Origin of the sequence: Cupriavidus sp. UME77, assembly GCF_014170355.1 — a bacterium.
GTDB classification, from domain to species: domain Bacteria; phylum Pseudomonadota; class Gammaproteobacteria; order Burkholderiales; family Burkholderiaceae; genus Cupriavidus; species Cupriavidus basilensis.
In genome coordinates this window covers 57,672-143,642 of the sequence record NZ_LZZU01000012.1, presented here as the reverse complement: position 1 = coordinate 143,642, position 85,971 = coordinate 57,672, and the positions used below count along the sequence as shown (strand labels likewise).

The window sequence follows — 85,971 nt, the reverse complement described above, 5'->3', positions numbered from 1 at the left end:
CTTTGGATAAGAGCACACCGAGGGGCAAGCTGCGAGACGACATTGAGCGCGTCAAAGCCCGCATCCGCGCCAAGGTGGAGCACCCGTTTCGCATCATCAAGCGCCAGTTCGGCCACATGAAGGTGCGCTACCGTGGCTTGATGAAGAACACGCAGCAACTGCAGACGCTGTTTGCCTTGAGCAATCTGTGGATGATGCGCCATCGACTGCAGCCGGGCGCCAAAGGATGAGTGCGCCTTCGCCGACGCGAAACGCGGGCGACAACGCCGGTGATGATGCCGAAGCCGGTGCCGAATTCTGGCCGAAGCGCTCATCAAATTCATCTTGTCACGCTCACACTGTCGGCACGAACCTGCTGACGTCGTTTTGAACACCATCCTTAGAAGGAATAGTCCACTGCGTACAGAGCCAACTGGGGACTCGATCCGCCCGTGACAGTCCAGCTAACATAAAGCGTCTGAGCCGTAACTAGCGGGAAGGTAGCGGTATTCACCGTTTGCTGCAGTCCGGCGACCCCGGCATTGAAGCTGACGGAACCGATCCCGCTCGACGCGTTCGATGTGCCTGCCGCCCCCAAGCTATACGAGGATGCAGCAGTCGCCGATTGCTGGTTGAACATCACCGTGGCGTTCTTGGCGTTTGGCGGAACGACGGTGGCCAGCGACACCAACGTGTTCGTCAGCGCACTCGTGAAGGTTCCGAACAGGACTTGGCTGAGCGACACACGGCGATCCAGCAGGCAGCAGACAACGAACTGGCTACCGGCATTCGTCGGAATCACGCCAATCAGCGCAGACGCTGTATAGCCCGCCGGCATGTTCCCGCCGGCATACACCTCCGCCTGCAATCCGGCAGTGGCGTTCTTCGCCAACAGCGCAGTTGCGCCAGTCGTCGGATTGTAGATCGCATACAAGGCCACGTAGCCGCTTGCCGGGGCCGTGCCGGTATCCATACCACCGGCGCCGGTGGTGGCCAGGTTAATTGGCTTGCTGAAGCTGGAAAGGCAATAGCGAACGCCACCGAGCGCAGTTTCGACAATGATTTCGTCAGCAGTCAGTGTCGCCGTCGCAGAAGCTGCCGTGACCGACATTTTCACGTTGCGGGCCTGACCAACTACGCCAGCGACCTGCCCAATCTGCGCCGCATGGTTGCTCTGCGTCCCGGGTGCAACTTGGAGAGCTCCGCCGGTGCATTCGAGCAGCACAAACGAGCTGATGTCCGCGCGCCAGATCGCCGAGGCTTTGCCGTTGGCGACCATCTCGCCGCCCTGCAGCGCGGAATGCGCGCCACCGATCAGCGGCTGCGCCCCCAGGCCGTTCACGTTCAACGTCGAGGCCCCGGTGTTGGCCGTCTTCGCCTTGAACCACAGCACCATGCCGTCGGTCAGCGCGGTGATGGCGGGCGTATAGCTGACGGCATAGGCGTTGGCCGCGCCGGTGTCCACCCCGGTGATAAGGCCGCTTTGTTGGACCGCGTGCAGCAGGTCAGCCGGCAGGATCGGCGCGTTCGCCGCCTGGGCGATGTTCGCCGACGTGATGGCGGTCTGGCCGTTGGCGACGGTCACCACCCACAGGCCGGTGTAGCCCGCGTCCGGGGCCGGGGTCACCTGGCTGCCGGTGGCGGCCGAGACACCGGCCTTTGCCGTGATATTGGCGATGCCCTTGCGCACGGTCGCTTGTTGAGCGCCAGACCCGCCCGGGCCGGCCCACGCCTGCGTGGGATTGCTGGCGTTGTAGTACGGCAGCGTGATCAGGCCGGCGTCCGTATCGAGATAAGCCACCTGGATCAGGTAATTCACGCTCTGGCCGGCGGTGGCCGGCGCCGGGCAGCTCAACGTTACGGGGTCGAGCGAGATGCCCTGCTTCAGGATGCTGTGGGCGGTGTCGGCCGGCAGCGAGGAATAGGCTGTGGCGTCGATGTTGGCCAGGCTGTAAACCTCGCCGGAATTCACGACCACCTGCAGCGACGCCGGGCCGGTCGGCACGCAGCCGAGGCCGTTGACGACCGTTGCGGTCCCCAGCATCGCGGCGGACAGCTTGGCGATGGCGATCATCGCGTATTTGTTCGTGTTCAGCAGGTCCGTCTCAAGGGGGATCTGCCCGGGATAGACAATCTGGCGGTCCATTTAGGCTCCGGAAATGAAAAGGCCCGCGCGACGCGGGCTGTGAATGATCTGATGTCTGTGATCTTGAGATGCTAGGGCGCTCAAAGTATCCCCCTTCGTAGGGGAGCGATTTCCGGACAATCGGCGCACTATACCTGCCGCCAATCTGGCTCCGGATTCGATAGCCTCAGTTGCTGATATGACCCAACTCGCCTGCCTCTTCGCTTTCCAGTTGCTCTGGTTTTTCCCTCTTCGCCGAATCTTTGCGCGGACGCACCTACCCACGTCGATTGCCTTCCTCGCAATCATTCCGGCCGTAGGTCCGCTAATCTGTGCGTGGATCCTGGCGATACGACCCTGGCCCATTAGGCGACGAGTGGCTGATTCATATAGGTGAGCAGCCGGTGGTCAGCGCCCGGCGAGCTGCCTGCCATTGTTGGCGCTACAGATTCCCCCGTCTTGGGGGATTGTCCTGCGGTTGCATCGACGCAAAATACCGGCGGCCCGTTAGATTGGGACTTGCTAGCCCTTCCCACCGAACTTCTCCGTCACAAGGACCTTGCAGTGATGCACGTGAACAGCTGCTCAACCGCGACTCCGCAAACACAGCCCACGGCACAGCAGCTAGCCGAGCGACGAATCCGAGCGCTCGCAGATCTGCTAGAGGAGGCCATCAAGAGCAGCCCTCCACCGAAAACGCCGGGCGCAAAAAGAAACTGCGCGAGCGCCTCACCGACTCACGCCCACACCCGATAAGGCGTTCCCGGCTCCGGCGTGACGACAATGCTGCCCAGCGCCGCCGTCTCTCCGACTGTCAACTCGCGCTCCAGCCGCATGTTCACGTGCCAGCCGGGCACGGCCGTCGGCGGCGTGATCAGGTTGCCGTCGGCGTCCCAGGTGCCGCCCTGGTAGATCGTGCCAATGCTCGATAGGTTGACGCCGTCGGCGGGCGCGCGCTGCGCAACGCCGTCCGCGTCGGTGTATTCGACCGTCAGGCCGGCGGCCAGCAGCGCGGCGCGCGTAGTGTCGCGGTCCACACCGCGCAGGTAGTAGTCGTGGAACATGGTCACCTCACGTGGTCAGGGACTGGAGCTCGGCGTTGGTCATCCGGCGCGGGTAGTAGCGGACATTGCGCAGCCAGCTATTGAGCGCCTCACTGCCGACGCCTTGATTTGTCCCGCCAAGCCGAAGTGCATTCACGGACGGCACGCCAGAGAGCGCCCACGGTACGGCAGCGGCGCCATTCATCGAGGCCGCGAAGTCGTTTGCCCTGTAGGCAAATGCGAGCTTGCACACTGCCCCTACCGCTGGCGCAGCCCCCACCGAGAAGGATTGCGCCGTCCCGCCGATCGCGGCGAGTATCCGGGCATTTCCGCCTGTAAAGTAGGCGACCATTCGATTTGAGATTGACCCATCGTGCAATGCCACGATGCCGGCCGCTCCGACGGTGGCCACCCCCGAAGGAACAAGTACCTCCGCGTATATCGTTCCCTCACTCGGATTGAAACCGATCTTGGTCAGGTCTGTGATGGCCGCGCTGTCGGCGGCGCGGGTGGCTTGCGCGGTGGTAGTGGGAACGTAGCTGGTAGCGAAAGCACCGACTTCCATTTGCGCACCCCACAAATACAAGCCTGATGCACCGTCGCCGGTATAAGTCGGGGGCGCCGTACCGGAGAATGTCGGAGTATCACCCACATACAACCGTTGAGATCCGGCGAGCGTCGCAATACACGTTTGCGTCACCGAGCAGCGGTACCACCCGTTACCCATCGGCAAAATCGAGGCGGAATAGCCATTGAAGTTGGCATTGGCCGTGCCGACATTATTTACCGCGCCTGTTAGCAGGTTGAAATTAGCCCCCACATAGCCGCTGTAGTTGAGCTGCAGCAATGCCCGTTCGCCGGCTCTCGCATAAACGCTAGTTGTGTACGTGGTTCCGGAGGTGACACCAATCGCTTGCGTAAGCTGGTGCGGTGCTGCGCTGGTATCCTCGACAAACTTGTCTGCCGTAGTGGTCCCAGACGGAGATGCAGCAACATTCGCGGACACGCTCGCGGTGACCTTTCCCCAAGTTACAGCATCAAACGCCTCAGACTGCAAGAGCAGATTCGTCCGTAGCTCTTCCACCAGCAGCCCACGCGCCGCCAGCGTGATCGGGTCATAGTCCAGGCTCGGCGCGTTGGCCGCATCCTGCACCAGCACGCCACCGCTGCTAAATCGCCAGCGGGCCGACGCCCGCGTGAAGGTGATCAGGTCGGCAAAATTTCGATTAAAAAGCATCCTTCATCCCTTCGCTTTGAACACGCTAGTGGTGCCATACGGCCACGCCGGATCGTCGGACCACGTCCGGTACACATCGGCCACGAAATCGAGCTGCGCAGTCGGCTCGTTGAGCGCCAGGAAGTCCAGCGACAGCGTTCCCAGCCGGAGGTCATCACCGTCGTAGCGGCCCGAGCGCTTACGGCAGAGCACCGACAGTCCCAGGCCGAGCTTCATAGGCCCACCAGATCGAGCGCAGTCGTCCCCGTCGCGTTCACCCGCAGCGCCCGGATAGGCAGCGTCTCGCCGGACGGACAGTTCTTGAAGGTCACAGGCATGCCATCGCGGCGAATCGCCACGACATCGCCACCTGTGCCGACACGGATGCTGTTCGCTGGCCGCGCGAAGTTGTTGGCCGCGCTGTCGCTTGGCGTGATCACGAAATAGTCGAACGATGGATCGCTGACGCTGGGCGGAAGATTTTGGTACGGATCAGGCATGGCCTACTCCACGTTAGATGGACTGGTAGATCTGGTTGGCGAAGTCGAGGACCATCGTCGGCCCGGTAATCCCGGGAATCACCGGCGGCGGCGCGGGCAGGCTCTGCACGATGCTGGTCCACACGATGGTAGCCACCGGCTTGACGCTATTGATCGCTGCGTAAATATCCGCATCGGTCACGCCGCCCTGGATCATCGAGAGCGCTGCGTACGAGGCGCGGGACGGCTGCCCATACCCGCCTGTGGAGATCCCGTAGCCCGCCACAAGAGGAATGCCGGTGCCAGCCGGTCGGTAGGCCGTCACGAAGGCCTGGAATGGCATCAGCATCGAGCCGTAGGCCCCCGCCACGCCGTACCCGATCAGCGGGCCGCCATACACCCCGGTGTCCGCCGGCCGCGTCGGCTCAATCACCACCGGTGTGCGGCCTGTCAGGTCCTGCAGCACCCGGATTAGCCCCGCGCGGGTCGCCCGCTCGCGGAACAGGTTGATCAGGATCCGCGCACGGAACGAGTCGTCCGACTGGTTCGCCGCGCGCAGCAGCGCCGAGCCGAAGAAGTCGGCAGCGATCATGTCGAGCCAGCCTTCTGTGGCGGACTTGATGCGCGTTTGTAGGCGGGCGTAGCTGAGCAGGCTGTAGATGAAGGCGCCGGTGTAGGCCAGGCCCTGCAGCAGGCCGGTGATGACCGGGGATTGGCTCTCATCGGGGAACCAGCGCGGCAGGTAGCCCCGCAGCCGGCGGTAGACATCGTTTTGATCGCCGACTGCCATTTATGCCACCGAGATCGTAGCGGCCTTGACGGTCTGTTTGGCCGTGGCCACCAGGTCAGCCGTGCTGCCGTTCAGAGTAACGCCCGTCACGTTGGTGACCCCTGGCGACGCATCGTAGGCCACCTGTGCCAGGCGGCTATAGGGCAGCGTCATGGTCTGCGCCACCGGGTCGCGCGGCAGCGCGTTGATGAAGTTCGTCAACGCCGTGTTGACGAGCTGCCGCGTAGCGGCGCCGTCGTAGCCCGCGCCGATCGTGCAGGTCATTGCCACCGAGGCATTCAACAGTGCCGGCGCGAACACGCCGAAGCTGCTGCACAGCGGACGGACTGCGTCGATCGCGTTCGCCACGGTGGCCAGAAACGTACTGCCGGGCGCGCCGGTGCCATCATCCACCACCACATAGAAGTAGCCCATCTGCACCGCGCCGGCGTAGGTCTGGTTCTCCACCAGTGCGTACGTGACGCCCTGCTTGAGGGACGTGATGGCGTAGCCCACGGCATCCTTCGTGGCCTTGGACAGGCTGCGGATGTAGGCGATGAAGCGCGTGCGCAAGGCTGGGTCCGACTCAGCGTCAGCGCCGTTGGCAAAGCTGGCACCGTTCGTGACGGTATCCACGCCCGAAATCGCCCCGGCGATCACCGAGACCGCACCGATCACAGCGTTGCCGGCCGCGCCGGCCACCACCGCCAGGACGGGCACACTCACGCTAGGCGTGCCCGCCACCAACACATAGCCGCCCAGCGTGGCGCTGTAGGCCGGATTGGTGGTGTCGGCGACGACTGCGTACTGCTGCGTGCCGTCGCCCGTCTGGACGGTGGCGCCGACCGGTACCACGGCTTGCTGCGTCGCGGTGAAGCGAGAAAACGTGACTTGCCCGGTCGCGTATGTGGCCGGCAGCCGGCTCACGCCGAAGTCGGCCACCCAGCTGTCCAGGTCGGCACCGCTGGACGTGGCCGCGCGCGTGATCGCCAGGACCTGCATGATCAGGCTTTCGAGCCAGACCGTCACCGCGGCGTTCGCCTCCACAACCGCACGCAGGATCGACCCGATCGTGAGATCGAGCAGGACGCTCGCATAGCCCTGAATGGCCGTCACGCTCTCGCGCACCAGCGTGGTGAAGTCCTTCGTGGAAATGGCCATGTCAGCGGTTCACGTCAAAGCTGAGGGTTACCGGCTTGCGCGTGGTCGCGCTGGTGTACCGGACGGTGACGGCGAAGCCGGAATTGATCTGGTGCAGGTCCACCTCGGGCTCGGGCTGCCGGGCAACTGCGTCTTCCATCAGGACCTGGCTGCGGATGAGCGCGCGCAGCCCAGGCAGATCGGCGTTCTGTCCGATCTTGGCCGGCAGGCCAGCACCGTATTCCGGGTGGAAGATGTACTCACCCGGGTTGGTGACCAATCGGCGCACGATGCGCTGCTGCGTGCGCGTGTCAGTGCTGGCGTGCCCGAGATCGCCGGTCGGCGAGACACCAAGGTCGTTCCCGACCCAGTGGTCGATGTCGTTGAGAAGCTGCGGGGTCATACCGGTGTGCCTGTGTTGGCGCCGCCGTTGCCGTTGCTATGGCGGTGCGTGCTGCCGATGTCGACGCCGTTGTTGTGGATGGTGCCAGTGGTGTCCAGGTTGCCGGTCACCGTCGAGGTGGCACCTGAACCGTTGTCCCCCGAGATGGCCATGCCGCCCTGCCCGGTGATGGTCTGCGTTACCTGCAGCGTGTTGTCAATCTGCACGGGCCCGACGAAGTGATGCAGCTGGGCGGTGTACTTGGCCGTGGTCTGTGCCACCACCTCGACGGTGCCGTCGTTCTTGAATCGAAGCGCCGACCCGGACTGGTGCACGATCCAGAACTCGCCAGACGGCGCGCCGGGCGGCCTCGCCGCATCGCTGTACAGCCGCCCGCACACGTAGCCAGTCTCAATTTCGCCCCCAAAGAACTTCACCTCGACCTGGTCGCCAGGACTGGGCGGCGCGTCCAGTCCCCAGGTATTGCCGACCCATGGCGAGGCGACGGGCAGCCAGCCTGTCAGGGTGCGATCGGGGAAGTCCGGGTCGGCGGGTTCCAGGCGGACCCTTGCTGAAGCGTTACTGGGGTCGTAGCTGGTGACGATGCCGACGCAGCATTCTGCCCGCCCGGCCTGCGCCAGCTCGGCAGCAAGGGCCATCTGGTTGCGAAAGCGCTGCATCATAGGGGTGGCACCGAGTCGGGGTTGTGGTTTTTTGCAGAGACGTCCATCACGTAGCCGTCTTCCAGGCTCATCTGGCGCGTGATGCCATCCACGTAGTAGTCCTGATCGAAGGCGGTCCCGGTGCCGGTCAAGCGCACCAGGGTGGTCTGCGTCAGCACGTTGTCGGCCGGCAGCCGCGCGCGCAACTTCATCTCGTGCTGCGTGATCTCGCGGTGCATCCGCTGCGCGAACGTGTTGGCCCGGTCCTGATCCATGCCGCCGCGATTGAACGTGTAGATTTGCTGGTTTCCGAAGGGCGACGCCTTGCCCGGCTGGATCGTCTTCCCCCGGCTGGGGTAGTACGCCGTGATCCTGTTGCTCGGTTTCAGGTGCCAGGACCGCACCACCACAGTGACGCCCTTCGCGACCGTCAGACTGCGGGACAAACGCAGATCCCGCACGTTGGCCGACGGGTTCCCCTGGTCGTCCACGACCCAGCGCAGCTCATAGACGTTGGAAGGCCCACCCACTGGCGCGGACGAGATGCCGCTGAGCTGCTCGTTCAGGTCGTGGTAGCGCTTCTTGTACAGCCCGCGTGCCCTATCCAGGGTTGCCGTCGCCTCTGCCACCTTGGCGAGCCCCGTCTGCTGCGCGGCTGCGGCCGCCGCGTCGTCGCCGGCGGCTACCGCGGCATCCTTCGCATCGGAGTCGGCCAAGGCCGCCTTGTTCAGGGCCTTCGCCTTCTCCTGCTCGGCCCGCCATGCCGCCGACACCTCGTCGAACTCCTTCTGCAGGGCAGCCTTGTCCACTGGCACCACTGGCAGCGTGTCTTCCTGTCGTGGCTCGAAATGCAGTTCCTGCCCCTTGACGTAGCAGATGAACCCCTCTTCCGACGCCAGCCATGTGAGCAAGTCCCACTCGCTGCGCTGGTCGACCATCCGCACGTGGTCATAGGCATACAGGCTGCCGGCCTTTGTCGTGGTCGCCGTCACGACTGGCGTCAGGCCGTGCGCCTGTGCCAGCTGGATGGCGATCTCCGACGAAGTCAGGTTCTGGTACTGCATCGACGTCTTGGCGTCGATGAATGCCGCCGTCAGGTCGCGCCCGGTCAGCACCAGTGTGGTAGCGACCGGGTCATAGTCAATGTCATCCACCCGTCCATAAATAAGGCTTTGCAGGTCGGACTCGCTGAAGTTGGACGGATCACCCGGGAAGCCGGCAAAGATCTCGACGAACGCTTCTTTCTGCGCCGCAAACCACGCCGCGTTGGTCTCGGCGGGCAGCGCGGTCACCGCGAACAACACGCGGAACGTGTCGGCCTGGTAGAACGTGTTGTTGTCCACCGACCAGTCGATCCAGGCATCCACGCGCACGCCGGCGACCTTGACGATACCGCGCGGCTGCCGGGAAGCAGGCTGCACAGGGAGTTCGTTCAGGCTCATGAGTTCACCAGTCCGCCAACCTGGTCCTTGGAAGGCGGAATCGTCACCGTCTGGACCGAGGGAGGCAGTTGCGGATCGCCGCCGAGTTGCGGATTGGCCTTCGCCAGCCCTGTCCAGGCCATGGCGTCGCCCCATTCTTTGGCGGCCATGTCCATCAGGTTGCCGCCGGCTACAGTGACCTGCTTCGCGCTGGCGTAGATCGATCCGACGTTCAACTGCACCCGCCCCATGACGCGATCGAGTTGGATCAGCGCCGGCAGCTGCTGCGCCGCCAGGATCTGGCCCGAAATCGTCTGCACCTGGCGTGCAATGGGGTTGTTCGGCAGGATGCCGCCCAGCGTCGTCACGTTGACCAGCGTGTTGTTCACCTGCGCTACGATGCTCTGCGCCTCATTGCGCAGCGCAGCGATCGGCTGCAGCACACTATTTAATGTGGACTGCGCCGCGTTGGCGAAGCTCGACACGTTGCTGACGGCGTTCTTCACGGTGCCCATGATGCTCGACAGCGAGATATTGCCGATGCCCGAGACCAGGCTGTCGGCCGAGGCGATATCGCCGTTGATCAGGCTGTCAATGCTGGGACCGCCCTTGCCGGCGGTGGAGAGTGTGAGGTCTTCCACCACCTCGCAAGTGATGTGGTAGGGGATCTGGTAGAAGCGCTCGAAGTCCGCCCGGAATTCCCGGACCAGCACGGCGTACACCAGCTCAGACCATTTGAGGACCACGGGCGCCCCTGCCACCCGCATCCCATCGAGCGCCCGCGCGCGCGCCAACGCCTTCGGACCGCGCAACCAGCCCGACCACTCGGGCGGCCCAGAGAACGCACCCATGGCGTCCACGACCTTCACGCCGCCCACCAGACGGTGGACCGCCAGTTGCTGCTCGCCGCCAAACGGGATCTTCTCGGGGACCTCTTCGCGATCAAACTGGAAGTCGCCAAGTTGCATGACAAAGTCGGTCATGGCTTATCTCAGTGCTGGCGGGCGCATGCCCATGCCGGTGTCGAAGGTGCCGGGGCCGGTCTGGGGTCGAGCAAGGTCCCGGGCCTGGTGGAACGATGTCGCCTCGGCCAGAACGCGGCCATCCAGCTTGATGGTGGTATTCACCTGTGCCAGGTTCGAGGAGGCGCCAGCCACCGGATCGGCCTTGGAAAGGTCACCCTTGCCAGCGCCTGGCGTCGGATCGCCCGAAAGTAACGCCTTGCCGGTCCGCCAGGCCCACCCGAGCGGCCCGCCCGTGCCGATGGCACGCGGATCAAGAGAGAACGGACTGCCCGCGGCCTGAAGCTTCTCGCTCAGCCCGGCGTTCCTCTGCCCCCAGTCGTTCACCGAACGGAAGAACTCGGCGCCCGTGTTCAGCAGCTTGGTGACCGTGGGCAGAACGCCTTTCCCCATCTCGGCCTTCATGGATGTCCAAGCGGCAATGAAGTCGGCCTCGGCCCCTGGCGCGGTCTTCTTGAACTCGTCGATGGTGCCCTCGACGCCCTTAGCGTTCTTCACCAGCTTCGCATCGCGCAGTGCCTGCGCCTGCTGCGTCGTGAAGTTGGCGCCCATGTTCGACCCCTGCCGGTTCGAAAGAATTTGGTTCACGAAGGCGATCACCTCGGAATCGGATTTGGCGCCGGCCTTCTTCGCCGCACCAGTGGCGTAGGTCATCAGCCATTGCGCAGGATCCTCGCGCAGCATCTTCTCGTCGACGATGTTCTTCAGCGCCATCGACTTGACGGTCTTGCCACCCACGCTGCCGCTAGTCACCTCGGTGAGCTCGGCCAGGCCGGCGTCAGCGAGCGCCGCCATGGTCTTCTTCGGCGTGCGCCCGGCGACCAAGTTCTGATACATCGACATCAGCGCCGTACCGGTGCGGGAACCGCCCTGCTCTTGGGCCAGCGTGGCCAAATTCATGATCCCCTGGTCACTCAGCCCCTTGAACGCCGCGCCGCCTGTCTTGGCCATGGACTCAAGGTCGGTGAACTTGAGCGCACCGCCAGAGCCGGTCACCATGCGCTGGGCCAGATCCAGCCCGCGCATGAACTCTTCCTTGTTGTTGGTCAGGCCGCGCATGTCGTTGAAGCGCATGACCGCGCGCACAGAACCCTCATCCAGGGCGCCAACCTTGCCGCTGAACAGGCCGGAATTGGCAGCGTTCAGCGCGGCCAGCGTCGGCGCGACTTGCTTGGCAAGGTCCAGATTGCCGAACATGCCCACAGATTCCCTCAGGGTCTCCATCAGCGTGGCGCTGGACGTGCCGAACACCTTGGTGCCGCGGGCGAACTTGTCCGCGTCTTTGTTGATCTCGTCGCCCAGGTTCATGGTCTTGAACCGAGAGGCGGCCAGCTGGTATTCCTTGCCGGCGTCGTACAGGGCCTTGGTCACATACAGGCCCGCGAAACCGGCCGCTACAGGCGCCAACGCGCCGCCGGGCAGTCCCATGCCGACCGCGCCCACACCGAAGCCGCCCGAGCCGACATGCACGTTGCCACCGTGGCCGCCAAAACCTCCGCCACCACCGGCCGCAGCGCCGCCGCCTCGGCGCCCCGGGACAGGGATGAACCCGCCGGGGCCCGGCAGGCCAGGCGGGCGCTGCCCGCCACCCGCACCACCGCCAAGATGGCCCATGAAAGACGACCGAGATGCAGCCATGCCTGCCATATGGATGGCATGGATGTTCCTGGCCAGTTGCGCAGACTCGGCATTGGCGCGCACCATCTCGGCTTCAATTCCGAGGCTGGCCGGAACTGCACGTCGGATGCGCCGCAAATTCCGCTCGACTAGCAGCGCGTTGCCGCCGACGCCCCTGAGGCCCCCCTCCAGCTGCCTTGTCGCCGTGACAAGGTTCCGCACCCCGGCGGCTTCCACCCCCATCTTCTGTAGGCGCTTGTTGACCTGCAAGGCCAGCGCGTCGACCTTCTTGAACTCGGCCGCCAGCTTCAGCAACTGCGGCGCGATCAGGTCGTTCAGGACCAGGGTGGTGCCGATCTTATAAACGTCGATCATGGTGCCCTATACTCATCATTCCAGAGTCCGTTGCCGAACCCATGCGCCCGCTGAAGATCCGCATTCACGAATGGCTTGCCGACCACATTTCGTGGGTGCAGTACCCAGAGTTGGATATCCCGGAACTTCCGACGCCGCAGCAGCGCATGGCCACGCTGAACCGACGCGCACTCTGGATTAGCGCAGCGATCTTTCTGGTAACGGTTGGCGGCGGCGCCGTCGGCGGCGCGATTTCTGGCCTACTTGAGCCGCGGGTTGCGCCAGCTCCGGCCCGCCAGCCAAGCAGCGACAGTCCGGCCAAACCGCGCCTGAATGTCTTTACCGGCACGGATAGCAGCCGGGCCTAGCACCGCACGCGGGGGAATCGTCCGAGTCCCGAGCTCGTGCCAGACCATCTTCTGGTCATTCGAGCCCACCGCCGCCTCGTTGCCGATCACAGTCGTCTCGATGCTGTCGCGCATCTGCCCATTGCGAAGCAACGGCGCGTCAACGGGATAGCCCTTCCGGATCTTGTCGAACTCGGTTTCAGCGGTCAGCTCTTCCCACTTCGCGAACGGGCCGACGGCCGGCTGGTAGTGGGCGATCTCCGACCTGGCGATCTTCTGGATCAGCTCCGCGCCCTTCTCCGTCATGTGGTGCGTGACGGCGGGGGCCTCGGCGGCAAGTGCCGTCAAGTGATTAGCGAAGTCGGCCATGCTGCGGAATGTCTTCATGCCCGCTCCCTGAAGGCCATCGTTTCCCAGTCGAACGACCTGCCTTCAAACTCGCTCATCACCACGCAGGCGGCGAAGCGCTCTTCAGCCGTGTAGGAAAAGGCCACGTCGTAAGGCACGCCATTCTTGATCAACCACATGGCCTGCCTGAACGCCGGGGCCCTTGCTATTTTTTTGCGGCGTCCGCGCCCCCGCCGGCGGCAGCGCCATCGATCCTGGCCATGCCCTGCTGCACGGCCACCATACCGGCCTCGTCCAGGCGCTGGATCAGCGCTTCGAGCTCCAGCTTGCTGGTGGGCGGCAGAACCGGCTCGCCATCGATCGCGGCCACATACAGCACCGGCAGGCACATGTACCGGTAGACGCTGTTCTCTGCCGCCTCGGGCCCCATGGCCTCGACCAGGCGGAATTGCGCCAGGATGCCGGGCTTCTTGAGGGTGATCTGGCGCCCTGTCGAATCGGACACCGTGGTTTCCGCCGCGGCGCGCGCGACGACTTCTTCGGAGGGGCGAAGGGTAACGGTTGGGGTGCTCATGAGTTCAGGCGATCCGTTTGCGGCGCGAGGCCATGAAGGTTAGGGAGAGCTTGACCGAGGCGTCTCCAGCGGCCTCGCCGCCATCGTCGAGCGACAGCACGACCCCGTCGTAGCGCCACTGCGAAATGGCACCACTCGGCTCCGAGACGGTCTCGTAGATCTGGCACGGCTGCTCGTTGATGCCCGAGTAGTAGTCCGTTTCAAGCTGATCGAAGTACGACTCGATCTCCGGGCCGGCGCGGTTGATGCCAAACGAGCCGGACCAGCCGTCGAAGAAACGCAGATGCTGCGAGAGGCCTGTGATCAGCTTCACGCGTTCCTGCGTGGTGTCCTGCTTCTTCCGGAAGGAGGTCAGCTTCGGGATCGGCAGTGGACCGGTCGGGGTCTGGATGACCAGCGTGGTATCGCGCCCGACGGAAAGCCCTTGTTGCGGCATGTTGTCCTCCAAAAAGAGAAAAGCCCGAAAAACCGGGCGGTGTTATCGGGGGCCTACTGCACGATCACCGTGGTCTGGCCGCCCTGCAGGTTGACCAGGAAGTTGCGGACGACCGCCATGTAGCGCGCCTGGACGTTTGCCTGCATCCAGCCCGCGCGGATACGCGCGTCGGGATTGTTGGTCCTGTCGAGCACGACCTTGTAGGCATCGATCATTTTTGGCCTCACGTCTGCCATGTTCGACATGAACTGATCCAGGCCGGCAAACGCGTTCGAACGGGTATCGTCCTCGTCGTCGAAGCCTTGCAGCTCACCGGTGAACTTCCCGCCCCAGGCATCGATGCTGTACGCGATGTAGTTCGTCAGGCGCGTGTAGCTGTCTTCGCGCAATGCCTGGTCGCTGCTCGAATTCAGGCCCAGCACGAACGAGAAGTACTTGCCGCCCGGGGACGGGTTCGTCAGCACGTCGATGCCGGCCTGCACCAGCTGCAGCAGCTCGGCGGTCGAGTAGGGCTGGTTGTTGTAGGTCCGCTGGGTAGCGACGATGCCCTGCAACTGCTTGTTCAGCGTGCTCTTCTCGGGCGACTGGTTGACCATCAGGCCCAGCGCGAACGCTTGCGGCGAGATGAGGCGCACTTGGTTGATGGTCGTGTCGTTCACGTACACCCAGTCGCCGAAGATCACCTTGCCCGCGTAAGTGTCGATGCCGGCAGTTCCCTTCGTCGTCGCCGCATTGGCGATGGTGTCGCCTGCCGGCCCGACCATCTGCATGTAGGAACCCTCGCCCAGGCCATAGGCAACCTGCGTCGACCAAGTGGTCGAGTCGTCGCAGTCGGTCAGCGCAATCACGCTGGCGCCGGACTTGCGCAGGGCGTACATGCCCTTGCGGGGTGCCGTGTCGGTGCCCAGCAGCATCGAACCGGTGATGGAGGTCGCCCCGTCGGTACCGGCGGTCAGGTTGATCGTCGCAGGCAGCGTCGGTGGCGCGGTACCGGCGCCGGCCGTGGCCACGCACATCGTCGACGGCCCCCGGAACTGGCTGTTGCCGAAGTTCACGGCCTTGACGATGTTGTCCCGCAGCGTGGCGCCGGCGCCCGGGATGTTGTCGTAGACCTCAGGCTGGTAGCCGGCCAGCGTGATGGTCAGCTTGGTGGTGCTGGCCGCGGTGCCGGTGCCCAGGATCGCTGAGATGCTATTGCCCAGCGAGCCGGTGTACTTCGACGTGAGCGTCACGAAGTTGGTACTGAAGGTCGCTGCGGCAGCCACATCGGTGCCGTCGGTCACACGCACGAGCGCGAAGGCACCGACGTTGCCCTGCATGGCGGCCCAGTTGAGCACGGTCATCAGGTCGTACTTGCGCGCCTGCATCGGGCCGAACACGGCAGCACCACCGGCATAGTCGGAGACTGGAACGGGAACGCCGACTGGCCCCCATGTGGCCGTGCCAACGATCCCGCCGATGTTGCTCGGCACGCCGTTGATGGGCGCCGGGCCCGGGGGTTGGATGGCGACGATGACGCCAGGCACCTGCTGTGCCGTCAGGTTCACCTGCCCTGCTTGAACAACGGTCATGGATGGCTCCAGAAACGAAAAGAGCCACCCTCAGGTGGCCCGCATTGATGCGATGTGGGTTATTTGGACTTGACCGGCGGGGCGGCCACCTTGACAACGTTGTTCGACTGCTCGGACGCCAGGATGGCGGCCACTTCCTGGGCATCGGTGATCTCGTCGCCGATCTGGTAGCCGTTGAAGGGCGAAATGACGCGAAGAATCATGGTGGACCTCAGATGTAGATGGTTTTGATGACGGCCGGCGCGTCGTTTTCGACAACGACCTGGCCCTGCGTCACCTCGTATTGCTGCGCCTGCACGGTGGTCGAGTACTCGATCCAGCAGGCCAGGTCACGGCGGTAAATCCGCTCCTTTTGCCCGCGGTCGTCCCATGAATTGGACAGCGCGCGCGAGCGCAGCGTCCCGAACGACCCGTCGGGCAGCGTGATCCGATTGATGCCGGCCAGCGCCGAGTCGATCGCGCCGGCCAGCGGGTCGCGCGCGTCGTAGCAGTTCGCCCAGACGGTGATGAGGAACTCCTGATCCTGCCGCCGCACCTCTCGCAGCCGTATGGCGGCGCCGCCGACGCGGCAGAACACCGGCGGCACCGGCCCCTGTATGTAGACCGGCGTGCCGTCGGCCAGCACGACGTTCACGCCGTCATTGGTGGTCACCAGAGTGCCGGCGATCGTGATCACCTGTCCCGAGCTGGTGGTGCCAGGGTAGTCGGCAGCGATGAGCGTCGCCAGCGCCGTTGCCGCGCTCGCCAGGGTGTCGCCCGGCTGCGCCGAATAGACATAGGGCACCGCCTCGACGAACACAACGAGGTTCTGCGGCGTCGACATCGCACCGCCAAGCGTGACGGCCTGCCCTGCCACGGCCAGCGTGACCGTGTGGGCCGGCGGGGTGATGGTTCGCCACTTCGAAATCGCGTTATCAACGGGCTTCACCGCGCGCGGGAAGACGCTGACGTGCACCTTCCCGGCAGCCATATCGTCCGCCAGCTGCGCCGGGTTCGGCCAGCCCGCGTAGACCTTGATCGCTTGCCCGCTGATGGACGGCTGGCCGGTGCCCGCCGGGTAGGCGGTCTGCGCGATCAGCGCCACCAGCGCGCGCGAGGCGTCGGATAGATCAGCCATCAGGCATGTACCTCAGTCACATCGACGCACCAGAGCTGGTCCGTGCGCTCGGCGCCCACCACCAGGAACCGGCGGCCGAGATCGTCCGTCAGCGTGTCAGCGGCGCGCAGCGCCACGGGAATGCTGGCCGGCAGCAGGACCTGGAAACCATGCTCATCGGCCGACGCCGGCAGCGGCTCGTACCGACGAGTGCGTCCGCCGAACAGGATCGACGCCGGCCAGCCCGGACCACCGGGCGTGCCCAGCACCGGCGTGTCGACGTGGCCGCAACTGCCCGAATAGCCGACGTCGCCGACGGCGTCGGATGCAGCTGGCCGCGCCAGCCAGACCTTGCCGTTGCACTCGACCGTCAGGATCGGCAGCTCAGACTGCATGCCGGCGATGAAGTGCGCGGCCTGCCTGCGCACCAGGTAATCACCGACCTGCGTCTGGCGGCCGTCGATCAGGCAGTACCAGTACGGCTTGTCCGGTAGGTTGGGCCGTGTGTATGACCATTCCTGCGCGCTGAACGAAGCGTTCAGGCTCGCCATCTTGGCCGTCAGCGGATTGGCCGCGCTGGCGGGCCGGTAGACGTCGTAAACGTAGCCGATTCGCTTTGCCGCCTTGGCGTATCCGGCATAGATCCGGTCTTGGAGCTTGGCTGCATCCATGCCCTACCCTCGTGCGATGGAAATCCCACCGCGGCCCAACACCGGCCCAGGCGCGAACCCGATGAACTCGCACAAGCGCCGGCGCCACGAGTCGAACAACCGCTCCCGGTCGGCCTGCTCGCGTGCGTTGTGCTTCCAGACTGCCGCCTGGTCGGTGTCCAGGTTGTCGCTGACTGCCGGAATGGCGCTCTCGAGCGCGGTCAGGTTCGTCAGGTAGGTATTGATCAGAACGGCCTCTTCGCTCGCGGATAGGGTCGTCAAGCGCTGGTGCAGCGACATCACAACCATGCCGAACGAGCCGTACACCACGTCCTGGTAGTCCGTGATGGGCATGGTCAGCCCGGTGAGCGGGTAGCCCATGAAGCGCCGGACATCGGTCAGTTGCGCGTCGGTGAGCATGGATTACCCCTTGCTGGCGGCGTCCACCAGGGCCTGCAGGTCCGCCTTCTTGGCGCCATCCGGGATCTCAATGCCCTTCTCGGTCAGCGCGGCCTTCAGCTGCTCGACGTTCAGACCATCGGACGGATTCCTGTCATTCGCCTTGACCAGCGAGCGCACCTTGCTTTCGTCATCGGCAGTGAAGAGGTCGCCGAAGTGGGCGCGCATCTGCGTCACCACATATTCCGCATCGGTGTATTCGCCAGGCAGACTGGCGAGTGCGGTATCGAGATCGATTCGCGCGGCGACAGGCTGCCGCCTGGCCTCGAACAGCTCGTGCTCGTCGGTCAGGTCGGACTTGTTGATGACGATGAAGCCCAGCGGGTTCCCCTCCGACACCGGGGAGACCACCTTGACGGTTTCGCAGTGCATGGTGATTCCTTTGAAAGCCGGGGCGGCCGGCACAGCGCCGCCCCGCGGCAATTAGCCGAGCAGCACGGCGATGTGGTTGCTCTTGATGGCCTGCGTGCCCCACGCCAGGCGCACGTGGTAGACCAGCTGCATGAACTGGCGATAGACGGCGACATCGAACACGAGGCCCGATACCGGGTCCGTGACCTGCACGACGTCGTCGGCAATGTCCATCGGCTTGCCATCCGGTCCGATCGGCATGGCCGGCGCACGCGTGATCAGCTGCACGGCGGAACGGCTGAAGCCGAGGTTCGGCGTTGCGCTGGCGCCCACCGTCACCGCCGTTGCGGAAGTGCCGATGGCCTGCTTCAGGCCAGGCGCCGCCAGCGTGATCGCGCCCGGGGCAGAGATGCCGGACGTCACCACATACTTGTTGGTGTCGCCCGCGAAGGTCACCGTGTCGCCAGCCAGCACGGTGCCGGTACCGGTAATCAGGTTGATCGCCGTCGCGCCGACCGCGTAGCCCGCCGTGTCCGTGGTGTAGCTCGCGCCCGTGCCCTTCGTCACCGCCTGAACGGCATTCGAGTTGTGCAGCATCTGGCCTTCCAGCTCGCCGATGATGCCGCGGCGCAGCAGGTCGTCGGTGCCAGCTTCGTTCACCTTGAACAGCACGTTCTGCTTGCCGCGCAGGTTGGCGATACCCGCCGAGCCAAGCACCAGTTGCAGATCGGTCTGCGGCGCGCCGTTGTCGTCCAGGATCTTGCGCTGCTGGGCGATGTCGGACAGATCGCCCGCGGTACCGAAGGGCGCCGTGCCGGGCGTGCCGTAGGCACGCGACGCGTTCTGGTACGTGGTCGTGAACAGGTCGACTTCGATCGCGTTGCACAGCGTGCGGAAAGCCTGCGCGAACTGGTTCATCAGAATGCCGCCGTAGCTGCCGGCATTGATCAAGCCGCGCTGCTCTTCGCCGTTCCAGCGGATCGGGACGTGCTTGGACTTGCTGATCGTCATCGACACGTTGCCGATGTTGTTGTCGCCGGTGTTCGGCGCGGTCACGGCCGGCGTGTTGTCGGCCATCGTGCCCGGGGGCGCGATCGGGATCATGATCGCCTGGTTCAGCGCAGCGCGCTCGCCGCTGCTGTTGCGCGACACGGCGGGAATGAAGCCGACCTGCTCGCGAGACACCACGTCGAGTGCCTCGTACATCGTCGGGATAAGGCCAGTCAAGGTGTTTGACACTTGGATACTCCAAATATGGGTGGTTGGTACGATTTGAGATTGATCGGGCCATCCAGCCCATAGCGCCGCGCCTCATCCAAGGCTTGGCTAGATACCGCGTGATCCGCAGAACGGCCCCTGAAGGGCCGCCGCTGCTTAGTCGTTGAGGGTTGCTTTGCCGGCGCGAACCTCCGCCGAGACTGCCGCTTGCTTCGTCGGATCGAAGGTGTTGAACTCGGCTCGCGTGTAGGCGCGCTTGCCGCCCGACGAGCCACCGCCGCTCGCACCGCCACCGCTGGCGCCGGACCCCTTCAGGATCTGGTCGCGATGCGGGTAGTTCTCGACGAGCGTTTCGAGCGCTTCGTCGAAGTCGGCGATATCACCGGGGCGCACGCGGGAAAAGATCTTGTTGCCGGTCGCGTCATAGGCAACCGTCTTGCCGTCTTCGATTTTGAAGGCCTTGCCGAACGCGGCCTTGGCGATGTCGCCAGGAATGGCCAACTTCTCGGCAATGAACTTGGAACGGTCGAAGCTCCCGCCGATGCGCTCGTCGTACAGCGTGCTCTGGAGGGTGTCGCGCTCGGTCTTCACGCGCGCGAGCTCTTCGACGTGCGACTTGCTGGCGGCGGCGACCTGCTCTTCGGCTGCCTTCTTGGCAGCCGCCCGGATTTCCTCGACCTTGCCAGCAGTGATCAGCTCGCCGTCCTTGATGTTGCGGACGGTTTCGAGCGCCTTGCGGGCCGCGTCGGCATCCTCGATGCCCTCGAACAACTTTGCCCGGCCCTCGGCGGCCTCGGCGCGCTCGCGATGCGACTTTGCCTCGCCGTTCAGGCGCGAGATCGTTGCCACGGTGCCCGGAGCATCGAAAGCGATCTCTTTGCCGTCGTCGTGCACATACACCGGCTTGCCGTCCTGGACCACGACGTGGCCATGCTCGTCGATCTTCAGTTTCATGTTCATTCCTTTGGCTATCCAGCCAGTGAACTGGGTCATCCGACCCACGCGCCGATCCGCATCCGCGTTTCGGCAAAAAAACAGCCGCAGGACCCGAGGGCCGTGCGGCTGCAGAAAAGAACTTGGTACGCCTAGTCGTTGATGTTCGCCTTACCGGGCTTGGGGGCGTTCAGCGCGATGCGCTTCTTCTCGTCTTCCCAGGTCAATTCCGGGCTAACGAGGCCGCGCCGCTTCGCTTCGTTGAAGAGTGACTCGTCGGAGAAGGTGCCGTCGACATTCATGTCGCGCAGAATCTCCATCGAGGCCTCCGCCAGCGACGCTACCCCGAAGTCGTTGAAGATCTGGATGTGGCCGCCCTCGGACTCTTTCACCCATTCGGCGGCCAGCTGCAGGGCCGTGTCGAGTGCGTCCTCTTCGTCCTGAATGATCCGCTGCAGCGTGCACATGCCGGCTTCGTTGTCGGAAACGGTCTGAGCGACGGTCAGATTGCCTGGCTTGATCACCAGCAGCTCAGCGCCGACCTGGCGCATGCGGTCTTCCAGCGCCGCCAGTTCCCTGCTGCCTGCCTCGATCGCCTTGCCACCATGCTCGACAAACCGAAGGTCCGCATCCGGATGGTCGGCATTGACCGCGGACGATGCACCCACTGTGATCGGCGAATCCCCCAGCAGCTTCGCGAACAGGATCGGCACGCGCGCGACGTGCAGAATCGTCTGCTGATCGCTCTTGGACTGCCAGTGCTCGACGTTCATGTGCGCCAGCTCAACGAGCGGCGGAACGCCCTGCATGAATCCGATGCGCCGACCGTAGACCGGCACGAACGGGATCTTCTGCAGCGTCGTGGTGCCCTCTTCGTGAAGGATCCACTCCTTTTCTGTCGAATTGGCCTTCTCGGCCTCGCGCCACACCTCCCAACGCCCCGGGTAAAGCACCCGCACCTGCTCGATCTCCCGCTCGCCGAACTGACCGTCAGGCTCAGAGACCGTCTCCAGGAACCGCAGTTGCGTCAGCGTCTGAACCCCGTTGATCCGCTGGGCACGCCAACCGAGGATGCTCTGTGCATGGATGTGGACGAAGTACGGGCGCACGCCTGCAGCCTCTTCCTCGGCCTTCGTCCGAATGCCGCCGGCATTGGGGAAGTCGACCAGGATGCCGCAGATGCCATAGGAAATCGCGTGAAAGCACACCGCCGCGGCGAACGCGTGCAGATTGTGGCCCTGCAAGTCGATGTTCTCGCACCACTTGGCGATGCGCACCGGCACATCCTTGCCGACCGTGATCGGCTTGGAAAACGGCTTGCCGGTCAGCACCTCGCACGTGCGGCCAAAGGCTGGGAACAGCGTGGCCGAGGCCAGGCGCGCCTTGTACGCATCGGAGGCCTCATTGGGCCACTGCGGAAGGTACTTGATGCCCGCAGCGCGCATGGCCGTCGTGCCGCCCAGTAGCGCGGTGATGAGCGGATAGTTCTCCGCCATCGCCTTGACGGCGGCTGTTTGCTCTCGGACGGTCGATGTCATGCAAGATTGCTCGGTGATATGCGCCGCCTACATGCTCATGGGTCGGACGGTCGCGGTGCGCTTCACTATCGGCCACAGCTTCACCAGCGGGTATCCGCCGGCGTCGTTGACGTGGTCGTGGCCGGTCGACTTGTCCGGCTCGCCGTTCTTGTCGTAGGGCTGCTGCTCGAGCGCCTCGGTGAACTCCGGGCACAGGTACGTGTTGACCTTCAGCCGGCGCTCGCCCTTGTCGTTCAGGATCAGGGCGTTGACGGCGTTCACCCGATCCTTCACGGCCGGGTTCGTCGAGTTGACCTGCAGCTGGAACCCAGCGCCTCGCAGGATCGACAGATCCGACTCGCTGGCACTCTTGCTGCTGGTGTTCTGGCCGCTGGCGTCGGGATAGATCAAGACGGCGTGGCCCTTGTCCTTGAAGCGCTCCTTCAGCATCCGCGCCATCTCGGGCGTGTCTCGCACCTTGGTCAGCTCGCCGACCGCGCGGGGCGTGCCGTCGCGCACCACGTAGATCAATGAGGCCATTTTCAGCACGTTGAAGTCCATGCCGACGTGCAGCGGCTCACCAGTCGCCATGGCGTCGTCGGTATGGTTCAGCTTCCGACTGAAGTTCGGGTACACCGACCCTGCTGCAAGGTTGACGAACTTCCCGCGCAGGTACGCCTCGATCAGCTGCGGCGGGTAGCTCTCGCGCAGCGACGATATGTAGTCGTCCGGCAGGTTCAGCTCGTTGTCGAACGTGCTGGCCTGGATCAGCCCGTACAGGCTCGCCAGCGACGGCTTCTCCGTAATGGCCTTGACGAACTGCTGGTAGACGAACTTGAACCCCTCAGGGGTCGTCGTCACGTCGATGCCGTTGCGCAGCCCCGGCACGTTGTAGCGCATGCGCGCGATGATCTTCCGCCAGGCCGTCTGGGCCTTGATGGGGTTCATCACGTCCAACTCGTCGATCAGCGCGTGGCCGATCTTGAAGCCCACGATGGTCTCCGGTTTCTCCATCGACCGGCAGATGATCGTGCCGCGGTACCGCCGGCCCTCGTAGACGTGAACCTCGTGGTTACTCTGGTTGACCTTGACCCGCAGGCCCATCGTGGCCGCCACCTCCTCCATCGTCGGATAGAAGATGTCGCGGATCTGCGGGTAAGTCGGTGCGAAGTACCCCTGATTGATCTTCGGCCACCGCCAGAAGTGCTGGCAGATGCTGGTGCAGCCCACCCAGGTCTTGCCGGACCCGAAGCCGGCAACATAGGCCCGGAACTTGTGTGGCATGCGCAGGAACTCGGCCTGCGGGATGTTCAGGGTCGGGCTAATCGCTACCATCGGGCTCGCCGACGTTGCGCCGGGCATCCTGCACGACAAACGTGAAGTTCTGCGCCGCCGGCGGGGTATCGTCCTCGGGGTCTGTGCCGTCGCCGCGCCAGCGCATCCGCGACTTCGTCCACCAGATGGCCGCCGTCACCGCGCCCTTGCCGCTGCCCGTGGCCGCGCGGAAGAGCGAGTTCGCCACGGCGATGTTGGCTTTCGTGGCGCCCGTCTCCAGCTCAGTGCGGAAATGCTTGCGCAGGGACACGGCCGCCAGCGGCTTGCCCGTCTGCGGGTTGATGATCAGCCGTGCGATCTCATCCTGGGGGATACCGAAGGCCGCAGCGCTCTCTACCAACTTGCGGTCTGCCGCTGTCGGCTCAAAAGGTTTGCGTCCGGCCATATCAATCTCATCGATACCCGACTTCCGATGGGTCTAAAAATCCGTGCGGCTTCCGACAAATGAGATACCAACCCCTAAGGAACAAGCATGGCACAGCCACGAAAGACCCTGAGACGCCCCAGCAGCAACACCCTGAAGGAAGCACCCCCAGCCTGGACGCTGGAGACACTGGCCACAACATCCCATCTGCGCACGGAGAAGCTTGCTGTCTACACGAACGTGTTCAGTCAGTACTGGACGTGGAAACTGGAGTCACTCAAGCACGTGATCATCCTGAATGGCTTCGGCATGACTGTCGCCGCGACGTTAGCTGGCGCAAGCATGATGCAAGGCAAGCAAGTCGTCATTGGTGGCTGGATCTGGCTCTTCACTGTCGGTCTTTATGTAGCAACACTCGGAGTGTTCATGGGTAGCCAGACTCTCCGCCGTTATCGGAACGATCAAATACAGGCCATTGCCAGCAATGACAACCTCCACCCTGAAATGTTGGATACAAAGGAGTCGAGCTGGTTCAAATGGCTCGCCAGCACGTCTCTCGCTTGCTTCATGTTCGGATCAGGCTGGCTTGTCCAATCCCTCCGCTAGTCGTCTGCCTCCTCGGGAAACAGATCCTTAGACAGCACCACATCGCCACACGCGGCCACCGCCCGCTTCCAGTCGCCCTTCACGAACACCAGCACGTTCTGGTGCGCCTTCCCGAGCTTCCGGCTGGCGCTGAACTGCTTGGCAGCGCGGATGGGCAGGCTGCCCAGCGCCGTCAGCAGGATGGCCTCGTTGTACAACTGCATGCCGGCATCCAGAAACGCCTCGATGGTGTCGGCCACGAAGTTGCGGTAGCAGCCGGTGCCGCGCTTCTCGCGCACATCGCCGACCACGAAGCAAGCGAAGCGGTCAGGCTTCAGCCGCCCTACCGCGCCGGAGATCACCTCGCGGTAGGCCGTCACAAACGCCGGATAGTCCATCGTGGACAGGTCCGCCGGGTCGTCCGAGTAGCGCTCCAGGTTGGCATACGGCGGGCACGAGAACACGAAATCGGCCTCGACGTCCGCCAGATGCTGCCCGATCTTGCGGCTGTCACCAACGTGCCAGGCCGGCGCAGGCTCACCGGCGCGCAGCAGATCCAGCTGCGCGCGGTTGGCCTGCACCTGCTCGGCCCGGAGATCCATGCCGATGTACTGGCGCCCCAGGCGCGCCGCGACGAGGCCGCGCACGCTGCCACCCGCAAACGGGTCCAGCACGAGGCCGTCCGCCGGGCAGAACCAGCGGTACGCCAGCTCGCACAGCACCGGGTCAAAGATGCTGGTGCGATGTTGCGCGGGCGCGCCGCGATCTGCCTTCTGCTGGTCAGACGCCGACGAGAACGCCGGTGCATCGCGGCCCAGCTCGGACTGGATGCCCAGCGCCAGCCACGCCTTTTTGCGGTCCTGCCAGGCTGTGTCGCGCGCATTGAGCGTGCTGAACGGCGGCACCATGAACTGTTCGGCCAGCGAGCCGGCACCGCCGCCAGGTGGACCAGGTTGTGGCGGGTCCAGCAGCTCGGCCAGCTCACCCGCGTCGAAGCCGATCACCGATAGATCGAAGTCCGCATTGCGCAGGTCCGCCAGCTCGACCGCCAACAGGTCCACATTCCAGCCGGCGTTCTCGGGCAGCTTGTTGTCCGCCAGGATGTAGGCGCGACGCTCGTCCGCCGACAGGTGCGACAGGTCGACCGTGGGCACCTGGCCGGGCACCGGGCAGTGGCGGATGGTCTCGCCGGCTGCCCACATCAGCGTCGCGGCCTCGATCCGGCCGTGCCCGGCCAGCAGGTCGTCGCCGGCGATCAGCGCCGGGTTCGTCCAGCCGAACTTGCGCAGCGAGGCCTTGATCTGCTCGATCTGGGCCGCGCTGTGCGTCCGCGCATTCCTGTCGTACCGGACCAGGTCATCCGCCGCGCGGTAGGCGATTGCGAGCTGGTTGGGTGCTTTCATAGACGACAACAATGCGCGGGATGGGGAAGAAAATAGCCCGGCGGGAGGCCGGGCAATCCACCACGGGGTGGGTGGAGGAGACACTGGTATCGGCTACGAGCGAAGCTCATAGCCTTGGAGATCGTGATGCGGGGACGTAACGACTGCAAGCGCATACGCTACGCGATGCAAGGCTGCGCCGTATTTGGCACATTAAACGCCTGCAATAGCTTATTGATTCGCCTGCGACACGTTGAGCCATCCCATTCGCTGCGGAGTACACAAAAATATTTACTCAGCCCCTTGTTTGAGTAAACATTTTTGATTACTATACATCCATCGCAACAAACAACGGAGGTGCGGTGAAGCAAAGTGAGTTTGTCCGGTGGCTCTCCCAACAGGGGGCGACCTTCAAGCAAGGCAGCAACCACTTGAAGGTCTACCTGAACGGAAAGCAAACGGTGATCCCAAGACACACCGAACTGAAGAAGGGAACGGTAGAAGGGATCAAAAGACAACTGAACCTAAAGTGAGGGCGGCCCCGGAAGGGGCTTGTCCCGCGACGCTTCACCGCACTGATCGAAAGGACCAGCATGCAATATCCAGCCGTCTTTACGCCGGACGTTACCGATGACGGTCGTCCGGCTGGCTTCGTCGTTACGTTCCGCGACATCCCGGAAGCCATCACCCAAGGCGATACAGAGGCCGAGGCGCTCGCGATGGCCGCCGACGCACTTCTCACCGCGATGGATTTTTACTTCGAGGACAAGCGCCCTGTTCCGCCACCTTCGAAGGCAGAGGAAGGGGAACGGCTTGTTGCCCTTCCCCTCAGCGCGGCGGCCAAGGTTTTGCTGCTCAACGAGATGCTGGCGCAGCAGGTGCGCCCCAGCGACCTGGCCACGCGCCTGGGCACCACGAAGCAGGAAGTGAACCGGTTGATCGATCTCGGCCATACGACCAAAATCGACCGTATCTCGGAAGCGATGGCCGCCCTCGGCAAACGCCTTGAGCTGAGCGTCGCGTAGCGGATGGATCAGGCGTCCGGCATTCGCCATGGCGCCTGAAACCACACGCCCCAGAGCAGTAACCAGTAGGTCGGCAGGAACATGGCTGGCTCCAAAGTTGCATCCAGTTTTCTGTTCTCGTTGACGTCAGCTAACTGTCATAAAGCGGGCCTAAGGTAAGAGTTCGCCCCCTCTGCGTTCCCAATGCAGCAGGGATTTCTGGAATCACTTACCGGGGCCAATATGTCTGTCAGTCTCAGGTGCTGGTCCGAAGACGGCGAGGAAGTCCTCGACGTGCCGCAGTCCGCGCTAATCTTGTCGTTCGCACCTCACACGACGTTGCCACGACCGAAACAGGTGGTGGACGTCAAAGAAGAATCCATAAAGTGGACGATGCCAGACGACCCAGATCGCTTTGGCGATTTCGCGTAGCAAGTACGCCTAAGTGCCCAAAGCAAAAAGCCCGCTCGGCGGTAAGCCAGCGGGCCTCTCAAAATGAAACGTCTTAAACGCGACGAAGCAGGGTCTGGATAGCTCCGACAAGGTGAGTAGTCAGCTGCCTTCTTGCTTTGGCCGCAGCCTCGTTGTATTGATGCAAGAGGGGGTCCTTGAGTTCGCTTGAGCCGCTTATCGATACATTTCCGAATCGATCGAAGATCACCGAGTGGAGCGGGTCTCCGACACCCTTTCCTTGCTCGTTCTTCCGGAATTCGATAGCGCCTCGAAGCTCGCTATCTACTCCATCACCATAGATTACCTGCGCGTACTCGCCCACGAGTGAAACGCCATGAGCGCTTGCAATCAGCTTCGTGTCGTCGATTAAATCGATGGTGAATCCGGTTCGCGCCCACATTTCATCGTCGAGCGTCACCGCGACAATCGCTTTGAGGACGCGCACGGCCTGCTTGTCAACTTCGCCCGCTTGCCTCAGATATTCCCAGATGGCCTTCGTGTTCATCCCACTCCCCTTGTAGAAGCACAGAGAATGAGCGAAAGCCCCGAAAGAAAAAACCCCCAGATGTGGGGGCTTCGGGTGTACTTCGGCTAAGTCTGGCAAAAATGTAGGTGCTTTGTCCGGCAAAGTCAAGCCGGAATTGCCTCCTGCGCCGCGCTGGCCTTGGTTTTGCGCGTGCGCACACGATGACCAGGCGCGTTCGGCCGTCCGGACTGCGGCAGCGGCCGGAAATCCTCTGCCTCGGCCACCAGCCCGTCGGCCAGAAACACGGCCTGCAACCGCTGCATCGCCAGCAACTCAAGCGAGGCGAAGTGCTTGGCCATCCAGCGCGACGCGACGTCCACCGCGTGCTTGGTCAGGCCGTGCTTGTCCGCGATGTCGCGCAGCGACAGTCCCTCGCGGCGCGTCTTCGACAGGTAGTGGCGCGCTGCGAGGAGGTACACCGGGCCGTAGGCGCTGATGCCACAACTGCGGCGCGCGTACCGCACCAGCGCCTGGACGCCCTCGCCCTTCTCTGCGCCGACGCCGAAGCGAGCGAGGATCGCACCGCGCTCGGCCGCCGGCAGGCGGCTGGCCACGGCGGACGTCACCATCGAGCACTGCCCACGCACCTCCATCATTGTCAGCCCGTCAAAGTCCACGGTGCCGGACGGCGTGCCGCGCAGTTGGTCGAGCCATTGCGACTGCCGACTGTTCAGCCGCGGCTGGAACTCCATCGCGCGGATCAGCGCCACACGCATCGCGTTCTTCTCCATCCCCGGCAGGGACAGCATCAGGTACGACAGGTGCAATGCCTGTCCAGTCGTCTGGAATACCGCGTTCACTGGCTTTTCCCCCGTCAATTCGAATCCCTCACTTCAAGCCGCTTGCAGCGGCAGTTGTTCCACGCTGACGCACACACCGGGCGCGGTGCTGTAGCGCTTGCTGATGCGGTACTCGACCGCCTGGGCGTCGTCGACCCAGACGATGCCGTTCATGCCGTCCTTGACCGCCTTGAGCACGTTGTCGGCATCGGGCTTCTTCGTCGCTGCCACCTGTCCCGCCGCGGCCAGCTGCTGGCGCTTCTTCGACCAACTGCTCGGAATCTGCAGGTTGATGTCGAGCCACAGCTCCACCGGCCCCTCGATGGGCGGCTTGCCGGCCATGGCGGCGGTGGCCGCCAGCTTGACCAGGTTCTCGTAGCGCGCGGTCGGCTCGGGGGTGTAGGTCCGAACGAAACCGCCCTGGCGCGAGAACTTGGGCCGGCCCTTGGCCACGGGCTGCCCCGGCACCGAGAACTCAACCCGGCGCAGCTGCGGCGCGCCGTCGAACAGCGATGTCGTCATGCTCGGTTCCTTTCCGCCCAGCGGGCCTTGACCTCGTTTTCGATCTGCGTCGCCATGGTGTCGCCGTCGCGCCGGCGCCAGTAGTCGATCCATGCTCGCCGGATCTCGAGGTGGGGCATTTTCAGCAGGAAGCGCACGCGGCAGCAGACGTGGTTGAAGTCGAGGCGGCCGCCCTGCCGGCGGCACAGGTCGCACTGCTCGAGCTGGTTCATGCGGCCACCTGCCCCGGCGTCACGCCGTGAAAAAATCGGTACACGACCTCGAACTCGTTCGGGTTCATCCGCTCGGCCTTGTTGACCTCGCGCTCGACCAGGTGCTGATCGCCCGATGCCTTGATGACCCGCCGCCGGAACCAGATCGGGTGCTCGTCGGCGCGCTGCGGCGCAAGCTGCAGCTCGTCGGCCTTGGCCTGCACACCCTCGGGAGTTGCGTCCCATCCTGGCGCCGGCGGCGCGGTGCGCAGCTCGGCCAGCGCCTCGTCCACGAACGGCTCAAGGAACCCTGGGTGCACCGGGCCCGGGTCCTGGTCGGCGGTCCGTCGCGCGCACGCGAGGGCATGAGCCCGGAGCAACACGGGCATGGCAATGTTGCGGTCCGCAAGCCGGAGCAACGCCTCGCGCGCGCGCGAGGACAGGGCGACGGATTTGCCCCGCTCGGCTTCCAGCTGCACCAGGTGATTGCCGATTTCATCGGCGGAAAGCGGCGGCGGCGATGCCGAGTTATCCACAGGGTCACCCACGGTTGAGTCACTAGCGCCGCCGCCTATGTCTTTTGTTTTTATATGTCCTCTGTCCTCTGTCTCGCGCGCCCGCGTGGGTGGTGATGGGTCAGGTGGGGGGTAAGGTGAATCACCAAAGCCTTCACCAAAGGGGGGCTTTGGTGCAAGGTCTGGTGGTGTCTTTGGTGCCGCACCGGAGGTTGCATTTGTGCCCTGTTTTACGATGCGCTTGTACTCGTCTTCCACCATGCGCGAGCTGTACCAGATAGGCCCAGCTTGGCTTTCAATGATGGTGACGGCGGGAAGGCGCTTCCGCGCATGGGTCGGCGTGAACTGCAAAGCCGGGCAGATTTCACTCGACTCTGCGCCCTTCAAAACCCCCTTCGAAATCAGAGATTTCAGGGTCTTCACCGCGCATCCGACGACGTGCGCAATTTCCTTCAAATCCCAGCGCAAAACGCCGTATTCTTCGCTCTCGTGCATCAGGCAAAGGATGTCCATCCACACCCCTTTCTCTTCGTGCGTGCAGCGCTTTAGCTTCACATTGGAAAGCCAGTCAGCCGTGTAGAACGGCATCCAGGGGCGATCTCTTTTCATACTGCCCTCGCAATCTCCGGCAGCGGCCGGTCCACGCTCGCTATGGCGCTCTCAACGCGCTCAAACAGGCTTCTCAGCCGCTGCACCTCAGCATCAGCTTCCAGCCGCCGCGCTGCTGCCTGCGCGGCGTTGGTAATCTCAAACGTTCTAGCGTCGGGCGCCAGGCCCAGCGCCTGCGCCAGCTCGGCGCGTGCTCCATCAATCCGTGCTGCGTCGCGCTCGGCGTTCTTGCGCGCGTCGTCCAGGGTCTTGCGGTATTCGGCTTCGGCCGCCTTTGCGCTCTTGTTCAGGCTCTCGGTCGCGGACTCGTAGCGGTACCGCGCGGCGCGCCGGTCGTGCAGCAGCCGCGACACTTCCTTGCCGAGGCGCTGCTCGACCCGATGGATCAGCCCATATTCGTCCGCCGCCTGCGGATAGCGCAGCTTCACCTGGCGCTCAAGCCCATCGATGAGCAGCTTGATCCAGGCCTCCAGCGGCAGGTTCTCCACCGGGCGCAGCGTGGGCGCCTTGGCAGCGCGCCAGCCGGCCTCACTGCGCAGCAGCAGCCCGCAACCCTCGGGGATGTCGCCCTTGGTGATCAGCCCGGCCGGCGCGGCGAAGGTCACGCCGGCGGCATAGCGTAGGTAGCTCTGCCATTTTCCAGCGGTCACGTCGCGGCGGAAATCGGCCACGGAGATCTTGACCTCGTAGGCCAGCGGCGTGAAGCGGGTAAAGCTGAACGGCAGGCTGTAGGCGTCGGGCCGCGGGGAGCCGACTGGGCCCATCTGCATGTTCGTCCAGACCATACGCTGGGTCTTCTCGCGCAAGTATTGCGCGAGGTCTTCCTGCAGGGCGTCGTGGGTCCAGGTCATGCTAGGATCCCTCGCAAAGAACATGGGAGAGAAAATTGGCAGTCGAAAGATGGGGTTGGGCGGCGATTGCCGGCACCAGTTTTATAGCCTTGGCTGCTGGCGCACATGTTTTCGCCACGCTGAACGGGCTCGACTCTGGGCAAAATCAAGCGATAGCGGCGTGGGTTCAAGCTGTTGGCTCCGTTGCCGCAATCGTCGGCGCGTTCGCCATTGCGAATCGGCAAAGCCGTAATCAACACGAGTCCGCAATGCAGTTGGATCGGGAGAAGCTGCGCCGCAGCTGGAGCTCGGCGAAGGCGATCCTGGATGCACTGGTGCAACAGTGCTTGGAAGTCGCGCCTGCCTTCGAAGGTGACGGAAAATTTGGGAATGTGGCGTTTGCTGGCAAATATGAAGCAGAGTCCTTTCAGAAGGCTCTTCGCCGAGTAGATTCCATCCCTCTGTTCGAGTTGGACAGCACTGAACTGGTGACTGCTGTTGTGGGATTGCAGGACGAGGCAACATACCTCGTTCGCTGGATCGACGAAGGAATCAAGAATAGCCAGTCTGTTCTGACTGATGCGCTGTCCGATGCCATGGTCAAGGAAATAGCCCAGGGGTTTCTCCAGCGCATCAAAGGACACTACGCGGTAGTGGTCGATGTCACCAAAGACGTGCCTGTGCAAGCCCGCCCCAACTTTTGGCGCCACATTAATCTCTGAGTCAGCAGGTGAGGCAAAAACGTTCCCATGAAAGAGCACGGTGATGCAATGGCGTCTCATGCTTCGATCTCGGACACTTGCTCGTCTTCAACCGGCACGCCGCTGATCGGGCGCAGGTCCGCGTCATAGCAGTCGAATTCGGTGTCCATGCCGGACACCCACGGCTTGTCAGCGTCCATGACGCGCAGCGGCGCGCCTGCCGTCTCGCACAACCAGGCTGAGCCATCAGTGATCCAGCGGCCCGGGCCAAGTACCCGAACGATGTGGCCCAGGTTCTCGGGATAGGGGTCGTGCACGATATAGGCCAGATCCCCAGGTTTGCAGTTCATGCCAGCCTCGCAATCCGCACGTACTTCAGCGGGCAGTGGGGCGCGGTGTGGCTGGTGCTTCCGCAATTGGCGCAACGCAGATCGGCTTTCATGCTTCACCCCGCATGCGCCGCGCAGCGATGGCAGTGTCCATCACGATCTTCTGCTGCTGGCCGTCGATGGTGGCGATCACCTCCAGGCCGGTATAGTTGCCCATCCAGCCCAGCCACTTCACCGTGGACGCGTCCAGGCTGACGGCCATCCCCTTCTCTTTGAACTGGCGACGCGCGGTGCCCAGGATGCGCGCAGCCGTCTCGGGCCGGCGCGGCTTGCCGACGAAGTATTCCTGGAACGCGGCGCCCATGATGAAACGCACGGTGGCGAAGCGCTTGCTGAATTGATCGTGGGAGATGGTCACGCTGTCACCTCGTCGTGTTGTTCGTCATGGACGGGAACGCCGCTGATGGGACGCAGGAACCGATCTGCCAGCGAGCCCACGACGACCTCGACATGTTCCCCGGTCTGTTGCGAGATGCCGAAGAGCTTGCGCCCGGCCGATTTCACAACCCACCGCGGTTCGCTGTCCCAGATGGTTCCCTCGGGGTCGCGGAATAGCACCTCGACGATGTGACCGTTGTTCTCGGGCACCACCGTCCCGACGATGTACGCAAGGTCGCCTGCTTTCACATTCATGGCCGCATCTCCCAAAGCACCAACGCGCCGACGATCACAATCACCAGCGCCACCCAGCCCATCATCAGGTCGTCCATCACACGCCCTCCAATCCCTTCTTGGCCAAGCAACGCAGCGCCTCGTACTCAGCGCGCGGCAGGCAGACCGTGCTGCCATCCCCGGGCGCGACCACGTCCAGCTCGAGCACTTCGAACAGCTGGCAGATCTTCGCGAACGGCAGGCTGTGCCCGTTGTTGTTCAGGAAGCGCGAGAAGTTCGTCGGCTCGACTCCGATCAGCTCTGCGACGCGCTTCTGGGTCATGGGAGCAACGCGGTTCAAAACCATCGATTCCAGGCTAGGCATGCGGTGCTCCCGTGTGCATTAACCGTTTCATAAGATTCAATCCAACAAGACAACGCAGCTGGCGCGCCGAGGCCGCCGGCAGAAAAAGGGAAAAATGGGAAACGGATGCCATCACCGAGCGCCCCTGCAGGAAGCGGCCCGGCCGGCGCGTGCGCGCCTGCTTCGGTCATGTGCAGCCATCTGCGTACGTCGCAGCATGGTGATTCCCCCGGTCGGGCCCTTGCGGGCTCGTTTGACAAAGCGTGGGCTACCCCACGAACCTACTAGCTGGCGCATCCCCTCGGGCATGGAACAATCGAAAGCTCTGACCTTCTCAACCGCCCACAACAGGGGGATGCATGGAAAAGTCCAAACTGGACGTGCTGCTCAACGTCTACACACTGAAAACTCTGACCTTCGTTCTGCGCAAACACCTCAAACTGACCGACGAGGAACTGATCGCCGATCTACGAGATGCGCTTGCCGGCATGACTCTCGGTGTCGAGCGAGACAACGAGGCTCATGGCCTTTCAATCCCAACGCTCGAGCCCTGGATGGCACTCATGATTGCGAGGATGTTCCACATTCCCCAGGAGAAGGCCGCCCAGGCATTTGGGACCGCGCCTTTGCCTGGCGATCAGCCAGAATGACGATTTCGAGCAGCGCGAGCGCCAAATCGAACTGCTCGAGTTCACCTGCCCCAAACGGCGCGAGCGTGACAGCAAGGTTCGCAACAAGGCCGTCTTCGGAAAAGAACTGGCGGACGGCCGGTAGATCGCCAATCCGCGTGTCGAAAAACCGCTCGCGCAGCGAAGGGCGGGCATCAAGGTGGTCGTCGCCAACCTCCGTAACGCGAAGGATCCGCGTGACCCCGTCCATCCCATGGACCCGCAGCACTGACACAGCCTTTGAGCTGGCATTGAGGCCGACCTCACGCGTGCCAGCCTGGGGCCCCGCAATCTGGGCCAGTTGCCCAGCAATGACCAGCAGTTCCTGGCCCACCCGCGTCGTCCGCTCGGCATATCGAAGGTCGATCAGGGCGCGCCCAATCGACTCGACCCCCTGTGCTATCAATTGGTGGGATTCGTCGTGCGTATCTCGAATTGGCATCTCTTCTCCCCTTCAGTTCAGCAAGGACCCGGCCCAGCACAAGATGACTAGAGCCTTGGCGAGACTGGCGACGACGCCCGCATACGTCGGCGCGCGGAAGCGATTTGCCGCGAGTGTCAGCACGTCACTCAGGATTTCGGTCAGGCTCAGGATGGCCATGACGATCAGGAAGAGCTTCATCACGCGGCCTCGGGATGGGATTCGTGGGTGGCAGCCCTGGGCTTTCGCGGCCGCTTCGGCGGCGCATCCCGCAGCGTGCCAACGCGCGACGCTCGCACGAAGGCCCAGTCGACCCTGTCGTTTAATTCCTCGCATGTCACTGCGCCGCCCGTGATGCGCTCGATCACCGGGCATTGCTCGGCAGAGATCGGGCGCTTCCCGGCGATCCATTGATAGACGAGCCCTTGGGAGACCCCGAGCCGCTTGGCAAAGGCTGCCTGGCTGGTCTTGGTCGAGTCGAGGTATTCGGCGAGTTTCATAAACACAATACTAGCATAGCTAGTGATAAAAGGAATAGCTATGCTCGTTGTGGAATCTAATAGCATTGCTAAACTCGCGCGCATGACGCGAGCAAGTAACTCCCTGGAGCAGTGGCAAGTCGAAGACTCCGTTCGACTGAAGGCGCTATACAACGAGCGCAAGGGCAAGATGAGCCAGGAGGAATTCGGCAGCCGGTTCGAGATCGGCAGCCAAGGCATGGTTTGGCAGTATCTGAACGCGCGCCGCCCACTGAACATTAAGGCCGCGACCGGCTTTGCTCGGGGCCTGGGGGTTGACGTCGACACGTTCAGCCCGCGCTTGGCGGAAGAGATCCGGCGAGCGTCCAATTCGATCACCGAGGCCGTGCCGGTACCCGCGGCCACCTCAGTGGATTCCGGACGCCCTGTCGACCGGCTGACTCTTGTCATGGCTGAGCAGCAGCTCGACCCCGCAGCCCTTGCCAAGGTACTGGGTGTCGAGGCGGCTGTCGTTCGTGCGTGGCTCGAGGGCGATGGCACCAAATTGCCCCTTCACCACATCGTGAAGTTGCAGGAGACGTACGGCTACAGCCCGAAGTGGCTAGCGAACGGCAAGGGCGATAGCAAGCTTTCCGGCCAAGTCGAGCCAGAGCTCGACGAACCTAGCCTCGCCTTTGACATCGTAGAAATCCCCCCAAACAGCTTCCGGCGCATTCCAGTGGTTGGCATGGCACAACTCGGCGACAACGGCCACTTCTCGGACATCGAGTATCCAGTCGGCCATGGCGATGGCTTTCTGACGTTCCCCTCGAACGATCCCGATGCTTACGCGCTTCGATGCAATGGCGATTCCATGCGCCCGCGCATCAAGCACAACGAATTTGTCGTGATCGAGCCGAACCGCGCGGTGACCAACGGCGACGAGGTCCTGGTGAAGTCCCAGGACGGCCGCGTCATGGTGAAGGAACTGGCCTACGTGCGCGATGGGATGGTCAGCCTGTCGTCGGTCAATGAGCGCCACGGCATGCTGCGGGTCCCTCAGGAACAGATCGAGCGCATGCACTACGTCGCGGGTATTGTGAAGGCGTCGGCGTGGCGGCCGGACTAACGCAATAGCAGTCCACCTATTCGAGGGGTGGCGAATACGCCTAGGTGGTCGTTAATCTAGCATCGCCCTCCCTACGGGCAACGGGAAAAAAATGTCACGAAAAAGCCTCTCTCCCTTCATTGCCAGCTCAACGTTGGTGGTCCTCCTCGCCGGCTGCGGCAAAACAGACGGGCCCCCGCAGACTGCGAGTGAGCCGGCCGCCGCCCCGCAAGAAGTTGTCTCGGCGCCTCCACCGGTTCCACCGAAGCCAACGCACTTCTACTCTCTGGCAGAGGATGGTGAGTATGGCTATGAACAGGGTCTCAGCGAGGATGACCGGAAGGCTGGAAAGGTGACCTCCCCATTACTCATGGTTCGCTACTACCGCGAGAAAGACGGCGCCCACAGCATCGCCATGGTGAAAGGCGCCGCACGTAACACCTATACATGCAAGGAGCCCTGCGACTTCGTAAAGTCCAAGGTCACTTACAACGGACAAGTGGTCCAGTCCGAAACCATGCGCAACACCGAGGGCTCCATGATCTGGGCCATGATGAGCGACGCCATGAACGGTGAGCTCAAGCCCTACAAGGCCAGGAAGCAGTGAATTGCGAAGAGCTGGGGAGATGGGCATGGAGACTATCGAATTCTCGATCCAGGGGTCAGCGCAGGATCCCTACCGCGTAACGTTTCAGCGCGTCGGCCCAAACATCACCGCAAATTGCACGTGCCCTGCGGGTGACAACGGCAAGTCCTGCAAGCATCGGATCAGCATTCTCGATGGCTTGACGGAAGGCATCGTCAGCGGAAACAGTGCGCAAGTAGCGACTGTCGCGTCGTGGCTTCCCGGCTCAAACATCGCAGCTGCGCTAGCAGCTGTGACCGAAGCCGAGGCAGCGGCTGAGCGAGCCAAAGCGGAAGTAGCCAGGGCAAAGAAGCGGCTCGGAACGGCTTTGCTAGGACATCCCTCTTAAAGCCCTCGGCCTTGCGGCCAAACAGAACAACAACTAACGCAGAGGACATATGCGCACAGCAGCGCTAGCACTGGTCGCGCTTCTTGCAGGCTGCACCACGGTTTCGGAGGTCAGCCCAGCCGGGAACGGCAACTTTACAGTAGGCACCCGCCACATGGGCGGTGTCGACTCGTGGCAAGAAATCAAAGCCAGCAGCCTGCGTCGCGCCGACGAGTACTGCAAGGGCCAGGGCAAGGAGATGGAGTCGGTTGACATGAAGACCCACGGCGCCCGCGGGTGGACCCCACTTGAGTCAGAACTGACGTTCAAATGTGTCGCCCCACCTAAGGCTTAGGCTCTTGTGTGGGCCCGAATTGGCCCTCGGTCTGACGGCCAAATTGAGGCGCCCACTGCACGTTAATCTGAACGCGACAGCCCGTAAAGTGACAACCTGTCACCTGCCGTAAAGTTTCAATAGCGTCACATTATGGATAACACGACCGCCGCGCGCGGCCTGTTAGCACATGTTGGGCCCTCGCAGCAAGCGGGGAACAGCGAACTATTGAAACTTTCGCCCTCATCACTCGTCGGAACTAACAACTGTGCTGTCACGGATGAAAGTTTCGTACGCTGACGCCCGTACAAGTTCGCAGAAGTGCGGAAGCGTTATTAACGTAATCGTCAGCAGATGCTACACTGCAGCAAGCCGCGATATCTTGATAGCACGATATCGTGCTAGTGACGCGGTAGACATGGAAGCGTAACAGGCCACAGTGATCTGTTTATTTTTCGAAGGAGAATCGCATGAGCACAAAGAGAGGCATCGAGAAGCTAGCCTTCGTGCGCGGCTTCTTTGACGGCATGGCAGCCCCAATGCTGCTGTATCGCGCGCACAATCTTCCGGAGATTCCTCGTATCGAGCCTGTCAAGGCTCCGAGCACACCCCTGGATAGGGTGCTAGCATCTGATTGGCGTCAAATCGGCTCCGACATTGACACTGTAATAGAGAGACATGTCGAAGCCACCGCAAAAAAGTAAAACATCCAACGCGGTAAATTCCACCTTAGGTCAACAGCAGCAACTTCAACAGATCCAAGTCGCTCAGCAGGTATATCAGGGACCGATTCCTCACCCTGATATTCTGCGAGGATTCGATGCGCTCGTACCTGGCACCGCAAAGCGGCTCATCGATATGGCAGAAGAAGAGGCCTTGCACCGGCGTAGGCTCGAGGCGCAGGCCTTGGATGCCAATGTGGCGAGCCAGAAGAAACAACTCGAAATAGCCGACTATCAGAGCCGAGTCGTCTTCAAGAGCGATACCATCGGCCAGATCGCCGGGGTAATTGTCTCCGCCGCCTGCATTGCCGGTAGCGTGTGGTTAGCCCTGAGCAATCACGAGGTCACTGCCACTGCGTTAGCCGCCATCCCAACCGCAGCTATCATTAAGGCCTTCTTCTCACCCAGGAAGAACGGTCAGAAGGAATAGCGGGCAACTACCGCACCAAGCCAGGCCCGCCACCGGCGGGCTTTTTGTTGCCCATGAGGCACTGGCATCACAACTTCAGCGCCTTTCTCAGCCGCGCATCCAGGCCCAGCCGGTACAGGGTCGCGCCCACGTCCGTCAGCAGCACCCTCTCCTTTCCCTGAATAGCCGGATCGGCCAGCAGCACGGCCAGGCCGGCTATCGCATCGTCGATCGGTAGCTCGATCTCCTCATCCAGCGCCAGTTGCTCGAACTGGCGGATCACGTCGTCCGGTTCCATCCCCCCTCCCCCCAAGTTCACCCCCAGATCAGTCTAGGCCGCGAGTAGGACCACTGCGAAGCGGCTTTTTTTCGCCACGCGCACCACCGGATTCCGGCGTTCGCTATTGAAAATAGCATAGCTATTAAAACAAACAATTGAAAGCGACTAGCTTGGCTATTGAAATGTATAACTAGCATCGCTAGTATTCATGCACCGCTGACGTTCACAGCGGTTCGCCGGAGACAGAGATGCGCAAGCAAGCCAAGCAATCGTGGGAAGTGGGTCAACAGGTCAAGGTGGGGTTCCTGGCCGGCCTGACCGTCATCGCCAAGATCCCGACCCCGGGTGATTTCGCCCCGGACGCCTACGTCCTGGTGCGCGGCGAGCAGTTCTATTCCTTCGTGCCGCACAACGGCATCTCGAAGATCACCGGCGCCGAAGCGCGCGAGATGGTCGCCGATGGCAAGCGCCTGCGCGCCGCCACCGAAAGCCGTGCCGCCGAACAGGCCGACCGCGTCATTGCCACCGCCAAGCTCGCCGCCGAGCTGATGGCTGCCTGAGGAACTGGCGATGACCAACCTTAGCACCTACGCCCGAGTTTTCCGCAAGCCGCGCCTGCGCGCCGACGAGGCCCAAGCCGTGGTGACCGCCGCCGGCCTGTTCTGGTCGGTCACCGGCGAACTCACCACGCCAGGCCTCGGCCAAGCCCCGCGCTTTCAAGCGTCGGACGTCCGCCTCATCAACGCCGACGGCAGCGAGACCACCGAGATGCTGGACAACCTGCACCCCGACTTCGTTTCGCACCTGGAAGAGCAGGCCGCCGAGTCGATGGCGGAAGAGCGCGCCGAGGCGCGGGCCGAGCGGCAACAGTCGTATCGCGACCAGGACATGTGCGACGTGATTGACGCGGCTAGGAGCGTGGCATGAGCACCACCGCCGAATCCCCCAACGCCTACGGCACCACCGCCGAACTGGCATTCCTCAAGCACCTGGGCGGCCAGCTGACGCGCAAGGTCCTGCTGCGCAACTACATCGCTGCTGCGGAACGCCGCACGGTGTGGGGCTCGATCGACAAGTACCGCGTGCTGGGCTACGCCATGCAACTGCTGGGCGAAGCCGAGAACGCCGAGCAACTCGCAGCGAGGGCAGCATGAGCGCACTACCTACCATCCGGAAGGTGATCCTTGCCGACGGCGCCGAGGTCGAGCTCGACGGCCCGCGCACGACGCAGCAGATCTGTAACCGCATCGGCGCCGACACACTCGATGTTGTGCTCTTGAAAGACCGCCGGCACGTGATGCTGGTCGACGACCTCGGCCATCCGAAAGGCCTGCCCGTCAATGCCAAAGCCACTCAGCTCTACTGGGATGTCTGCGTGCCGGGCACGACGCACCAGATTCGCGGTGCCGTGGTGATCGTGCCGGACGGTGATTTCGGCGGTGCCGCATGAGCGCTAATCGCCTGCGCAAGCTCGCGCGCCACCCGGTGGCCCAGCTGCTGGGCCTCTGGATCGCCACCACCGTGGCCATGGCCGCCCTGTTCTGCGTCTATGACGCGGCGCAGGCCAAGAGCAGCCCGATCAAGCCCACCGCTCACCGGAAGCTCACATGACTTACGACCCCCAATCCAACGCCCTGTTGGCCGTTGCGAAATGCTCGCGCGCCCGCCAGTGGGCCGGCGCCATTGGCTACGGCATGGCCATCGGCGCCATCTGGTACCTGACCGTCGCGATCCGCGCCGGTGCCGTTTGACCCGCATCCACAACCGCTGAGATCACGACCATGAACATCGTCACCATCCGCGCCAGCTCGCTGGCCGAGTTGTTTGATTGCCCCGCGCGCTGGGAGGCCAAGCACCTGCTAGGCATGCGCATGCCTTCCGGCCCCGCCGCCCACCTGGGCACGTCAATCCATGCCGGCACGGCCGCGTTCGACCAGGCGGAACTGGACGGCCAGCCGATCACCGCTGACGACGCCGCCAGCGCGCTGGTCTCCACGCTGCGGGACAAGAACGCAGAGGTGGATTGGGAGGACACCAACCCGGCAGAAGCCGAGCGCATTGGGCTGGCACTGCACTCGCGCTATTGCGCCGAGATCGCGCCGCACCAGCACTACATCGGCGTTGAGGTGGCTTGCGAGCGCCTGGAGATCCCCGAACTGGGCATCGCGCTGACCGGCACCACCGACCGCGTGCGCACCACCGCTGCCGGCGCGGGCATCTCCGACCTGAAATCGGGCGGGCGCGCCGTGGGTGCCGACGGCATTGCGGTCACAGCCGGCCACGGGCCGCAGCTGGGCGTCTACGAGCTGCTGGCCGAACACGCGGTCGGCATCCCCATCACGGCGCCCGCGCAGATCGTCGGCCTGAACACCGGCAAGACCGCTGCCGCGCAGCGCGTCGGCGTGGGCGAGATCGAGTCGCCGCGCACGGCCTTGCTGGGCACCGAAGAGCAGCCCGGCCTACTGCAGCACGCCTCTCGCCTGATCCATTCCGGCGCCTTCTACGGCAACGGCAAATCCGTCCTGTGCTCGGCGAAGTACTGCCCGCGGCACGCCACCTGCCACTACAAGTCCTGACCCATCCCTTAAGCCTAGCGAGACCACGCCACCATGACCGCCACCACTACCCTCGAACACATGCGCGCGCCCGCCGTGCGCGAGCCTGCCCCGATTGTCACCATGGGCTTCGGCTCGTCGCAGTCCTTCGAACTCATGCAGCGCGCCGCCAACCTGCTGTCTTCGTCCACCCTGGTGCCGGCGGCATACCGCAAGGTCATCGAGAAGCTCGACAAGTTCGGCAACGTGAAGGAATCGCGCGAGAACCCGAACGCGCTGGCAAACAGCGTCGTGGCGCTCAACATGGCGCAGCGCATGGGCGCCGACCCGCTCATGGTGATGCAGAACCTCTACATCGTGGAAGGCCGCCCGTCCTGGTCGTCGCAGTGGATCATCGCTGCGGTGAACGGTTGCGGCCGCTTCTCTCCGCTGCGCTTCGACATCAAGGTACTCGGCAAGAAGGTTGTCGAGCGCATCGAGACCGTGTGGGAAAACGGTAACCGCAGCAACGTCGTCAAGAAGGTCGAGATCGTCGACAAGGTGGCCATTGCCTGGGCAGTGGAACGCGAGACCAAAGAGCGCCTGGAATCGCCGCCGGTGACCATTGAGATGGCCGTCAAGGAAGGCTGGTACACGAAGAACGGCAGCAAGTGGCAGACCATGGACGAGGTCATGCTGCGCTACCGTACCGCCAGCTTCTTCGGGAAGCTCTACGCGCCCGAGCTGCTAATGGGCCTGCAATCCGTCGAGGAAGCGCAGGACATCATCGACCTCAATCCGGACGGCTCGTACACGGTGGCCAGCACCTCGGTGGATGAGCTGCGCGGTAACACTGCGCGCGCCCAGCCAGCGCAGCCCGCTGAAGTGGTCAAACGCCAGCCCGAGCCGGTTGCCGCCGCTGCAGCCGAGCCCGAGGTGGCGGATGTCCCCGACGACGATGCGGCCGATCGCGAACTGCCACTGGATGACGGCCAACAAGCCGGCCAGGAAGGCACCGGCGACGGCGAAGCCACCCTCACCTTCCAGGACGTGAACCGCGAGCTGCTGACGGCCAAGACCATCGACGACCTCGACTATGCGCGCAGCCTCATCAAGCAGATCCCTGACGAGAAGGCCAAGGCCACGCTGAACTCGGTAGCGGCGCGCCGCATGCGCGAGCTGGCACCGCCAGATGAGCCTGCAACCGCGGCCGCGCAGCCAGCCCGCCGCGCGCGCGCCCCAATCAACGCGGACTGAACGATCACGGGGGAAAACGGATGCCACGGAGTCTGCCGCCGACCGGAAGGCGGCGTAGCAAGGCCGGCGGATGCAGCGAGTACCCCACCCCGACACCTGACAGGACACAGAAATGAACCAATCGCCTGAATTCAAGAACACCCTGAACATGACCGCCGGCACGCTGGGCAAGGATCTGCTGTCCGCTCTCGTGTTGGAAATGAAGATGCTGCCCGACACCTGGGTGAAGCTGTCGCAGAAGAAGCAAGACGACATCCTCGATCGCCTGCGCAACCGCGTCGACACATCCGTGAAGATGGCCGTCCACCTCATCGCCAGCCAGGGCCGCACAGTGGTAGTGGGCGACCTGGACAAGGTGACTTTCAAGGGCGGCGCGCAAGCAACGATCAAGATCGGCAAGTCGGCGCCCAACCTGCACGGCCTGGTCGATGCCGAAGGCCAAGCCGTGATGCTGGTCCTGAGTGGCGACAACGAATTCACCGACGGCATGGATGAAGTCCGCGGCGAATCCGACCAGCGCGCCTTTGACCTCGGCAAGGAATACACCGACGGCGATGGCGACGGGATGCCCGGTAACGACGGCGCCCCTGCCGACGACAACGTGGTCGACGCCACCTTCACCGAAACGCCGCTGGCGATCGAGCAGCAGCCCCTGCAGGAAGAGCTCGAAGCCGCGCACGAGGCCGGCCACAAGGCCGCCAGCGAGGGCAAGCCCGAATCCGACTGCCCGAAGATCGCCGGCCAGCTCTGCATCGCCTGGGTCAAGGGCTGGAAGCGTTGGCACGAAGAGCAGACCGGTGCCGACCCGCTGTACGCCCAGGTCGAGGCCTTCGTGGTGGAAAAGCAGAAGGTGAGCATCTCCCTCATTCAGCGCCACTTCAAGATCGGCTACAACCGCGCCGCTCGCCTGGTCGAGCAGTTGGAAGCCGATGGTGTCGTGAGCGCAGTGGACCTCGAAGGCCACCGCAACGTGCTGAAGAGCACCGAGGAAACGGAGTAACTCGCCATGCGCATCACCGCCATCCACGCCCGCAACTTCCTCGGCATCCGGGCCGCCGACATCATCCCGGCCACGCCGGTGACCCTGATCTGCGGGCCCAACGGCGCAGGCAAAAGCTCGATCCAAGAGGCCGTCCGCATGGCGCTCACCGAGGAAACCGTGCGCGTGGGCCTGAAGAAGGAATACGGCAAGCTGCTGCGCGATGGAACCGAGTCCGGCTCAATAGTGGTATCCGTTGGTCCGCAGGCGAACAGCATCGTGCTGCCCTCCGGCAAGGCCACCAAGGGCATTCCCACCGATGCGCGCACGCCGTTCGTGCTGGACGCCCAGCGCTTCGCTCGCATGGACGTGAAAGAGCGCCGCGCGTTCCTGTTCGACCTGATGGGCCTGAAGATCGGCACCGACCAGGTGCGCGAGCGCCTCGTGGCGCGCGGTTGCAACGCCAAGAAGATCGAGGCGGCGTTGCCGCTGGTGCGCGCCGGCTTCGACGCCGCCGCCAAAGAAGCCGGCGGCAAGGCCACCGCGGCGAAAGGTGCCTGGCGTGAGCTGACCGGCGAGACCTACGGCAGCGTCAAGGCGGCCAGCTGGTTCGCCCCGGTGCCGGCCGGCGCCGAGGACCCCGAGGAACTCGCCAGCCTGATCGCCGAGTCCGAGGACACCATCAAGGTCCTGTCCACCGAGGCCGGCGAGCTGCAGCGCCAGCTGGGCGAGATCGACGCCGCGGCACGCCAGCGCGCACAACGCGCCAGCCAGATCGCAGACCTGCGCGCCAAGGCCGAGCTGCTGCCCAAGGCGCAAGACAGCGCCGCCCGCGCGCTGGCCGAGCGCGATGCCTTCCTGCCCAAGGTGGCCGCCCTGCGCTACGCCGCCGGCGGCAAAGTGGCGGGCATGCCCTGCACCTGCCCGGACTGCGGCGCCATGCTGCTCTTCCTGGCCGGCCAGCTCGCCAAGCACGAGCCAGCGCAGATTGACCCCGAGGCCGCTGGCCGCCTGCCCGAGTACGAGCGCAGCCTGACCGTGCTGGAAAACGCGCTGAAGAGCCGTACCGCCGAGCGCGACGCCGCCGACACCGCGGCGAAGCAGCTGCGCCTGCTGCAGGACCAGGCAGCTGGCGAGGCCACCGACAGCGCCGACGACGTGGAACGCCAGGCTATCTCGAGCCGGCTGGAAGCCATCCAGGGCAGCATCGCCCAGTTCGGCAAGGATCTGGACGCGGCCCGTGCGTCGCAGCGCGCCGCCGCCCAGGCCGGTGAGCTCACCAAGCGGGCCGGCCAGCACCACGCCGACGTAGCCGCATGGGATGCGCTTGCCGAAGCCCTTGGCCCCAGCGGCATCCCCGCCGATCTGCTGACCGAGGCGCTGGACCCCATCAACGAGCGCCTGGCTGCCGCTGCCAATTTGTCCGAATGGTTCCGGGTCGGCATCGAGAAAGACATGACCATCGCCGCCGGTGACGGCCGACCCTACGCCTTGCTCTCTGAGTCCGAGAAGTGGCGCGCCGACGCGATGATCGCCTATGCCATCGGCGCCCTGACCGGCCTTCGCCTGCTGGTCCTGGACCGCGCGGACGTGCTGATCGGACCCGAGCGCGACCGCCTTCTGTATTGGCTCGACGACTTGGCCGCCACCGATGCGATCGACACCGCGCTGATCTTCATGAGCCTCAAGTCGCCCCCGGGCGCGCTGCCGGAATCGATCACCTCGTTCTGGATCGCCGACCACGAGGTGGGCACTGTGCGGGAGGCTGCGTGATGGGTGAGATCGCAGAAATGATGCTCGACGGCACGCTTTGCGAGGGCTGCGGCGTCTACCTGGATGGCGACGGCGATGGCATTCCACGCTGCTGCCCGGACTGCGCTCGCGAGCGCCGCCGCGCCGCTAAGCAGTCGACGGCGACGCACAAGCCGTCGACCCCAAAGGTCAGCTGCCCGACGTGCAAGCGCCGCGTGAAAGCGACCGGCCTAAAAGATCACGTGCGCGATGCGCACGGCACCAAGGAGGCCGCGTGATGGTGAGCACGACCGTGATGATCCAACGCCTGGAAGGGCTGCTAGGCACCAAGGACCTGAACGACTGGGAACAGGGTTTCGTGCGCAAGCTGGCCGAGCACATGCATGCCGGCCAAGTGACGAAGCTCACCGGCGACCAGGTCGACAAGCTGGACGAACTGCATGGGAGGCATTTCTCGTGAACACCGAAGCACAACGCCGGATCATCCGCCTGCCCGAGGTCAGCCAGCTGGTGGGCCTGGGCAAGACCGCGATCTACGAACGCATCAAGGAACACACGTTCCCCGCCCCGATCAAGCTCGGCCGCGCCAGCGGCTGGGTTGCGGAAGAGGTTCAAAAGTGGGTCGAAACCCAGATCGCGGCCACGCGCGGGGGCCACTGATGCCCCGCGCCATGAAATTCACCCGCAAGTCGGTACTGGCCTATCTGCAAGAGCGCACCGGCCAGCGCTTCACGCCGACGCAGATCGCGAACAACTTCAAGCGCAGCACGGCCGAGGCGCGCGAGGTACTGGCCGACCTGCACGAGAACGAGCTGATCCGCAGCGGCGTCGACGGCACCACCCGTGTGTTCTTCGTCGCGGCACCCAGCAGTGAGCCTCGTCCTGAACGCATCGTTGGCCGCGGCGAGCTGCGCGGCTGGGAAGCCGGCCTGCGTCGCTTCGAGGCGCTCTGCATGACCGCGCGGCGCTAAGACAGGCGCCGAGAAGACTGCAACACCCACCACCGCTACCCCCACAGGAACGACATCATGACGCCCATCCTCTTCTACGACACTGAGACCTCCGGCCTGCCGCAATGGAGCCTGCCCAGCGAAGACCCGAGCCAGCCGCACATCACCCAGATCGCAGCCGAGCTGCATGACGAAGACACCGGCACCACGCTGGCCTTCATGGACCTGCTGATCCGGCCCGACGGCTGGTCGATCCCGGAAGAACTCGAAGCGCTGACCGGCATCACCAACGAGAAGGCAGAGCGCTTCGGCGTGCCGATCGAGAAGGCTCTCTCGCTCTTCATCGGCATGTGGAAGAAGGCGCAGCTGCGCGTCGCGCACAACGAGTCCTTCGACATGCGGATGGTGCGCATTGAGCTGATGCGTCAACTCGACCACGACGAGGGATTCCACGAGCAGTGGAAGACCGCCCCAGCCTTCTGCACGCAGTCGAAGAGCACCAAGATCATCAACCTGCCGCCGACCGAGAAGATGCTGGCCGCTGGCCGCCGCACGCCCAAGTCGCCGAACCTGGGCGAAGCGTATCGACACTTCACCGGCACCGACCTGGTGGGCGCGCACAACGCCGCTGTCGACCTGGCGGCCTGCCGCACCGTGTACTACGGCATCAAGCGGCATCTCGCCACGGCGGCATGAACTGCCACGTTGCATTGGTCGTCACCGTCGCCGGCATGCTCATCTGCCTGGTGATCGGTGGCTACGCCCAATACCGCCTGCTCAAGAAGATGGCCGGTGACGCTGGGGAGGACAAGGAATGAATGAAGAACAGAAACAGACCGTGCGCGATGCCGTGGCCAGCGCACTGGGGAATGCCTATGATTGCCAGCGCGTATGGAGCGCCTGGGGCGTAGGCACGATGAGCTCAAACGACTTCAGCCTGGTGGCGGAGGACGACGAACGCCTCGATGACATCACCGACGCCGCGCTGGCGGCTATGCCGGCGCCGTTCCAGGCTCGCGTACAGCCGTGGATGCTGGAGTGCTTCGGCGTGGAAATCGCCGCCGACGCCCAGGAGCGCAATCACCGCTTCCTCGAGGAGGCTTTGGAACTGGTACAAGCCTGCGGCGCTACGGCAAGCGAGGCGCACCAACTGGTGGACTACGTTTATGGGCGGCCTGTTGGCGACAAGGCGCAGGAAGTCGGCGGCGTGATGGTGACGCTGGCCGCGCTGTGCCTCGCGCAAGGTCTGGACATGCATGCGGCCGGCGAGACCGAGCTTGCGCGCATCTGGACGAAGGTCGAGCAGATCCGCGCAAAGCAGGCCGCGAAGCCGAAGCACTCGCCGCTGCCCCAGTTCGCCCCCAATGAGGGTGGCAGTGTATTCCAGATCATCGACAACGCTATTGCTAGTGCCGAAGAGTACGATCCGGTGACGTCTGGTGGCGATCTGCGAATTGTTACGCTGCGCATGGATCAGGCCAAGAAGGTTCGCGATGCCTTAGGTGGGCAGCGCAGCAGCAAGGGCGACGATCAGGTTTGGTTAGCTAACAGCAAGGGGGTCAACGAGGGTGGCAGCGAGCAGAACGAAGAGATCCTGCGCCTCCACCGCGAGATGGCTGGTCTGCGTCAGATGCTGGAGGCGGAAACGCGCCGCGCCGATAGCGCTGTGGCCGTGTCCAATGCCACTCAGGATCAGCTAGCCGCCAAGAATAAGGGTGGCAGCGGCGAGGTGGTGGCGAGCGAGCGCGCCGCCGATCTGGAAGCCTACGGCATTGCGCAGGACATCGCCAAGCAGATGGGTTACGACACCCTATCTGCTGCGCTGTTCGACTTGCGCAAACGCCGCGCCGCCCCGCAACCGAGCGAATCGCCTGCCGCGCTGGCGGATGTCAAATACACGCAAGCTGATATGGAGCGTCTCGGGTTGGCCGTTGCTGATGCGCGGGAAAGGCGCATTCGGGGCGCGCTGACGGATGACGCATCGCAGGCCGGGAAGGGAGATAGCCAATGAGCCGCATCATCTGCCAATTCTCCTGCGGCGCGGCGTCTGCCGTGGCAACCAAGCTGGCGCTGGCCGAGCACACTGGGCGCGACGTGCAAATCGTCAATGCCTACCTGAAGAACGAGCACGAAGACAACCGACGCTTCCTGACGGACTGCCAGCAGTGGTTTGGCCGCCCCATCACCGTGCTGCGTGACGAGAAATTCGGCGCCGACATTATCCAGGTGTTTCGGCGTCGCCAGTTTATGAAGGGGCCGATGGGTGCGCCGTGCTCGCGGGAGCTGAAACGCAAGCTACTGGATGGCTGGAGCCAGCCGGGCGACGTGATCGTGCTGGGCTTTACGGCAGAGGAGCAGGGCCGATGGGATGACTTTGTCGAGCGCAATCCAGACCGCCCGGCCATCGCGCCGCTGATCGACAAGGGACTCGGCAAGGAAGACTGCAAGGCGATGGCGCAGCGCGCCGGCATCGAACTGCCGATGATGTACCGCCTCGGCTACGAGAACGCCAATTGCATCGGCTGCGTGAAGGGTGGTGAGGGTTATTTCCGCGCCATCCGCGAGGACTTCCCCGCCGAGTTCGAGGAACTGTGCCGGGTGCAGGACGAGATTGGCGAAGGCGCCTACCTGTTCCGCAACCGAAAGACGGGCGAACGCTATTCCCTGCGCGATATTCCGCCGGGGCCAGTGCGCCGCAACGAAGCCCTGCCGTCTTGCTCTTTCTTCTGCGAGATGGCCGAACAGGAGTATGCAGCATGACCAACCCCACCAAAACCCCCGACACCCGCGCAATGGGGGCGAGCGCGGTGCCGGATCTCGATCAACTTGCGCAGCAGTATCGGACTTGGGACGGTGCAAGCTACAGCTTCGACCATCAAGGATTCGCCCGCGCCCTTCTCGCCCAGCCGGCATCGCCCGCAGCCAGCACGCAGGAGGACGTGGCGGTGGCGTGCAAGCGCTGTGGCGGCTCAAGGCTTGTCGATGACGGCGAAATCACTGGTTCGGGCGGCGTCGAGTTTGAGAACGGCCCGGTGCGGTGTGTCAAAGATTGCCCAGATTGCGCTACCCCGCAACCGAGCGCCAAGGCGCTGACGGATGTGCAAATATGGGATATCGAGCGCGCTTGTACCATCGAGTCCAAGGTATCGGTAAATAAGTGGGATGGGCGAATCGAACAGTACGTTACGGAGGAGCAATACCGTTATCGTCTGAACACGTTGAAATTCGCCCGCGCACTCCTGGCCGCGCAGCCCAGCGAGGACAAGCGCGATGGCACAGACGCCGCACGCGACCTGCTGGCCGAGCGCCGACGCCAAGTGACGGCGGAAGGCTGGACGCCGGAGCATGACGACCAGCACGATGACAGTGAAATGGCGCTTGCGGCATCGTGGTACGCGGCATCGCCTTTCATTCGATATGAGCTGGACGAAAAGGGCCTTGGTTTCTGGCCTTGGGCGCAGGAATGGTGGAAGCCTGGGGACCGCCGGCGCGACTTGGTCAAGGCCGGCGCCCTGATCCTTGCCGAAATCGAGCGCCTGGACCGCGCCGCAATCGCCAAAGGAGAGGGGAAGTGAGCGCATCTACCGAGCATCCCCTGGCAGCCGGCTACTGGTGCGTGGTCTGCGGACGATTGCTCCCCGAGGAGGATGGCGTGGTCGTCCACGACGATATGCCCCATCCAAACACCATGACTTTCGATGAAGAGGGCCATCCGCAATGACCGCAACTATTCAGAGTTCCTTAACAGTTGCCCATCTCGAAAAGCTGATCACGACGGCGCGCAAGGACATGCGCAAGGCTAGCGAGCAACGTGCGGCCCTTGGTCCCGAGTGTTCGCGCGCTCGCATCACATCGGCAAACGCCAAGTACGCTAGGAACGCAGAGTACCTGGAGCGCCTGGAACAGAAACTGGAAGCAGCCAATGGAGCCAGCCATGACTGACAGCGCAGAGCGGCTGGAGCCGTGTCCGTTCTGCGGACAGCAGGCCGCTACGAAAACGAGCGACGACTGGCACGCCGCTGGCTGCACCACCTACATGGCGCCGGGTGTGCTGTGCTACGGGCAGGCCATCGCCCTGCAATACAAGACGGAAGCCGAAGCCATTGCGGCGTGGAACTACCGGGCACCCACGGAGACGCAAGATCCGTCGCCCGCAGTGCCGATGTTCTACGTGCAAGACACCCGCCAGTTCGTCGGCAACTGCGTGATGTGGTGGGGCAAGAACCACAGAGGCTACGTGTCGCGCCTCAACGAGGCGGGCAGGTACACGCTCGACGAGGCGTCGCGCATTTGCGAGCGCGACACCGACCGCATGTGGCCGTGCGAGCAAATCGACGTGCTGGCGCACCCGACCGTCGATATGCAGCACCTGCCGCGCAAGGTTGCAAAAGGAGAGACGAAGTGATCGCCCCTCGCAGCTCAATGATCAGCAGTCATCCTATGACCATCATCGTCACTATCGTGCCGCGGCCCGAGAACCTCACTGAGGCCGCTCACATCGCTAGGTCCCAGCCCGAACGCCTCTTCATACGGCGACGCGACGCAGAGCCGAAGAAATGCGCCGCAGGCAACGGTAATGGCGAGAACGGTAGTCATTGGTCGGCAATCGGATTTGGGCGTCGGGGCCAAACAGGCTACCAGCACCGACCAATTTCGAATGCAAAGAATAGTCAACAAAAAGCCGAGGTATTCGCATGATCCGCCGCGAATACAAGACTTTCGGCTTCTGCTGCGGCCTAGGCGGCGGCGCCAAGGGTTTCAAGAAGGCCGCTTCCCAGGTGGGCAACATGGTCGCCACCTGGAAGTGCATCGGCGGTATCGACGTCGACCCGGCCGCCGCGCGCGACTTCGAGCAGCTCGTGGGCGCGAAGTGCACGGTCATGGACCTGTTCACCCGCGCGATGTACACCGCGTTCCACGGCAAAGAGCCGCCGGCGGGCTGGCGCGAGGCCACGGCCGCCGACATTCGGCGTGCCGCTGGCGGCGAGCGGCCGAACTGCGTGTTCATCTCGTCGCCGTGCAAGGGCGCCTCCGGGCTGCTGTCCGAGGCGCTCAGCCGGACGCCGAAATACCAGGCGCTCAACGAGCTGACACTGCGCTGCGTCTGGCTGATGTGCGAGGCCTGGAAGGATGATCCGGTCGAACTGATCGTCTTCGAGAACGTGCCGCGGCTGGCCACGCGCGGCCGGCACCTGCTGGACCAGATCAACCAGATCCTGCGCCACTATGGCTATGCCGTAAACGAGACGACGCACGACTGCGGCGAGATCGGCGGGCTGGCCCAGAGCCGCAAGCGCTTCCTGCTGGTGGCCCGCCAGATGGAGAAGGTTCCGGCCTTCCTGTACGAGCCCGAGCTGCGCCGCCTGCAAGGCGTCGGTACCGTGCTGGGCCGCATGCCGCTGCCTGGCGACGCCACCGGTGGCCCGATGCACCGTGTGCCGTCGCTGCAGTGGAAGACCTGGGTGCGGCTGGCGTTTGTTGAGGCCGGCAGCGACTGGCGCAGCCTGAACAAGCTGGCGGTGGAAAACGGGCATCTCAGCGATTACCTGATCGTGCCCGAATATCGCGACGGCTACATGGGGGTGAATCGATGGGACGAGCCCAGCGGGACCGTCGCTGGTCGTAGTGGGCCGACGAACGGCACGTTTTCGGTCGCGGATCCGCGCGGCCCAGCCAACGCCGCTCAGTACCAGCAATACGGCGTGCTGCGCTGGGGCGAAACGTCTGGCGCCATCATCGGCGTCAAGTCGCCCGGCCAGGGCACCTTCAGCGTGGCCGACCCGCGCCACCCGGGCCCAGCCAAGCACAACAACGAATTCCGGATCGTGCCGTGGAACCAGGCGGCCGGCGCCGTTACCAGCGCCCACGGCACCGGGCAGTGCGTGCAGGACCCGCGCGCGTCGACTGGCTTCGAGGGCGCGGGCAAGTACCGCGTCACCGGCTTCGACGAGCCCGCCGGCACGGTCATCGCGCGCAGCGACACCGGCCAGGGTGCGTATGCCGTGGCCGACCCGCGCCCGGGCATGCGGCGCGAGCGCGGCGACCACTACCTGACAGGTGGGCACTACGGCGTGGTGGGCTGGGAGCAGCCCAGCGGCGCGGTCTCGGCAGCTGCAGGGCACGACAACGGCCGCTGGTCGGTCGCTGATCCGCGCCTGCCGGCCGCAAACGACAAGCTGGTCGCGATCATCCGCGCGCTGGACGGCACGTGGCACCGCCCTTTCACCACGCTGGAACTAGCTGCGCTGCAGTCGCTGATCGAGCCGGAGGAATACCTGGAACTGGACGGCCTGAGTGATCAGGCCTGGCGCGAGCGTATCGGCAACGCCGTGCCGCCGGATGCGGCGCGCGCGATCGCCGAAGTCATGGGCACCACCCTGCTGCTGGCTGAGGCTGGCGAGACGTTCATGCTGTCGGCCACGCCGGTGTGGGTGCGGCCGGTGGCGGTGGCGTTGTCGGTGGCGCAGCCTGCGGAGGCCGCGTGATGCGCGATCAGCTCCAAAACTCCATCGGCAGGAAGATTAATTCACCCGGCCTCGGCCTGCACCGCGGCGCGCGCAATCCGAAGCATGGCGACGTCCTTGCGGTATATGCCGGACGCAATCTCAGTCCCGACATCGAAACGCATGGCCATGGAGAGAGCTTCTGGCTCCTGCCGCGCCAGGACTGCCCTCAAAATTTCCACCGTATCACCGACCGCTCGGATGATCTCTATCGAGTCGATTTCGTGCAGGGGAATCGCACAAAGCTTCTCATACGCGTATTTCACTCGCTGATGATTGAGGGTTGCGAACTGTGCAAATGCTCCCTCGAAGTCTTCCGGTATCGGCTGGTCGCCACCCACGGCATCGAGCGCGAGATCGAGCATGGCAACAATTGCGCTGCGACGCGCCCTCTTCGCAAGGCCGGCCTGGTAGTGGATGAACCACGCACCCGCTCCAATCGCACCGATCGATCCAACGGCCTGAACCCAAGCAGCAATGTCGCCGGACTTAACCCCGCAGAGCGATGCAATGTATCCACCGGACGCGAGAACCGCCACACCAACAAGCCCGTAGCTCGCAATTCCCAACGTCTTCTCGCTCATCTTTCGACCCGTCAAAATATATTCCGGGGGATCCTAGCATGACCAAAGAACGCCCCATCCTCTTCAGCGGCGCCATGGTGCGCGCCATCCTCGATGGCCGGAAAACACAGACGCGGCGCGTCATGAGCGAGCGCCATCGCTACCACTTCATCGAAGCCAGCGGCGATCTGACGCTATGCCCCTACGGCCAGCCCGGCGACCGCCTTTACGTGCGCGAGGCCTGGGCACAGCCGGTCCCGTTGGACCCGGGCCCAACGTTCTACCGCGCCGACTACCCGGACAACGTGCTCGGCAAGTACGAGAACTTGCCGCCGGCCGTGGCCATCACCTGGAAGCCCAGCATCCACATGCCGCGCGCGCTGTCGCGGATCCTGCTGGAGATCACCGCGGTGCGCATCGAGCGCCTGAGGCAGATCAGCCTAGACGATTGCCTTGCTGAAGGCATCGACACAGAGGGACCTGACTACAGCGAGGGGGAGAACTATTCGAACGCTGGCTCGCCGGTCTCTGCCGAGCGCTGGGCATTCTCGACGCTATGGAACTCCACCGGCGGCGACTGGGAAGCTAACCCTTGGGTGTGGGTGGTCGAGTTCAGGCGGGCTACTTCGTGATGTGCTTGGCCCACTCCAACCAGCCCAGGGACTGCGCCGCGCTGACAACGATGCCAAAGGCGGTCACGCCCGCTGCGACCATTGCCCATTTCGCCGATCTCCGAGACGCCTCGGCCGACGCACGAGCAATCGCTACAGAGGCGGCCGAGATTTGCAGACCCTTCTCTGCCTCCCGCCGCCTGGCTTCCTCGACGTCTTCAGCCCGACGCAAGTTGCAATCGTGCAGATATTCGCGCGCCCACGCCGCTTGGGGCGCAGTCCATCCACCTTCCTCCAGATGCGCCCTTACCCAGGCCTCGCCCTTACTGGAGAAGATCTCCATGAAATCTTGCTTGAGGCTACGTTCGAACATCCCTATTCACTCGAGTTTTCAAGGAATCGTAGCATGAAGCACCTGACCACCCAAACGCTCGACGGCGAGGCCGGCGCCATCCTCTCTGACTGCGAGCAGTACCGCTACCGCCTCTGGCGCGAGTGGGATCGCAGCCGCCCGGCTCTGGGCTTCATCATGCTCAACCCGTCGACCGCCGACCACCAGGTCAACGACCCGACGATCACCCGCTGCCTGCAGCGCGCGCTTGCCGGCCGCTACGGCCGCCTCGATGTGGTGAATCTGTACCCGCTGCGGTCGACGGACCCTGACGGCCTGCTGGCCCACCCGGCACCGCTGGGCCGCGAGGACACAGCCAACTGCTCAATCATGGACGCGCTGGACCGCTGCTCGCTGGTGATCTGCGCCTGGGGCGCGCACAAGGCGGCGCCAGCGCGCGCAGCAGAGGTGCTGCGCATCGTCCGGTTGTGCGGCCGCGGCGCCCTGCTCCATCACCTCGGGCTGAACCAGGACGGCAGCCCAAAGCATCCCCTCTATATCGCGGCGAAGGTGCGGCCGCAGCCCTTTACCCCGTTGCCCTTCCGGGAAAACAGATTAGCAACCACGTGCGTAAATGACATTTACCAATCTGATGGGTGAAACGAGAATGACCGAAAAACAAGAGAAGGCAATCAAGCGTGCGGCCGAGCTGATGGACCAACTGGCCAGCGACATGGACGAAACGTTCATGCGGGGCCGGCGCTGGGAAGGCAGCGAAGCCCAGAAGGCGGATCGCGACGAGTACCGCACGCTCGCAGCCAGCCTCAGAGCCGTATTCGAAGGCAAATGAACGACGCAGCAAAACGAATCATCGAGTTGACCCGCCTGGCTTGGCGGATTGGAGAACAAAATGAATGAGTCGGACCTGATCGAGCGCCTGGCTGCCGCAGTGGCCGCCCAGGTGAAGCCCAGCCTGCCCCTGGCCGTCCAATTGTGGAACCTGGAAATGATCGGCGCCTACTTGCAGCGCTCGCCGCGCGTCGTGGGCGAGCGCATTGTTACCCTGCCAGATTTCCCCAAAGCCATCCGCTTGCCAGCCGCCCGCGCGAAGAAGGCGGGGGGCGAAGAGGAAAAGGACAAAGGCAAGAGCCTGCCGCTCTGGAAGGCGTCGGAGGTGATCGCCTGGACAGAGGGGCACCGCGACAAGGTCGTCGGGCGCCCGCGCCGGACCGACTAACCGAGGATGGCGGCAATGTCTGCCGCCGACTCGTTGTAGTAGGTCATCAACTCGTTAAGGTCCGTGTGCCCGGTCATCCGGGCCAGGGCCAGCGGCTGCAGCTTCTTCGCCAGGCGCGTGATCGCCTCGTGCCGAGTGTCGTGGAATGTCAGGTTTTTGAGTCCTGACCGATCGCGCCCCTTCCTGAACAGCGCATCCCTGCTCTTGTCCGATAGATTGAACAGCGGCTCGCCGGCCTCCACCGCTGGCAGCAGCTCGAGCAGTTCAATCGCCCGCGAGGACAAGGGAACATCGCGCGCGCCGCCGTTCTTGGTCAACGGCAGATGCGCCACCTTGGCCACCTTGTCGACCGTCAGGCTGGTGAGCCCCAATATCTCGCCAGACCGCATCGCCGTCTCGATGGCGAACAGGAAGGCGACAGCCACGCGCTGCACCGGCAACTCGACCGGCAGACCCTCTCGGAACCCCAGCGACTGGACAATCAGCCCTGCCTCGGCATCCGTGATGCGCCGCTCGCGCGGCGGGCTATCCGGCGGCCGGCTGACCGTCTTCATTGGATCGGTCAGAAGCAGGCCCCACTCGTCGCGCGCCACCTTCAGGGCATGCGACAGCAGCGACATCTCCCGCGACACCGAAGACCCCGCCACCTCCCTCTCCCGGGCGTCGCGCCACGCGGTGATGTGATGAGGCTTGAGGTCCATCAGGCGGATATCGCGGAAGGGCTTGCCCTCGACCTCCTTCCGGCCGATTAGCTCGAGCCGCAGGAGCTCCCATCGGCTGCCACGCTTCTTCGGGCTGACGTCCTTTTGGTACTTGTCCAGGACATCGCCGACCGTGTGGGTCTTGCTTCCCATCCCGGCGTCGATCGAGCGCATTTCCGTCTCACGCTTGGCCGCCCAGGCCTGCGCCTCGGCCTTCGTGTCAAACATGCGGGAATCGCGTACGCCCTTCACCTTCACCTGCGCGCGCCAGCCTGTTGCGGACTTCGTAAAGTGTGCCATTTCATGGGGCCGAACGTGGGGCCGTTATGGGGCCGGAGCGCCGATTATAAGTGAAATGGGAATGTGCAGAGTGCAGCGAAGCGATTGCCGCAATTCACCCGCCAAGCCTTGTACAGCTTAGCTTTGCGGGCTCAAGTGATGCCGAAATGCGGGAGGTGAAGCGAGGTGAATAAGTGATGCTAAAAAGACTTTGGTGCGAGGGAGGGGACTCGAACCCCTACACCATTGCTGGCGTCAGGACCTAAACCTGGTGCGTCTACCAATTTCGCCACCCTCGCAGTCCCTGCGGCATGCATCCCTGGAGGGAGGCCGCTGTGCTCGTTGTCTTACAGGCGTGCCGGGCAGCGTGTGAGATGTCACAAGAGCACAAAAGCAAACAGGCGGCTGAAACTGCCCGCCTGGCTTGCGTTACCTGTGCTGCCGGCGCACTTTGCGCATGCAGCGCAACGAGGCAGCGGATTCTAGCGCAAAGCGCCGCTGGAATCCAGCCCCCTCGCGCTGCCGGGGCATCTCTTGGGCTATGCCTTCGCGCTGACCTTGGCTTTGATGCATGCCAGCACCAGGACGGTGGCGCAGGCTTCCAGCGCGGCGACAAAGTACAGGCCGGACGAGAGCTGGCCGGAGCTGGTTTTGAACCAGCCGATCATGTAGGGCGCGACGAAGCCGGCAAGGTTGCCGATGGAGTTGATGAGAGCGATGCCGCCGGCGGCGGCGGTGCCGGCGAGGAAGGCGGAGGGCAGCGACCAGAAAACCGGGAAGGCGGCCAGGATGCCGACGGAGGCGATGGTGAGCGCCACCATGGCGAGCACAGCGCTGTGCAGCCACATGCCGGTGAGCACGAGGCCGGCGGCGGCCATCAGGGTGGCTAGCGCGCAGTGCAGGCGGCGTTCGCCGGTGCGGTCGGAGTGGATGCCGTTCCAGACCATGGCGAGGGTGCCTGCGATGAAAGGGATGGCCGAGACGAGGCCGATCTGCAGGTTGCCCTTGACGCCGAGCTCTTTGATGATGGATGGCGACCAGAAGGCGATGGTTGCGTTGCCGCTGACCACGCAGAAGTAGATGGCGGCGCAGATCCAGACGCGCGAGTTGGTGAAGGCGGCGCGCAGCGAGGAGTGCTTGGCGGGGTCGCGGTTTTCGGCTTCGATCTCGCGGGTGACGAGGTCGCGTTCGCTGGGGGTGAGCCATTTGGCGCTGATGGGCTTTTCAGGCAGGAACATCAGCACGGCGATGCCGGCGAGCACGGAGGGGATGCCTTCGATGACGAACAGCCATTGCCAGTTGGCGAGGCCGTCGACGCCTTCCATGCTGCTCATGATGAAGCCGGCGAGCGGGCCGCCGATGACGCCGGCGATGGCGAACGAGGTCATGAACAGGCCGTTGATACGGGCGCGGCGCTGGGCGGGGAACCAGTAAGTGAGGTAGAGCACGACGCCGGGAAAGAAGCCGGCTTCGAACACGCCGAGCAGAAATCGCAGGGCGTAGAACTGCATGGGGGTCTTGACGAAGATCATCGCCATGGAGGCAAAGCCCCACAGGATGGTGATGCGGGCGAGCGTGCGGCGCGCGCCGATTTTTTCCAGCAAGAGATTGCTGGGCACTTCGAACAGGAAGTAGCCGATGAAGAAGATGCCGGCGCCGAAACCGTACACGGCTTCGCTGAATTGCAGGTCTTGCAGCATCTGCAGCTTGGCAAAGCCGACATTGACGCGGTCGATCCAGGCGAGCACAAACAGGAAAACCAGGAAGGGAATCAGCCGCACCGCGATCTTGCGGTAGGCCTCATTGCGCTCTGCCGGGGTGTGGGCCGGGCTTTCCAGGGCGCCAGGGGCGCCGGTCATCACGGAAGACATCGGTGGTACTCCTTGGGTGTTGATTGACGGGGCCGCGCTGCCTGGTCGCGGCCCTCGGTCTTTTCTGCTGGCGACTACGCGTTACTGCAGCGCGGCTTCGATGGCGCCGGCCACCTGCAGCACGCGCGCGTCGCGCCCGTTCAGGCCGCCGACGCTCAGCCCCATGCCCTGCTCCGCCGCCGGCATGGGCAGCGATACGGCGCAGCCGTCGAGGAAGTTGAGCACGCTGGGGTTGCGCAGCACGAGGCCGTTGGTGGCGAAGAAGGCATCGTCGCTTTGCAGGGCATCGAGCCTTGGCGGGCGCACGGCAACCGTGGGCATCAGCCAGGCGTCGGCTTCGCGCAGCAGGTCGGCGGCGCGAGCCTGCATGGCGCGGCGCTCGGCCAGCAGTTCGATGTAGTCGGCGGCGCGGAGTTGCTCGCCGCGGCGGATGCGCATGGCAACGCGCTGGTCGTAGGCATCGCCGCGTTCGGCCAGCAACTGCTTGTGCCAGTGCCACGCTTCGGCCGCAGTCAGGCCGCCGGCGGCGTTGATCTGCGGCAGGCGCTTGAGCTCGGGGAAATCGAACGGGATGATCTGCGCACCGAGCCGGGAGAGCGTGACGAGCGTGGCGTCGAAGGCTTGGGCGACTTCGGCGTCGAGGCCGTCGCACACGAAATCTCGGGTCACCAGCAGACGCAGCCCGGCCAGTGGCGCGGGGCGGCTGTCCAGCGTTTCGCCGCTGACGATGGCGTCGAACGCGGCGCAGCAGGCAACCGAGCGCGCCAGCGGGCCGGCGGAGTCGAGCGAGGTCGACAGTGGCACGGCGCCGGTCAGCGGCACGCGGCTTGCGGTGGGCTTGAAGCCCGTCAGGCCGCAGAACGCGCTGGGGATGCGGATGGAGCCGCCGGTGTCGGTGCCGAGCGCCGCGACGGCCATATCGAGCGCCACGCTGAGCGCACCACCGGACGTGGAGCCACCCGCGATGCGTGCGTCGTCGAAGGGCGTGCGGGGCGTGCCGTAGTGCGGGTTCAGGCCGAGGCCGGAGAACGCGAACTCGCTCATGTTGGTGCGCCCGATCAGCACGGCGCCGGCGGCGCGCAGGCGCGCCACCACGGGCGCGTCGGCGCTGGCGGGCTCGCCCGCGAGCGCTTTCGACCCGGCCCGGGTCACCTGCCCTTTTACGTCGAACAGGTCCTTGATGGAGACCGGCAGCCCGGCCAGCGGCGATGCCACCAGCCCTGCTGCCCGTGCCTGGTCGGCGGCGCGGGCTGCGGCCAGCGCGCCGGCGCCGTCGACTTCCAGGAAGGCGGTGCCGCCAGCGTTACGGTGGCCGTCGATGCGAGCCAGTGCCTGCTCGGTCAGCGCAACGCTGGTGGTGCGCCCGGCGGCCAGGTCGGCAGCGAGCGCGGCGATGGTTGGCAGCGCGGTGCTCATGGTGCGACCGCCAGGCATTCCACACGATAGGCATGGCGCAGCGTGCGCTTGCGCACCGGATCGTGGAGTTCGACTTCAAAGGCTTCGCCGCTGCCCAGTTCGCCAATCACGGCTTGCGTGCCGCAGAACATGGCGGTGCCCGCCGGCAGCTTGTCTTCGCCGGTGAGGCGCTGGATCAGGTCGCGCGGGTCCAGCAGGCGCGTGACCAGCCCTTCCTGGTAGAGCTCGCGCTGGCCGTTGCGGGTGCGCCAGCAGCGCATCTGCAACTGGTCCCAGTGCGCGGCGACATCGTCGAAGCGCCAGACTTCGGTGCCCAGGGGCTTGGCGCACATCTGCTTGGAGACGGTGACGTCATAGGCTTCGACCTTGCGGTCGGTGTGGTCGGAGCCCACGCCGATGTACATCGCGCCCTTGGCCGCCAGCAGCACGAACTCGATTTCGCCGGAGGAGTCTTCGCGCGGCACTTCGAGCAGCGCGTCGGTGGTCAGCAGCGAGGCGGCCAGCGGGTAGAAGCACGGCACGGTGGTCGGCGGCTTGACGCCGATCTCTTCGAGCTCGCGGATGTGGTGGTTGACGGCGTCGGCGTCGCGGCCGGTCCAGCCGGCGATGATAAGGCGCTGGATATCGAGGACGAGTTCACCCTCGCCGGCTACCTGGAATTGAAGTGTCGGCATTGCTCACTACCTGTTGCGGATGGGATGTTGCGGAAAAAAACGGTCAGATGGTCCGGATGATGTTCTTCCGGAATTCGTCAATGTGTTCGCGGATGGCCTCGCGCACCGCCGGCACATCGCGCCGCTCCAGGGCATCGATGATCACCCTGTGCTCCTGGTAGACGTTCTCCAGGTGCTGCGGGTCGGACAGCGAGAGGAACCAGAAGCGCGCCTGCTTCTCGTGCAGGCCGCGCAGCAGGTCGGCCAGCACGCGATTGCGCGAGGCGGCCGACATGGCGGTATGGAACTTGAGGTCGAGCGCGGCCAGGCCGGTGATGTCGCGCCGCGCGATCAGGTCGGGCGAGCGGTCGACGATCTCGCGCATGGCCTTGAGATCGCTCTCGTGGGCGCGCTCGCAGGCCAACGTGGCGCACAGCACTTCGTTGGTGGCGCGCACTTCGATCATGTCGAGCACTTCGTTGAGCGACAGCGGGGAGACCAGCACGCCCTTGCGCGGCAGGATCGACACCAGCCCTTCCACTTCCAGCCGGTGCAGCGCCTGGTGCACGGGGGTGCGCCCAATGCCGAGCAAGGCCGCGACCTGGGCTTCGTTGAGCGGCTCGCCAGGACGGAATTCGCAAGAAATGATGCGCCGCTTGATCTCGGCATAGGCCTGCTCGCGCAGCGCGGCGCCAGTGGCGGCGCGCGAAGCTGGCTCGGGGGTGTGATCGGCGCCGCCGACCAGCCGGATCGGGTTCGACATGGTGATTCCCGCAACGTTGAAGTTGTTGTGATACTAGTCTGATATTTCACTGATCGTCAACAAATCAGGAATGCGGGTAAACACTGAAGGAGAACGCATCGACGGCATTGCGCTGTCGCGCGTGCGCCGCGTCTCTCGCCCGCCTGCAACCAGGAAAGATCCCGGGAAGCCTTATAAGACAAGGCATTCAGCCGGCATGAGGAGGATCGCAACGCAAAATCAGCGGGCCGGCTGCATGGCCGCTATTCCCAAAGAAAGACGACCCGAATATCATGGACGGAAACCAAACGAATCGATAATCGATTCAGTTGTATATTGGTGCAATATGCATTCATCGTGGTGCAGGTCTTCCCTGCGATGGTGCTCCCGTCACCGGTACGAAGACTCGGAAGACTCTGCGGAACGCGAACATGAACCGGCAAGACCATCAGGAAAACGGCGGCGAAGCGCCGGTCAGCGGCACGGAAAGCGCCGAAAAAGCCGCTCGCCCAGACCCGCTTTTCAATCAGTCGCTGGAGAAAGGGCTGGAAGTGCTGCGGGCTTTCAGCGCGGTCCACCGCACCCTCACGCTGGCCGAGCTGGCGGGGCTGACCGGCATGACCAAAAGCTCCGCGCAACGCACCGTGCATACGCTGGAAACGCTCGGCTATGTGGCCAAGCACCCGCAGACGCGGCGCTTCCGGCTGACGCCCAAGGTGATGGAGATCGGCTACAACTACCTGTCCGCCGACGCGCTGATCCAGGTCGCCAGCCCTTACCTGTCTCAGCTCGCCAATGCCAGCGGCGAGACCGCCAACCTGACCGAGCCGGTGGGGCTGGAAATGGTCTACGTGGCACAGTTGATGACGTCGAAGTACATCCCGGTGCTGACGCCCGTTGGCATGCGCATCCCGATGTACTGCACCAGCAGCGGCCGTGCGTACCTGAGCACGTTGCCCGACGATCAGGTCATGGCCATGCTGGAGGACTCGGCCCGGGTGGCACGCACGCCGGCCACGCTGACCGATGTGGCGGCGATCTTCGAGACGGTGGTGGCTTGCCGGAAGGTGGGCTACGCCTGCAACAACGAGGAGTTGTTCCTGGGCGATATGGGCTTGGGCGCGGCCATCGTCAACAGCCAGGGGCAGGCGGTGGGTGCGGTGCATGTGTCGCCGCCGGCCAGCCGCTGGAGCATGGCCGAGGCGCAGAAAAAGCTGGCGCCGATGGTGATCGAATGCGCGTGGGCGATCTCGCGTTCGATCGCCCACTGAGAAGCTAAGTCGCTAAATCGCTAGCTCGCCTTAGCGCGCGTGCTCCAGCATCGCTTGCAGCAGCACATTGGCGCCGGCCTCGATATGCTCGGGCAGCGCGTCTTCCAGCTCGTTGTGGCTGATGCCGTCCTTGCACGGCACGAAGATCATGCCGGTGGGCGCGCGCTGCGCCACGTACACGGCGTCGTGCCCGGCGCCACTGACCACGTCCATGTGCGGCAGGCCCAGCGCGGCCGCGGCGCGGCGCACGCTGTCCACGCATGCCGGCGCGAACACGCAGGGCTCGAACTTCACCACCTGGCTGATCGACACTTCCACCGCGCCACGCTGCGCAATCTGCGCGAACGAGGCGCGCATGGCGGCGTCCATGCGGTCCAGCCCTGCCTGCGAGAGATTGCGCAGGTCCACGGAAAAGTCCACACGGCCCGGAATCACGTTGCGTGAGTTGGGCGTGACCTGCACGTAGCCTACCGTGCCGCGCCCGTGCGGGGCCTCATCCACGGCGATGCGATTGACTTCATCGATCATGCGGGCGGCCGCCAGCATGGCGTCGTGGCGCAGCGCCAGCGGCGTGGGGCCGGCGTGGGCGTCCATGCCGGTCACGGTCACGTCGTACCATTGCTGGCCGAGCGCGCCCGAGACCACGCCGATCGGCAGCCCGGCGGCTTCCAGCACTGGCCCCTGCTCGATATGCGCCTCGAAATAGGCCGCGAACATGCCGCCCGGCACTTCGCCCACGGGCTGCGCGCCGCGGTAGCCGATCTGCTCCAGCGCCTCGCCCACGCTGATGCCGTCAAGGTCGCGCTGGGCGCGGATGAACTCCGCCTCGAACACACCGGCGAAGGCACCTGAGCCCATCATCACCGGCGTAAAGCGGGTGCCCTCCTCGTTGGTCCAGAACGCCAGCTCCAGCGGCGCGCGGGTGACGATGCCCAGGTCGTTGAGCGTGCGCATCACCTCAAGGCCAGCCAGCACGCCGAAATTGCCGTCGAACTTGCCGCCCGAGGGCTGGGTGTCGATGTGGCTGCCGGTCGCCACCGCGGCCGCATGGGGATCGCTGCCGGCACGGCGCGCGAACACGTTGCCTACCTCGTCGGTGCGCACATCGAGCCCGGCCGCGCGGCACCAGCCGACCACCAGATCGCGGCCCTGGCGGTCCAGCTCGGTCAGCGCGATGCGGCACACGCCGCCCTTGGGCGTGGCGCCGATCTGCGCGAGGTCCATCAGCGATTGCCACAGGCGTGCTGCGTTGATGCGGGGAAGGTGTTGCTGATCCATGTCGGGAAGCCGGTTGGTTGGGAGTCAGACCGGGAAGTCAGCAAAAAACAGGCCATGGCAAGAACGCCAGCGGAACAACGCTCGGGTACAGGCTCAGGCATATGCACTGGCATATGACTTGCTTAACTGGTTCCGTCTCCCCTTCCCCCCACCCAGGAGCTTTGCCCGTGACCGTTTTCTCTTCCGACTCCGTAAGAAGCGTGAAACCCGGCCTGAAGTCCATCGCCGCCGCTGCCGCGATCACCGCCGTCTCGATCCTCGCCTTGCCGGGCACCGCGATGGCCGAGAAGGTACTGCGCATCGGCATGACCGCCGCCGACATCCCGCGCACGCTGGGCCAGCCCGACCAGGGTTTCGAAGGCAACCGCTTCACCGGCATCCCGATGTATGACGGGCTGACCCAGTGGGATCTGTCCAAGGCCAACGGCCCCAGCCTGCTGATTGCCGACCTGGCCACGGAGTGGAAGGTCGATGGCAAGGACAAGACCAAGTGGATCTTCAAGCTGCGCCCCGGCGTGAAATTCCACGACGGCTCGCCGTTCAACGCCGACGCCGTAGTGTGGAACGTGGGCAAGGTGCTCGACAAGACCGCCAGGCAGTTCGATCCCAGCCAGGTTGGCGTGACCGCCTCGCGCATGCCGACGCTGCGCTCGGCCAAGAAGATCGACGACCTCACGGTAGAGCTGGTCACGTCGGAGCCGGACTCCTTCCTGCCCTACAACCTGAGCAACCTGTTCATGGCTTCGCCCACGCAGTGGGACAAGAAGCTGGCCGGCGTGCCGGCCTCGGTGACCGATCCGGCCGAGCGCTCCAAGCAGGCCTGGGTGGCCTTTGCCGCCGATGCTTCCGGCACCGGTCCCTTCAAGATGAGCCGCTTCGTGCCGCGCGAGCGCCTGGAGATGGTGAAGAACGCGCAGTACTGGGACGCCAAGCGCGTGCCCAAGATCGATAAGGTGGTGATGCAGCCGATGCCGGAGGCCAATGCCCGCACCGCCGCGCTGCTGTCGGGCCAGGTCGACTGGATCGAGGCGCCGGCACCGGATGCCGTGGCGCAGATCAAGAGCCGCGGCTTTGAGGTCTACGCCAATGCCCAGCCGCATATGTGGCCGTGGCAGCTGTCGTTCGCGCCCGGGTCGCCCTGGCTCGACAAGCGCGTGCGCCAGGCGGCCAACCTGTGCGTGAACCGCGAGGGCCTGAAGACCCTGCTGGGCGGCTACATGGCCGAATCCAAGGGCATTGTCGAAAAAGGCAACCCGTGGTGGGGCAACCCCACGTTCGATATCAAGTACGACGCCAACGCCGCGCGCAAGCTGATGCAGGAAGCCGGCTACTCGGCCGCCAAGCCGATGAAGGTGAAGGTGCAGGTTTCCGCCTCGGGCTCCGGCCAGATGCAGCCGCTGCCGATGAACGAGTACGTGCAGCAGAACCTGAAGGCGTGCTTCATCGACGTCGACTTCGACGTGGTCGAGTGGAACACGCTGTTTACCAACTGGCGCATCGGCGCCAAGGACCCGAGCGCGCATGGCGCCAACGCCATCAACGTGAGCTTTGCGGCGATGGACCCGTTCTTCGCCATGGTCCGATTTGTCAGCACCAAGACGCAGCCACCGGTATCGAACAACTGGGGCTACTTCGGCAACGCGGAGTTCGACAAGCTGATCGAAACGGCGCGCACGTCGTTCGACGAGAAGGCGCGCGACACGGCGCTGGCCAAGCTGCATGCCCGCATCGTGGAAGAAGCGCCCTTCGTGCTGATCGCGCATGACGTAGGCCCGCGCGCGATCTCCCGGAAGGTCAAGGGCGTGGTGCAGCCGCAGAGCTGGTTTATCGACATCGCCACCATGTCGATGGACTGAGCCGTGCTACAGGCCGAGAACCGGGCTGTGCACTAAGCGGCCAGCGCGCGTGGCCGGTCCCGGGCCGGCCACGCGCCGCGCAATCCAGAAGATGCCCGGCCGGCATGCATCGGCCTGGCTCCCCGAGAAACCACGGCAGGCAACGCTCGCCTTCCTTCCCGGCTACGAACATGCTCTACCTGCTCCGCCGCATCGTCTACGCGATCCCCATCCTGCTCGGGGTCGCCCTGCTCTGCTTCTCGCTGGTCCATATCGCGCCAGGCGACCCGCTGGTGTCGGTGCTGCCGCCCGATGCCTCCGAGGACCTGCGCCGCCAGCTCACCGCGCTCTACGGCTTCGATAAGCCCTTCCTCGAACAATTCCTGCACTGGCTCACCCGCGCGCTGCACGGCGACCTGGGCACCTCCATCGCCACCAACCGCCCGGTGATGAGCGAGGTGATGACGGCGGTGATCAACTCGGTCCGGCTGGCCGCGGTGGCCACGCTGATCGGCTTTACCTTCGGCTGCCTGTTCGGCTTCGTGGCAGGTTACTTCCGCGATTCCGCGGCGGACCGCACGGCCTCCTTCCTGTCGGTCTTCGGCGTGAGCATGCCGCATTACTGGCTGGGCATGGTGCTGGTGATCGTGTTCTCCGTGTTCCTCGGCTGGCTGCCCGCCACCGGTGCCGGCCCCGGCGGCTCAAGCGACTGGGCATGGAACTGGGAGCATATCCAGTACATGGTGCTGCCGGCGGTGACGATGTCGGTGATCCCGATGGGCATCGTGGCACGCACCATCCGCGCGCTCGTGGCCGAAATCCTCTCGAACGAGTTCATCGTCGGCCTCAAGGCACGCGGCTTGTCGGAGCTGGCGGTGTTCCGCCATGTGCTGAAGAACGTGGCGCCCACCGCGCTGTCGGTGATGGGCCTGCAGCTCGGCTACCTGCTGGGCGGCTCGATCCTGATCGAGACGGTGTTCTCCTGGCCCGGCACGGGCTTCCTGCTCAACTCGGCGATCTTCCAGCGCGACTTTCCGCTGCTGCAGGGGACCATCCTTGTGCTTGCCGTGTTCTTCGTATTGCTGAACCTGCTGGTCGATGCGCTGCAGACCTTGTTCGACCCGCGCATCCAGCGCAACTGACGCCATCAAGGAAACCCGGGAGCCCCCATGGAAATGACTCTGAAAAAGCCCGCCCTTGTGCCCGTCGTGCAGCGCTCGCCCGGCTACTGGGCCACAGTGGGCAAACGCCTGCTGCGCAACAAGCTGGCCATGCTGGCCGCGCTGATCCTGCTGGCGCTGGTGCTGATGGCGATCTTCGCGCCCGCGCTGATGCCGGCCGATCCGTACGCGGCCTCGATCATGAAGCGCCTCAAGCCGATCGGCACGGAGCACTACCTGCTTGGCACCGACGAGCTGGGGCGCGACCTGCTGTCCCGCCTGATGCTGGGCGCGCGGCTGTCGCTGTTCATGGGCATCACGCCGGTGCTGATCGCCTTTGTGATCGGCAGCGCGCTGGGCATCGTCGCGGGCTATGCCGGCGGCTGGACCAATACCGTGATCATGCGGCTGGTCGACATCCTGTACGCCTTCCCCTCGGTGCTGCTGGCCATCGCGCTGTCGGGCACGCTGGGCGCGGGCGTCGGCAATGCGCTGCTGTCGCTCACCATCGTGTTCGTGCCGCAGATCGTGCGCGTGGCGGAGAGCGTGACCACGCAGGTGCGCAACCGCGAGTTCGTCGATGCGGCGCGCGCCTCGGGTGCGTCGTCGCTCACCATCGTGCGCGCCCATGTGCTCAACAATGTGCTGGGGCCGATCTTTGTCTACGCCACCAGCCTGATCTCGGTGTCGATGATCCTGGCCTCTGGCCTGTCTTTCCTCGGCCTCGGCGTCAAGCCGCCCGAGCCGGAGTGGGGCCTGATGCTCAACACGCTGCGCACGGCGATCTATACGCAGCCGCTGGTTGCCGCCCTGCCCGGCGCCATGATCTTCCTGACCTCGATCTCCTTCAACCTGCTCGCCGATGGCATTCGCTCGGCGATGGAAATCAAGGACTGACGCCATGATGGAAACCTTGCAAGACACGGTACCCGATGCATTGGCCAACACCGACGTCGGCGGCCCCGCGCAACCGCTGGTGATCGCGCGCGACCTGATCAAGCACTTCCCGCTCAAGGCAAAACTACCCTGGCGCAGCGGTGGCGAAGTCCGCGCCGTCGACGGCGTCAGCTTCGAAGTGAGAAAGGGCGAAACGCTGGGCGTGGTCGGCGAATCCGGCTGCGGCAAGTCCACCACCGCGCGGCTGCTGATGCAGTTGATCGAGCAAAACAGCGGCGAGCTGATTTTCGATGCACTGGGCGTGGGATCGGCGCAGTTGCCGATGAAGCGCTACCGCAGCCAGGTGCAGATGGTGTTCCAGGACAGCTACTCCTCGCTCAATCCGCGCCTGACCATCGAGGAATCCATCGCCTTTACCGCGCGCGTGCACGGCATCGACGCGGCCGAAGCCAGCGCGCGCTCACGTGCCCTGCTGGATCGCGTGGGCCTGGAGCCAACGCGCTTTGCCGGGCGCTATCCGCACGAGCTCTCCGGCGGGCAGCGCCAGCGGGTGAATATCGCGCGGGCGCTGGTGCTGCGCCCGCGCCTGGTGATCCTCGATGAAGCGGTGTCGGCGCTGGACAAATCGGTGGAGGCGCAGGTGCTGAACCTGCTGCTCGACCTCAAGGCCGAGTTCGACCTTACCTACGTCTTCATCAGCCATGACCTGAACGTGATCCGCTACCTGTGCGACCGCGTGATGGTGATGTACCTGGGCAAGGTCGTGGAGGTGGGCGACACCGAAACGCTCTACGCCAACCCCGCGCATCCCTACACGCGTGCGCTGCTGGCCTCGATGCCGGCGATGGACCCGGATCACCGCACCCAGGTTGCGCCGCTGGCGGGAGACCCGCCCAACCCGATCAACCCGCCATCCGGCTGCAGCTTCCATCCGCGCTGCGCCATGGCCGAGGACGTTTGCGCGCGCCGTGCGCCGCAGTTGTCCGACGCGCTGGCGGGGCATCCGGTGGCCTGCCTGATGGCCAACGCGGACGGCGGCCACAGTCGGCAGATGCCCGCGGCCGCCAGCCCGCTCGTTGCAGCACCCTGAGGGCCAAATCGTGAATGCACCCGTGACCGTACCCGCGAACGTACCCATGACCGCACCCAACGACAGCCCCGAACCCCAGGCAGCCGCCCCCATGGTGTCGGTGCGCGACCTGCGCGTGACCTTCTCCGGCGGCGGCAAGACCATTCGCGCCGTCAGCGGCGTGTCGCTTGCGGTGGCGCCTGGCGAGACGCTCGCCCTGATCGGCGAATCCGGCTCCGGCAAGAGCGTGACGCTGCGCGCGCTGATGCGCCTGCATCCGCCGCGCCGCACCCGCATGGAAGGCGAGATCCGCATCGATGGCACCGACGTCACCGCCCTCGATGGCCGTGGCCTCGCCCGCCTGCGCGGCGGCAAGGTGGCGATGGTGTTCCAGGAACCGTTGCTGGCGCTGGACCCGGTCTACACGATCGGCCAGCAGATCATCGAATGCATCCGCACCCACGCCCGCGTGTCCGCGGCCGAGGCGCGCCAGCGTGCGCTGCGCGCGCTGGAGTCCGTGCGCATTCCCAGCCCGGAGCGGCGCCTGGCGGCTTATCCGCACGAGATGTCCGGCGGCATGCGCCAGCGCGCCATGATCGCGCTGGCGCTGTCGGCCAACCCCAAGGTCCTGCTGGCCGACGAGCCAACCACCGCGCTGGACGCCACCGTGCAGATCCAGGTGCTGATCCTGCTGCGCGAGCTGCAACGCGAGCTTGGCCTGTCGATCGTGTTCGTCACCCATGACATCGGCGCGGCCGTGGAAATCGCCGACCGCGTCGCCGTGATGTACGGCGGGCGCATCGTCGAGGAAGGCCCGATCCGCACCATCCTGCGCGCCGCGCGCCATCCTTATACGCAGGCGCTGCTGCAAAGCCGCCAGCACGGCATGGACCGCGGCCAGCGGCTGCAGACCATCGCCGGCTCGCCACCCGATCTGTCGGCCCTGCCGCCGGGCTGCAGCTTTGCCCCGCGCTGCCCGCACGCGCGCGCGCAATGCCTGGAGGCGGTGCCGCAGGCTACCGCGCTGGGTGGCGGGCATAGCGTGAGCTGTGTGCTGGCCAGTGAGCCTGTCGCCCGTGCCGAGGCCTTGGCGTAAGCTCCGTCAATCGTTCGTGATAGCACGGCATGCCGTGCAATCCGTGCCAATATCGCCTTTACTGATTGCTACCCTAGCCTTCACTTTCACCGCTACCCGCATCCATGACCCTGGCCAGCCATCCCTCCCACGCCTTCCTCCCCTACCCTGACGCACCCGTCGCCAATGCGGCCAGCGGCCCCCTCGCCGGCCTGACCTTCGCCGCCAAGGACCTGTTCGACGTAGCCGGCTACCCAACCGGCGGCGGCAATCCCCATGTGCTGGCCATGTCGGGCATCAAGTCCACCACCGCGCCCACCGTGCAGCGGCTGCTGGATGCCGGCGCGGCCTTCGTCGGCAAAACCCATACGGATGAGCTGGCGTTCTCGATGAACGGCAAGAACGCCCACTACGGCGCACCGGTAAACGGCGCGGCGCCGGGGCGCATCACGGGCGGCTCGTCATCCGGCTCGGCCTCGGCAGTGTCCAACAAGCTCTGCGACTTCGCGCTCGGCACCGACACCGGCGGCTCGGTGCGCGCGCCGGCCAGCCACTGCGGCCTGTTCGGCATCCGCCCCACCTTTGGCCGGATCTCGCTGGCGCAAACCCTGGCGCTGTGCGAGAGCTTCGATACCTGCGGCTTCTTCGCGCGCGACATCGGCACCTTCGCCCGCGTGGCCGACGTGCTGCTCGGCAGCGACCCCCGGCCCTTGCCCGCCAGAGCGCGCCTGCTGCTGGCCGAAGACCTGTTCCGCATGCCCACCGCCCCCGCGCTGGACGCGCTGCTGCCGGTGGTCGGCGGCATCGAGGCCGCCTTCGGCAAGGCCACGCCCGTCACGGTGGCTGACCGCCCGCTGGAAGACATCTGGTGGGCCTTCCGCTATGTGCAGGGCTGGGAAGCCTGGCAGACCGACGGCGCCATGATCGAGCAATACGGACTGCAGCTCGGCCCCGACGTGGCCGCACGGTTCGCGTTCTCCAAGGGCGTCACCGAAGCCCGCCTCGAAGCCTCCAGCGCGATTCGCCGCGCCTTTACCGCGCATCTGGCGGCGCTGCTTGGCGACGACGGCATCCTGATCCTGCCGACCATGCCCGACATCGCCCCGCTGTCCGACGCCGCCGGCGAGGAGCTTGAGACCTACCGCAACCTGTCGGCGCAAACGCTGTGCCTGGCGCCGCTGTCCGGCTTCCCGCACCTGAGCCTGCCACTGGCCAGCCGCGCTGGTGCGCCGCTGGGCATCTCGCTGATGGGTCCGGCCGGCAGCGACCGCAGCCTGATTGCATTTGCCGAAAAGCTGGTCGCCGCGCTAAGCTGAGCGACCACCCCGATTTCCCCAGGAGAGCCTGAATGGCCCAGATCCGCATTACCGCCGGCGGCTACCAGTTCGTCGCCGAAACCCATCTCGACGCCCCCCTCACCGTGGCGGCCTTCACCAAGCTGCTGCCCTACCGCCAAAAGCTGATCCATGTGCGCTGGAGCGGCGAAGGCTGCTGGATCCCGCTGGGCGAGTTCAAGCTGGGCGTGGATTTCGAGAACCACACCAGCCACCCCTCGGTCGGCGACATCCTGTTCTATCCCGGCGGCTACAGCGAGACCGAGATCATCCTGGCGTATGGCAGCTGCTGCTTTGCCAGCAAGATGGGCCAACTGGCGGGCAACCATTTCCTGACGATCGTGGAGGGCAAGGAGAACCTGCGCGCGCTGGGCACCAAGGTGCTGTGGGAAGGCGCGCAGGACGTCAGCTTCGAGTTGATGTGAGATAGGGAGCGTGCTCGGCGGTTCTGCCGCCAGAGCACGCCCGGGCGCGCGCTCAGCGTGCCAGCACCGAGCCGCCCGGCTCCGGCGCCTTGACCCGGAACCAGGCCGCATACAGCGCAGGCAGGAACAGCAGCGTCAACGCCGTGGCAATCACCAGCCCGCCCATGATGGCGACCGCCATCGGCCCCCAGAACACGGAGCGCGACAGCGGGATCATGGCCAGCACGGCCGCTGCCGCGGTCAGGATGATAGGGCGGCAACGCCGCACGGCGGATTCGACGATGGCATCCCACACCGGCTCGCCGGCACGGATGTCCTGCTCGATCTGGTCGACCAGGATCACCGAGTTGCGGATGATCATGCCGAGCAGCGCGGTGATGCCAAGCTGCGCGACAAAGCCCATCGGTGCGTTGAGCAGCAGCAGCGTGGCGGCGGCGCCGATCAGGCCAAGCGGCCCGGTCAGGAACACCATCAGCGAGCGCGAGAAGCTGTGCAGCTGCAGCATCAGCAGCGTGAAGATCAGGAAGATGCACAGCGGCAGCTGCGCGGCAATCGACGCGCCGGCCTTGCCGCTTTCTTCTTCCGCCCCGGCCACCGTAATGCGGTAGCCCGCCGGCAGCTGCACGCGCAGCTTATCCAGCTTGGGATTGATCTGTGCCGTCACGGTGGGGCCCTGGATGCCTTCGACCACGTCGGCCTGCACGGTCACGCCAAAGTCGCGGTTCTCGCGCCAGATCACGCCCGGCTCGGAGCGAAAAGCAATGCGCGCGACCTGGGTCAGCGGCACCACGCGGCCGCTGGCGGTGGGCACCTGCACGTTCTGCAGGTCGGACATGGCGTCGCGCTCGTTGCGCGGTGCGCGCATCAGGATATCGATCAGCTTGTCGCCATCGCGGTATTGCCCCACCGCCACGCCGGTCAGCACCGTCTGGGTCACCCGCGCAATCGCGGTGGTACTGACGCCGAGCGCACGCGCTCGATCCTGGTCGATGTCCAGGCGCAGCACCTTGACGCTCTCGTTCCAGTTATCGTTGACCCCCACGGTGTTGGGGTTGGCGCTCATCACCGCCCTGACCTCGTCAGCCAGCTTGCGCACGCCGGCGGCGTCCGGCCCGATCACGCGGAACTGAACCGGATACGGCACGGGCGGGCCATTCGGCAGCAGCTTGACGCGGCCGCGCAGCTGCGGGAAATCGCGCGCCAGCAGGTCCACGACGCGCTGGCGCACCCGGTCGCGCAGCGCGACTTCGGCCGGCATCACGATCACCTGCGCCACATTGGTCTGCGGGAAGATCTGGTCCAGCGGCAGGTAGAAGCGCGGCGCGCCGCTGCCGACGAACGTGGTCAGGCTAGCGATCTCGCGGTCCCCGCGCAGCGCGGCCTCGAAGCGCCTGGCCTCGGCCTCGGTCTGCGCAAAGCTGGTGCCCTCCGGCAGCCACAGCTCGACCATCAGCTCCGGCCGGCTCGAGTCCGGGAAGAACTGCTTCTCCACAAACTTGAAGGCGTAGAGGCCGAGGCCAAAAGCCACCAGCGTGATGGCGATCACCGTCTTGCGCCACGTCACGCACCAGTGCACCAGGCGGCGAAAGCGGTTGTAGAACGGCGTATCGAACACCTCGTGCTGCTCGCCCTCGCCGGCGGGCCGCGCCTTGAGCAGCAGGTAGCCCAGGTAGGGCGTGAAGTAGACCGCGGCCAGCCACGACAGCACCAGCGCCATCGCGGTCACGGCGAAAATGGCGAAGGTGTACTCGCCCACGGTGGAGCGCGCCAGCCCCACCGGCAGGAAGCCGGCGGCGGTGATCAGCGTGCCGGTGAGCATCGGCATGGCGGTGGAGCTGTAGGCGAAGGTGGCGGCTTCCATCTTGGAGAAGCCCTCCTCCAGCTTGCGCACCATCATCTCCACGGCGATGATGGCATCGTCGACCAGCAGCCCCAGCGCCACGATCAGCGCCCCGAGCGATATCTTGTGCAGGCCGATGCCAAAGATGTTCATGAACAGGAACGTGACGGCGAGCACCAGCGGAATGGTCAGCGCCACCACCAGGCCCGGGCGCACGTCGATGCGCAGCGGCTTGGTATGCAGCCCGAGCGAGACAAAGCTCACGCCCAGCACGATCACCACGGCCTCGATCAGCACGTGCACGAACTCGCCCACCGACCGCTCCACGGCCTCTGGCTGGTTTTGCACCTGGTCCAGCTCGATGCCGACCGGCAGCTGCCCGCGCAAACCGTCCGTTGCGGCACGCAGGTTCTTGCCCATGGCGATGATGTCGCCGCCGCGCTCCATCGAGATGCCCAGCCCGATCACCTCCTTGCCCTGGAAGCGCATCTTGCTGGCCGGCGGATCGACATAGCCTCGGTACACGTGGGCGATATCGCCCAGGCGGATATTGGCAATGCCGTTGGGGCCGCGCAGCACCAGGTTCTCCAGGTCGGCCACGTTGGCGAACTGGCCCGACAAGCGCACCTGCAGGTTGTCTCCCGGGGTCACCAGCACGCCGCTGGCGGTCATGCTGTTTTGCTGCGAGATCTGGTCGGCGATCGCGTTGATGTCCAGCCCGAGCTGGGCAAAGCGCGCCTGGTTGAATTCGATGTAGACCTTCTCGTCCTGCAGCCCGATCAGCGACACCTTGGCGACCGACGGCACACGCAGCAGTTGCTGGCGCACCAGGTCGGCGTACTCGCGCAGCTCCTTGTAGTTGAAGCCGTCGGCCGAGAGCGCGTAGATGGAGCCATATACGTCGCCGAACTCGTCATTGAAGAACGGCCCGCGCACGCCCGGCGGCAGCGTCTGCGCGATGTCGCCGACCTTCTTGCGCACGGTGTACCAGATCTGCGCGGTGTCCTTGGCCGGCGCGGTGTCCTTGAGCTGGAAGATCACGGTGGTCTCGCCGGGCTTGGAGAAGCTGCGGATCTTGTCGGCGTAGGGCACTTCCTGCAGCTGGCGCTCGATCTTGTCGGTGACTTGCACCGCGATCTGCTCGGCGGTGGCGCCGGGCCAGAAGGCCTGCACCACCATCACCCGGAAGGTGAAAGGCGGGTCTTCGTCCTGACCGAGCTGGAAAAAGGCAAAGAGCCCACCCAGCAACAGCACCACCAGCAGGTAACGGGTCAGCGGCTGGTGCTCCAGGGCCCAGCGGGACAGGTTGAAACGGGAATGATCCATGCCGGCGCCTTAGTTGCGCACGGCCGGCGCGGGCACCACGGCCTGCAGCGGCTTGACCTTCTGCCCGGGCTTGAGCAGGTGCACGCCCGCGGTGACGATGGTCTGGCCGGGCGACAGCCCCTGCCTGACCTGGATCTCGTTGCCCTGAAGCTCGCCCAATGTCACGTTGACCGGCTGCACGGTGCCCGTTGCCGCGTCATACACCCAGACCTGGTTGCTGCCCTGCTTTTGCAGCAGCGCGGGCAGCGGCACCCGCAGCGCGGTATCGTCGCCGGTACGGGTGAAGGTGACCACGGCGGTCATGCCGAACTTGAAGTCGGCCGGTGGATTGGGCACGCTGATGCGCGCGGCGTAAGTGCGCGTCACCGGGTCGGCCATTGGCGAAATCTCGCGCACGCGGCCCGGCAGCGGCCGGCTGGGCTCGGCCCAGGTGCGCACGGTGACGTCGGAGATGCCGCGCAGGCGCTCGACCTGATCTTCCGGCAGGCCAACCGCGACCTCCTTCTCCGCGGTTTGCGCCACCCGCACGACCGACTGGCCGGCCGCCACGACCTGGCCGGCTTCCGCTTCGATCAGCGTCACCACGCCATCGGCGTCGGCGGCGAGCACGCCATAGCCGGTCTGGTTGGATTGGTTGCGCAGCCCCGCCTCGGCCTGGCGCAGGCGGGAGGCGGCGGAGTCAAAGGTGGCCTGGCGGCGTTGCTGCTCGGCCGCGCTGATGAACTTCTTGGCGAACAGCTCGTTGTAACGCTTCAGATCGGCCTCGGCGAGGTCGCGGTCGGTCTTGGCCGCGTCGTACTGGGCCCGCGAGCCGGCTTCCGCCAGGCCGAGGTCGGTGGGGTCGAGGCGGGCAAGCGGCTGGCCCTTGCGCACGGTGGCGCCTACGTCGACCAGGCGCGCGGCAATCTTGCCGCCCACGCGAAAGCCCAGCCGCGACTCGATCCGGGGCCGCACATCGCCCGAGAACTCGAGCTCCGTCTTGCCTGCCCCCGGCTGCAACTGCATCAGGCGCACCGGGCGGATCTCTGGCGCCTTTTCTGCCTGACGGCTGCAACCCGCCAGCGCCACCCCGGCAAGCAGCAGCAGGGTCACCAACGCGCCGCGACCGCGCATGCGCAAGCCGGCGACGAACGCGTTCGCGCTGGAAAGCATGGAAAAAGGCACTTCGATGGCCGCAACTTCCGGCCCGGGATAAGGCACTGGCATGTGTTAAGCGTTAGATCGGTGGCACTGTTGGGGTGGCACTGTTGGCACTGCGGCAGGCATGGCGTGGAGCGGGGCGATTAATAACTCGCCGGTCAGTAATGTAACGGCGTGAAGCCGAAAGCGTCAAATGGCCCGCGCAGGGGGATACCGGAAATGCACTTGTCAAACAGGGCGCTCACCCTGGATCCCAGGTCGGGCGCAGGAATCGCGCCGGGCGCGACCAAATGCCGCAGCGCTGCATATCCGCGCAGGCCGAAGTGCACGACGGCGCCCTTGCCCCTGGCCGTTGCCTCCGGGAGGGCGATGTTACAATCCGGCCCGTCGCCCGCGCTGCCTTGCCCCCCGCCGTGGAATGGCTTGACGACTGGAAATCGCGGCTCTTGGCGCAGGCCCCCTGGCTAGCGCATCGCGCTATCTCGCCACACCGGCTACCGCGCGCCGGCCAGGTTGCCGCGGCGACAGCGCAGGCATAAAGCCCCCCATAGCCCCCATTTCACCGACCCGAGCCTGGCGTGACGCCCGATCAGTATTGCCAAGAGAAAGCCGCGCAGAGCGGCTCCAGCTTCTATTACAGCTTCCTGTTCCTGGCGCCCGAGCGGCGGCAGGCGATTACCGCCCTCTATGCCTGGTGCCGGGAAGTCGACGATGTCGTGGACGACACGCAAGACGCCAGCGTGGCCTATCAAAAACTGGCCTGGTGGCGCAACGAGCTCGCCCAGATGTTCAACGGCGCCCCGACCCATCCCGTGACCAAGGCGCTGCAGCCGCACGCGCAAGCCTATGGGCTGACCCAGCCGATGTTCAACGAAGTGCTCGAAGGCATGGAGATGGACCTCAACCAGTCGCGCTACCTGGATGACATCGCGCTTGCGCGCTATTGCCATTGCGTGGCCGGCGTGGTCGGCACCATGAGCGCCCGGATCCTCGGCCACACGGATCCGCGCACGCTCGAATACGCCGAAAAGATGGGCTTGTCGCTGCAGATGGTCAATATCCTGCGCGATGTGGGCGAGGATGCCCGGCGCGGCCGGATCTACCTGCCGGTAAACACGCTGCAGCGCTTCCAGGTCCCGGTCTCCGAGGTCAACCAGGCCACGCACTCCGATCGCTTCGTCACACTGATGCGCTGCCAGGCCGAGCAGGCCCGCGCGCTGTACCGCGAGGCGCTGGCGCTGCTGCCCCCTGCCGACCGCCGCGCCCAGCGCGCTGGCCTGGTCATGGGCGCGATCTACCAGACGCTGCTGGACGAGCTGGAGGCGAGCGAGTTCCAGGTGTTGAACCAGCGCATCTCGCTCACGCCCATGCGCAAGCTATGGGTCGCGTGGAAAACGTGGATGCGCAACCGCTGAACGCCGCGTCCTGCCTTTTGCACCGCTACCTGCTTTCACTGATTTCACTGCCTTCACTGCCGTCGCTGCCCGAGCTGCCATGACCCAATCCGCCTCCTCCCTCTTCCCGCTAGGCCAGACCATTCTCGACCAGGCCGCGGCGCTGGCCCGCTTCTCGGATATGGAAGGCGGCCTGACCTGCGCCTACCTGACCCCGGCCCACCGCGCCGCGCAGGCCCAGCTGGCGGCATGGATGCAGGCGGCGGGCATGCAGGTCCGTATCGACGCCATCGGCAACGTGATCGGCCGCTACGCCGCCGATCCTGCCGTGGGCGACGGCGCGCGCGTGCTGATGACCGGCTCGCACTTCGACACCGTGCGCAACGGCGGGCGCTATGACGGCCGGCTTGGCATCCTGCTGCCCGTGGCGGTAGTTGGGGCGCTCAACGCGGCGGGCATCCGCCTGCCGTATCACTTCGAGGTCGTGGGCTTTGCCGAGGAAGAAGGCCTGCGCTTCAAGACCAGCTTCCTGGCCAGCAGCGTGCTGGCCGGCCGCTTCGACCCGGCCCTGCTGGATCGTGCGGACACCGACGGCGTGACGCTGCGCGAAGCCCTGGCCGCCTCCGGCCTGCCGGGCGCGGGCGGCGTCGATGCACTGCGCGCCGCGGCGGTAGACCCCGCCACGCTGCATGGCTTTGTCGAAGTCCATATCGAGCAAGGCCCGGTCCTGCTGCACCACGGCCTGCCGCTCGGCGTGGTCACGCAGATTGCCGGCAGCAGCCGCTTCCAGGTCCGCGTCGAGGGCCTGGCCAGCCACGCTGGCACCACGCCCATGACCCTGCGCAAGGACGCCGCGGCAGCGGCGGCCGAGATGGTGCTGCTGGTGGAGCAGCGCTGCGGGCAAGTGCCGACGCTGGTAGGCACGGTGGGCCAGCTGCAGGTGCCCAACGGGTCGAGCAACGTCATCCCCGCCGAATGCGTGTTCTCGATGGACATCCGTGCCGGCGAAGACAGCATCCGCGAAGCCGCCATTGCCGACATCGTGGCCGGCATCCAGGCCATCGCCGAGCGTCGCGGCCTCAGCGCCGGCGTGGAACGGGTGACCCCCGTCAACAACGCGCCCTGCGCGCGCTGGCTGATGGACCAGTTCGGCGCGGTGCTCAAGAAGCGCGGGCTGGACGCCTTCGAGCTGCCCTCGGGCGCCGGCCACGACGCCATGATGATGCAGCGCATGACCGACGTGGCGATGTTGTTCGTGCGCTGCGGCAACGGCGGCATCAGCCACAACCCGCTGGAAACCATCACGGCCGACGACGCCCAGCTCGCGGCCGAGGTCTTCGTCGACTTCCTGCGGCATTTCCAGCCCCGCGCCTGACCCCCACCGCGGCGCGCTTGCGGTCCCGGCACAAATCGTATTGGATGTAGGCACACCAATCACAAGATCGAAAGATCACAACGGAGACACTGCATGGCGCACCGCGAACTATCGGTCCTGACCGAGGGGCACACCTTTCTGGAAGGACTGCGCTGGCACGATGGCCGGCTCTGGCTGTCGGATTTCTACACCCACCGGGTGATGGCGGTGAGCCTGGATGGCGCCGTCGAACAGATCGCCGAAGTGCCGCAACAGCCATCCGGCATGGGATGGCTGCCGGACGGGCGCCTGCTGATCGTCTCCATGCGCGACCGCAAGCTGCTGCGCCGCGAGCCGGACGGCAGCCTCGTGGTACATGCCGACCTGTCCGGCGTGGCCAGCGGGCACGTCAACGACATGGTGGTGGACCAGCACGGCCGCGCCTATGTGGGTAATTTCGGTTTCGACCTGATGGCCGGCGCCCCGATGCGCACCGCAAGCCTGGCGCGGGTCGACCCGGATGGCTCGGTGACCGTGGTGGCCGATGGCCTGTTTTTCCCCAACGGTTCGGTCATCACGCCGGACGGCAAGTCCCTGGTGGTAGGCGAGACCCTGGGCAATCGCATCTCAGCCTTCGATCTGCACGCGGATGGCTCGCTGGGCCCGCGCCGTGACTGGGCCCTCTTCGGCAGCCAGCCCGCTGGATCGGATCTCGGCCAGGTGCTGGGCGGCGCGAAGGTGGCGCCGGACGGGTGCGCCCAGGATGCGGAAGGTGCCCTCTGGGTGGCTGATGCCATTGGCAATCGCGTATTGCGGGTGATGCCGGGCGGGCACATCGATGAGGAGATTGCCTGCGGGACGGGCATCTTCGCGGCCGCCCTGGGTGGGCCGCGTGGCACCACGTTGTTCCTGGCCGCCGCGCCGAACTTCGACGAGGCGCAGCGGCGCGCTTCGCGCCTGGGCCATATCCTGATGACGGAAGTCGAAGTGCCCCACGCCGGCCTGCCATGAGGCTATGCGGCTGTGAGGCTATGCGGCTATGAGGAGATGGCGCTGAAGTAGGACGGACGCCGATATCGCGCTCGCCGCGCAGCGTGTCAAGCTGCACGCATGTGCGCCTGCCTGGTCCCTAGCCGCCCTGGTACATCTCCCGCCCGAGTTCGTACAGGTTCTGGCGCAGCTTGCGCCGCTCGTCGGGCGAGAGCTTGTCGTTCTGGGGCGTGTGGGGCAGGCGCTCGTTCAAGTCACGCTCGGCGCGGTACTTTCCGGCGCGCGCTCGCGCCTCGTCCTGGCTGTAGCGCTCGCGCTCGTTGCGCGGGGCGGCCTCGCGGGGTGCTGGCTTGCCAGCGCCCGGGAACAAGTGCGCCATGCCGGGCGATTGCGGGTACCCCGCACTAGCAGCAAGCAACAGCGCAACAGTCGCGCCGGCGCGGGAAAGGGTATGCCCGGCGCGCTTGCGGGTGACTTTCATTGATAATGGCGGTTTGGGCTTCGGAAACGGTGGTTACAGGACCGCCGGAAGCCGGACATCCAGTAGCCCCGCCTCGCCACGTCATGGCAGTGAACTACACGGCGGACGCCCACGAAATCCCCGCGGGACTGGCTACGGAAACGGTATGCGGCAGTTTAAACGCAGGGTGGATGCGCGCCTTCATACCTCGGGGTAAAGTATGTAACCTTTTGTTAAGCCATTTTGACCGAAAGCGTTTGTCGCTAAGATACCGCCATGGAAAATACCAGTCACAAGATTCTCGTCGTGGACGACGACCCCCGTCTGCGCGACCTGCTGCGCCGTTACCTTGGCGAACAGGGCTTCACCGTACTGGTAGCTGAGAACGCCACCGCGATGAACAAGCTCTGGTTGCGCGAGCGTTTCGACCTGCTAGTGCTCGACCTGATGATGCCCGGTGAAGACGGCCTGTCGATCTGCCGGCGCCTGCGCGGCGCCAACGACCAGACGCCCATCATCATGCTCACCGCCAAGGGCGAGGACGTCGACCGCATCGTCGGCCTCGAAATGGGCGCCGACGACTACCTGCCGAAGCCCTTCAACCCGCGCGAACTGATCGCGCGGATCCACGCCGTGCTGCGCCGCAAGGGCCCCGCCGAAGTCCCCGGCGCACCTTCGGAAACCCCGGAAACCTTCGCCTTTGGCGATTTCGTGCTGAATCTCGCTACCCGCACGCTGACCAAAAATGATGAAGAGATCACCCTGACCACCGGCGAATTCTCGGTGCTCAAGGTCTTCGCCCGGCATCCGCGCCAGCCGCTGTCACGCGAGAAGCTCATGGAAATGGCGCGCGGCCGCGAGTACGAGGTATTCGACCGCAGCCTGGACGTGCAGATCTCACGGCTGCGCAAGCTGATCGAGCCTGATCCGGGCAACCCGCGTTTTATCCAGACGGTCTGGGGTCTGGGCTACGTCTTCATCCCCGATGGCGTGAAGTAAGGCGCCGCGCATCGTGGCGACTGTCATCAGCCGCACGGCTACGCGCCTGTTCGGTTCGCTGTTCTGGCGAACCTTCATGCTGATCGCCCTATTGCTGGCGATCTCCCTGGGTATCTGGTTCCAGAGCTATCGGCTCTTCGAACGCGCGCCGCGCGCCCAGCAGATCGCCATGCAAGTGGTCAGCGTGGTCAAGCTCACGCGCGCCGCCCTGCTCTATTCCGATCCCGCGCGGCGGCGTTTCCTGCTGCTCGACCTGGTGCAAAACGAGGGCATCAAGGTCTACCCGCGCGAGAAAGACGACGATTTCTCCGTGCCCACCACGAACCCCTTCCTGACCCAGCTGGTGCAGCAGGAGATTCGCAGCCGGCTCGGCGAAGGGACCGTGATCGCCACCACCGTGAACGACATTCCCGGCGTATGGGTGAGCTTCGAGATCGAGGGCGACGATTACTGGGTGGCGATCAGCCCCGAACGGTTCGAGCGCGTGCCCGGCATCCAGTGGCTCTGGTGGAGCATCGCCGCGCTATTGCTGTCGATCATCGGCGCAGCCTTTATCACGTCGCTGGTCAACCACCCGCTCAAGCGGCTGGCCAACGCGGCACGCGCCATCGGCGGCGGCGGCGATCCGCCCACCCTGCCTGAGCACGGCGCGAGCGAAGTGGCGCAGGCCAACCATAGCTTCAACCAGATGGTGCGCGACCTGCGCCAGCTCGACGACGACCGCGTCGTCATGCTGGCCGGCATCTCGCACGACCTGCGCACGCCGCTGACGCGCCTGCGGCTGGAAACCGAGATGTCCCCCGTGGATAACACCACGCGCGAAGCCATGATCGCCGACATCGAACAGATGGACGCCATCATCGGCCAGTTCCTCAACTACGCCCGCCCCGCGCTGGAAACGGTCGAACCCGTCGACCTGTCCGCACTCGTGCAAGACGCCGTCGGCGTCTATGGCGCACACGACGACGTACGCGTCCATGTCCGCGCCGGCGACCCGGTCATGGCTGTCGCCAACCGCATGGAAGTCCAGCGGATCCTGGACAACCTGGTCGAAAACGCCCGCCGCTACGCCAAGGACGAAGACAACGGCGTAGCCGTGGTCGAGATCAGCACACGCATCGAAGACAAGGAAGCCGTGCTGACCGTGGCCGACCATGGCAGCGGCGTGCCGGAAGCGCAATTACCCTTGCTGACCCGGCCCTTCTACCGGCTCGATGGCGCACGCAGCGAAGCCAAGGGCGCCGGGCTGGGGATGTCGATCGTTAATCGAATCTTGCAGCGAAATGGGGGGAGGTTGATGTTGGCGAATCGGCCGCCGCCGGCGACGGGGTTGGTGGTTAGTGCGTTTTTCAGGCGGGCGTAGGTTGAGATGCTGGCTGCAACTGCTTAGCTGCTTAGCTGCTTAACTGCTTAACTGCAAAGTCAAAGGCAGTTTCACCACCCCTGCGGGGCGGCGACCTACTTTTTTGTCTTGCCAAAAAAGTAGGCAAAAAAGGCGCGCCGGATGGGGCGACACCCCCTCGGGATTTCATGAAAAGAGCGGCCGGGACCCAAACTCGCATCGCCTTGAGGCGATACTCAAACATGGGTCCCTCTTTTCCGCTCTTTTCATGAAATCCCGAGGCGCCCCATACGGCCTTGGCACACCTCCACGGCTCGCTTCGCATCGCCGTGGGTGTTTCCCGCCCCTCGGGCGGGAAACACGGCCGACCCAGTGGGATCAAATCACCATTCGGTGTAGCCGTGATTGCCGCCCCCAGGCGGCAACCACCTGCCCGCGATGCGCAGCGAGCCGTCTGGGTTTTCATCTCCCGTTATGGGGCGCCTCGTCGGCAGGCAAAAAGAGCGGAAAAGAGGGGGCCATGTCTGAGCATCGCCTTAAGGCGATGTGAGTTTGGCCCCCGACCGCTCTTTTTGCCTGTCGACGAGGGGGGGGGGTCGCCTCCCCGCAGGGGAGGTGAAACTGCCGTTGACTTTGCAGTTAAGCAGTTGCACACACAGTTGCACGTACAGCCCCCCAAGTTACCGCAAAATCACACCCCCTCCGTACTAACCCTAATCCCCCCATCCCCCTTCATCCCACTGACAGGCTTTCGACAGCGTTTGATATCAAACTGAAAGCCATTTGACAGCGTAATGACAGCCCCCCCGGCGCAAACTTGCCGCCGTTGGCAGCACCCCCAAAGACCAAGCCCAGCCAAGGCCATTTCCCGGAAAAAGGGGAAGCCGCCCCCCTCTGGCGCCCGATCAAAATCAAGCCACCGGAACCAACCGGCGGCAACTGCGAGAGACACCAGCAACATGTCAAGCTCCCCCTCCCAGCAACACGGGTTCCGCACCGTGTTCCGCGTTGTCAGCGGCAACTTCCTGGAAATGTACGACTTCATGGTGTACGGCTTCTACGCCGCCGCCATCGCCAAGACGTTCTTCCCCAGCGGCAACGAGTTCGCCTCGCTGATGCTCTCGCTCGCGACCTTCGGCGCGGGCTTCCTGATGCGTCCGCTTGGCGCCATCATCCTGGGCGCGTACATCGATCACCACGGCCGCCGCAAGGGCCTGATCATGACGCTGGTCCTGATGGCGCTCGGCACCCTCCTGATCGCCTGCGTGCCGGGCTATGCGTCGATCGGCGTGGCCGCACCGTTGCTGGTGCTGGCGGGCCGGCTGCTGCAGGGCTTCTCCGCCGGCGTTGAGCTGGGCGGTGTGTCGGTGTACCTGGCGGAAATCGCCAAGCCCGGCAAGAAAGGCTTCTACGTGGCTTGGCAATCGGCCAGCCAGCAGGTGGCGGTGATCTTTGCCGGCCTGCTCGGCGTGGTGCTGCACTCGATGCTGTCGCCCGAGGAAATGGGCGAATGGGGCTGGCGCATCCCGTTCCTGATCGGCTGCCTGATTGTGCCGTTCCTCTTCCTGATCCGCCGCTCGCTGGAAGAAACCGAAGAGTTCAAGACCCGCAAGCATCGCCCCAGCATCAGCGAGATCTATCGCTCGATGCTGGAGAACTGGCGCATCATCGTGGCCGGTTGCATGATGGTTGTGATGACCACGGTGTCGTTCTACATGATCACCGCGTACACGCCGACCTTCGGCAAGACCGTGCTCAAGCTCGATGACGTCGACAACCTGATCGTCACCATGTGCGTGGGGCTGTCCAACTTCATCTGGCTGCCGCTGATGGGCGCCTTGTCGGACCGCGTGGGCCGCAAGCCGCTGCTGGTGATCTTCACCATCCTCACATTGCTCACGGCCTATCCGGCGGTGTCCTGGCTGGTGGCGGAGCCGTCGTTCGGCCGCCTGCTGATGGTCGAGCTGTGGCTGTCCTTCCTGTACGGCAGCTACAACGGCGCGATGGTGGTGACCCTGACCGAAGTGATGCCGCCAGCAGTGCGCACGGCGGGCTTCTCGCTGGCGTATAGCCTGGCCACGGCCTTGTTTGGCGGCTTCACGCCGGCCATCTCGACCTACCTGATCCACAGCACCGGCAACAAGGCCGCGCCTGGCCTGTGGCTGATGTTTGCCGCTGCATGCGGGCTGATCGCCACGCTGGTGATTTTCCGCGGTGGACGGCAGCATGCCTATGTCGAGCCCGCGGCCAAGACCGCCTGAGGTTCACGAGGGCGGCCCTGCTGGGGTAGACTCGCGGTTCCGGCAGGGCGGCTGCGAACATCGCGGCTGACATCGCGCGGCAATATGGCAGCGCCAACATCACTAACCGGCGCCCGCGCGCGGCCGGCAGCGCGGCTCCCCGCGCTCGGCTATCGGGCTCTTTGAGAATATCAATTAGCCCCGCCCTCCGGGGATGACGCATAATCCATGTTCGTTGCGCGGCAGCCTGGCCCTATCCGCTGGTGATGGCCCGGCTTGCGGCGCGAGCGTCTCTCTTCAACCGTATCCAGGAGCAGTCTATGAAGACCGTTGGTGACAAGATCGAAGCCTTCCACGTCGTCGGTGTCAAGCCGGGTTTCAACAACCACGAAGAGAACGGCCAGTCGGCGTTTGAAGACATCACCGAAAAGTCGTTCGAAGGCAAGTGGAAGATCATTTACTTCTACCCGAAAGACTTCACCTTCGTGTGCCCGACCGAAATCGTTGCTTTCGCCAAGCTCAACGGCGACTTCGCCGACCGCGACGCGATCGTGCTGGGCGGCTCGACCGACAACGAATTCGTGAAGCTGGCATGGCGCCGTGAGCACAAGGACCTGAACAAGCTGGACCAATGGCAATTCGCCGACGTGACCGGCTCGCTGATCGACCAGCTGGGCGTGCGTGACCAGGCTGCCGGCGTCGCTCTGCGCGCTACCTTCGTCGTCGATCCGGACAATGTCATCCAGCACGTGTCGGTAAACAACCTGAACGTCGGCCGTAACCCGGACGAAGTGCTGCGTATCCTCGACGGCCTGCAAACCGACGAGCTGTGCCCGTGCAACCGCGCGGTTGGCGGTGCCACGCTGTAAGCTGTCGACCAGCTGACATGCTGCACAAACTGCCGGTGAGAGATTGCCGGCACTTTGTGACGATCTGCGCGCCGGGCTTCGGCCCGCGCCTCAAAACCCGCCATGGCGGGTTTTTTGAGACCTTACCGATAGGAGATTTGTATGGAATTCCTCAGCACGATTAAAGGCCTTATTCCTGACTACGCCAAGGATATCCGCCTGAACCTCGATGGCACCATCGCGCGCTCCTCGCTCGAGGGCAACGATGCCGTGGCCGTGGCGCTGGCCGCGGCGTTTGCCGCCAAGAGCCGCGTGATCGTCGACGCGATCCGCAACGCGGGCGTGCTCTCGCCCGAGGAAACCAATGCCGTGCTCACCGCCTCCGCGCTGATGGGCATGAACAACGTCTGGTATCCGTTCGTGGAAATGGCCGACGACCAGGATCTCGCGACGCAACCGGCCGGCCTGCGCATGAACGCATACGCCACGCACGGCGGCGTGGACAAGCGCCGCTTCGAGATGTACGCGCTGGCCGCGTCCATCGTCGGCAAATGCCATTTCTGCGTCAAGTCGCACTATGCACTGCTCAAGAACGAGCAAGGCATGACCGCGCAGCAACTGCGCGACGTGGGCCGCATTGCCGCCGTGGTCGTGGCGGCTGCCAACGTCATCGCGGCGGAATAAGGGCGTATCAGGCCATATCAGGCCATCTCGAGGCCTTGCAGGTGGCACGCGCCGGCCCGGCGCGGCCCTGCATGATGCTTCCGGTACTTCCCCGAAAGCCCCGCCGCGCAAGGCCGGCGGGGCTTGCCCAGCATGCCGCGCGCGTCGGCGCAAGCCTGTTGCCAACGCGCCAAGTCGGTAATTCACCGACTGCATTTGTGCACCGAAGGGCCTACAATCCAGCAAGGTCACAGCCTTCGCCCCCCTGCCATGAGCACCCTTCCTTCGCATACCTCCCCCCGCTTTCACTACCGCCTCGCCACCGTGCAGGACTGGGGCGACATCGCCGCCGTGACCCAGCAAGCCTATGGGCAATATGAGCTGGAGATCATGGAGGACTGCCGCGAGTCCTTCCAGCAAGGGATGAAAGCCGTGCTGGCCGCGTCGACG

The 85,971-nt window shown here is 64.7% G+C and carries 109 protein-coding genes and 1 tRNA gene (1 of these 110 cut by a window edge); 56 read left to right on the top strand and 54 right to left on the bottom strand.

The window, feature by feature from the left end:
- A partial coding sequence (locus A9975_RS05630) for a transposase (protein ID WP_183031755.1) occupies positions 1–230 on the top strand: 230 nt, incomplete at its 5' end.
- 149 nt (positions 231–379) lie between these two features.
- Here A9975_RS05630 and A9975_RS05625 read toward each other — a convergent pair.
- The 27 genes from A9975_RS05625 to A9975_RS05495 form a co-directional block, all read right to left on the bottom strand.
- Positions 380–2,125: a phage tail protein gene (locus A9975_RS05625; protein WP_183031754.1), complete on the bottom strand. Its 1,746-nt coding sequence runs from the start codon at positions 2,123–2,125 to the stop codon at positions 380–382.
- Positions 2,126–2,841: 716 nt separating this feature from the next.
- Complete coding sequence (locus tag A9975_RS05620) at positions 2,842–3,168, bottom strand: hypothetical protein (protein ID WP_183031753.1); 327 nt, start codon at positions 3,166–3,168, stop codon at positions 2,842–2,844.
- Positions 3,169–3,175: 7 nt separating this feature from the next.
- The gene (locus A9975_RS05615) at positions 3,176–4,384 is read right to left on the bottom strand and encodes a hypothetical protein (RefSeq protein WP_183031752.1); all 1,209 of its coding nucleotides are present in this window, start codon (positions 4,382–4,384) and stop codon (positions 3,176–3,178) included.
- A gap of 3 nt (positions 4,385–4,387) precedes the next feature.
- Positions 4,388–4,600 carry a hypothetical protein gene (locus tag A9975_RS05610; RefSeq protein ID WP_183031751.1) on the bottom strand — a complete coding sequence of 71 codons (213 nt, stop codon included), beginning with the start codon at positions 4,598–4,600 and terminating at the stop codon, positions 4,388–4,390.
- Positions 4,597–4,863 (bottom strand): hypothetical protein, encoded by a 267-nt coding sequence (locus tag A9975_RS05605; protein WP_183031750.1) that lies wholly within the window; start codon positions 4,861–4,863, stop codon positions 4,597–4,599. Before A9975_RS05605 ends, A9975_RS05610 begins: the two co-directional genes overlap by 4 nt.
- Before the next feature lie 13 nt (positions 4,864–4,876).
- Positions 4,877–5,632, bottom strand: coding sequence for a hypothetical protein (locus A9975_RS05600; RefSeq protein WP_255503074.1), 756 nt, complete (start codon positions 5,630–5,632; stop codon positions 4,877–4,879).
- A complete protein-coding gene (locus A9975_RS05595; RefSeq protein ID WP_183031749.1) occupies positions 5,633–6,772 on the bottom strand; it encodes a baseplate J/gp47 family protein in 1,140 nt (379 codons plus the stop codon).
- Position 6,773: 1 nt separating this feature from the next.
- A complete protein-coding gene (locus tag A9975_RS05590) occupies positions 6,774–7,154 on the bottom strand; it encodes a phage tail protein (RefSeq protein ID WP_183031748.1) in 381 nt (126 codons plus the stop codon).
- A complete protein-coding gene (locus tag A9975_RS05585; RefSeq protein WP_255503073.1) occupies positions 7,151–7,816 on the bottom strand; it encodes a phage baseplate assembly protein V in 666 nt (221 codons plus the stop codon). Before A9975_RS05585 ends, A9975_RS05590 begins: the two co-directional genes overlap by 4 nt.
- Positions 7,813–9,237 (bottom strand): hypothetical protein, encoded by a 1,425-nt coding sequence (locus A9975_RS37970; protein WP_255503072.1) that lies wholly within the window; start codon positions 9,235–9,237, stop codon positions 7,813–7,815. Before A9975_RS37970 ends, A9975_RS05585 begins: the two co-directional genes overlap by 4 nt.
- A complete protein-coding gene (locus tag A9975_RS05575; RefSeq protein ID WP_183031747.1) occupies positions 9,234–10,199 on the bottom strand; it encodes a hypothetical protein in 966 nt (321 codons plus the stop codon). Before A9975_RS05575 ends, A9975_RS37970 begins: the two co-directional genes overlap by 4 nt.
- 3 nt (positions 10,200–10,202) lie before the next feature.
- On the bottom strand, positions 10,203–12,230 hold the full coding sequence (locus A9975_RS05570; RefSeq protein ID WP_183031746.1) for a hypothetical protein: 2,028 nt from the start codon (positions 12,228–12,230) through the stop codon (positions 10,203–10,205).
- A gap of 239 nt (positions 12,231–12,469) precedes the next feature.
- Entirely contained in the window at positions 12,470–12,943 is a 474-nt protein-coding gene (locus tag A9975_RS05565) for a hypothetical protein (protein ID WP_183031745.1), read from the bottom strand.
- A complete protein-coding gene (locus tag A9975_RS05560; protein ID WP_183031768.1) occupies positions 12,940–13,083 on the bottom strand; it encodes a hypothetical protein in 144 nt (47 codons plus the stop codon). The genes A9975_RS05565 and A9975_RS05560 overlap by 4 nt, the downstream gene beginning before the upstream one ends.
- Positions 13,084–13,109: 26 nt before the next feature.
- Positions 13,110–13,478 carry a hypothetical protein gene (locus A9975_RS05555; protein WP_183031744.1) on the bottom strand — a complete coding sequence of 123 codons (369 nt, stop codon included), beginning with the start codon at positions 13,476–13,478 and terminating at the stop codon, positions 13,110–13,112.
- 4 nt (positions 13,479–13,482) lie between these two features.
- Positions 13,483–13,914 carry a hypothetical protein gene (locus A9975_RS05550; protein WP_183031743.1) on the bottom strand — a complete coding sequence of 144 codons (432 nt, stop codon included), beginning with the start codon at positions 13,912–13,914 and terminating at the stop codon, positions 13,483–13,485.
- A 53-nt stretch (positions 13,915–13,967) separates the two neighbouring features.
- Positions 13,968–15,485: a phage tail protein gene (locus tag A9975_RS05545; RefSeq protein WP_183031742.1), complete on the bottom strand. Its 1,518-nt coding sequence runs from the start codon at positions 15,483–15,485 to the stop codon at positions 13,968–13,970.
- A gap of 59 nt (positions 15,486–15,544) precedes the next feature.
- Positions 15,545–15,688, bottom strand: coding sequence for a hypothetical protein (locus A9975_RS05540; RefSeq protein ID WP_183031741.1), 144 nt, complete (start codon positions 15,686–15,688; stop codon positions 15,545–15,547).
- A gap of 8 nt (positions 15,689–15,696) precedes the next feature.
- A complete protein-coding gene (locus tag A9975_RS05535) occupies positions 15,697–16,602 on the bottom strand; it encodes a hypothetical protein (RefSeq protein ID WP_183031740.1) in 906 nt (301 codons plus the stop codon).
- A complete protein-coding gene (locus A9975_RS05530) occupies positions 16,602–17,252 on the bottom strand; it encodes a hypothetical protein (RefSeq protein ID WP_183031739.1) in 651 nt (216 codons plus the stop codon). The genes A9975_RS05535 and A9975_RS05530 overlap by 1 nt, the downstream gene beginning before the upstream one ends.
- Positions 17,253–17,255: 3 nt before the next feature.
- The gene (locus A9975_RS05525; RefSeq protein ID WP_183031738.1) at positions 17,256–17,651 is read right to left on the bottom strand and encodes a hypothetical protein; all 396 of its coding nucleotides are present in this window, start codon (positions 17,649–17,651) and stop codon (positions 17,256–17,258) included.
- Between the two features lie 3 nt (positions 17,652–17,654).
- Positions 17,655–18,062 carry a HeH/LEM domain-containing protein gene (locus tag A9975_RS37965; protein ID WP_255503071.1) on the bottom strand — a complete coding sequence of 136 codons (408 nt, stop codon included), beginning with the start codon at positions 18,060–18,062 and terminating at the stop codon, positions 17,655–17,657.
- 51 nt (positions 18,063–18,113) lie between these two features.
- A complete protein-coding gene (locus A9975_RS05515; RefSeq protein ID WP_183031737.1) occupies positions 18,114–19,280 on the bottom strand; it encodes a P22 phage major capsid protein family protein in 1,167 nt (388 codons plus the stop codon).
- 135 nt (positions 19,281–19,415) lie between these two features.
- Positions 19,416–20,213 (bottom strand): DUF6651 domain-containing protein, encoded by a 798-nt coding sequence (locus A9975_RS05510; protein WP_183031736.1) that lies wholly within the window; start codon positions 20,211–20,213, stop codon positions 19,416–19,418.
- 131 nt (positions 20,214–20,344) lie between these two features.
- Positions 20,345–21,730, bottom strand: coding sequence for a DUF4055 domain-containing protein (locus A9975_RS05505; RefSeq protein WP_183031735.1), 1,386 nt, complete (start codon positions 21,728–21,730; stop codon positions 20,345–20,347).
- 27 nt (positions 21,731–21,757) lie between these two features.
- Positions 21,758–23,044: a terminase large subunit domain-containing protein gene (locus A9975_RS05500; RefSeq protein ID WP_183031734.1), complete on the bottom strand. Its 1,287-nt coding sequence runs from the start codon at positions 23,042–23,044 to the stop codon at positions 21,758–21,760.
- Complete coding sequence (locus A9975_RS05495) at positions 23,031–23,429, bottom strand: hypothetical protein (protein ID WP_183031733.1); 399 nt, start codon at positions 23,427–23,429, stop codon at positions 23,031–23,033. Before A9975_RS05495 ends, A9975_RS05500 begins: the two co-directional genes overlap by 14 nt.
- 87 nt (positions 23,430–23,516) lie before the next feature.
- Here A9975_RS05495 and A9975_RS05490 point away from each other — a divergent pair, with 87 nt between their 5' ends.
- Positions 23,517–24,014, top strand: a complete 498-nt coding sequence (locus A9975_RS05490; RefSeq protein WP_183031732.1) for a hypothetical protein — start codon at positions 23,517–23,519, stop codon at positions 24,012–24,014.
- On the opposite strand, the gene A9975_RS05485 is transcribed toward A9975_RS05490, so the two are convergent.
- Positions 24,011–25,396, bottom strand: coding sequence for a DNA methyltransferase (locus tag A9975_RS05485; RefSeq protein WP_183031731.1), 1,386 nt, complete (start codon positions 25,394–25,396; stop codon positions 24,011–24,013). The two genes, A9975_RS05490 and A9975_RS05485, sit on opposite strands and share 4 nt — an antisense overlap.
- Before the next feature lie 341 nt (positions 25,397–25,737).
- Here A9975_RS05485 and A9975_RS05480 point away from each other — a divergent pair, with 341 nt between their 5' ends.
- Positions 25,738–25,908 (top strand): type II toxin-antitoxin system HicA family toxin, encoded by a 171-nt coding sequence (locus A9975_RS05480; RefSeq protein ID WP_183031730.1) that lies wholly within the window; start codon positions 25,738–25,740, stop codon positions 25,906–25,908.
- A 60-nt stretch (positions 25,909–25,968) separates the two neighbouring features.
- A complete protein-coding gene (locus tag A9975_RS05475) occupies positions 25,969–26,400 on the top strand; it encodes a type II toxin-antitoxin system HicB family antitoxin (protein ID WP_183031729.1) in 432 nt (143 codons plus the stop codon).
- A gap of 484 nt (positions 26,401–26,884) precedes the next feature.
- On the opposite strand, the gene A9975_RS05470 is transcribed toward A9975_RS05475, so the two are convergent.
- From A9975_RS05470 to A9975_RS05445, 6 genes are all read right to left on the bottom strand, one after another.
- Complete coding sequence (locus A9975_RS05470; protein ID WP_183031728.1) at positions 26,885–27,337, bottom strand: hypothetical protein; 453 nt, start codon at positions 27,335–27,337, stop codon at positions 26,885–26,887.
- Positions 27,338–27,462: 125 nt separating this feature from the next.
- Positions 27,463–28,158: a hypothetical protein gene (locus tag A9975_RS05465; protein ID WP_183031727.1), complete on the bottom strand. Its 696-nt coding sequence runs from the start codon at positions 28,156–28,158 to the stop codon at positions 27,463–27,465.
- Between the two features lie 33 nt (positions 28,159–28,191).
- Positions 28,192–28,659, bottom strand: coding sequence for a RusA family crossover junction endodeoxyribonuclease (locus A9975_RS05460; protein ID WP_183031726.1), 468 nt, complete (start codon positions 28,657–28,659; stop codon positions 28,192–28,194).
- A complete protein-coding gene (locus tag A9975_RS05455; protein ID WP_183031725.1) occupies positions 28,656–28,871 on the bottom strand; it encodes a hypothetical protein in 216 nt (71 codons plus the stop codon). The genes A9975_RS05460 and A9975_RS05455 overlap by 4 nt, the downstream gene beginning before the upstream one ends.
- Complete coding sequence (locus A9975_RS05450; RefSeq protein WP_183031724.1) at positions 28,868–29,974, bottom strand: hypothetical protein; 1,107 nt, start codon at positions 29,972–29,974, stop codon at positions 28,868–28,870. The genes A9975_RS05455 and A9975_RS05450 overlap by 4 nt, the downstream gene beginning before the upstream one ends.
- Positions 29,971–30,825 (bottom strand): hypothetical protein, encoded by an 855-nt coding sequence (locus A9975_RS05445; RefSeq protein WP_183031723.1) that lies wholly within the window; start codon positions 30,823–30,825, stop codon positions 29,971–29,973. The genes A9975_RS05450 and A9975_RS05445 overlap by 4 nt, the downstream gene beginning before the upstream one ends.
- Positions 30,826–30,860: 35 nt before the next feature.
- Between A9975_RS05445 and A9975_RS05440 the strand changes: the two genes are divergently transcribed.
- On the top strand, positions 30,861–31,526 hold the full coding sequence (locus A9975_RS05440) for a hypothetical protein (RefSeq protein WP_183031722.1): 666 nt from the start codon (positions 30,861–30,863) through the stop codon (positions 31,524–31,526).
- Between the two features lie 56 nt (positions 31,527–31,582).
- Here A9975_RS05440 and A9975_RS05435 read toward each other — a convergent pair whose 3' ends face one another.
- The 4 genes from A9975_RS05435 to A9975_RS05420 form a co-directional block, all read right to left on the bottom strand.
- Positions 31,583–31,855 carry a hypothetical protein gene (locus A9975_RS05435; RefSeq protein ID WP_183031721.1) on the bottom strand — a complete coding sequence of 91 codons (273 nt, stop codon included), beginning with the start codon at positions 31,853–31,855 and terminating at the stop codon, positions 31,583–31,585.
- A gap of 88 nt (positions 31,856–31,943) precedes the next feature.
- Positions 31,944–32,252 carry a hypothetical protein gene (locus A9975_RS05430; protein ID WP_183031720.1) on the bottom strand — a complete coding sequence of 103 codons (309 nt, stop codon included), beginning with the start codon at positions 32,250–32,252 and terminating at the stop codon, positions 31,944–31,946.
- The gene (locus A9975_RS05425; protein WP_183031719.1) at positions 32,249–32,527 is read right to left on the bottom strand and encodes a hypothetical protein; all 279 of its coding nucleotides are present in this window, start codon (positions 32,525–32,527) and stop codon (positions 32,249–32,251) included. Before A9975_RS05425 ends, A9975_RS05430 begins: the two co-directional genes overlap by 4 nt.
- 76 nt (positions 32,528–32,603) lie before the next feature.
- Entirely contained in the window at positions 32,604–32,870 is a 267-nt protein-coding gene (locus tag A9975_RS05420; protein ID WP_150990572.1) for a CII family transcriptional regulator, read from the bottom strand.
- Positions 32,871–33,208: 338 nt separating this feature from the next.
- On the opposite strand from A9975_RS05420, the gene A9975_RS05415 reads away from it, so the two are divergent.
- Positions 33,209–33,499 (top strand): hypothetical protein, encoded by a 291-nt coding sequence (locus A9975_RS05415; protein ID WP_183031718.1) that lies wholly within the window; start codon positions 33,209–33,211, stop codon positions 33,497–33,499.
- Here the strand turns inward: A9975_RS05415 and A9975_RS05410 are convergent.
- From A9975_RS05410 to A9975_RS05400, 3 genes are read right to left on the bottom strand one after another with little or no spacing between them, the layout of a single operon-like run.
- Positions 33,411–33,959 carry a hypothetical protein gene (locus A9975_RS05410; protein ID WP_183031717.1) on the bottom strand — a complete coding sequence of 183 codons (549 nt, stop codon included), beginning with the start codon at positions 33,957–33,959 and terminating at the stop codon, positions 33,411–33,413. The genes A9975_RS05415 and A9975_RS05410 overlap by 89 nt on opposite strands.
- Before the next feature lie 12 nt (positions 33,960–33,971).
- Positions 33,972–34,139 carry a hypothetical protein gene (locus A9975_RS05405; protein ID WP_183031716.1) on the bottom strand — a complete coding sequence of 56 codons (168 nt, stop codon included), beginning with the start codon at positions 34,137–34,139 and terminating at the stop codon, positions 33,972–33,974.
- Positions 34,139–34,438 (bottom strand): helix-turn-helix domain-containing protein, encoded by a 300-nt coding sequence (locus A9975_RS05400; protein ID WP_183031715.1) that lies wholly within the window; start codon positions 34,436–34,438, stop codon positions 34,139–34,141. The genes A9975_RS05405 and A9975_RS05400 overlap by 1 nt, the downstream gene beginning before the upstream one ends.
- Before the next feature lie 40 nt (positions 34,439–34,478).
- On the opposite strand from A9975_RS05400, the gene A9975_RS05395 reads away from it, so the two are divergent.
- From A9975_RS05395 to A9975_RS05375, 5 genes are all read left to right on the top strand, one after another.
- Positions 34,479–35,525 (top strand): helix-turn-helix transcriptional regulator, encoded by a 1,047-nt coding sequence (locus A9975_RS05395; RefSeq protein WP_183031714.1) that lies wholly within the window; start codon positions 34,479–34,481, stop codon positions 35,523–35,525.
- Between the two features lie 349 nt (positions 35,526–35,874).
- Positions 35,875–36,111, top strand: coding sequence for a hypothetical protein (locus tag A9975_RS05390; protein ID WP_183031713.1), 237 nt, complete (start codon positions 35,875–35,877; stop codon positions 36,109–36,111).
- 25 nt (positions 36,112–36,136) lie between these two features.
- Positions 36,137–36,478, top strand: a complete 342-nt coding sequence (locus A9975_RS05385) for a hypothetical protein (protein ID WP_183031712.1) — start codon at positions 36,137–36,139, stop codon at positions 36,476–36,478.
- 783 nt (positions 36,479–37,261) lie between these two features.
- Complete coding sequence (locus tag A9975_RS05380) at positions 37,262–37,495, top strand: hypothetical protein (RefSeq protein ID WP_183031711.1); 234 nt, start codon at positions 37,262–37,264, stop codon at positions 37,493–37,495.
- Positions 37,470–37,943 carry a DUF2335 domain-containing protein gene (locus A9975_RS05375; RefSeq protein ID WP_183031710.1) on the top strand — a complete coding sequence of 158 codons (474 nt, stop codon included), beginning with the start codon at positions 37,470–37,472 and terminating at the stop codon, positions 37,941–37,943. Before A9975_RS05380 ends, A9975_RS05375 begins: the two co-directional genes overlap by 26 nt.
- Before the next feature lie 67 nt (positions 37,944–38,010).
- On the opposite strand, the gene A9975_RS05370 is transcribed toward A9975_RS05375, so the two are convergent.
- Positions 38,011–38,220 carry a hypothetical protein gene (locus A9975_RS05370; RefSeq protein WP_183031709.1) on the bottom strand — a complete coding sequence of 70 codons (210 nt, stop codon included), beginning with the start codon at positions 38,218–38,220 and terminating at the stop codon, positions 38,011–38,013.
- Positions 38,221–38,450: 230 nt separating this feature from the next.
- Here A9975_RS05370 and A9975_RS05365 point away from each other — a divergent pair, with 230 nt between their 5' ends.
- From A9975_RS05365 to A9975_RS05255, 24 genes are all read left to right on the top strand, one after another.
- Positions 38,451–38,762: a hypothetical protein gene (locus A9975_RS05365; RefSeq protein WP_183031708.1), complete on the top strand. Its 312-nt coding sequence runs from the start codon at positions 38,451–38,453 to the stop codon at positions 38,760–38,762.
- A gap of 10 nt (positions 38,763–38,772) precedes the next feature.
- Positions 38,773–39,129 (top strand): hypothetical protein, encoded by a 357-nt coding sequence (locus tag A9975_RS05360; RefSeq protein ID WP_183031707.1) that lies wholly within the window; start codon positions 38,773–38,775, stop codon positions 39,127–39,129.
- Entirely contained in the window at positions 39,126–39,356 is a 231-nt protein-coding gene (locus A9975_RS05355; RefSeq protein ID WP_183031706.1) for a hypothetical protein, read from the top strand. The genes A9975_RS05360 and A9975_RS05355 overlap by 4 nt, the downstream gene beginning before the upstream one ends.
- Entirely contained in the window at positions 39,353–39,652 is a 300-nt protein-coding gene (locus A9975_RS05350; RefSeq protein WP_183031705.1) for a hypothetical protein, read from the top strand. Before A9975_RS05355 ends, A9975_RS05350 begins: the two co-directional genes overlap by 4 nt.
- Complete coding sequence (locus A9975_RS05345) at positions 39,649–39,813, top strand: hypothetical protein (RefSeq protein WP_183031704.1); 165 nt, start codon at positions 39,649–39,651, stop codon at positions 39,811–39,813. Before A9975_RS05350 ends, A9975_RS05345 begins: the two co-directional genes overlap by 4 nt.
- Positions 39,810–39,953, top strand: coding sequence for a hypothetical protein (locus A9975_RS05340; protein ID WP_183031703.1), 144 nt, complete (start codon positions 39,810–39,812; stop codon positions 39,951–39,953). Before A9975_RS05345 ends, A9975_RS05340 begins: the two co-directional genes overlap by 4 nt.
- Positions 39,954–39,983: 30 nt before the next feature.
- Entirely contained in the window at positions 39,984–40,778 is a 795-nt protein-coding gene (locus tag A9975_RS05335; protein WP_183031702.1) for a PD-(D/E)XK nuclease family protein, read from the top strand.
- 33 nt (positions 40,779–40,811) lie between these two features.
- Complete coding sequence (locus tag A9975_RS05330; protein ID WP_183031701.1) at positions 40,812–41,993, top strand: hypothetical protein; 1,182 nt, start codon at positions 40,812–40,814, stop codon at positions 41,991–41,993.
- Positions 41,994–42,105: 112 nt separating this feature from the next.
- Positions 42,106–42,993, top strand: coding sequence for a DNA translocase FtsK (locus A9975_RS05325; RefSeq protein WP_183031700.1), 888 nt, complete (start codon positions 42,106–42,108; stop codon positions 42,991–42,993).
- Positions 42,994–42,999: 6 nt separating this feature from the next.
- Complete coding sequence (locus A9975_RS05320) at positions 43,000–44,745, top strand: AAA family ATPase (RefSeq protein WP_183031699.1); 1,746 nt, start codon at positions 43,000–43,002, stop codon at positions 44,743–44,745.
- On the top strand, positions 44,745–45,002 hold the full coding sequence (locus A9975_RS05315) for a hypothetical protein (RefSeq protein ID WP_183031767.1): 258 nt from the start codon (positions 44,745–44,747) through the stop codon (positions 45,000–45,002). The genes A9975_RS05320 and A9975_RS05315 overlap by 1 nt, the downstream gene beginning before the upstream one ends.
- Positions 45,002–45,184, top strand: a complete 183-nt coding sequence (locus A9975_RS05310) for a hypothetical protein (RefSeq protein ID WP_183031698.1) — start codon at positions 45,002–45,004, stop codon at positions 45,182–45,184. The genes A9975_RS05315 and A9975_RS05310 overlap by 1 nt, the downstream gene beginning before the upstream one ends.
- Positions 45,181–45,384, top strand: a complete 204-nt coding sequence (locus A9975_RS05305; RefSeq protein ID WP_183031697.1) for an AlpA family transcriptional regulator — start codon at positions 45,181–45,183, stop codon at positions 45,382–45,384. Before A9975_RS05310 ends, A9975_RS05305 begins: the two co-directional genes overlap by 4 nt.
- Positions 45,385–45,395: 11 nt before the next feature.
- A complete protein-coding gene (locus A9975_RS05300; protein WP_183031696.1) occupies positions 45,396–45,695 on the top strand; it encodes a hypothetical protein in 300 nt (99 codons plus the stop codon).
- Between the two features lie 57 nt (positions 45,696–45,752).
- A complete protein-coding gene (locus A9975_RS05295; protein ID WP_183031695.1) occupies positions 45,753–46,370 on the top strand; it encodes a 3'-5' exonuclease in 618 nt (205 codons plus the stop codon).
- The gene (locus tag A9975_RS37960) at positions 46,367–46,492 is read left to right on the top strand and encodes a hypothetical protein (protein ID WP_255503069.1); all 126 of its coding nucleotides are present in this window, start codon (positions 46,367–46,369) and stop codon (positions 46,490–46,492) included. Before A9975_RS05295 ends, A9975_RS37960 begins: the two co-directional genes overlap by 4 nt.
- On the top strand, positions 46,489–47,685 hold the full coding sequence (locus tag A9975_RS37955) for a hypothetical protein (RefSeq protein ID WP_255503068.1): 1,197 nt from the start codon (positions 46,489–46,491) through the stop codon (positions 47,683–47,685). The genes A9975_RS37960 and A9975_RS37955 overlap by 4 nt, the downstream gene beginning before the upstream one ends.
- Entirely contained in the window at positions 47,682–48,434 is a 753-nt protein-coding gene (locus A9975_RS05285) for a hypothetical protein (protein WP_183031694.1), read from the top strand. The genes A9975_RS37955 and A9975_RS05285 overlap by 4 nt, the downstream gene beginning before the upstream one ends.
- Positions 48,431–49,249 (top strand): hypothetical protein, encoded by an 819-nt coding sequence (locus tag A9975_RS05280; protein ID WP_183031693.1) that lies wholly within the window; start codon positions 48,431–48,433, stop codon positions 49,247–49,249. Before A9975_RS05285 ends, A9975_RS05280 begins: the two co-directional genes overlap by 4 nt.
- Entirely contained in the window at positions 49,246–49,395 is a 150-nt protein-coding gene (locus A9975_RS05275) for a hypothetical protein (RefSeq protein ID WP_183031692.1), read from the top strand. The genes A9975_RS05280 and A9975_RS05275 overlap by 4 nt, the downstream gene beginning before the upstream one ends.
- A complete protein-coding gene (locus A9975_RS05270) occupies positions 49,392–49,616 on the top strand; it encodes a hypothetical protein (protein ID WP_183031691.1) in 225 nt (74 codons plus the stop codon). The genes A9975_RS05275 and A9975_RS05270 overlap by 4 nt, the downstream gene beginning before the upstream one ends.
- On the top strand, positions 49,609–50,079 hold the full coding sequence (locus tag A9975_RS05265) for a Lar family restriction alleviation protein (protein WP_183031690.1): 471 nt from the start codon (positions 49,609–49,611) through the stop codon (positions 50,077–50,079). Before A9975_RS05270 ends, A9975_RS05265 begins: the two co-directional genes overlap by 8 nt.
- A gap of 35 nt (positions 50,080–50,114) precedes the next feature.
- The gene (locus tag A9975_RS05260; RefSeq protein WP_183031689.1) at positions 50,115–50,372 is read left to right on the top strand and encodes a hypothetical protein; all 258 of its coding nucleotides are present in this window, start codon (positions 50,115–50,117) and stop codon (positions 50,370–50,372) included.
- Positions 50,369–52,159, top strand: a complete 1,791-nt coding sequence (locus tag A9975_RS05255) for a DNA cytosine methyltransferase (protein WP_183031688.1) — start codon at positions 50,369–50,371, stop codon at positions 52,157–52,159. Before A9975_RS05260 ends, A9975_RS05255 begins: the two co-directional genes overlap by 4 nt.
- A gap of 41 nt (positions 52,160–52,200) precedes the next feature.
- Here A9975_RS05255 and A9975_RS05250 read toward each other — a convergent pair whose 3' ends face one another.
- Positions 52,201–52,761, bottom strand: coding sequence for a hypothetical protein (locus A9975_RS05250; protein ID WP_183031687.1), 561 nt, complete (start codon positions 52,759–52,761; stop codon positions 52,201–52,203).
- 38 nt (positions 52,762–52,799) lie between these two features.
- Here A9975_RS05250 and A9975_RS05245 point away from each other — a divergent pair, with 38 nt between their 5' ends.
- A complete protein-coding gene (locus tag A9975_RS05245; protein WP_183031686.1) occupies positions 52,800–53,372 on the top strand; it encodes a hypothetical protein in 573 nt (190 codons plus the stop codon).
- Here the strand turns inward: A9975_RS05245 and A9975_RS05240 are convergent.
- Positions 53,362–53,724: a hypothetical protein gene (locus A9975_RS05240; RefSeq protein WP_183031685.1), complete on the bottom strand. Its 363-nt coding sequence runs from the start codon at positions 53,722–53,724 to the stop codon at positions 53,362–53,364. The two genes, A9975_RS05245 and A9975_RS05240, sit on opposite strands and share 11 nt — an antisense overlap.
- A 33-nt stretch (positions 53,725–53,757) precedes the next feature.
- Between A9975_RS05240 and A9975_RS05235 the strand changes: the two genes are divergently transcribed.
- Genes A9975_RS05235 through A9975_RS05225 form a run of 3 tightly spaced genes read left to right on the top strand, consistent with a single transcriptional unit; the run spans position 53,758 to position 54,919 of the window.
- On the top strand, positions 53,758–54,342 hold the full coding sequence (locus A9975_RS05235) for a DUF1643 domain-containing protein (protein WP_183031684.1): 585 nt from the start codon (positions 53,758–53,760) through the stop codon (positions 54,340–54,342).
- The gene (locus A9975_RS05230) at positions 54,317–54,532 is read left to right on the top strand and encodes a hypothetical protein (RefSeq protein WP_150993017.1); all 216 of its coding nucleotides are present in this window, start codon (positions 54,317–54,319) and stop codon (positions 54,530–54,532) included. Before A9975_RS05235 ends, A9975_RS05230 begins: the two co-directional genes overlap by 26 nt.
- A 60-nt stretch (positions 54,533–54,592) precedes the next feature.
- Positions 54,593–54,919 (top strand): hypothetical protein, encoded by a 327-nt coding sequence (locus A9975_RS05225; protein WP_183031683.1) that lies wholly within the window; start codon positions 54,593–54,595, stop codon positions 54,917–54,919.
- On the opposite strand, the gene A9975_RS05220 is transcribed toward A9975_RS05225, so the two are convergent.
- The 6 genes from A9975_RS05220 to A9975_RS05195 form a co-directional block, all read right to left on the bottom strand.
- Entirely contained in the window at positions 54,916–55,848 is a 933-nt protein-coding gene (locus tag A9975_RS05220; protein WP_255503067.1) for a site-specific integrase, read from the bottom strand. The two genes, A9975_RS05225 and A9975_RS05220, sit on opposite strands and share 4 nt — an antisense overlap.
- 263 nt (positions 55,849–56,111) lie before the next feature.
- A tRNA-Leu gene (locus A9975_RS05215) sits at positions 56,112–56,198 on the bottom strand.
- Between the two features lie 240 nt (positions 56,199–56,438).
- On the bottom strand, positions 56,439–57,758 hold the full coding sequence (locus tag A9975_RS05210; RefSeq protein ID WP_370563956.1) for an MFS transporter: 1,320 nt from the start codon (positions 57,756–57,758) through the stop codon (positions 56,439–56,441).
- Positions 57,759–57,851: 93 nt separating this feature from the next.
- Positions 57,852–59,186 carry an amidase gene (locus A9975_RS05205; protein WP_183031680.1) on the bottom strand — a complete coding sequence of 445 codons (1,335 nt, stop codon included), beginning with the start codon at positions 59,184–59,186 and terminating at the stop codon, positions 57,852–57,854.
- Entirely contained in the window at positions 59,183–59,860 is a 678-nt protein-coding gene (locus A9975_RS05200; RefSeq protein ID WP_183031679.1) for a DUF2848 domain-containing protein, read from the bottom strand. The genes A9975_RS05205 and A9975_RS05200 overlap by 4 nt, the downstream gene beginning before the upstream one ends.
- 43 nt (positions 59,861–59,903) lie before the next feature.
- On the bottom strand, positions 59,904–60,602 hold the full coding sequence (locus A9975_RS05195; RefSeq protein WP_150990592.1) for a GntR family transcriptional regulator: 699 nt from the start codon (positions 60,600–60,602) through the stop codon (positions 59,904–59,906).
- 410 nt (positions 60,603–61,012) lie between these two features.
- Here A9975_RS05195 and A9975_RS05190 point away from each other — a divergent pair, with 410 nt between their 5' ends.
- Entirely contained in the window at positions 61,013–61,852 is an 840-nt protein-coding gene (locus tag A9975_RS05190; protein ID WP_255503066.1) for an IclR family transcriptional regulator, read from the top strand.
- Between the two features lie 30 nt (positions 61,853–61,882).
- Here A9975_RS05190 and A9975_RS05185 read toward each other — a convergent pair whose 3' ends face one another.
- Positions 61,883–63,130, bottom strand: coding sequence for a Zn-dependent hydrolase (locus A9975_RS05185; RefSeq protein WP_183031678.1), 1,248 nt, complete (start codon positions 63,128–63,130; stop codon positions 61,883–61,885).
- A 278-nt stretch (positions 63,131–63,408) separates the two neighbouring features.
- Between A9975_RS05185 and A9975_RS05180 the strand changes: the two genes are divergently transcribed.
- The 7 genes from A9975_RS05180 to A9975_RS05150 all read left to right on the top strand — a co-directional run bounded on the left by A9975_RS05180 (position 63,409) and on the right by A9975_RS05150 (position 70,925).
- Complete coding sequence (locus A9975_RS05180; RefSeq protein ID WP_255503076.1) at positions 63,409–64,986, top strand: ABC transporter substrate-binding protein; 1,578 nt, start codon at positions 63,409–63,411, stop codon at positions 64,984–64,986.
- A 170-nt stretch (positions 64,987–65,156) separates the two neighbouring features.
- Positions 65,157–66,107 carry an ABC transporter permease gene (locus tag A9975_RS05175; RefSeq protein ID WP_183031677.1) on the top strand — a complete coding sequence of 317 codons (951 nt, stop codon included), beginning with the start codon at positions 65,157–65,159 and terminating at the stop codon, positions 66,105–66,107.
- Between the two features lie 27 nt (positions 66,108–66,134).
- Positions 66,135–67,022: an ABC transporter permease gene (locus A9975_RS05170; protein WP_183031676.1), complete on the top strand. Its 888-nt coding sequence runs from the start codon at positions 66,135–66,137 to the stop codon at positions 67,020–67,022.
- A 7-nt stretch (positions 67,023–67,029) separates the two neighbouring features.
- Entirely contained in the window at positions 67,030–68,112 is a 1,083-nt protein-coding gene (locus A9975_RS05165; RefSeq protein WP_370563953.1) for an ABC transporter ATP-binding protein, read from the top strand.
- 46 nt (positions 68,113–68,158) lie between these two features.
- Positions 68,159–69,187, top strand: coding sequence for an ABC transporter ATP-binding protein (locus tag A9975_RS05160; RefSeq protein WP_255503065.1), 1,029 nt, complete (start codon positions 68,159–68,161; stop codon positions 69,185–69,187).
- 104 nt (positions 69,188–69,291) lie between these two features.
- The gene (locus A9975_RS05155; protein WP_183031674.1) at positions 69,292–70,482 is read left to right on the top strand and encodes an amidase; all 1,191 of its coding nucleotides are present in this window, start codon (positions 69,292–69,294) and stop codon (positions 70,480–70,482) included.
- A gap of 32 nt (positions 70,483–70,514) precedes the next feature.
- A complete protein-coding gene (locus A9975_RS05150; protein WP_183031673.1) occupies positions 70,515–70,925 on the top strand; it encodes a DUF3830 family protein in 411 nt (136 codons plus the stop codon).
- Between the two features lie 52 nt (positions 70,926–70,977).
- Here A9975_RS05150 and A9975_RS05145 read toward each other — a convergent pair whose 3' ends face one another.
- Together A9975_RS05145 and A9975_RS05140 are read right to left on the bottom strand one after the other, a co-directional pair.
- A complete protein-coding gene (locus tag A9975_RS05145) occupies positions 70,978–74,091 on the bottom strand; it encodes an efflux RND transporter permease subunit (RefSeq protein WP_183031672.1) in 3,114 nt (1,037 codons plus the stop codon).
- 9 nt (positions 74,092–74,100) lie between these two features.
- Positions 74,101–75,297: an efflux RND transporter periplasmic adaptor subunit gene (locus A9975_RS05140; protein WP_183031671.1), complete on the bottom strand. Its 1,197-nt coding sequence runs from the start codon at positions 75,295–75,297 to the stop codon at positions 74,101–74,103.
- 512 nt (positions 75,298–75,809) lie between these two features.
- On the opposite strand from A9975_RS05140, the gene hpnD reads away from it, so the two are divergent.
- The 3 genes from hpnD to A9975_RS05125 all read left to right on the top strand — a co-directional run bounded on the left by hpnD (position 75,810) and on the right by A9975_RS05125 (position 78,990).
- Complete coding sequence (hpnD, locus tag A9975_RS05135; RefSeq protein ID WP_183031670.1) at positions 75,810–76,646, top strand: presqualene diphosphate synthase HpnD; 837 nt, start codon at positions 75,810–75,812, stop codon at positions 76,644–76,646.
- A 79-nt stretch (positions 76,647–76,725) separates the two neighbouring features.
- The gene (locus A9975_RS05130) at positions 76,726–78,000 is read left to right on the top strand and encodes a Zn-dependent hydrolase (RefSeq protein WP_183031669.1); all 1,275 of its coding nucleotides are present in this window, start codon (positions 76,726–76,728) and stop codon (positions 77,998–78,000) included.
- 93 nt (positions 78,001–78,093) lie between these two features.
- Positions 78,094–78,990, top strand: a complete 897-nt coding sequence (locus A9975_RS05125; RefSeq protein ID WP_183031668.1) for an SMP-30/gluconolactonase/LRE family protein — start codon at positions 78,094–78,096, stop codon at positions 78,988–78,990.
- Between the two features lie 118 nt (positions 78,991–79,108).
- Here the strand turns inward: A9975_RS05125 and A9975_RS05120 are convergent, their stop codons facing one another.
- Positions 79,109–79,450 carry a hypothetical protein gene (locus A9975_RS05120; protein WP_255503064.1) on the bottom strand — a complete coding sequence of 114 codons (342 nt, stop codon included), beginning with the start codon at positions 79,448–79,450 and terminating at the stop codon, positions 79,109–79,111.
- 255 nt (positions 79,451–79,705) lie between these two features.
- On the opposite strand from A9975_RS05120, the gene ompR reads away from it, so the two are divergent.
- From ompR to A9975_RS05090, 6 genes are all read left to right on the top strand, one after another.
- Complete coding sequence (gene ompR, locus A9975_RS05115) at positions 79,706–80,428, top strand: two-component system response regulator OmpR (RefSeq protein ID WP_006576352.1); 723 nt, start codon at positions 79,706–79,708, stop codon at positions 80,426–80,428.
- Positions 80,429–80,441: 13 nt separating this feature from the next.
- The gene (locus A9975_RS05110; RefSeq protein WP_150990620.1) at positions 80,442–81,791 is read left to right on the top strand and encodes a sensor histidine kinase; all 1,350 of its coding nucleotides are present in this window, start codon (positions 80,442–80,444) and stop codon (positions 81,789–81,791) included.
- A gap of 938 nt (positions 81,792–82,729) precedes the next feature.
- Complete coding sequence (locus A9975_RS05105) at positions 82,730–84,031, top strand: MFS transporter (RefSeq protein ID WP_183031667.1); 1,302 nt, start codon at positions 82,730–82,732, stop codon at positions 84,029–84,031.
- A 299-nt stretch (positions 84,032–84,330) separates the two neighbouring features.
- A complete protein-coding gene (locus A9975_RS05100) occupies positions 84,331–84,879 on the top strand; it encodes a peroxiredoxin (RefSeq protein ID WP_043345420.1) in 549 nt (182 codons plus the stop codon).
- A 141-nt stretch (positions 84,880–85,020) separates the two neighbouring features.
- Positions 85,021–85,542 (top strand): carboxymuconolactone decarboxylase family protein, encoded by a 522-nt coding sequence (locus tag A9975_RS05095; RefSeq protein ID WP_183031666.1) that lies wholly within the window; start codon positions 85,021–85,023, stop codon positions 85,540–85,542.
- Positions 85,543–85,791: 249 nt separating this feature from the next.
- A protein-coding gene (locus A9975_RS05090; RefSeq protein ID WP_183031665.1) for a GNAT family N-acetyltransferase crosses the window boundary here: on the top strand, positions 85,792–85,971 show its 5' portion. Its footprint extends 402 nt past the window's final position; the window shows 180 of its 582 coding nt (coding positions 1–180); it begins with the start codon at positions 85,792–85,794; its stop codon lies beyond the right edge, outside the window.

Excerpts from the sequence above, each read along its gene's own strand:
- A9975_RS05625 (WP_183031754.1), bottom strand. The coding sequence starts at position 2,125 with ATGGACCGCCAGATTGTCTATCCCGGGCAGATCCCCCTTGAGACGGAC.
- A9975_RS05620 (WP_183031753.1), bottom strand. The coding sequence starts at position 3,168 with ATGTTCCACGACTACTACCTGCGCGGTGTGGACCGCGACACTACGCGC.
- A9975_RS05615 (WP_183031752.1), bottom strand. The coding sequence starts at position 4,384 with ATGCTTTTTAATCGAAATTTTGCCGACCTGATCACCTTCACGCGGGCG.
- A9975_RS05610 (WP_183031751.1), bottom strand. The coding sequence starts at position 4,600 with ATGAAGCTCGGCCTGGGACTGTCGGTGCTCTGCCGTAAGCGCTCGGGC.
- A9975_RS05605 (WP_183031750.1), bottom strand. The coding sequence starts at position 4,863 with ATGCCTGATCCGTACCAAAATCTTCCGCCCAGCGTCAGCGATCCATCG.
- A9975_RS05600 (WP_255503074.1), bottom strand. The coding sequence starts at position 5,632 with ATGGCAGTCGGCGATCAAAACGATGTCTACCGCCGGCTGCGGGGCTAC.
- A9975_RS05595 (WP_183031749.1), bottom strand. The coding sequence starts at position 6,772 with ATGGCCATTTCCACGAAGGACTTCACCACGCTGGTGCGCGAGAGCGTG.
- A9975_RS05590 (WP_183031748.1), bottom strand. The coding sequence starts at position 7,154 with ATGACCCCGCAGCTTCTCAACGACATCGACCACTGGGTCGGGAACGAC.
- A9975_RS05585 (WP_255503073.1), bottom strand. The coding sequence starts at position 7,816 with ATGATGCAGCGCTTTCGCAACCAGATGGCCCTTGCTGCCGAGCTGGCG.
- A9975_RS37970 (WP_255503072.1), bottom strand. The coding sequence starts at position 9,237 with ATGAGCCTGAACGAACTCCCTGTGCAGCCTGCTTCCCGGCAGCCGCGC.
- A9975_RS05575 (WP_183031747.1), bottom strand. The coding sequence starts at position 10,199 with ATGACCGACTTTGTCATGCAACTTGGCGACTTCCAGTTTGATCGCGAA.
- A9975_RS05570 (WP_183031746.1), bottom strand. The coding sequence starts at position 12,230 with ATGATCGACGTTTATAAGATCGGCACCACCCTGGTCCTGAACGACCTG.
- A9975_RS05565 (WP_183031745.1), bottom strand. The coding sequence starts at position 12,943 with ATGAAGACATTCCGCAGCATGGCCGACTTCGCTAATCACTTGACGGCA.
- A9975_RS05560 (WP_183031768.1), bottom strand. The coding sequence starts at position 13,083 with ATGTGGTTGATCAAGAATGGCGTGCCTTACGACGTGGCCTTTTCCTAC.
- A9975_RS05555 (WP_183031744.1), bottom strand. The coding sequence starts at position 13,478 with ATGAGCACCCCAACCGTTACCCTTCGCCCCTCCGAAGAAGTCGTCGCG.
- A9975_RS05550 (WP_183031743.1), bottom strand. The coding sequence starts at position 13,914 with ATGCCGCAACAAGGGCTTTCCGTCGGGCGCGATACCACGCTGGTCATC.
- A9975_RS05545 (WP_183031742.1), bottom strand. The coding sequence starts at position 15,485 with ATGACCGTTGTTCAAGCAGGGCAGGTGAACCTGACGGCACAGCAGGTG.
- A9975_RS05540 (WP_183031741.1), bottom strand. The coding sequence starts at position 15,688 with ATGATTCTTCGCGTCATTTCGCCCTTCAACGGCTACCAGATCGGCGAC.
- A9975_RS05535 (WP_183031740.1), bottom strand. The coding sequence starts at position 16,602 with ATGGCTGATCTATCCGACGCCTCGCGCGCGCTGGTGGCGCTGATCGCG.
- A9975_RS05530 (WP_183031739.1), bottom strand. The coding sequence starts at position 17,252 with ATGGATGCAGCCAAGCTCCAAGACCGGATCTATGCCGGATACGCCAAG.
- A9975_RS05525 (WP_183031738.1), bottom strand. The coding sequence starts at position 17,651 with ATGCTCACCGACGCGCAACTGACCGATGTCCGGCGCTTCATGGGCTAC.
- A9975_RS37965 (WP_255503071.1), bottom strand. The coding sequence starts at position 18,062 with ATGCACTGCGAAACCGTCAAGGTGGTCTCCCCGGTGTCGGAGGGGAAC.
- A9975_RS05510 (WP_183031736.1), bottom strand. The coding sequence starts at position 20,213 with ATGAAACTGAAGATCGACGAGCATGGCCACGTCGTGGTCCAGGACGGC.
- A9975_RS05505 (WP_183031735.1), bottom strand. The coding sequence starts at position 21,730 with ATGACATCGACCGTCCGAGAGCAAACAGCCGCCGTCAAGGCGATGGCG.
- A9975_RS05500 (WP_183031734.1), bottom strand. The coding sequence starts at position 23,044 with ATGGTAGCGATTAGCCCGACCCTGAACATCCCGCAGGCCGAGTTCCTG.
- A9975_RS05495 (WP_183031733.1), bottom strand. The coding sequence starts at position 23,429 with ATGGCCGGACGCAAACCTTTTGAGCCGACAGCGGCAGACCGCAAGTTG.
- A9975_RS05490 (WP_183031732.1), top strand. The coding sequence starts at position 23,517 with ATGGCACAGCCACGAAAGACCCTGAGACGCCCCAGCAGCAACACCCTG.
- A9975_RS05485 (WP_183031731.1), bottom strand. The coding sequence starts at position 25,396 with ATGAAAGCACCCAACCAGCTCGCAATCGCCTACCGCGCGGCGGATGAC.
- A9975_RS05475 (WP_183031729.1), top strand. The coding sequence starts at position 25,969 with ATGCAATATCCAGCCGTCTTTACGCCGGACGTTACCGATGACGGTCGT.
- A9975_RS05470 (WP_183031728.1), bottom strand. The coding sequence starts at position 27,337 with ATGAACACGAAGGCCATCTGGGAATATCTGAGGCAAGCGGGCGAAGTT.
- A9975_RS05460 (WP_183031726.1), bottom strand. The coding sequence starts at position 28,659 with ATGACGACATCGCTGTTCGACGGCGCGCCGCAGCTGCGCCGGGTTGAG.
- A9975_RS05455 (WP_183031725.1), bottom strand. The coding sequence starts at position 28,871 with ATGAACCAGCTCGAGCAGTGCGACCTGTGCCGCCGGCAGGGCGGCCGC.
- A9975_RS05450 (WP_183031724.1), bottom strand. The coding sequence starts at position 29,974 with ATGAAAAGAGATCGCCCCTGGATGCCGTTCTACACGGCTGACTGGCTT.
- A9975_RS05445 (WP_183031723.1), bottom strand. The coding sequence starts at position 30,825 with ATGACCTGGACCCACGACGCCCTGCAGGAAGACCTCGCGCAATACTTG.
- A9975_RS05435 (WP_183031721.1), bottom strand. The coding sequence starts at position 31,855 with ATGAACTGCAAACCTGGGGATCTGGCCTATATCGTGCACGACCCCTAT.
- A9975_RS05425 (WP_183031719.1), bottom strand. The coding sequence starts at position 32,527 with ATGAATGTGAAAGCAGGCGACCTTGCGTACATCGTCGGGACGGTGGTG.
- A9975_RS05420 (WP_150990572.1), bottom strand. The coding sequence starts at position 32,870 with ATGCCTAGCCTGGAATCGATGGTTTTGAACCGCGTTGCTCCCATGACC.
- A9975_RS05415 (WP_183031718.1), top strand. The coding sequence starts at position 33,209 with ATGGAAAAGTCCAAACTGGACGTGCTGCTCAACGTCTACACACTGAAA.
- A9975_RS05410 (WP_183031717.1), bottom strand. The coding sequence starts at position 33,959 with ATGCCAATTCGAGATACGCACGACGAATCCCACCAATTGATAGCACAG.
- A9975_RS05405 (WP_183031716.1), bottom strand. The coding sequence starts at position 34,139 with ATGAAGCTCTTCCTGATCGTCATGGCCATCCTGAGCCTGACCGAAATC.
- A9975_RS05400 (WP_183031715.1), bottom strand. The coding sequence starts at position 34,438 with ATGAAACTCGCCGAATACCTCGACTCGACCAAGACCAGCCAGGCAGCC.
- A9975_RS05395 (WP_183031714.1), top strand. The coding sequence starts at position 34,479 with ATGCTCGTTGTGGAATCTAATAGCATTGCTAAACTCGCGCGCATGACG.
- A9975_RS05390 (WP_183031713.1), top strand. The coding sequence starts at position 35,875 with ATGGTTCGCTACTACCGCGAGAAAGACGGCGCCCACAGCATCGCCATG.
- A9975_RS05385 (WP_183031712.1), top strand. The coding sequence starts at position 36,137 with ATGGAGACTATCGAATTCTCGATCCAGGGGTCAGCGCAGGATCCCTAC.
- A9975_RS05380 (WP_183031711.1), top strand. The coding sequence starts at position 37,262 with ATGAGCACAAAGAGAGGCATCGAGAAGCTAGCCTTCGTGCGCGGCTTC.
- A9975_RS05375 (WP_183031710.1), top strand. The coding sequence starts at position 37,470 with ATGTCGAAGCCACCGCAAAAAAGTAAAACATCCAACGCGGTAAATTCC.
- A9975_RS05370 (WP_183031709.1), bottom strand. The coding sequence starts at position 38,220 with ATGGAACCGGACGACGTGATCCGCCAGTTCGAGCAACTGGCGCTGGAT.
- A9975_RS05365 (WP_183031708.1), top strand. The coding sequence starts at position 38,451 with ATGCGCAAGCAAGCCAAGCAATCGTGGGAAGTGGGTCAACAGGTCAAG.
- A9975_RS05360 (WP_183031707.1), top strand. The coding sequence starts at position 38,773 with ATGACCAACCTTAGCACCTACGCCCGAGTTTTCCGCAAGCCGCGCCTG.
- A9975_RS05355 (WP_183031706.1), top strand. The coding sequence starts at position 39,126 with ATGAGCACCACCGCCGAATCCCCCAACGCCTACGGCACCACCGCCGAA.
- A9975_RS05350 (WP_183031705.1), top strand. The coding sequence starts at position 39,353 with ATGAGCGCACTACCTACCATCCGGAAGGTGATCCTTGCCGACGGCGCC.
- A9975_RS05345 (WP_183031704.1), top strand. The coding sequence starts at position 39,649 with ATGAGCGCTAATCGCCTGCGCAAGCTCGCGCGCCACCCGGTGGCCCAG.
- A9975_RS05340 (WP_183031703.1), top strand. The coding sequence starts at position 39,810 with ATGACTTACGACCCCCAATCCAACGCCCTGTTGGCCGTTGCGAAATGC.
- A9975_RS05335 (WP_183031702.1), top strand. The coding sequence starts at position 39,984 with ATGAACATCGTCACCATCCGCGCCAGCTCGCTGGCCGAGTTGTTTGAT.
- A9975_RS05330 (WP_183031701.1), top strand. The coding sequence starts at position 40,812 with ATGACCGCCACCACTACCCTCGAACACATGCGCGCGCCCGCCGTGCGC.
- A9975_RS05325 (WP_183031700.1), top strand. The coding sequence starts at position 42,106 with ATGAACCAATCGCCTGAATTCAAGAACACCCTGAACATGACCGCCGGC.
- A9975_RS05320 (WP_183031699.1), top strand. The coding sequence starts at position 43,000 with ATGCGCATCACCGCCATCCACGCCCGCAACTTCCTCGGCATCCGGGCC.
- A9975_RS05315 (WP_183031767.1), top strand. The coding sequence starts at position 44,745 with ATGGGTGAGATCGCAGAAATGATGCTCGACGGCACGCTTTGCGAGGGC.
- A9975_RS05310 (WP_183031698.1), top strand. The coding sequence starts at position 45,002 with ATGGTGAGCACGACCGTGATGATCCAACGCCTGGAAGGGCTGCTAGGC.
- A9975_RS05300 (WP_183031696.1), top strand. The coding sequence starts at position 45,396 with ATGAAATTCACCCGCAAGTCGGTACTGGCCTATCTGCAAGAGCGCACC.
- A9975_RS05295 (WP_183031695.1), top strand. The coding sequence starts at position 45,753 with ATGACGCCCATCCTCTTCTACGACACTGAGACCTCCGGCCTGCCGCAA.
- A9975_RS37960 (WP_255503069.1), top strand. The coding sequence starts at position 46,367 with ATGAACTGCCACGTTGCATTGGTCGTCACCGTCGCCGGCATGCTCATC.
- A9975_RS37955 (WP_255503068.1), top strand. The coding sequence starts at position 46,489 with ATGAATGAAGAACAGAAACAGACCGTGCGCGATGCCGTGGCCAGCGCA.
- A9975_RS05285 (WP_183031694.1), top strand. The coding sequence starts at position 47,682 with ATGAGCCGCATCATCTGCCAATTCTCCTGCGGCGCGGCGTCTGCCGTG.
- A9975_RS05280 (WP_183031693.1), top strand. The coding sequence starts at position 48,431 with ATGACCAACCCCACCAAAACCCCCGACACCCGCGCAATGGGGGCGAGC.
- A9975_RS05270 (WP_183031691.1), top strand. The coding sequence starts at position 49,392 with ATGACCGCAACTATTCAGAGTTCCTTAACAGTTGCCCATCTCGAAAAG.
- A9975_RS05265 (WP_183031690.1), top strand. The coding sequence starts at position 49,609 with ATGACTGACAGCGCAGAGCGGCTGGAGCCGTGTCCGTTCTGCGGACAG.
- A9975_RS05260 (WP_183031689.1), top strand. The coding sequence starts at position 50,115 with ATGACCATCATCGTCACTATCGTGCCGCGGCCCGAGAACCTCACTGAG.
- A9975_RS05255 (WP_183031688.1), top strand. The coding sequence starts at position 50,369 with ATGATCCGCCGCGAATACAAGACTTTCGGCTTCTGCTGCGGCCTAGGC.
- A9975_RS05250 (WP_183031687.1), bottom strand. The coding sequence starts at position 52,761 with ATGAGCGAGAAGACGTTGGGAATTGCGAGCTACGGGCTTGTTGGTGTG.
- A9975_RS05245 (WP_183031686.1), top strand. The coding sequence starts at position 52,800 with ATGACCAAAGAACGCCCCATCCTCTTCAGCGGCGCCATGGTGCGCGCC.
- A9975_RS05240 (WP_183031685.1), bottom strand. The coding sequence starts at position 53,724 with ATGTTCGAACGTAGCCTCAAGCAAGATTTCATGGAGATCTTCTCCAGT.
- A9975_RS05235 (WP_183031684.1), top strand. The coding sequence starts at position 53,758 with ATGAAGCACCTGACCACCCAAACGCTCGACGGCGAGGCCGGCGCCATC.
- A9975_RS05230 (WP_150993017.1), top strand. The coding sequence starts at position 54,317 with ATGACATTTACCAATCTGATGGGTGAAACGAGAATGACCGAAAAACAA.
- A9975_RS05225 (WP_183031683.1), top strand. The coding sequence starts at position 54,593 with ATGAATGAGTCGGACCTGATCGAGCGCCTGGCTGCCGCAGTGGCCGCC.
- A9975_RS05220 (WP_255503067.1), bottom strand. The coding sequence starts at position 55,848 with ATGTTTGACACGAAGGCCGAGGCGCAGGCCTGGGCGGCCAAGCGTGAG.
- A9975_RS05210 (WP_370563956.1), bottom strand. The coding sequence starts at position 57,758 with ATGACCGGCGCCCCTGGCGCCCTGGAAAGCCCGGCCCACACCCCGGCA.
- A9975_RS05205 (WP_183031680.1), bottom strand. The coding sequence starts at position 59,186 with ATGAGCACCGCGCTGCCAACCATCGCCGCGCTCGCTGCCGACCTGGCC.
- A9975_RS05200 (WP_183031679.1), bottom strand. The coding sequence starts at position 59,860 with ATGCCGACACTTCAATTCCAGGTAGCCGGCGAGGGTGAACTCGTCCTC.
- A9975_RS05195 (WP_150990592.1), bottom strand. The coding sequence starts at position 60,602 with ATGTCGAACCCGATCCGGCTGGTCGGCGGCGCCGATCACACCCCCGAG.
- A9975_RS05190 (WP_255503066.1), top strand. The coding sequence starts at position 61,013 with ATGAACCGGCAAGACCATCAGGAAAACGGCGGCGAAGCGCCGGTCAGC.
- A9975_RS05185 (WP_183031678.1), bottom strand. The coding sequence starts at position 63,130 with ATGGATCAGCAACACCTTCCCCGCATCAACGCAGCACGCCTGTGGCAA.
- A9975_RS05180 (WP_255503076.1), top strand. The coding sequence starts at position 63,409 with ATGGCCGAGAAGGTACTGCGCATCGGCATGACCGCCGCCGACATCCCG.
- A9975_RS05175 (WP_183031677.1), top strand. The coding sequence starts at position 65,157 with ATGCTCTACCTGCTCCGCCGCATCGTCTACGCGATCCCCATCCTGCTC.
- A9975_RS05170 (WP_183031676.1), top strand. The coding sequence starts at position 66,135 with ATGGAAATGACTCTGAAAAAGCCCGCCCTTGTGCCCGTCGTGCAGCGC.
- A9975_RS05165 (WP_370563953.1), top strand. The coding sequence starts at position 67,030 with ATGGAAACCTTGCAAGACACGGTACCCGATGCATTGGCCAACACCGAC.
- A9975_RS05160 (WP_255503065.1), top strand. The coding sequence starts at position 68,159 with ATGACCGCACCCAACGACAGCCCCGAACCCCAGGCAGCCGCCCCCATG.
- A9975_RS05155 (WP_183031674.1), top strand. The coding sequence starts at position 69,292 with ATGACCCTGGCCAGCCATCCCTCCCACGCCTTCCTCCCCTACCCTGAC.
- A9975_RS05150 (WP_183031673.1), top strand. The coding sequence starts at position 70,515 with ATGGCCCAGATCCGCATTACCGCCGGCGGCTACCAGTTCGTCGCCGAA.
- A9975_RS05145 (WP_183031672.1), bottom strand. The coding sequence starts at position 74,091 with ATGGATCATTCCCGTTTCAACCTGTCCCGCTGGGCCCTGGAGCACCAG.
- A9975_RS05140 (WP_183031671.1), bottom strand. The coding sequence starts at position 75,297 with ATGCCAGTGCCTTATCCCGGGCCGGAAGTTGCGGCCATCGAAGTGCCT.
- A9975_RS05130 (WP_183031669.1), top strand. The coding sequence starts at position 76,726 with ATGACCCAATCCGCCTCCTCCCTCTTCCCGCTAGGCCAGACCATTCTC.
- A9975_RS05125 (WP_183031668.1), top strand. The coding sequence starts at position 78,094 with ATGGCGCACCGCGAACTATCGGTCCTGACCGAGGGGCACACCTTTCTG.
- A9975_RS05120 (WP_255503064.1), bottom strand. The coding sequence starts at position 79,450 with ATGAAAGTCACCCGCAAGCGCGCCGGGCATACCCTTTCCCGCGCCGGC.
- ompR (WP_006576352.1), top strand. The coding sequence starts at position 79,706 with ATGGAAAATACCAGTCACAAGATTCTCGTCGTGGACGACGACCCCCGT.
- A9975_RS05105 (WP_183031667.1), top strand. The coding sequence starts at position 82,730 with ATGTCAAGCTCCCCCTCCCAGCAACACGGGTTCCGCACCGTGTTCCGC.
- A9975_RS05100 (WP_043345420.1), top strand. The coding sequence starts at position 84,331 with ATGAAGACCGTTGGTGACAAGATCGAAGCCTTCCACGTCGTCGGTGTC.
- A9975_RS05095 (WP_183031666.1), top strand. The coding sequence starts at position 85,021 with ATGGAATTCCTCAGCACGATTAAAGGCCTTATTCCTGACTACGCCAAG.